The organism is Sphingomonas arenae, assembly GCF_016924655.1.
GTDB lineage: Bacteria > Pseudomonadota > Alphaproteobacteria > Sphingomonadales > Sphingomonadaceae > Sphingomicrobium > Sphingomicrobium arenae.
The window spans coordinates 951,234-1,058,682 of sequence record NZ_JAFFJU010000002.1; the positions used below are offsets into that span (position 1 = coordinate 951,234).

General features: G+C 66.4%; 110 protein-coding genes and 1 tRNA gene (1 of these 111 running past the window's edge). 57 read left to right on the plus strand and 54 right to left on the minus strand.

Features of this window, described 5'->3' with window-relative positions; genetic code table 11:
• The 3 genes in view from JT720_RS10875 to msrB are tightly spaced (at most 9 nt apart) and all read left to right on the plus strand, a layout consistent with a single transcriptional unit that may run on beyond the window.
• A protein-coding gene (locus tag JT720_RS10875; RefSeq protein ID WP_205481262.1) for an ABC transporter ATP-binding protein crosses the window boundary here: on the plus strand, nucleotides 1–253 show its end. It extends 698 nt beyond the left edge of the window; 253 of the gene's 951 nt are visible here — the last part of the coding sequence; its start codon lies beyond the left edge, outside the window; it ends in the stop codon at nucleotides 251–253.
• A complete protein-coding gene (locus tag JT720_RS10880; RefSeq protein ID WP_205481263.1) occupies nucleotides 250–1,455 on the plus strand; it encodes an ABC transporter permease in 1,206 nt (401 codons plus the stop codon). Before JT720_RS10875 ends, JT720_RS10880 begins: the two co-directional genes overlap by 4 nt.
• Before the next feature lie 9 nt (nucleotides 1,456–1,464).
• Complete coding sequence (msrB, locus tag JT720_RS10885; protein ID WP_205481264.1) at nucleotides 1,465–1,953, plus strand: peptide-methionine (R)-S-oxide reductase MsrB; 489 nt, start codon at nucleotides 1,465–1,467, stop codon at nucleotides 1,951–1,953.
• Here msrB and JT720_RS10890 read toward each other — a convergent pair whose 3' ends face one another.
• From JT720_RS10890 to JT720_RS10900, 3 genes are read right to left on the minus strand one after another with little or no spacing between them, the layout of a single operon-like run.
• Nucleotides 1,954–2,694 (minus strand): isocitrate lyase/PEP mutase family protein, encoded by a 741-nt coding sequence (locus tag JT720_RS10890; RefSeq protein ID WP_205481265.1) that lies wholly within the window; start codon nucleotides 2,692–2,694, stop codon nucleotides 1,954–1,956.
• A 4-nt stretch (nucleotides 2,695–2,698) separates the two neighbouring features.
• Nucleotides 2,699–3,502, minus strand: a complete 804-nt coding sequence (locus tag JT720_RS10895) for a LytR/AlgR family response regulator transcription factor (protein WP_205481266.1) — start codon at nucleotides 3,500–3,502, stop codon at nucleotides 2,699–2,701.
• 27 nt (nucleotides 3,503–3,529) lie between these two features.
• The gene (locus JT720_RS10900) at nucleotides 3,530–4,702 is read right to left on the minus strand and encodes a sensor histidine kinase (protein WP_205481267.1); all 1,173 of its coding nucleotides are present in this window, start codon (nucleotides 4,700–4,702) and stop codon (nucleotides 3,530–3,532) included.
• Nucleotides 4,703–4,846: 144 nt separating this feature from the next.
• Between JT720_RS10900 and JT720_RS10905 the strand changes: the two genes are divergently transcribed.
• On the plus strand, nucleotides 4,847–6,754 hold the full coding sequence (locus JT720_RS10905; protein WP_205481268.1) for a M1 family metallopeptidase: 1,908 nt from the start codon (nucleotides 4,847–4,849) through the stop codon (nucleotides 6,752–6,754).
• An 85-nt stretch (nucleotides 6,755–6,839) separates the two neighbouring features.
• On the plus strand, nucleotides 6,840–9,173 hold the full coding sequence (locus tag JT720_RS10910) for a putative bifunctional diguanylate cyclase/phosphodiesterase (protein ID WP_205481269.1): 2,334 nt from the start codon (nucleotides 6,840–6,842) through the stop codon (nucleotides 9,171–9,173).
• On the opposite strand, the gene JT720_RS10915 is transcribed toward JT720_RS10910, so the two are convergent.
• The 3 genes from JT720_RS10915 to JT720_RS14060 form a co-directional block, all read right to left on the minus strand.
• Nucleotides 9,170–9,478, minus strand: coding sequence for an EF-hand domain-containing protein (locus JT720_RS10915; RefSeq protein WP_205481270.1), 309 nt, complete (start codon nucleotides 9,476–9,478; stop codon nucleotides 9,170–9,172). The genes JT720_RS10910 and JT720_RS10915 overlap by 4 nt on opposite strands.
• Nucleotides 9,479–9,545: 67 nt before the next feature.
• On the minus strand, nucleotides 9,546–11,921 hold the full coding sequence (locus tag JT720_RS10920; protein WP_205481271.1) for a hybrid sensor histidine kinase/response regulator: 2,376 nt from the start codon (nucleotides 11,919–11,921) through the stop codon (nucleotides 9,546–9,548).
• Nucleotides 11,922–11,990: 69 nt separating this feature from the next.
• Complete coding sequence (locus JT720_RS14060; RefSeq protein ID WP_272873187.1) at nucleotides 11,991–12,125, minus strand: hypothetical protein; 135 nt, start codon at nucleotides 12,123–12,125, stop codon at nucleotides 11,991–11,993.
• 435 nt (nucleotides 12,126–12,560) lie between these two features.
• Between JT720_RS14060 and JT720_RS10925 the strand changes: the two genes are divergently transcribed.
• Nucleotides 12,561–14,456, plus strand: coding sequence for a M10 family metallopeptidase C-terminal domain-containing protein (locus tag JT720_RS10925; protein ID WP_205481272.1), 1,896 nt, complete (start codon nucleotides 12,561–12,563; stop codon nucleotides 14,454–14,456).
• 83 nt (nucleotides 14,457–14,539) lie between these two features.
• Here JT720_RS10925 and lepA read toward each other — a convergent pair whose 3' ends face one another.
• Entirely contained in the window at nucleotides 14,540–16,360 is a 1,821-nt protein-coding gene (gene lepA / locus JT720_RS10930) for a translation elongation factor 4 (RefSeq protein ID WP_205481273.1), read from the minus strand.
• 159 nt (nucleotides 16,361–16,519) lie between these two features.
• Here lepA and JT720_RS10935 point away from each other — a divergent pair, with 159 nt between their 5' ends.
• Nucleotides 16,520–17,305 carry a CsgG/HfaB family protein gene (locus JT720_RS10935; RefSeq protein ID WP_419555396.1) on the plus strand — a complete coding sequence of 262 codons (786 nt, stop codon included), beginning with the start codon at nucleotides 16,520–16,522 and terminating at the stop codon, nucleotides 17,303–17,305.
• Nucleotides 17,306–17,440: 135 nt separating this feature from the next.
• On the plus strand, nucleotides 17,441–20,284 hold the full coding sequence (locus JT720_RS10940) for a M16 family metallopeptidase (RefSeq protein WP_237219795.1): 2,844 nt from the start codon (nucleotides 17,441–17,443) through the stop codon (nucleotides 20,282–20,284).
• Nucleotides 20,285–20,414: 130 nt separating this feature from the next.
• Here the strand turns inward: JT720_RS10940 and JT720_RS10945 are convergent, their stop codons facing one another.
• Both JT720_RS10945 and galE read right to left on the minus strand, forming a co-directional pair.
• Nucleotides 20,415–21,953, minus strand: coding sequence for a M20/M25/M40 family metallo-hydrolase (locus JT720_RS10945; RefSeq protein ID WP_205481275.1), 1,539 nt, complete (start codon nucleotides 21,951–21,953; stop codon nucleotides 20,415–20,417).
• Between the two features lie 130 nt (nucleotides 21,954–22,083).
• Nucleotides 22,084–23,082, minus strand: coding sequence for a UDP-glucose 4-epimerase GalE (gene galE / locus JT720_RS10950; protein WP_205481276.1), 999 nt, complete (start codon nucleotides 23,080–23,082; stop codon nucleotides 22,084–22,086).
• Nucleotides 23,083–23,192: 110 nt separating this feature from the next.
• On the opposite strand from galE, the gene JT720_RS10955 reads away from it, so the two are divergent.
• From JT720_RS10955 to gpmA, 3 genes are all read left to right on the plus strand, one after another.
• On the plus strand, nucleotides 23,193–23,621 hold the full coding sequence (locus JT720_RS10955) for a hypothetical protein (RefSeq protein ID WP_205481277.1): 429 nt from the start codon (nucleotides 23,193–23,195) through the stop codon (nucleotides 23,619–23,621).
• An 83-nt stretch (nucleotides 23,622–23,704) separates the two neighbouring features.
• On the plus strand, nucleotides 23,705–24,850 hold the full coding sequence (locus tag JT720_RS10960) for a M14 family metallopeptidase (RefSeq protein ID WP_205481278.1): 1,146 nt from the start codon (nucleotides 23,705–23,707) through the stop codon (nucleotides 24,848–24,850).
• Entirely contained in the window at nucleotides 24,850–25,539 is a 690-nt protein-coding gene (gene gpmA, locus JT720_RS10965) for a 2,3-diphosphoglycerate-dependent phosphoglycerate mutase (RefSeq protein ID WP_205481279.1), read from the plus strand. Before JT720_RS10960 ends, gpmA begins: the two co-directional genes overlap by 1 nt.
• On the opposite strand, the gene JT720_RS10970 is transcribed toward gpmA, so the two are convergent.
• Nucleotides 25,536–26,105 carry a GGDEF domain-containing protein gene (locus tag JT720_RS10970; protein WP_237219858.1) on the minus strand — a complete coding sequence of 190 codons (570 nt, stop codon included), beginning with the start codon at nucleotides 26,103–26,105 and terminating at the stop codon, nucleotides 25,536–25,538. The two genes, gpmA and JT720_RS10970, sit on opposite strands and share 4 nt — an antisense overlap.
• A gap of 171 nt (nucleotides 26,106–26,276) precedes the next feature.
• Here JT720_RS10970 and purE point away from each other — a divergent pair, with 171 nt between their 5' ends.
• The 4 genes from purE (at nucleotide 26,277) to JT720_RS10990 (ending at nucleotide 28,397) form a co-directional block, all read left to right on the plus strand.
• Nucleotides 26,277–26,732, plus strand: coding sequence for a 5-(carboxyamino)imidazole ribonucleotide mutase (gene purE, locus JT720_RS10975; protein ID WP_419555395.1), 456 nt, complete (start codon nucleotides 26,277–26,279; stop codon nucleotides 26,730–26,732).
• Nucleotides 26,729–27,787, plus strand: a complete 1,059-nt coding sequence (locus JT720_RS10980; RefSeq protein ID WP_205481282.1) for a 5-(carboxyamino)imidazole ribonucleotide synthase — start codon at nucleotides 26,729–26,731, stop codon at nucleotides 27,785–27,787. The genes purE and JT720_RS10980 overlap by 4 nt, the downstream gene beginning before the upstream one ends.
• A 98-nt stretch (nucleotides 27,788–27,885) precedes the next feature.
• Nucleotides 27,886–28,011: a type B 50S ribosomal protein L36 gene (ykgO, locus tag JT720_RS10985; RefSeq protein ID WP_029941846.1), complete on the plus strand. Its 126-nt coding sequence runs from the start codon at nucleotides 27,886–27,888 to the stop codon at nucleotides 28,009–28,011.
• Between the two features lie 101 nt (nucleotides 28,012–28,112).
• Nucleotides 28,113–28,397, plus strand: coding sequence for a hypothetical protein (locus JT720_RS10990; protein ID WP_205481283.1), 285 nt, complete (start codon nucleotides 28,113–28,115; stop codon nucleotides 28,395–28,397).
• A 137-nt stretch (nucleotides 28,398–28,534) separates the two neighbouring features.
• Here the strand turns inward: JT720_RS10990 and JT720_RS10995 are convergent, their stop codons facing one another.
• Together JT720_RS10995 and purT are read right to left on the minus strand one after the other, a co-directional pair.
• Nucleotides 28,535–28,960: a hypothetical protein gene (locus JT720_RS10995; protein WP_205481284.1), complete on the minus strand. Its 426-nt coding sequence runs from the start codon at nucleotides 28,958–28,960 to the stop codon at nucleotides 28,535–28,537.
• A gap of 16 nt (nucleotides 28,961–28,976) precedes the next feature.
• Nucleotides 28,977–30,149 carry a formate-dependent phosphoribosylglycinamide formyltransferase gene (gene purT, locus JT720_RS11000; RefSeq protein WP_205481285.1) on the minus strand — a complete coding sequence of 391 codons (1,173 nt, stop codon included), beginning with the start codon at nucleotides 30,147–30,149 and terminating at the stop codon, nucleotides 28,977–28,979.
• 114 nt (nucleotides 30,150–30,263) lie between these two features.
• On the opposite strand from purT, the gene JT720_RS11005 reads away from it, so the two are divergent.
• Nucleotides 30,264–31,142, plus strand: a complete 879-nt coding sequence (locus JT720_RS11005; protein WP_237219794.1) for a peptidylprolyl isomerase — start codon at nucleotides 30,264–30,266, stop codon at nucleotides 31,140–31,142.
• Between the two features lie 81 nt (nucleotides 31,143–31,223).
• On the opposite strand, the gene JT720_RS11010 is transcribed toward JT720_RS11005, so the two are convergent.
• The 3 genes from JT720_RS11010 to JT720_RS11020 form a co-directional block, all read right to left on the minus strand.
• Nucleotides 31,224–31,484 (minus strand): hypothetical protein, encoded by a 261-nt coding sequence (locus JT720_RS11010; protein WP_205481287.1) that lies wholly within the window; start codon nucleotides 31,482–31,484, stop codon nucleotides 31,224–31,226.
• A 75-nt stretch (nucleotides 31,485–31,559) separates the two neighbouring features.
• On the minus strand, nucleotides 31,560–34,040 hold the full coding sequence (locus JT720_RS11015) for an ABC transporter permease (protein ID WP_205481288.1): 2,481 nt from the start codon (nucleotides 34,038–34,040) through the stop codon (nucleotides 31,560–31,562).
• Nucleotides 34,037–34,708, minus strand: coding sequence for an ABC transporter ATP-binding protein (locus tag JT720_RS11020; RefSeq protein WP_205481289.1), 672 nt, complete (start codon nucleotides 34,706–34,708; stop codon nucleotides 34,037–34,039). The genes JT720_RS11015 and JT720_RS11020 overlap by 4 nt, the downstream gene beginning before the upstream one ends.
• Before the next feature lie 58 nt (nucleotides 34,709–34,766).
• Here JT720_RS11020 and JT720_RS11025 point away from each other — a divergent pair, with 58 nt between their 5' ends.
• Entirely contained in the window at nucleotides 34,767–35,411 is a 645-nt protein-coding gene (locus tag JT720_RS11025) for an arylesterase (RefSeq protein ID WP_336511998.1), read from the plus strand.
• Here JT720_RS11025 and JT720_RS11030 read toward each other — a convergent pair.
• Nucleotides 35,408–35,701 (minus strand): PilZ domain-containing protein, encoded by a 294-nt coding sequence (locus JT720_RS11030; RefSeq protein ID WP_205481290.1) that lies wholly within the window; start codon nucleotides 35,699–35,701, stop codon nucleotides 35,408–35,410. The genes JT720_RS11025 and JT720_RS11030 overlap by 4 nt on opposite strands.
• Nucleotides 35,702–35,968: 267 nt before the next feature.
• Here JT720_RS11030 and JT720_RS11035 point away from each other — a divergent pair, with 267 nt between their 5' ends.
• Nucleotides 35,969–37,264, plus strand: coding sequence for a L,D-transpeptidase family protein (locus JT720_RS11035; protein ID WP_205481291.1), 1,296 nt, complete (start codon nucleotides 35,969–35,971; stop codon nucleotides 37,262–37,264).
• A 185-nt stretch (nucleotides 37,265–37,449) separates the two neighbouring features.
• Here JT720_RS11035 and JT720_RS11040 read toward each other — a convergent pair whose 3' ends face one another.
• Nucleotides 37,450–38,169 carry a murein L,D-transpeptidase catalytic domain-containing protein gene (locus tag JT720_RS11040; RefSeq protein WP_237219793.1) on the minus strand — a complete coding sequence of 240 codons (720 nt, stop codon included), beginning with the start codon at nucleotides 38,167–38,169 and terminating at the stop codon, nucleotides 37,450–37,452.
• A gap of 271 nt (nucleotides 38,170–38,440) precedes the next feature.
• On the opposite strand from JT720_RS11040, the gene rpsU reads away from it, so the two are divergent.
• On the plus strand, nucleotides 38,441–38,647 hold the full coding sequence (gene rpsU / locus JT720_RS11045) for a 30S ribosomal protein S21 (RefSeq protein WP_118858261.1): 207 nt from the start codon (nucleotides 38,441–38,443) through the stop codon (nucleotides 38,645–38,647).
• Between the two features lie 65 nt (nucleotides 38,648–38,712).
• Entirely contained in the window at nucleotides 38,713–39,216 is a 504-nt protein-coding gene (locus JT720_RS11050) for an FKBP-type peptidyl-prolyl cis-trans isomerase (protein WP_205481292.1), read from the plus strand.
• Here JT720_RS11050 and JT720_RS11055 read toward each other — a convergent pair.
• From JT720_RS11055 to pyrE, 5 genes are all read right to left on the minus strand, one after another.
• Entirely contained in the window at nucleotides 39,198–40,319 is a 1,122-nt protein-coding gene (locus tag JT720_RS11055) for an AI-2E family transporter (RefSeq protein ID WP_205481293.1), read from the minus strand. The two genes, JT720_RS11050 and JT720_RS11055, sit on opposite strands and share 19 nt — an antisense overlap.
• Nucleotides 40,319–41,269, minus strand: coding sequence for a signal peptidase I (gene lepB, locus JT720_RS11060; RefSeq protein WP_419555394.1), 951 nt, complete (start codon nucleotides 41,267–41,269; stop codon nucleotides 40,319–40,321). Before lepB ends, JT720_RS11055 begins: the two co-directional genes overlap by 1 nt.
• Nucleotides 41,270–41,677, minus strand: coding sequence for a holo-ACP synthase (acpS, locus tag JT720_RS11065; RefSeq protein WP_205481294.1), 408 nt, complete (start codon nucleotides 41,675–41,677; stop codon nucleotides 41,270–41,272).
• A gap of 91 nt (nucleotides 41,678–41,768) precedes the next feature.
• Entirely contained in the window at nucleotides 41,769–42,500 is a 732-nt protein-coding gene (locus tag JT720_RS11070) for a pyridoxine 5'-phosphate synthase (protein ID WP_205481431.1), read from the minus strand.
• A 17-nt stretch (nucleotides 42,501–42,517) separates the two neighbouring features.
• On the minus strand, nucleotides 42,518–43,099 hold the full coding sequence (pyrE, locus tag JT720_RS11075) for an orotate phosphoribosyltransferase (protein WP_205481295.1): 582 nt from the start codon (nucleotides 43,097–43,099) through the stop codon (nucleotides 42,518–42,520).
• Nucleotides 43,100–43,279: 180 nt separating this feature from the next.
• Here pyrE and coxB point away from each other — a divergent pair, with 180 nt between their 5' ends.
• Complete coding sequence (gene coxB, locus JT720_RS11080; RefSeq protein WP_205481296.1) at nucleotides 43,280–44,452, plus strand: cytochrome c oxidase subunit II; 1,173 nt, start codon at nucleotides 43,280–43,282, stop codon at nucleotides 44,450–44,452.
• 26 nt (nucleotides 44,453–44,478) lie between these two features.
• Nucleotides 44,479–46,152 (plus strand): cytochrome c oxidase subunit I, encoded by a 1,674-nt coding sequence (gene ctaD, locus JT720_RS11085; protein ID WP_205481297.1) that lies wholly within the window; start codon nucleotides 44,479–44,481, stop codon nucleotides 46,150–46,152.
• Nucleotides 46,153–46,313: 161 nt separating this feature from the next.
• On the opposite strand, the gene JT720_RS11090 is transcribed toward ctaD, so the two are convergent.
• Together JT720_RS11090 and JT720_RS11095 are read right to left on the minus strand one after the other, a co-directional pair.
• A complete protein-coding gene (locus JT720_RS11090) occupies nucleotides 46,314–47,576 on the minus strand; it encodes a hypothetical protein (RefSeq protein WP_205481298.1) in 1,263 nt (420 codons plus the stop codon).
• Nucleotides 47,577–47,645: 69 nt separating this feature from the next.
• Entirely contained in the window at nucleotides 47,646–48,257 is a 612-nt protein-coding gene (locus tag JT720_RS11095) for a peptidylprolyl isomerase (protein ID WP_205481299.1), read from the minus strand.
• A 50-nt stretch (nucleotides 48,258–48,307) separates the two neighbouring features.
• Between JT720_RS11095 and JT720_RS11100 the strand changes: the two genes are divergently transcribed.
• The 8 genes from JT720_RS11100 (at nucleotide 48,308) to JT720_RS11135 (ending at nucleotide 53,889) form a co-directional block, all read left to right on the plus strand.
• Complete coding sequence (locus JT720_RS11100; protein WP_205481300.1) at nucleotides 48,308–49,222, plus strand: heme o synthase; 915 nt, start codon at nucleotides 48,308–48,310, stop codon at nucleotides 49,220–49,222.
• Between the two features lie 3 nt (nucleotides 49,223–49,225).
• Nucleotides 49,226–49,372, plus strand: coding sequence for a hypothetical protein (locus JT720_RS11105; protein ID WP_205481301.1), 147 nt, complete (start codon nucleotides 49,226–49,228; stop codon nucleotides 49,370–49,372).
• Nucleotides 49,369–49,914, plus strand: a complete 546-nt coding sequence (locus JT720_RS11110; protein ID WP_205481302.1) for a cytochrome c oxidase assembly protein — start codon at nucleotides 49,369–49,371, stop codon at nucleotides 49,912–49,914. Before JT720_RS11105 ends, JT720_RS11110 begins: the two co-directional genes overlap by 4 nt.
• Nucleotides 49,915–49,996: 82 nt before the next feature.
• On the plus strand, nucleotides 49,997–50,842 hold the full coding sequence (locus tag JT720_RS11115; protein ID WP_205481303.1) for a cytochrome c oxidase subunit 3: 846 nt from the start codon (nucleotides 49,997–49,999) through the stop codon (nucleotides 50,840–50,842).
• Entirely contained in the window at nucleotides 50,839–51,213 is a 375-nt protein-coding gene (locus tag JT720_RS11120) for a DUF983 domain-containing protein (RefSeq protein ID WP_237219792.1), read from the plus strand. Before JT720_RS11115 ends, JT720_RS11120 begins: the two co-directional genes overlap by 4 nt.
• On the plus strand, nucleotides 51,210–51,800 hold the full coding sequence (locus JT720_RS11125; protein WP_205481304.1) for an SURF1 family protein: 591 nt from the start codon (nucleotides 51,210–51,212) through the stop codon (nucleotides 51,798–51,800). Before JT720_RS11120 ends, JT720_RS11125 begins: the two co-directional genes overlap by 4 nt.
• On the plus strand, nucleotides 51,797–53,029 hold the full coding sequence (locus JT720_RS11130) for a M16 family metallopeptidase (protein WP_205481305.1): 1,233 nt from the start codon (nucleotides 51,797–51,799) through the stop codon (nucleotides 53,027–53,029). The genes JT720_RS11125 and JT720_RS11130 overlap by 4 nt, the downstream gene beginning before the upstream one ends.
• Complete coding sequence (locus JT720_RS11135; protein ID WP_205481433.1) at nucleotides 53,029–53,889, plus strand: class I SAM-dependent methyltransferase; 861 nt, start codon at nucleotides 53,029–53,031, stop codon at nucleotides 53,887–53,889. The genes JT720_RS11130 and JT720_RS11135 overlap by 1 nt, the downstream gene beginning before the upstream one ends.
• 4 nt (nucleotides 53,890–53,893) lie before the next feature.
• On the opposite strand, the gene JT720_RS11140 is transcribed toward JT720_RS11135, so the two are convergent.
• From JT720_RS11140 to JT720_RS11150, 3 genes are read right to left on the minus strand one after another with little or no spacing between them, the layout of a single operon-like run.
• Nucleotides 53,894–54,532 carry a heme exporter protein CcmB gene (locus JT720_RS11140; RefSeq protein ID WP_205481306.1) on the minus strand — a complete coding sequence of 213 codons (639 nt, stop codon included), beginning with the start codon at nucleotides 54,530–54,532 and terminating at the stop codon, nucleotides 53,894–53,896.
• Nucleotides 54,529–55,101, minus strand: a complete 573-nt coding sequence (gene ccmA / locus JT720_RS11145) for a heme ABC exporter ATP-binding protein CcmA (protein ID WP_205481439.1) — start codon at nucleotides 55,099–55,101, stop codon at nucleotides 54,529–54,531. Before ccmA ends, JT720_RS11140 begins: the two co-directional genes overlap by 4 nt.
• Nucleotides 55,098–55,496, minus strand: coding sequence for a metallopeptidase family protein (locus tag JT720_RS11150; protein ID WP_205481307.1), 399 nt, complete (start codon nucleotides 55,494–55,496; stop codon nucleotides 55,098–55,100). The genes ccmA and JT720_RS11150 overlap by 4 nt, the downstream gene beginning before the upstream one ends.
• Nucleotides 55,497–55,593: 97 nt before the next feature.
• Between JT720_RS11150 and JT720_RS11155 the strand changes: the two genes are divergently transcribed.
• The 7 genes from JT720_RS11155 (at nucleotide 55,594) to JT720_RS11185 (ending at nucleotide 61,927) form a co-directional block, all read left to right on the plus strand.
• Nucleotides 55,594–55,684 (plus strand) — tRNA-Ser (locus JT720_RS11155).
• A 151-nt stretch (nucleotides 55,685–55,835) separates the two neighbouring features.
• On the plus strand, nucleotides 55,836–57,224 hold the full coding sequence (locus tag JT720_RS11160) for a HEPN domain-containing protein (protein WP_205481308.1): 1,389 nt from the start codon (nucleotides 55,836–55,838) through the stop codon (nucleotides 57,222–57,224).
• Nucleotides 57,225–57,435: 211 nt separating this feature from the next.
• On the plus strand, nucleotides 57,436–57,792 hold the full coding sequence (locus JT720_RS11165; protein ID WP_205481309.1) for a hypothetical protein: 357 nt from the start codon (nucleotides 57,436–57,438) through the stop codon (nucleotides 57,790–57,792).
• Nucleotides 57,793–57,827: 35 nt separating this feature from the next.
• The gene (locus tag JT720_RS14170; protein ID WP_336512002.1) at nucleotides 57,828–58,232 is read left to right on the plus strand and encodes a surface-adhesin E family protein; all 405 of its coding nucleotides are present in this window, start codon (nucleotides 57,828–57,830) and stop codon (nucleotides 58,230–58,232) included.
• A gap of 355 nt (nucleotides 58,233–58,587) precedes the next feature.
• Nucleotides 58,588–59,151, plus strand: a complete 564-nt coding sequence (locus JT720_RS11175; RefSeq protein WP_205481311.1) for a PEPxxWA-CTERM sorting domain-containing protein — start codon at nucleotides 58,588–58,590, stop codon at nucleotides 59,149–59,151.
• A gap of 843 nt (nucleotides 59,152–59,994) precedes the next feature.
• On the plus strand, nucleotides 59,995–60,612 hold the full coding sequence (locus tag JT720_RS11180) for a hypothetical protein (protein ID WP_205481312.1): 618 nt from the start codon (nucleotides 59,995–59,997) through the stop codon (nucleotides 60,610–60,612).
• Between the two features lie 463 nt (nucleotides 60,613–61,075).
• Nucleotides 61,076–61,927, plus strand: a complete 852-nt coding sequence (locus JT720_RS11185) for a hypothetical protein (protein ID WP_205481313.1) — start codon at nucleotides 61,076–61,078, stop codon at nucleotides 61,925–61,927.
• Nucleotides 61,928–61,978: 51 nt separating this feature from the next.
• Here the strand turns inward: JT720_RS11185 and JT720_RS14250 are convergent, their stop codons facing one another.
• Together JT720_RS14250 and JT720_RS11190 are read right to left on the minus strand one after the other, a co-directional pair.
• Nucleotides 61,979–62,215, minus strand: a complete 237-nt coding sequence (locus JT720_RS14250) for an HGGxSTG domain-containing protein (RefSeq protein WP_419555393.1) — start codon at nucleotides 62,213–62,215, stop codon at nucleotides 61,979–61,981.
• The gene (locus tag JT720_RS11190) at nucleotides 62,115–62,765 is read right to left on the minus strand and encodes a hypothetical protein (RefSeq protein WP_205481314.1); all 651 of its coding nucleotides are present in this window, start codon (nucleotides 62,763–62,765) and stop codon (nucleotides 62,115–62,117) included. Before JT720_RS11190 ends, JT720_RS14250 begins: the two co-directional genes overlap by 101 nt.
• Nucleotides 62,766–62,803: 38 nt before the next feature.
• Here JT720_RS11190 and JT720_RS11195 point away from each other — a divergent pair, with 38 nt between their 5' ends.
• On the plus strand, nucleotides 62,804–62,965 hold the full coding sequence (locus tag JT720_RS11195) for a hypothetical protein (protein ID WP_205481315.1): 162 nt from the start codon (nucleotides 62,804–62,806) through the stop codon (nucleotides 62,963–62,965).
• Between the two features lie 1,289 nt (nucleotides 62,966–64,254).
• Here the strand turns inward: JT720_RS11195 and JT720_RS14065 are convergent.
• The 3 genes from JT720_RS14065 to JT720_RS11210 all read right to left on the minus strand — a co-directional run bounded on the left by JT720_RS14065 (nucleotide 64,255) and on the right by JT720_RS11210 (nucleotide 67,514).
• Nucleotides 64,255–64,458: a helix-turn-helix domain-containing protein gene (locus tag JT720_RS14065; RefSeq protein WP_336511999.1), complete on the minus strand. Its 204-nt coding sequence runs from the start codon at nucleotides 64,456–64,458 to the stop codon at nucleotides 64,255–64,257.
• 575 nt (nucleotides 64,459–65,033) lie between these two features.
• Nucleotides 65,034–66,278 (minus strand): tyrosine-type recombinase/integrase, encoded by a 1,245-nt coding sequence (locus JT720_RS11205; protein WP_205481317.1) that lies wholly within the window; start codon nucleotides 66,276–66,278, stop codon nucleotides 65,034–65,036.
• Between the two features lie 222 nt (nucleotides 66,279–66,500).
• Entirely contained in the window at nucleotides 66,501–67,514 is a 1,014-nt protein-coding gene (locus tag JT720_RS11210; protein WP_205481318.1) for a glycosyltransferase family 61 protein, read from the minus strand.
• Nucleotides 67,515–67,758: 244 nt separating this feature from the next.
• On the opposite strand from JT720_RS11210, the gene JT720_RS11215 reads away from it, so the two are divergent.
• Both JT720_RS11215 and JT720_RS11220 read left to right on the plus strand, forming a co-directional pair.
• Nucleotides 67,759–68,901: a PAS domain-containing sensor histidine kinase gene (locus JT720_RS11215; RefSeq protein ID WP_336512000.1), complete on the plus strand. Its 1,143-nt coding sequence runs from the start codon at nucleotides 67,759–67,761 to the stop codon at nucleotides 68,899–68,901.
• Nucleotides 68,898–69,536 (plus strand): response regulator transcription factor, encoded by a 639-nt coding sequence (locus JT720_RS11220; RefSeq protein ID WP_205481319.1) that lies wholly within the window; start codon nucleotides 68,898–68,900, stop codon nucleotides 69,534–69,536. Before JT720_RS11215 ends, JT720_RS11220 begins: the two co-directional genes overlap by 4 nt.
• Before the next feature lie 3 nt (nucleotides 69,537–69,539).
• On the opposite strand, the gene JT720_RS11225 is transcribed toward JT720_RS11220, so the two are convergent.
• The 4 genes from JT720_RS11225 to JT720_RS11240 all read right to left on the minus strand — a co-directional run bounded on the left by JT720_RS11225 (nucleotide 69,540) and on the right by JT720_RS11240 (nucleotide 72,395).
• Nucleotides 69,540–69,902 (minus strand): hypothetical protein, encoded by a 363-nt coding sequence (locus tag JT720_RS11225; protein WP_205481320.1) that lies wholly within the window; start codon nucleotides 69,900–69,902, stop codon nucleotides 69,540–69,542.
• A 68-nt stretch (nucleotides 69,903–69,970) separates the two neighbouring features.
• Nucleotides 69,971–70,621 (minus strand): NnrU family protein, encoded by a 651-nt coding sequence (locus JT720_RS11230; protein ID WP_205481321.1) that lies wholly within the window; start codon nucleotides 70,619–70,621, stop codon nucleotides 69,971–69,973.
• Between the two features lie 15 nt (nucleotides 70,622–70,636).
• Nucleotides 70,637–71,974: an oxygen-independent coproporphyrinogen III oxidase gene (gene hemN, locus JT720_RS11235; RefSeq protein WP_205481322.1), complete on the minus strand. Its 1,338-nt coding sequence runs from the start codon at nucleotides 71,972–71,974 to the stop codon at nucleotides 70,637–70,639.
• Nucleotides 71,975–72,017: 43 nt separating this feature from the next.
• Nucleotides 72,018–72,395: a hypothetical protein gene (locus JT720_RS11240; protein ID WP_205481323.1), complete on the minus strand. Its 378-nt coding sequence runs from the start codon at nucleotides 72,393–72,395 to the stop codon at nucleotides 72,018–72,020.
• A 125-nt stretch (nucleotides 72,396–72,520) separates the two neighbouring features.
• Here JT720_RS11240 and JT720_RS11245 point away from each other — a divergent pair, with 125 nt between their 5' ends.
• On the plus strand, nucleotides 72,521–73,261 hold the full coding sequence (locus JT720_RS11245; protein ID WP_205481324.1) for a helix-turn-helix domain-containing protein: 741 nt from the start codon (nucleotides 72,521–72,523) through the stop codon (nucleotides 73,259–73,261).
• Here the strand turns inward: JT720_RS11245 and JT720_RS11250 are convergent.
• Both JT720_RS11250 and JT720_RS11255 read right to left on the minus strand, forming a co-directional pair.
• The gene (locus JT720_RS11250; RefSeq protein WP_205481325.1) at nucleotides 73,258–74,253 is read right to left on the minus strand and encodes a 2-dehydropantoate 2-reductase; all 996 of its coding nucleotides are present in this window, start codon (nucleotides 74,251–74,253) and stop codon (nucleotides 73,258–73,260) included. The two genes, JT720_RS11245 and JT720_RS11250, sit on opposite strands and share 4 nt — an antisense overlap.
• A 66-nt stretch (nucleotides 74,254–74,319) precedes the next feature.
• On the minus strand, nucleotides 74,320–74,505 hold the full coding sequence (locus JT720_RS11255; protein ID WP_205481326.1) for a hypothetical protein: 186 nt from the start codon (nucleotides 74,503–74,505) through the stop codon (nucleotides 74,320–74,322).
• 14 nt (nucleotides 74,506–74,519) lie between these two features.
• Between JT720_RS11255 and trpD the strand changes: the two genes are divergently transcribed.
• From trpD to JT720_RS11295, 8 genes are read left to right on the plus strand one after another with little or no spacing between them, the layout of a single operon-like run.
• Nucleotides 74,520–75,587, plus strand: coding sequence for an anthranilate phosphoribosyltransferase (gene trpD, locus JT720_RS11260; RefSeq protein WP_205481327.1), 1,068 nt, complete (start codon nucleotides 74,520–74,522; stop codon nucleotides 75,585–75,587).
• Nucleotides 75,580–76,923, plus strand: coding sequence for a bifunctional indole-3-glycerol-phosphate synthase TrpC/phosphoribosylanthranilate isomerase TrpF (gene trpCF, locus JT720_RS11265; RefSeq protein ID WP_205481328.1), 1,344 nt, complete (start codon nucleotides 75,580–75,582; stop codon nucleotides 76,921–76,923). Before trpD ends, trpCF begins: the two co-directional genes overlap by 8 nt.
• Nucleotides 76,920–78,098 (plus strand): tryptophan synthase subunit beta, encoded by a 1,179-nt coding sequence (gene trpB / locus JT720_RS11270; RefSeq protein WP_205481329.1) that lies wholly within the window; start codon nucleotides 76,920–76,922, stop codon nucleotides 78,096–78,098. Before trpCF ends, trpB begins: the two co-directional genes overlap by 4 nt.
• The gene (gene trpA / locus JT720_RS11275) at nucleotides 78,095–78,913 is read left to right on the plus strand and encodes a tryptophan synthase subunit alpha (protein WP_205481330.1); all 819 of its coding nucleotides are present in this window, start codon (nucleotides 78,095–78,097) and stop codon (nucleotides 78,911–78,913) included. Before trpB ends, trpA begins: the two co-directional genes overlap by 4 nt.
• Nucleotides 78,897–79,781: an SDR family NAD(P)-dependent oxidoreductase gene (locus tag JT720_RS11280; protein WP_205481331.1), complete on the plus strand. Its 885-nt coding sequence runs from the start codon at nucleotides 78,897–78,899 to the stop codon at nucleotides 79,779–79,781. Before trpA ends, JT720_RS11280 begins: the two co-directional genes overlap by 17 nt.
• Nucleotides 79,782–79,783: 2 nt before the next feature.
• Entirely contained in the window at nucleotides 79,784–80,968 is a 1,185-nt protein-coding gene (locus JT720_RS11285; RefSeq protein ID WP_205481332.1) for a 3-deoxy-7-phosphoheptulonate synthase, read from the plus strand.
• A 26-nt stretch (nucleotides 80,969–80,994) separates the two neighbouring features.
• On the plus strand, nucleotides 80,995–82,251 hold the full coding sequence (gene aroA, locus JT720_RS11290; protein ID WP_336512003.1) for a 3-phosphoshikimate 1-carboxyvinyltransferase: 1,257 nt from the start codon (nucleotides 80,995–80,997) through the stop codon (nucleotides 82,249–82,251).
• Nucleotides 82,248–83,159, plus strand: coding sequence for a chorismate synthase (locus tag JT720_RS11295; RefSeq protein WP_205481333.1), 912 nt, complete (start codon nucleotides 82,248–82,250; stop codon nucleotides 83,157–83,159). Before aroA ends, JT720_RS11295 begins: the two co-directional genes overlap by 4 nt.
• A gap of 105 nt (nucleotides 83,160–83,264) precedes the next feature.
• Here JT720_RS11295 and paaD read toward each other — a convergent pair whose 3' ends face one another.
• From paaD to hppD, 3 genes are all read right to left on the minus strand, one after another.
• Complete coding sequence (paaD, locus tag JT720_RS11300) at nucleotides 83,265–83,696, minus strand: 1,2-phenylacetyl-CoA epoxidase subunit PaaD (protein WP_205481334.1); 432 nt, start codon at nucleotides 83,694–83,696, stop codon at nucleotides 83,265–83,267.
• Nucleotides 83,696–84,898: a 3-oxoadipyl-CoA thiolase gene (gene pcaF / locus JT720_RS11305; RefSeq protein WP_205481335.1), complete on the minus strand. Its 1,203-nt coding sequence runs from the start codon at nucleotides 84,896–84,898 to the stop codon at nucleotides 83,696–83,698. Before pcaF ends, paaD begins: the two co-directional genes overlap by 1 nt.
• Before the next feature lie 134 nt (nucleotides 84,899–85,032).
• Nucleotides 85,033–86,118 (minus strand): 4-hydroxyphenylpyruvate dioxygenase, encoded by a 1,086-nt coding sequence (gene hppD / locus JT720_RS11310; RefSeq protein ID WP_237219789.1) that lies wholly within the window; start codon nucleotides 86,116–86,118, stop codon nucleotides 85,033–85,035.
• 93 nt (nucleotides 86,119–86,211) lie between these two features.
• On the opposite strand from hppD, the gene JT720_RS11315 reads away from it, so the two are divergent.
• Nucleotides 86,212–86,457 carry a 4a-hydroxytetrahydrobiopterin dehydratase gene (locus JT720_RS11315; protein WP_205481336.1) on the plus strand — a complete coding sequence of 82 codons (246 nt, stop codon included), beginning with the start codon at nucleotides 86,212–86,214 and terminating at the stop codon, nucleotides 86,455–86,457.
• Here the strand turns inward: JT720_RS11315 and JT720_RS11320 are convergent.
• Nucleotides 86,454–86,627 carry a hypothetical protein gene (locus tag JT720_RS11320; protein ID WP_192585361.1) on the minus strand — a complete coding sequence of 58 codons (174 nt, stop codon included), beginning with the start codon at nucleotides 86,625–86,627 and terminating at the stop codon, nucleotides 86,454–86,456. The two genes, JT720_RS11315 and JT720_RS11320, sit on opposite strands and share 4 nt — an antisense overlap.
• 151 nt (nucleotides 86,628–86,778) lie before the next feature.
• Between JT720_RS11320 and JT720_RS11325 the strand changes: the two genes are divergently transcribed.
• Both JT720_RS11325 and JT720_RS11330 read left to right on the plus strand, forming a co-directional pair.
• Nucleotides 86,779–89,067: an ATP-binding protein gene (locus JT720_RS11325; protein ID WP_205481337.1), complete on the plus strand. Its 2,289-nt coding sequence runs from the start codon at nucleotides 86,779–86,781 to the stop codon at nucleotides 89,065–89,067.
• A 163-nt stretch (nucleotides 89,068–89,230) separates the two neighbouring features.
• The gene (locus JT720_RS11330) at nucleotides 89,231–90,001 is read left to right on the plus strand and encodes a phenylalanine 4-monooxygenase (protein WP_205481338.1); all 771 of its coding nucleotides are present in this window, start codon (nucleotides 89,231–89,233) and stop codon (nucleotides 89,999–90,001) included.
• On the opposite strand, the gene JT720_RS11335 is transcribed toward JT720_RS11330, so the two are convergent.
• Entirely contained in the window at nucleotides 89,970–90,704 is a 735-nt protein-coding gene (locus tag JT720_RS11335) for an alpha/beta hydrolase family protein (protein ID WP_205481339.1), read from the minus strand. The genes JT720_RS11330 and JT720_RS11335 overlap by 32 nt on opposite strands.
• A gap of 48 nt (nucleotides 90,705–90,752) precedes the next feature.
• Nucleotides 90,753–92,015, minus strand: coding sequence for a serine--tRNA ligase (gene serS / locus JT720_RS11340; protein WP_205481340.1), 1,263 nt, complete (start codon nucleotides 92,013–92,015; stop codon nucleotides 90,753–90,755).
• A 182-nt stretch (nucleotides 92,016–92,197) separates the two neighbouring features.
• Here serS and JT720_RS11345 point away from each other — a divergent pair, with 182 nt between their 5' ends.
• Entirely contained in the window at nucleotides 92,198–93,148 is a 951-nt protein-coding gene (locus tag JT720_RS11345) for a DUF808 domain-containing protein (RefSeq protein ID WP_205481341.1), read from the plus strand.
• A gap of 120 nt (nucleotides 93,149–93,268) precedes the next feature.
• Complete coding sequence (locus JT720_RS11350; protein WP_205481342.1) at nucleotides 93,269–93,613, plus strand: fluoride efflux transporter FluC; 345 nt, start codon at nucleotides 93,269–93,271, stop codon at nucleotides 93,611–93,613.
• Here the strand turns inward: JT720_RS11350 and JT720_RS11355 are convergent.
• Complete coding sequence (locus tag JT720_RS11355) at nucleotides 93,547–95,256, minus strand: FAD-dependent oxidoreductase (protein WP_205481343.1); 1,710 nt, start codon at nucleotides 95,254–95,256, stop codon at nucleotides 93,547–93,549. The two genes, JT720_RS11350 and JT720_RS11355, sit on opposite strands and share 67 nt — an antisense overlap.
• 14 nt (nucleotides 95,257–95,270) lie before the next feature.
• Nucleotides 95,271–95,792, minus strand: coding sequence for a flavin reductase family protein (locus JT720_RS11360; protein WP_205481344.1), 522 nt, complete (start codon nucleotides 95,790–95,792; stop codon nucleotides 95,271–95,273).
• Nucleotides 95,793–95,924: 132 nt separating this feature from the next.
• Between JT720_RS11360 and JT720_RS11365 the strand changes: the two genes are divergently transcribed.
• Entirely contained in the window at nucleotides 95,925–96,320 is a 396-nt protein-coding gene (locus JT720_RS11365; RefSeq protein ID WP_205481345.1) for a DUF2147 domain-containing protein, read from the plus strand.
• A gap of 142 nt (nucleotides 96,321–96,462) precedes the next feature.
• Nucleotides 96,463–96,882 carry a hypothetical protein gene (locus JT720_RS11370; protein ID WP_205481346.1) on the plus strand — a complete coding sequence of 140 codons (420 nt, stop codon included), beginning with the start codon at nucleotides 96,463–96,465 and terminating at the stop codon, nucleotides 96,880–96,882.
• A gap of 6 nt (nucleotides 96,883–96,888) precedes the next feature.
• On the opposite strand, the gene hutH is transcribed toward JT720_RS11370, so the two are convergent.
• The 4 genes from hutH to hutI form a co-directional block, all read right to left on the minus strand.
• Nucleotides 96,889–98,397 (minus strand): histidine ammonia-lyase, encoded by a 1,509-nt coding sequence (hutH, locus tag JT720_RS11375; RefSeq protein WP_205481347.1) that lies wholly within the window; start codon nucleotides 98,395–98,397, stop codon nucleotides 96,889–96,891.
• A 634-nt stretch (nucleotides 98,398–99,031) separates the two neighbouring features.
• Nucleotides 99,032–99,460, minus strand: a complete 429-nt coding sequence (locus JT720_RS11380; protein WP_205481348.1) for an HIT family protein — start codon at nucleotides 99,458–99,460, stop codon at nucleotides 99,032–99,034.
• Between the two features lie 10 nt (nucleotides 99,461–99,470).
• Nucleotides 99,471–101,132: a urocanate hydratase gene (hutU, locus tag JT720_RS11385; protein ID WP_205481349.1), complete on the minus strand. Its 1,662-nt coding sequence runs from the start codon at nucleotides 101,130–101,132 to the stop codon at nucleotides 99,471–99,473.
• Between the two features lie 63 nt (nucleotides 101,133–101,195).
• A complete protein-coding gene (gene hutI / locus JT720_RS11390) occupies nucleotides 101,196–102,398 on the minus strand; it encodes an imidazolonepropionase (RefSeq protein WP_205481350.1) in 1,203 nt (400 codons plus the stop codon).
• A gap of 35 nt (nucleotides 102,399–102,433) precedes the next feature.
• On the opposite strand from hutI, the gene JT720_RS11395 reads away from it, so the two are divergent.
• Nucleotides 102,434–103,318 (plus strand): arginase family protein, encoded by an 885-nt coding sequence (locus JT720_RS11395; RefSeq protein ID WP_205481351.1) that lies wholly within the window; start codon nucleotides 102,434–102,436, stop codon nucleotides 103,316–103,318.
• On the opposite strand, the gene JT720_RS14070 is transcribed toward JT720_RS11395, so the two are convergent.
• Genes JT720_RS14070 through xth form a run of 4 tightly spaced genes read right to left on the minus strand, consistent with a single transcriptional unit; the run spans nucleotide 103,315 to nucleotide 107,322 of the window.
• On the minus strand, nucleotides 103,315–104,901 hold the full coding sequence (locus JT720_RS14070; protein WP_272873188.1) for a response regulator: 1,587 nt from the start codon (nucleotides 104,899–104,901) through the stop codon (nucleotides 103,315–103,317). The genes JT720_RS11395 and JT720_RS14070 overlap by 4 nt on opposite strands.
• Before the next feature lie 59 nt (nucleotides 104,902–104,960).
• A complete protein-coding gene (locus JT720_RS11405) occupies nucleotides 104,961–105,539 on the minus strand; it encodes an alpha-ketoglutarate-dependent dioxygenase AlkB (protein WP_205481352.1) in 579 nt (192 codons plus the stop codon).
• Nucleotides 105,540–105,541: 2 nt separating this feature from the next.
• A complete protein-coding gene (locus tag JT720_RS11410) occupies nucleotides 105,542–106,555 on the minus strand; it encodes an ATP-dependent DNA ligase (RefSeq protein WP_205481353.1) in 1,014 nt (337 codons plus the stop codon).
• Nucleotides 106,552–107,322 (minus strand): exodeoxyribonuclease III, encoded by a 771-nt coding sequence (xth, locus tag JT720_RS11415; RefSeq protein ID WP_205481354.1) that lies wholly within the window; start codon nucleotides 107,320–107,322, stop codon nucleotides 106,552–106,554. The genes JT720_RS11410 and xth overlap by 4 nt, the downstream gene beginning before the upstream one ends.
• Nucleotides 107,323–107,449 lie beyond the last annotated feature (127 nt).

Genomic DNA, 107,449 nt, shown 5'->3' on the forward strand with positions numbered 1-107,449 from the left:
GATCGTGCATCTGCGCACGCGTTCCAATGATGGCTCGTGGCGTGCCGCGCTTCCGCCCGACGCTCGCCAGACCGGGTCGGACTGGACGTTCGAACTTCCCTCCTCGGGGCCGGAGCCGTTGCTCCGCGCTTTGATCGATGGCGGGGCCGGCATCGAGACGCTCTCGATCGAGCGGCCGGGACTGCATGACGCGTTCGTCGCCATCGCCGGAGAAAGTGCCGCCCGCGAGATGAATGGGGAGCAACCGGAATGACCGCCCGCCACCTCATCAGCTCCGCCTTCGTGATCGGCCGCCGCGACTTCACCGCGACAGTATTCTCGAAATCGTTCCTCTTCTTCCTGCTAGGACCACTGTTCCCGCTGCTGGTGGGCATATTGTTCGGCGGGATCGGCGCCAGTGTAGCCAACGACGCAGAGCGCCCCCTCGTCGCGGTGCTGGCTCCGTCGGCAGATTATGCGCGTCTCCAGATCGCGCATGATCAGGTCGCCAAGGCCGTGGACGGCAGCATCATCCGGCTGCAGCACGTCGCTCCCAAGTCCGACCTGGCAACCCAACGCAAGGCCCTGCTCGAAGCGCGAGAGACACCCGCGCGCGCGGTGCTGGAGTCGCCCTTCGGCTCGCCCCGGCTCACCGGCTCGATCCAGCCGGACGGCTCGATCGCAGGCCAGGTGCAGTTAATCCTCGCGCAAGCCCGGGCGGACAGCGCCCCTGCCCTTGCCGTGACGCGCATCGAGACGGAAGGCAGGACCACCGCGTCCGAACGAGTCCTCGTCGCACGGGCGGGCCAGGCTTTGCTGTTCCTGCTGACCTTGCTGCTCGCCGGCATGCTGCTCTCCCAGCTCATCGAGGAGAAATCGAACAAGGTGATCGAGGTGCTCGCCGCGGCGGTACCCGTCGATGCCATTTTCCTTGGCAAGCTGTTCGCGATGCTGGCCATGTCGCTGCTGGGGATCACGGTCTGGGCGTCCGCGGCGGTGGCCGGCATCGCGCTCCTGCTGCCGGGCGCACCCGGGAGCCTCCCGGAGCCGGCGCTCGGCTGGCCGGCCTTCGCGGCACTCTGCGCGATCTACTTCGCGATGAGCTACCTGCTGATCGGATCCGCGTTTCTGGGGATCGGCGCCCAGGCTTCCACCGTGCGGCAGGTGCAGACCCTGTCCATGCCGATCACGATGGCGCAGGTCGTAATCTTCGCCATTGCTTCGGCAGCCGCGGGCAATTTGAACGGCACCACCGGCCTCATCGCCGCAGTCTTTCCGCTCAGCTCACCGTTCGCGATGGTCGCGCGTGCGGCAGAGAGCGATGCATGGTGGCCTCACCTGCTGGCGCTGGCCTGGCAGTTGCTCTGGGTGGCCCTGATCCTGCGCCTTGCAGCACGCTTCTTCCGGCGCTCCGTGCTGAAAAGCGGCCCTGCAGGGCGGCCGTGGTTCCGTCGCCGTTCAGCCGCTGCGGTCTAGCGCGACGTCATGCAACTCGATCGCCGCGCTGTCCTTGGTCTCGGCGGAGTGGGGCTCGCCGCGGTAGTGCTCGGCACGGGAACGAGCGGCGCAGAGGCGCGCTACCCGTTCCAGCTATCGGATGCCGAGTGGCGCCGCCGACTCTCTCCCGAGGCTTATCGCATCCTCCGCAAGGCAGGCACCGAGCGGCCCGGCTCCAGTTCCCTGGACCACGAGAGGCGCCGGGGAACGTTTGTCTGCGCAGGATGCGGCAATCCGCTTTTCTCTTCGGCCGACAAGTTCGACAGCGGCACTGGCTGGCCGAGCTTCACTCGTGCCCTGCCTAGACGCGCCGTGACGCGGCCTGACCGCAGCATTCCCGTCATGCCTCGTACCGAGTGTCTCTGCGCCCGATGTGGCGGTCACCTGGGCCATGTGTTCGACGACGGACCGCGCCCTACCGGTCACCGCTGGTGCATCAACGGGGTAGCGCTCCGCTTCACCCCGGCGCAAGGCTGATCAGCCGGTCGCCTCTCGCGCCATCTCGGTCAGCCTGGCCATGAGTGCGCGGTGCGGAAACGGACCGTGGCTGATCCGCGCCACTCCGGCCTGAGCCCAGACGGACTTCTCCGGAGCGCCCGGAAAGGCGATCACGTTCAGCGGCAGCGGGACCTCACGAACCACCCGCTCGATCTGCGCCGGGTCCGACAATCGGGGCACGAAGAAGCCGCTCGCACCGGCACCGGCGAAAGCCTTGCCGCGCTCCACGACCTGGTCGATCAGCGCGTCGTCATGCTGCTTGCTCTTGAGCAGCAGATCCGTGCGCGCATTGATGAAGAAGTCGCTCCCGACCGCGTCCCGGATCGCCCGGATGCGCCGAAACTGCAGCTCCAGCGGATGCAGCCCATCGCCGCCGACGACCTGGTCTTCGAAGTTGCACCCGACCGCGCCTGTTTCCTGGAGATCCCTGACGTTGGTCGCTCCCTGGTCCGGGTCGGCGGAATAGGCGCCTTCGAAGTCGACCGTCAGCGGAAGGTCGACGACCGCCATGATCCGGCGAGCATTGTCGAAGACGTAAGCGAGCGGCACCTTGTGTCCGTCGCCATATCCTGCCGCGTCTCCCACGGGATGACTGCCCGTCGCGAGCGCCTTCGCTCCTGCAGCGGCGACCGCAAGCGCACTGCCCGGATCCCAGATGTTGTAGAGGACGACCGGGTCACCGGGCACGTGCAGGTCGGCAAAGGTCTGGAATGCGCTCATTGGTCTAATGCACGAATCGCGCGACGACGTCGCGGTAGGACCGACTGACCTTCACCTGCGCGCCCGAATTGAGCACCAGGAAGCATTCGCCGTTGGTGTGCGGCTTTACCTGCCGGACCAGATCGAGATTGACGATGGTAGACCGATGCACCCGCTGAAACCGGCGTGGGTCGAGACGCTTCTCGAGATCCTTCATTGTCTCGCGCAGGATCAGCGTGTTGTCGCCGGTCTGGATGCACATGTAGTCGCCGGCCGCATCGATCCGCTCGATCGTATCTACATCGACCCGGAAGATTTGTCCCTGGTCCTTGATGTTGATCATCTTCTCGAAGCGATTGGACGCGGGTGCATCCGGGCTGCCCTCGGCCAGTTCCTCCGCCGCCTCGGGCGCATGTTCCGCCAGCACTTCCTTCAGCCGCTCCGCCTCACCCACGCCACGCTTCTCGGCAAGGCGCTGGCGCACCCGTTCCATGGTCGCGGCGAGCCGGTCCTCGTCCACCGGCTTCATGAGATAGTCCACGGCCTGCGCCTCGAACGCCTTCAGCGCATGCTCGCCATAAGCCGTGACGAACACGAACAGCGGCGGCTCCAGCTCCATCAGGCCCTGGATGACGGAAAATCCGTCGAACCCGGGCATCTGAATGTCGAGAAATACGAGATCGGGCTTGTGGGTCTTGATCGCGCGAATGGCCTCGCGCCCGTTGCTGGCCGTCGCAACGACCTCGACGTCCTCGTGCGCTTCGAGGCGCAGGCGCAGCCCCTGCGTCGCGAGAGGCTCGTCATCGACCAGGATGGTCCGAATGCTCATTCTAGGTTCCTAAAGCTGATCCGCCCATCATCCGGCAATCGGCCGGGCATCGAGCGGAATGTCGACAAGTACGCTGAACCCCCCATGTTCGTTCGTTCTGGTCGTGAAACTATGGTCCTGGCCATAGGCTTGCGCCAGACGGTCCTTGGTGTTCGCCAGGCCGACGCCGGTGGACGGCATCGCGACCCATCCATCGCCGCCGCCGCTCCCGTTGTCGGCGACTTCGATCCGGACCATGTCGCCGAACCGGCTCGCATTGATCCAGATGTCGGCCCCGCTTTCACTCGGGGTGACGGCATATTTGATTGCGTTCTCGATCAACGGTTGAAGGAGGAGGCTGGGCAGCCGAACGCCGATCGTCGCAGGATCGATCCGGAAGTGCGGGCGAAGCCGATCCTCGAACCGCATCTTCTCGATCTCGAGGTATAGCTTCAGAGTCTCCACCTCCTGAGCCAGCGTGACCTGCGCGCTGGGCTCGTTGACCAGCGTGTAGCGCAGGAACGACGACAGCCGCGCCAGCATGGCGTTGGCCCGCTCCGTCTGCTTCAGCAGCACCAGCGTGCTGATCGAATTCAGCGTGTTGAACAGGAAGTGCGGGTTCAGCTGATAGCGCAGCATGGCCAGCTGAGCGGTGGAGGCCTGGTTCTCCAGCTTGGACCTTTGATCGATCTCCTCTTCCAGAAGCAGGTAGTAGTTGATCCCATAATAAAGCGCCGACCAGGCCGCGAGCAGCGCGAAGTTCAGCAGGATCGCGCCGAGATACTTCACCCCCACGGGCCGGGAGCCCGGATCCACAAAGGTCGAATGGCTCCACGTTTCGATGATGGAGAAGGCGGCCGACGCCAGCACCACGGCTGCCAGGCTGAGGATCACGGTGTAGATCGCCCGCATCGTGATCAGCCGCCGAAACAGCGAGCCCATCAGCAGGGTCAGCGAATATCCCGTGGCGGTCAGCAACAAAGCATGGACCACGAACATCGCGCCCATCGCATTGGCGACCCCGCCAAGGGTCCGGAGCACGAAGTAACCCGTCCATCCGGCGGACTGGAGGACCCAGAAGGCGCGGTTCTTGTCAGCGAAGAAGGGAACGTCGAGTCCCACGGTGCGGGCGATCGGGCCCGACCGCGGTTCAAGTGCGCGCGGGCGGCGGCTACTCGACGTGGTCGGCGGCGGCATCACCGTTGCGCTATCGGTGGCCATGGTCTCTTCCGGCCCGGAACAAAGGCATGGAGCCGATATAAGGTGCTCTCTTGCGTAAAGCGAGGCGGAGGTTAGTTCCCCGCTGCAATGACCGGTTCACCCATTGTGTTGCACAGCCCACAGCCGCGCGTTCCAGGAGCCTCCATGACCCGACCCCGCCTCGCTGCCGCAATCGTGGCCCTGATGCTCTCCGCCTGCCAGACGGCAGCCGTTGCTCCTCCCGGAGCCACGAGCGAGCTCCAGGTTGCTCAGGTCCTGGCGACGGCGGACGCCGCTGACCCGCATAGCTTTGCCCGTCCGCTCGAAGCGCGCGTTGCCAACGTGGCCTTGGACCTCACGGTCGACTTCGCCGCCAAGCGGGTTGGCGGAACGGCGACCCTCGACATCGAGCGTCGTCCGGACGCGCGCGAGATCGTGCTGGACAGCAAGGGCTATGAGGTCAGCCGTGTCACCGACAGCAGCGGCCGGCCGCTCGATTACCGCTTCGGTGCCCGCGACGAGAACCTTGGCTCACCGTTCATCATCCAGCTTCGGCCCGACACGAAGCGGCTGGTGATCACCTACACCAGCGCACCAGACGCCGAAGCGCTGCAATGGCTCACGCCCGCGCAGACGGCCGGCAAGCAGCAGCCGTTCCTGTTCAGCCAAGGCCAGTCCATCTTCAACCGCAGCTGGATCCCGACCCAGGACTCGCCCGGCATCCGCCAGACCTGGGAAGCGCGGATCACCGTGCCCGCACAGCTGACCGCCGTCATGAGCGCACCAGCGGCAGCCGATCCGGTGACGCAGGGAAGCGCGCGCACTTTCACCTACCGGATGCCGCACCCGGTTGCTCCTTATCTGATCGCCATCGCCGTGGGCGACCTCAAGTTCCAGCCGCTCGGGCCTCGGACCGGCGTCTGGGCCGAGCCAGCGACCCTGCCAGCAGCCGCCCGCGAGCTGGAAGACACCGAGAAGATGGTGACGGCTGCCGAACAGCTGTTCGGCCCCTATCGCTGGGGCCGCTACGACATGATCGTCCTGCCGCCCTCCTTCCCGTTTGGGGGCATGGAGAACCCCACGCTGACGTTCCTGACGCCCACCTTCATCGCGGGGGACAAGAGCCTCGTCAGCCTCATCGCGCATGAGCTCGCGCACAGCTGGAGCGGCAATCTCGCGACCAACGCCACCTGGGCCGACTTCTGGCTCAACGAGGGCACCACGACCTATGCCGAGCGGCGGATCGTCGAAGCGATCTACGGCGAGAAGGTGGCGCGTCAGCAGGTCGCCCTCGGAATCGACGCCATGAACAAGGCGATCGAGGACAATGGGGGAGCGGCCGGCGCCGACACCCGCCTCGCGGTCGATCTAAAGGGGCGCCACCCGGATGATGGCCTCACCGACATTGCCTATGAGAAAGGCGCCGCCTTCCTGCGCATGATTGAAGCCAATGTAGGCCGGGAGCGCTTCGACGCGTTCCTGCGCGGCTGGTTCGACCGGCATGCGTTCCAGCCGGTGACTTCCGCCATGTTCCTTGCCGACGTGCGCCAGTATCTCGTCAAGGGAGATCAGGCCCTAGAGGCGAGGCTGCAGCTTGAGCGCTGGGTCTATCAGCCTGGCATCCCGTCCAACACCATCCCTGCCGATCCGCAGGCGTTTACCGACGTGGACGCGGCGGTGGCGCGCGCCGCAACCGGGAGCTTGCCCACCGACCTGTGGCCGGGCTGGACCACGGACGAGCGGCTGCGGTTCCTCAATCGCCTCCCCCGCAAGCAGGAAAAGGCTCAGCTCGACCGCCTGAATCAGGCATTCGGATTGAACGACATCGGCAATCAGGAGGTGCTGTTCGCCTGGCTCGATCTGGCCGTCGCCAACCGCTACGACCCCGCGGTCCCTTCACTGGAGCGCTTCCTGACCAGCCAGGGGCGGCGCAAGTTCGTGCGGCCGCTGCTGAAGGCGCTCGCCAGTGACCAGCGATGGGGTCGGCCGATTGCAGCTCGCATCTACCCGAGGGCGCGGCCGATCTACCACCCGATGGTGACCCAGGAACTCGACCAGCTCGGCCTTCGGTGAAATCCGGTCCGGAGGGCCTGGTTCTTTAACTCGCCCTCAACCCTCTTTCGCTACCCCGACGAAGTTACGGGAGAGCGTTGAGCGGATGTACGAAGCCCCTGACCGGTACAAGAGGATGATCGCTGCTCGGCTTCCCGACGGTGATTCGCTGGCTCTTGCCAAGGACGCCGACAAGGCGAGCTCGCCCCTCAAGGACGTGCAACTCATCTCCCGGGGGCAACTTGCGCCCTTCTTCGCCGCGGCGAACGTCGTCGCGGCCCTCCTGTTCAGCGCGGCTCTGTGGGGTTCCGCTCAAACTCACTTGCTGATCGGCTGGACGGCCCTCATCGCGATGGTCAACTTCATCGCAATGCGCTGGGCGCAGAGCCAGGCCGTCAAGTGCGTCGGTCGCTCGGGACGCGCTGTGCCCCAGTGGATGATGGTCGGGGATGTGCTTGCGCGCGCCCTGCTCTGGCTCAGCCTGCCGGTGTACCTCTTCGATGGTTTGCAGCCTTCGGATCAGGTGGTCGCGGGCTCGGTGATCGCCGGGATCGGTGCGGCAGGCCTTGGCCTCGTGGTGGTCCCAGCTTGTGCCATCGCCTGGATGACCAGCTTCACGGTCGGCTTGTGCGCGTCGCTGCTGCTCGCCCGGACCAGCATTCCATTCCAGCACATGCTCTCGATCCTCTTCACCCTCGGCATGTCCACCGTGGGCGTCCTGACCGTCGCCCGCTGGGCCTTCAACCAGCTCAAGACCAGCGCCGACATGGGCTCCCAGAGCGAGAGCGCGTCGCTCCTGCTGCAGGAATATGAGCAGCGCGGCGTGGGCTGGCTGTGGCAGGTCGATGCGGAGAACCGCGTTGTCTATATCTCCAGCCGGATGAGCGCCCTGCTGGGCAAGCCGTCCAACCAGATCCTCGGGCATTCCTTGCCGTCCCTGCTCGGCGGAAATGCGGAGCTCGGCCGCGTCCTGCTCGAGAAGCAGCCGTTCAATTCCCTGGAGATGGAGCTGAAGACGGCTCGTGGCACCCGCTGGGTGTCCATGGCCGGCGACCCGATCATCGACACCGCCGGACGATTCGAGGGGTTCCGCGGCGTCGGGTCAGATATCACGGACGTTCGCCAGACCCAGGAGCGGCTGACTCACCTCGCCAATGTCGACGTGCTGTCGGGCCTGCCGAACCGCGGGCGAGTGCGGCAACTCCTCGGCGAGGCGCTGCGGACAGCCACTGTCAGCAATGTGCCTTGCGCGATCATGTTCCTCGACCTGGATGGCTTCAAGCCGGTCAACGACACGTTCGGCCATCCGAAGGGCGATGCCGTCCTCCAGGCGGTTGCCAAGCGCCTGTGCGACGAAGTGGGGCCGAATGGGCATGTCGGTCGACTCGGCGGCGACGAATTCGCGATCGTCATTCCCGACGCACAGAGCCGCAACAAGGTCGAGCAGCTCGCCGACCGCATCATTATGGCGGTGGCCGAGCCGTACATGATCGATCAGATCGAGATCCGCATCGGCGTGTCGATCGGCTGCGCCTTTGGCCCGATCGATGGCGCCACCGTGGACGATCTCATCCTCAAGGCCGACCTGGCTCTGTACGAGGCGAAAGGCGCCGGCCGAGGCATTGCGCGCTATTTCTCGTCGGAACTGCAGTTCGAGCAGGAAGATCGCGTTCGACTGGAGTCGGACATCCGGCAGGCCATCGACCTCAAGCAGTTCCACCTTGCCTTCCAGCCGCTGGTCAACGCCAAGACCAAGAAGCTCGTCGGCTTCGAGGCGCTCCTCCGCTGGAACCACCCGCAACGTGGCTTCGTGCCACCGAATGTCTTCATCCCGGTTGCCGAAGAAACGGGCCTCATGGCCGCGCTCGGCGAATTCGTCATCGACGAAGCCTGCCGCGCGGCCGCGTCCTGGCCCGAGCCGATCACGGTCGCCCTGAACATCAGCCCGAAGCAGATCATTCTGCCGGCGCTGCCCAACATCGTCGCCCAGGCCCTTGCCCGCTATCGCCTGCCCGGCAACCGGATCGAGCTGGAAGTCACCGAAGGCGTCTTCCTCGACGACAGCAACCGCACCCTGGATGTGCTCGGTCGCCTTCGGGCGCTCGGCGTTGGCATCGCGCTCGACGACTTCGGCACAGGCTATTCGTCGATCGGCTATCTCAACAAGGCCGTCTTCCATAAGCTGAAGATTGACGGCAGCTTCGTCCGCGAGGCCGGGAACAAGGCCGGCAACGTCGCCATCATCCAGTCAATCGTCCAGCTCGCCAAGAGCTTCCGCATGTCGGTTACCGCCGAGGGCGTGGAAACGGCCGAGGACTTCGAGCGCATGCGCGACTTGGGCTGCGACACCATCCAGGGGTACCTGTTCGGCAAGCCCTTGAGCTACGATCGGGCGAACCAGATGGTCCTTGGGCTGGGCGCCAAGCGGATGGCCGGCTAAGGGGCGCTGGCAGATTGTGCGGTGGCGCCGAAACGCGCCTCCACCCAGCTCCGAGCATCCTCGAACTCTCGAACCGTCACCCGCCCATCGCGGTCGGTGTCCGCCATTTCCTTGAAGGTTTTGACCGCCGGCTGCGCTTCATAGGAAGTGAGCCAGCCGTCGCGGTTGCGGTCGAAGGTCCGCACCGCCCAGGCATTGAGCACCGCATCCCGCTCGAACAACTCAACGGCATGCGGGTTGAGGCTTGTCGGCTCCGCAGCAGGCGGCGCCTGTGCGGCAGCAGCGGCAAACAACAAGAACAGCATGGCGTCGGGTCTCCCGTCCAACGCCCCCACCTGACCCTTCAACGCGCGAACCTCAGCTAGGGATGCGTCAACCGGCGCGGGCCAAGGCTCCCCGGACCGCCGCGTCGAGCGCGTCTGCCCGGAACGGCTTGGCGAGCAGCGGAGCATCCGGCGCGGCTTTCTGGATGGCCTCCGTCTCGCTGTATCCGGACACGAACAGAAGCGGCTGATCCGGGCGCTCCCGGCGGACCGCCCTGGCGACGTCCGCACCGCTCATCCCGGGCATGAGGAAATCGAGAACGATCACGTCCGGCTGTTCTTCGCGGAAGCTCTCCAGGCCCGAGGGACCATCTTCCGCCTCCCGGACCTTGTAACCGCGCTCCTCCAGGCTGTTGACGATGAACCCGCGAACGATCGGGTCATCGTCGATCACCAGCACCCGCGCCGCGGCCTCGCGGTCCTGCATGGGCGAATCCGCTTCCGGTCCGCTTTCTTCGCCCGCGCTGTCTTGGGCTTGAGGGAAGTAAAGCCTGACGCGCGTGCCTTCTCCGACACGGCTTTCGATCCTCGCCGTGCCGCCCGATTGCCGGGCCACTCCATAGACCATGGAAAGGCCCAGACCGGTTCCTTTTCCAACATCCTTGGTCGTGAAGAAGGGATCGAACGCCCGCTGCAGCACTTCCGGCGACATGCCCGTTCCCGTGTCGCTGATGCAGAGTTCCAGATACTCGCCATCCTGCAGCTCGGGATCGCCCGAAACCAGCTGCTTCTGAGTCTGGATCGTCAGCACGCCTCCCTCGGGCATGGCATCGCGGGCGTTGATCGCGAGGTTGAGCACCGCGAGTTCCAGCTGCGTGGGATCGGCCAGGACAGGCACCCGATCCTGATCCAGCTCAATCCTCTTCTCGATCCCCGGCCCAAGCACGTTCCTGAGCAGCGGGCGCATGTTGGTGATGAGCGGAGCCACGTACGTCGGCTTCACTTCGAGGCGCTGAACCCGACTGAACGCGAGCAGCTGCGCGGTCAGCCGAGCGCCCCGCTCCGCCGCTTCCAGCGCGTTCTGCGCGTAGAGCCGGAGCTTGGGATCCGTCTCTCGCTTGGCGATCAGGTCGAGGCCTCCAACAACCACCGTCAGGAGGTTGTTGAAGTCGTGGGCGATGCCCCCGGTAAGCTGTCCGAGCGCCTCCATCTTCTGGCTCTGACGGAGCTGCTCCTGCGCCCCGCGCAACTCGCTGACATCGCGGGCCTCGCCCACAAGGTAGACCGGCTTGCCGTCTTCCCCCAGCACCGGCTTCACGGACGCGAGATGGGTAACCGTCCGACCGCCGATGTGAATAACAAGTTCGCTCTCGGCGGTCTCGCCTCGCGCAGCTCGCTCGATCAGTTCGCGCATCTTCCGAGCCGCCTCAGGATCGTTCGTGACTGGCGGCAACTCCCAGGCCTTGCGGCCACGCACCTCGTCGGGACCGAGGTGGAGCAACTCGGACGCGGTCCGGTTCATCTCCAGATACTCGCCCTCGGGGGTCATCAGCCCCATGAACTCCAGGGCCGTATCAAACACCGCTCGAAACCGCGCTTCGCTTGCGGATAGCTCCGCGGTACGCTCTTCGACTAGGCGGCGAAGTTCGAGCTCCGCTTCCTTGCGAGCAGTGACGTCGAATGCGGCGCCGATGAAGCCGACGACCTCCCCATCGGGCCCCGATCGCGGGCTGGAGACCGAGCGGAGCCAGCGCCACTCGCCATCCGCTCTCCGGTATCGGGCTTCAAGCGTGAAGGGCTTTCCGGATGCTTCGCCGTCGACGCTCGCCTGCACCACGTGCGGGAAGTCGTCGGGATGTATCCACGCGCGCCAATCGTGCGTGTTCATGTCCTCGGCACGGATGCCGGCGAACTCGAGGTAAGCGTCGTTCACGAACTCCCGTTTCCGATCGAGCCGGGTCACCCACATCATCACTGGAGCAGAATCGGCGATACGCCGGAAACGGGCCTCGGACTCGCGGAGCGCGCGTTCGGCAACCCGCTGCTCCGTCACGTCCTGGACGATGATGACGACGCCCTGCACCTCGCCCGTTTCGGCTGCCCGCTGCGGGATATACTCGGTCTGCACGGCCAGGCTGCCGCGAGTAGGGTGATCGAAGCTGGACGCGAACCACTGGCGCTCCCCGGCAAGCGCCGTCTGCATCATCGGCCTGCGCGCGGCATAAGCCTCTTCACCCAGCACGTCGCGCATGGTTCGGCCCAGAATCTCGCCCCGGGGTCGCTCGAAGAACGCGGCGAACGCCTTGTTGGCGAAGACATAGCGCTGCTCTCGATCGACATAGGCGATCAGCATCGGCAAGGCATCGGCAATGCCGAGCATCTGCTGAAAGTCGTAGGCGGCAGGGATTCGTCCGGTCCGCCCAGCAGCCGGCTTCCTCGCCTCGCGCCGGCCAGAGCTGGCGCCCTCCCCCTTCGCTTCGCTCATGGCGCCACGATAGACCCGTTCAAAGCCGATCGGCTAGCCTCAACAGCCGGGCAAGTTCCCGATATGCTGCTACTTCGGGTCGGCGCCTTCGGCCGTTGGCGGGACCGGGTCCACTTCCGCCGGCGGCTGCAATGGGGAGGGCTCGATCACTGGCGGAAGCGGCGGTGCCTTCGGATCTTCGGCGACGCGATTTTCCGAACTCATGAGACCATCTCCCTGACGATTCGCGTTCCGCTCCTCCACCGGGACGGAGAAGCCGGTTCCGGTGCTCGCCTGGTTGCTGCACGCGCAAGACGCAAGCAGCAGCAGGCAAGCCGTCCCACGTCGCTTCATCTCATGACCTTTCACTCAACTCGAACCGCGCGGTAACTCGCCTCACCGCATCCCCGAGAAACATGGCAAAAAGAGAGTTGACGATCATCTTTGCCCTTTATAGCCTGACGCTCTTGCTCGTAGAAGCCCTTGATTTCGTTTCGCAATTTTGGGTTCCGGTCCCTTCTGGACGAGACGAATTCATGACCTCTTCCGCTCGTGTCTGGACGTTTCCCGACGATCTTTTCGGGAGTGCTTTCCAAGTCTGAACAACGTCTCCGCGACGGTCAGAAAATACGCGCGTGTAAGCAGTAAAAGGGGTTTTTGATGTTTGACGAAGTCCTGAGTTCCGATCTCGACGTTCACCCGGATACGCTTGAAGCATCGCTCGACCCGCTGGCGGGCGGAAGCGCCTATGACAATCCGATCTGGACCCCTGAACAAATCGCCGCCCATCTCAATCGCACGCAGACGGGGTGGGGCGTGGGCGTCAACGGCACGCCGGGCTCAGACGATGACCTAACCACGATCAACTTCGGCTTCCACAACAGCCAGACCGACCTGTTCAACAACGGCTATGTCTACGAACTCGGCGGCCGCTACTCGGCCTTCAGCGAGTATTTCAACTTCGCGCCCTTCTCCTCCGATCAGCGGGCCGCAGCACGGGAAGCCATCGGCTACTGGGACGATGTGGTGGCCGTCTCCTTCGTGGAAACCAGTGCCGATGAAGGCGACATCAACTTCGGCAATCTGGCGAACGCGCCGCAGACGCAGGCCTATGCGCGGCTTCCTGCCGACCTGGTTCTCAGCCCGGCCAACCCGCAGGCGATCCTCGACTATGTGAACCCGCAGGTCCGCGAGATCGGCGGCGACGTCTGGGTGTCGGCCAGCCAGCCGAGCAACTTTCAGTTCGACGAGGGCCTCTACGGCATGAACACGCTGGTCCACGAGATCGGCCATGCCCTGGGCCTGTCGCATCCTGGCGCCTACAATTTCGGCCCCGGCTTCGCGGTGACCTACGCCAACGGCGCGGAATATGCGCAGGACATCCGAAACTATACGATCATGTCTTACTGGAACCCGCGGGACGTCGGCATTCAGGACCATGATTATCGCCTCGGTACCATCACCTACGGTGCCACGCCGATGATCCACGACATCTACGCCGCGCAGCAGATGTACGGCGCGGACATGACCACGCGGACGGGCAACACGACCTACGGCTTCAACGCCACCGCCGATGTCGAGGGCCGCGACGCATTCGACTTCGAGCTCACCCCTGCCCCGGTCATGACCATCTGGGACGCCGGCGGCAACGACACGCTAGATGCCTCTGGCTATTCCACGAACCAGGTGATCGACCTGACGCCGGGTTCGCTCAGCAGCATCGGCGGAGTGACGCTGGCTGACGCGCCGTCTCTAGAAACGGTCAATACCAACCGTGCTCTTGCGGGTTACGCCCCGCTGACGGAGACCGCCTACAACAACCGCATGGCGGCGCTGGCCGCCAATCCGGACGCCGGGCTGCTCGTCGACAATGTCGGCATCGCCTATGGCGCTTGGATCGAGAACGCCGTTGGTGGAAGCGGCAACGACCTGATCATCGGCAATTCGCTCAGCAACCGCCTTGTTGGCGGCGCCGGCAACGACGTGATCAGCGGCGGCGCGGGCGTCGATTACGCGACTGGTGGCACGGGTAGCGACACCTTCATCGCGGACATCAACGGTGCGCTGGTGCCCGCGCGGCGCGGTCCCTTGTCGCTGGACGTCGTCACGGACTTCGTGAGCGGCGTGGACAAGATCGACCTCAGCGCGATCGATGCCAACCTCGGCCGATCCGGGGACCAGGGCTTTGTCTTCCGCGGAAGCGCCAATACCCGCAATGCGGCCGACCTCACCTTCAAGGTGTTTGAGAGCATCCAGGGGGCGGAAAGCGCGCTCGGGATGGAGATCGATGGCATCAGCGGGCGGGGTGCGGCCGGTCCGGTGACCGTCGTGTTCGGCAATGTCGACGGCGGCGCGGCGGACTTCGCCATCGCGCTGCTGAATACGCGCGGCGTTTCGGCGGGTGACTTCATCGACGTGGTAAATCCTGCCCTGCAGGCCAACACATCGACTGCGGCCAATAGCGCTTTCAGCCAGCCGGTGATCAGCGCAGCCCAGCTGGCCGAGGAGATGCGGACGGTGCTGGAAGGCACTCACTCGGACGGCTACCTCTTCTAAGCGAAGCGTTTTCAACCAACAGAAAAGGGGCGCTCCGGACTTCCGGGGCGCCCCTTTTCTATTCATGACGCCAAAGCGTCAGATCAGCCTTCGTCGCCCATCCTCAACGCGGCGATGAACGCCTCCTGCGGGATGCTGACGTTGCCATACTCCCGCATCTTGGCCTTCCCCTTCTTCTGCTTCTCCAGCAGCTTCCGCTTGCGGGTCGCATCGCCGCCATAGCACTTGGCCGTGACGTCCTTGCGCATTGCACTGATGGTCTCGCGAGCGATGACCTTGCCGCCGATCGCCGCCTGGATCGGGATCTTGAACAGGTGCCTCGGGATGAGTTCCTTCAACCGCTCGACCATCCCGCGGCCCCGGACCTCGGCGGTCGCCCGGTGGACGATCATGCTCAGCGCATCGACTGGTTCCTCGTTCACCAGGATGCTCATCTTCACTAGGTCGCCCTCGCGCGTCCCGATCTGGTGATAGTCGAAGCTGGCGTACCCCTTCGACATGGACTTCAGCCGGTCATAGAAGTCGAACACCACCTCGTTCAGCGGCAGTTCGTAGGTCACCTGCGCCCGTCCGCCGACATAGGTCAGGTTCTTCTGGATGCCCCGGCGGTCCTGGCACAGCTTCAGGATGGGCCCGAGATATTCGTCGGGAACGTAGATCGTCGCCTCGATCCATGGCTCCTCGATGCTCTCGATCCGATTGGGATCGGGCATGTCGGCCGGATTGTGCAGCTCGATCGTCTTCGCATCCTCGTTCTTCGAGTGCGACAGGCGCATCTTGTAGACCACCGATGGAGCGGTGGTGATGAGGTCGAGATCATACTCCCGCATCAGCCGCTCCTGGATGATCTCCAGGTGCAACAGGCCGAGGAACCCGCAGCGGAAGCCGAAGCCGAGCGCAGCGCTGCTTTCCGCCTCGAAGCTGAAGCTGGCGTCGTTGAGGCGAAGCTTGCTGATGCTCTCGCGCAATTTCTCGAAGTCGGCAGCGTCCACCGGGAACAGTCCGCAGAACACGACCGGCTGGACTTCCTTGAAGCCGGGCAATGCAGCCGCGGTCGGGCGCCTGGCATCGGTGATGGTGTCGCCGACGCGGGTCTGCGCGACTTCCTTGATCTGCGCCGTGATGAAGCCGATCTCGCCTGGCCCAAGTTCCTGCAGCTGTTCGATCTTGGGGCGGAAGCATCCGACCCGATCTATCAGGTGCGTGGTGCCGGCGGCCATGAACTTGACCTGCTGGCCCTTCTTAAGGACGCCGTCCACGACGCGGACAAGGATGACCACGCCCAGGTAAGGGTCGTACCAGCTGTCGACCAGCATGGCCTTGAGCGGCGCATCGATGTCGCCCTTGGGCGGCGGGATTCGAGTGACGATGGCTTCAAGGACTTCGTCGATGCCGATGCCGGTCTTGGCGCTGGCCAGCACCGCTTCGGACGCGTCGAGGCCGATCACCTCCTCGATCTCGGCGCGGACGCGCTCGGGCTCCGCGGCGGGGAGGTCGACCTTGTTGATGACCGGCACGATCTCATGGTCGTGCTCGATCGACTGATAGACGTTCGCGAGCGTCTGCGCTTCCACACCTTGCGCCGCATCCACGACCAGCAACGCGCCCTCGCAGGCCGCGAGGCTGCGTGAGACCTCATACGCGAAGTCGACGTGCCCCGGCGTGTCCATCAGGTTCAGCGTGTAGGTCTCGCCGTCCTTGGCCGTGTAGCTGAGGCGCACGGTCTGCGCCTTGATCGTGATTCCGCGCTCCTTCTCGATATCCATGTTGTCGAGCACCTGGCTCGACATCTCACGCTCGGTCAGACCCCCGGTGCGCTGGATCAGGCGGTCGGCGAGCGTCGACTTCCCATGGTCGATGTGGGCGATGATCGAGAAGTTGCGGATCATGGAGAGTGGGGTCATTGCGCGCGCCCGCTAGCAGAGCCGTGCCGCCCTGTCATGCGCGGCTGCTGGCGAGACTTGGCGGACGATGGTAAGAGCGCGCCAAGCCTCGGGGCGCGCGGGGGGTATTTGCGCGTCACGGCGTATCGGCTGTTATTCACCACCACAGGGGGTCTCCACGTGCGTAAGCTTTTCCTGGCCGCTACGGCCACAACCGTTTTCCTGTCCACGCCCGCCTTCGCGCAAAAGCAGACCGCGCCCAGCAGCGGCCGCAAGGACCAGCAGCAGGGCATGGCCGAAATCCCGACCTGCACCCGCTCGCTCGGTGTGCTCGCCATCGTCGAGCCCGAGAACCAGTGGTGGCGGGAGCTGAACCTCGGCAGCCCGGAGCAGATCATCCGCATTTTCGTGCAGAAGTCCGGCTGCTTCACCTTGGTGAACCGCGGCCGCTCCATGCAGAGCCGGGCCATGGAACGCGCGCTGGCCGACCAGGGTGAGCTCCAGAAGGGCAGCAACCTGGGCAAGGGTCAGGTGAAGGCGGCGGACTACTTCCTCGAGCCGAACATCGTGTCGTCGAACAGCAACTCGGGTGGCGGCGGAGTCGGTGCGGGCCTGGGCGGCGCGATCGGCGGTCTGTTCGGCGGAGCGGGACGGGTGATCGGCGGCCTCGCCGGCGGGATCAACATCAAGAAGGGTGAGGCCAACGTCACGCTGTCCGTGGTCAACGCCCGCACGACGGAGGAAATCGCTGTCGAAGGCTACTTCCGCAAGCGCGACCTGAGCTGGGCCGGCGGCGGCGGTGCGGGCTGGTGGGGCGGCTTTGCGGCTGCTGGCGCGACCGGCTACCAGAATACCGAGATCGGCCAGATCATCGTGCTAGCTTACCTCGACGCCTACAAGAAGCTTGTCGGCGAACTCGGCGGCCTGCCGGCGAATGCGTCGGCGGCGGCACCTAGAGCGCAATGAACGAAGCCGGGCGGCGGCGGACCGACCGCCGCCCGTCGAACTAGAATGCCCGTTCATCGATAATCGTTGCGCACGCGCGCACGCGGGATAACAACTCGCTCCCACGAAGATCCCCTTCCTGGAGCTCCCTGCACGATGACGCGTCTTTCCCGCCTGACCATGTTGCTCGCCAGCGCCTCGGCGCTCGCCGCCTGTGCAACCAGCGCCCCCTCGTCCGAGGTCGCCAGTGCGCCGCCGGTAGCCGCCGCGGCTCCAACGTCCACCGGCCCGGCCCCAGTCAGCGCGCTCGTTGGCGAGGTCAAGATCCCGCACGAGCGGTTCCAGCTCGACAACGGCCTGACGGTTATCGTCCACACGGATCGCAAGGCGCCGGTGGTAGCGGTCAGCACGTGGTACAACGTCGGCTCCAAGGACGAGCCGAAGGGCAAGACCGGCTTTGCGCACCTGTTCGAGCACCTAATGTTCAATGGGTCGGAGAACCTGCCGGGCGACTATTTCACGTACCTCGAGCAGATCGGCGCGACCGACTATAACGGCACCACCTGGTTCGACCGGACCAACTACTTTCAGACCGTTCCGACCGGCGCGCTGGAACGGGCGCTGTTCATGGAATCCGATCGCATGGGCTACCTGCTCGGCGCGGTGACGCAGGAGAAGCTGGATAACCAGCGCGGCGTCGTCCAGAACGAAAAGCGTCAGGGCGACAACCAGCCGGGCGGCCTGCTCGACTATGACATACTCGCGGCACTCTTCCCGGAAGGTCATCCCTACCACCACGACACCATCGGCTCGATGGCGGACCTCGACGCCGCGAGCCTGGAGGACGTGCGCAACTGGTTCCGCGATAATTACGGTCCGAATAATGCCGTGCTGGTGCTCGCCGGCGACATCGACGCGGCGACCGCGCGACCGTTGGTTGAGAAGTATTTCGGCTCCATCCCGCGCGGCCCGGTGAATGATCCTGCGCAAGCCGACGTTCCGACCCTCGCTACGCCCAAGACCATCGTCCAGAAGGACCGCGTTGCAGCCACTCAGATCCGGCGCGTCTGGGCCACGGGCGGCCTGCTCGACGACGATGCCGAGGCGCTGAACCTCGGCGCCAAGGTGCTCGGCGGCCTCGCCAGCTCGCGCCTCGATAATGCGCTGGTGCGTGACGAGAAGATCGCCGTCTCCGTCTCGACCAGCTACATGCCGTTCCATCGGATCGGACAGTTCACCGTGACCGCCGTGGCCAAGCCCGGCGTGGACACCGCCCTGCTGGAGAAGCGCGTCGACGCGATCCTCGCCGACTTCATCGCTAACGGTCCCACCCAAGAGGAACTGACCCGCGCCTCCACCGACGAAGTCGCCGACATCATCCGCGGCCTGGAGCAGGTCGGCGGGTTCGGCGGGAAGGCCGGCACCCTTGCGGAAGGTCAGCTGTATGAAGGCAACCCCGCCGCTTACTCCGAAACACTCGCCAAGTACGCCAGCCTGACGCCGGCCGACGTTCGCGCCGCCATGCAGAAGTGGCTGAGCCGCCCGGCCGTGCTCGTCCGGCTGGAACCGGGCGATCGACCGCCGTATGTCGAGGCCAAGGGTGGCAAGGCGCCCAAGACCAAGGCGGCGCCGGTCAAGATCACCAAGCGGGAGGTTCCGCCCGTTGGTCAGCTGGCCGCGCTCGACTTTCCTGATGTGCAGCGGGCGCAGCTCTCGAACGGCATCCAGGTCACCTATGCGCAGCGCAGCGCGGTGCCGGTGACGCAGGTCGCCATGGCGTTCGACGCAGGCAATGCGGCGGACTCACCGAGCCGCCGTGGCCTCCAGAACATGGCGCTGTCCCTGCTGGACGAGGGGGCGGGCGAACTCAGTTCGAAGCAGATCGCGGAGCGGCTTGAGGAACTGGGTGCCAACCTCAACGTCATGCCGATGGCGGACCTCAGCATCGTCCGCCTCTCGGCGCTCAGCGACAATCTCCAGCCCTCGCTCGGCCTGCTTGCCGATGTCGTCCAGCGCCCGCGCTTCGACGCCGCGGAGGTGGAGCGGGTTCGCACCCAGCTGCTGACCCAGATCTCGCAGGAGCAGAAGGACCCCAACCAGATGGCCCGCCGCGCGGCGCCGGCGCTGCTGTATGGCCCGAACCACCCCTATGCGGTTGCCGGCTCCGGTGATCCGGAGGCCGTGAAGGCGATCAGCCGCGACGACTTGACGGGCTTCCAGCAGCGTTGGCTCCGGCCCGACAACGTGACGTTGTTCGTGGTATCGGACCGCCCGCTGGCGGAAATCACGCCGCAGCTGGAGGCGAGCTTCGGCAAGTGGGCGGCTCCCGCGACCGCAAAGGGCGTGAAGCAGTTCACCGCTCCCCCCGCGCGCCTGTCCAAGCCGCGGGTGGTGCTGATCGACCGACCGGGCTCACCACAGTCGGTGATCCGCGGCGTGCAGCTGACCCCACTCGACCCGAAGGGCGACACGCTAGCAGCAACCACTGCCAACGACGTGCTCGCGGGCAGCTTCCTTTCCCGCCTCAACATGGACCTGCGCGAAACCAAGGGCTGGTCCTACGGTGCTGGCGGTGCCTTCACCCTCAACCGGGAGGCCGCACCATTCCTGGTGAGCGCCGGCGTGCAGGCCGACCGGACCGGCGACTCGCTCGCCGCGATGGATCTGCAGGTCCGCCAATTCCTGACCAGCAAGGGCGTCAACGACGAGGAACTGAGCCGCACGGTTGCCAACAACATCAACGGTCTGCCCGGTTCCTACGAGACCGGCGAGGCCGTGCTTCAGGCGATGATCGAGAATGCGCTGCTCGGCCGTCCGGACACCTACCAGGAAGAACTGGCCGCCAAGTACCGCGGCATGACCCAGGCCAGCCTGGACCAGGCCGCGCGGGCAAACATCGACCCGAACGCCTTCATCTGGGTGGTCGTGGGCGATGCCGCGAAGGTGAAGCCGCAGCTCACGAAGCTCGGCATGCAGGTCGAGGAAATGCAGCCACGCTAGAGTCACGCGGTTCGCAGCTTCGCTCGTCCTGAGCGGAGCGCGTCAGCGCAGTCGAAGGGCGTTCTTGGTCAGCAAGCCGAAAGCGCCCTTCGACCTCGGCTCTTCAAGCCTCCGCTAGGACGAGCGCCCCCTACCGCTCCGCCCGCGGTTCGCCCGGCGCCACCAAGTCGGCGAAGTAACTGCCCTTGATCCACCGCGGACGCTGCGGCGCGTCGGCCAGCGTTCGGGCGATCCGGTAATTGAGCTCACCATAGCGGGCCAACGCGGTCCAGCGGATGGGCTGCTTGAGGTCATCGTCGACCTGGTGATACGCCTCCTCGAAGAAGCGCGCCCAGACCTCCTTGCCGCCATTGGCATGGCCAGTGAACAGGAGCACGGAGGGGACACCCTTCATGACCAAGGGATAATGGTCGGAGCGGGTGAATATGCCCTGTTCCGGCATGGGATCGGGGCCGACGCCAAGCCCCATCGTCTTCGCCGCATCGGCTACCGCGCGCGCGACCGTGCTATGGTCGGCTCCGAAGGCGACCACCTCCGTGAAATCGTAGAGCGGAACCGGCATGTCGAGGTTCACCGCGCCCGCAACCTGGCGGAGCGGCACCGTCGGGTTGGACGCCCAGTACGAAGCGCCCAGCAGCCCCAGTTCCTCAGCCGTGTGCGCAATGAAGAGGACCGACCGCTTCGGCGGCTTGCCCGAGCGCACGAAGGCGCGCCCCGCCTCGAGCATGGTCGCAATCCCCGCGGCATTGTCGAGCGCGCCGTTGTAGATGGCGTCCTCGCCAGGCTTGGCGTCCGGGTCGATCCCGAGATGGTCGAGGTGACCCATCAGGATCACGGTCTCCGACCGCAGCTTCGGGTCGGTGCCGGGAAGGAGCCCGAGCACGGCAGGGCTCGTGAACTCCTCCCACTTCATCTTGTCCTGCAATGCGAAGCGGGGCTTCAACGCGAACCCCTTCGGATGCCGGCCGCCGGCCGCCTCCGCCCGAATCCTGGCGAGGGATTGCGCCGCGCCTGCGAACATCCGCTGGGTCGTCGCCTCGGACACTCCCGCCCGAAACCGCAGTCCCGCTGCCGTGTTGCCCGTCCGTCCCTTCGCGTCCACCCAATCCGTGACCCTCGGCCGCGAGGCTCCGCGGACGGTTCCGGCCGGAGAGTCGCTGCCTGGATCGATCTCGATCAGGCCAATCGCACCGGCGGCCGCGGCGAACTCATCCTTCTGCTGCGACAGGTGCGCCGCCACTTCAGAAGGCAGGCCCTTCGGGGTTCCGGAGAATGCGACCGCGATCTTCCCCTTGAGGTCGAGCCCCCGGTAATCGTCAAAGCGGTAGCGCCCGTCCGTGATGCCCCAGCCGACGAACACCATCGGCGCCTCGATCCTGCGCTCCCGCTCGGTGATGCTCGGACGGACAGCAGCGTCGGACCCGACGCTCAGCGCCTCGCGCGTGGCGCCGCTGATCAGCTCCAGCCGCGGACTTCCCTCGTGGGTAGCGCGGCGGAACGGCACGCGTTGATACCAGCTGCCGTTCTCGCCGGCGGGCTGCATGCCCAGACTACGGAATTGGCTGGCGACATAGAGCGCCGCCACCTCATGCCCGCGCTCGCCCGCCCCGCGGCCCTCGAGCAGGTCGTCCGCCAGGAACTCGACGTCGGCCTGAACCCGGTCGGCCATGGCCCGGGGTGCTTGCCACACGCCTGCGGGAAGCGGTGGAGGCGGGGCGGGTTGAGCGGTCGGCGGCGCTGGGGCCGTCCCCAGGAGGAGTGCGGCAGCAGGGGCGAGCAGCAGGTGGCGAAGCGGCAAATCAGTCTCTTTCGTCAGCGAGTTTCCGCTCCCACGCGAGCGCGTCACGGATGATGCCCTCGATATCGTCCCGCTTCGGCGACCAGCCGAGCCGTTCGACCAAGCGGCGGTTGGTGGCGACCAGTTGCGGGGGATCGCCGGCCCGCCGTGGCCCCATGCGCCGCTCGATCGCCGAACCGTTCACCCGGTCGAGCCCGTCGAGCACCTGCAGCACCGAGAAGCCGCGCCCGTAGCCACAGTTGAGCGTGAAGCTCTCGCCCGGTTCAGCGATTAGCTTCTCGAGCGCCGCCACGTGTGCGTCGGCGAGGTCGGACACGTGGATATAGTCGCGAATGCAGGTGCCGTCCGGCGTCGGGTAATCGGTCCCGAACACGTCGACATGGCTGCGCTTGCCCACCGCGGTCTCGCACGCGACCTTGATCAGGTGCGTCGCGCCCTTCCCCGCCTGGCCAGAGCGGCCATGCGGGTCCGCGCCCGCCACGTTGAAATAGCGCAGAGCGCCGTAGTTGAACGGGTACGCCGCGGCGCAGTCGGCGAGCATCCATTCAGTCATCAGCTTGGATGCGCCATAGGGATTGATCGGCTTGGTCGGCTCGTCCTCTGCAATCGGCACCCGCTCCGGTGCCCCGTACACAGCTGCGGTCGAGGAAAAGAGGATGTGGCGAACTCCAGCCGCCAGGGCGGCGCCGATCAGCGCATGTGTCGCCACCGTGTTGTTGCCGTAGTAGAGGTGCGGGTTCTCGACGCTTTCCGGAACCACGATGGAGCCGGCGAAGTGCATGATCGCCTTCACGTCATGCTCCCGCAGGAACGGCTCGATGGCCTGCCGATCGCCGATGTCCGCCTGCAGGAACGGCACGCCATTGGGGATCGCCTCCCGCCGGCCGTTGGACAAATTGTCGACAACCACCACGCGCCAACCGGCGTCATTGAGGGCAAGAACCGCGTGGCTGCCGATATAACCGGCGCCTCCGGTGACGAGGACTGTGATGGGATCCATGGCTGCGACCGCTAGCCGAGCCCTAGCGCTCCTGCCAAGCAAGGAAGCGATTTACGCGATTTTAAACGAGCCTCGGGAAGACATAGGGCGTCCTCCAGCAGGGAAATGCCATGCCCTCTCGTCCGATTCTCGCCGCAACCCTCATCGCCCTTGCTGCAACCCTGGCGGGCTGCGCAAACGGCGTCCCTACTGAGGCAACTGTGGCCACCATCGACCACACCTGCGAGATCATCGAGAAGGTGTCGCGTGAGGTGAAGGACCCGCGCGGCGGCGGCGGCACGATCGAAGCGACGGAGCAGTCCTCCCGCAAGGGCGAGTGCAAGTCCGTCGGCGAGTGGAAGGAAGTCCGCTCCAAGCGCAACAAGCAGGTCGAGGGCACGGCCGACGTCCACGTGACGTATCGCGCGCCGGACGGCAGCTTCCAGACCGGCACCGTCACCTACACCGGCCGCGACGACGAATTCTACGAGCTCAAGGCCGGCGACCCCCTCAAGATCATGGTCGACGCGGAAGATCCCAAGCGCATCTGGAAAGCCTGACCGGGAACGCCGTCCCGGGCTTCCCTAGTCCGCTCCCGCTGACTATCAGGCCGCCGGTCTTCACTCCTTGGCGGCAGATGTTCATGTCCATCACGATTTCCAGCGCGTTCGATTCCGGCAACATCCGTGTGGTCGGACAGGACGGAGACCGCATCGACCTGGAGATCGTCAACGATCACCTGAGCGATTTCTACCAGTGGTTCCACTTCCGGGTGGCCGGCGCCGAAGGGCGTTCGCTGGAACTGCGAATTCTCAACTGTGCGGGCTCGGCTTATCCGAACGGCTGGCCGGGCTACAAGGCGCGTCTCAGCTACGACCGTGAGGACTGGTTCCAGGTCCAGGAAACCCACTACGCCGACGGCATCCTCACCATCCGCTTCGTGCCGGAGAGCGACCTCGCCTGGCTCGCCTACTTCGCGCCGTACTCGATGGAACGCCACCACGACCTGGTCAGCGCCATCGCCGCGCTGCCGGACGTTCAGTATCGCTCGCTGGGCAAGAGCCTCGATGGGCAGGACATCGACTGCCTGACCCTGGGCGACGGCCCGCTCACCGCCTGGATCTACGCCCGCCAGCACCCGGGCGAGAGCATGGCCGAGTGGTTCATGGAAGGCGCGCTCGAGAAGCTGGTCGATCCCGACGATCCCGTCAGCCGCGTGCTGCTCAGCGAGGTTACCTTCCACATCGTGCCCAACATGAACCCGGACGGCAGCCGCCGCGGACACCTGCGCACCAATGCGGCGGGCACCAACCTCAATCGCGAGTGGCACGCGCCCTCCGCGGAGAAGAGCCCGGAAGTTCTCTGCGTTCGCAATGCCATGGACCAGAGCCCGCCCGATTTCGCCATGGACATTCACGGGGACGAGGCGATCCCCGCCAACTTCCTTGCTGGCTTCGAGGGCATTCCCTCGATCACCGAGCGCCAGACCCGCCTGTTCAAGCTGTTCAGCGACACGCTGGAGCGGATCTCGCCCGATTTCCAGACGGCGCAGGGCTATGAGATCGCGCGTCCGGGCGAGGCCAACATGAGCATGTCCACCACGCAACTCGCCGAGCGATATGGCTGCGTGTCGATGACGCTGGAGATGCCGTTCAAGGACAATGACGACCTGCCCGAGCCGGTCTATGGCTGGTCGGCCGAGCGCTCCAAGTTCCTCGCCTACTCCTGCCTCGATGCGCTCCACGGCATCTTACCGGAGCTCAAGGCGGGCAAGGGGGGCCAGGGCTGATGCCCACCCTCGTCCTCCTTCGGCACGGCCAGTCGCAGTGGAACCTCGAGAACCGCTTCACCGGTTGGTGGGACGTCGACCTGACCGAAGCCGGCATTGTCGAGGCACGCGCGGCGGGACGGTTGCTCAAGGCCAAGGGCTTCGAGTTCGACTGCTGCTTCACCTCGCTCCAGACCCGCGCCATTCGCACGCTGCACCTGGTGTTGCACGAACTCGCCTCGCTTTGGCTGCCGGTCACCAAGGACTGGCGCCTCAATGAGCGCCACTATGGTGGGCTGACCGGCCTCAACAAGGCGGAGATGATCGCCAAGGTTGGCGAGGAGCAGGTCAAGATCTGGCGGCGCAGCTTCGACGTGCCCCCGCCGCCGCTCGACCAGAACAGCCCCTATGCCGCGCTCCAACAGGATCGGCGCTATCGCGGCATCGACGTGCCCGCGACCGAGAGCCTCAAGGACACCATCGCTCGCGCCCTGCCCTACTTCGAGGCTGAGATTGCCCCCGCCTTGCACGCCGGCAAGCGAGTCATGATCTCCGCCCACGGCAATTCGCTCCGCGCGCTGGAGAAGCAGCTGTCGGGCATCAGCGATGATGACATCGTCGGACTGGAGATCCCGACCGGCCAGCCGATCGTCTACGAACTCGACGACCGGCTCCGCCGCGTGGACCGCTACTATTTGAGAGAACGCTAGGCCGCGACCTTCACCTCGTACATGGCCTGATCGGCGCGAATGATCACCGCCTCGGCCTCGTCGCCCGGGTGGATCATCGCAATGCCGATCGCCGCCGACAGCGGGATCACCACGCCGTCGTGCACGAACTGTCCTCCGGCGATCCGCTCGGCCAGCCGCTGGGCCGTGTCTTCCGCCTGCTGCTCGTCCGTCCGTTCCAGCAGGACCGCGAATTCGTCGCCTCCGAACCGGGCAACACAGTCGCTCTGCCGAACATCGGTGCGCAACAACTCGGCGACGTGGCACAGCGCGGCATCCCCTGCGTGATGGCCGAAGCTGTCGTTCAGCAGCTTTAGCCCGTCCACATCGATGAACAGCATCGCACCTGTGTCCCCGTAGCGGGTCGCCCGATCGATCAGCTTCTCGAGCTGGCGAACGAAGCCCCGCCGGTTGAGGAGCGGCACCAGCGCATCGTTGTGCGCGAGCTGGTCCAGGTCCTCGATGCGCTGTTCGAGACGGGCCACGGTTGCGCGAAGTCGGCTGATCTCCTCGATCAGCAACGTGGGATCAGAGCTTTGAAGCGACATATCGGTCACGAAGGTGATCCTGAGCGGGTGCACAAACTATAACCCGGATTAAGATGGATGTGGAATCTTTCCACGAGGACGTGACCGTTGCGTGACGTCCACACTGTTCCTAAAGCCCGCGGAGCTTGAGGCACGGGGACCGAAATGGGCGGCGCATCGGTTGGAATCATCATGGGCAGCTCGTCGGATTGGGAAACCATGCGGCACGCCGCAGAGGTGCTCGATACGCTCAACGTCTCTCACGAGGTAAAGGTCGTCTCCGCGCACCGCACTCCAGAGCGCCTGTATCGTTATGCTACGGAAGCGAAAGACCGTGGCCTCAAGATCATCATTGCGGGCGCGGGCGGTGCGGCGCACCTGCCCGGCATGGCTGCGTCCATGACCAGCCTGCCCGTCCTCGGCGTTCCGGTTGAAAGCAAGGCGCTGAATGGCGTCGACAGTCTCCTGTCCATCGTCCAGATGCCGGCCGGCGTTCCGGTCGGCACGCTCGCGATCGGCCGGGCGGGTGCGGTCAACGCCGGACTGCTCGCCGCGTCCATCCTGTCGCTGGGGGACCCGGAGCTTGCCGCCCGGCTGGAGCGCTGGCGCGGGGCGCAGACGGACGCCGTGGGAGAGAGCCCCGAGTGATCGAGCCCGGCGCGATCATCGGCATTGTCGGCGGCGGCCAGCTCGGCCGCATGCTCAGCATCGCCGCCGCCCAGCTCGGCTACAAGTGCCACATCTTCGATCCGCACGAGCATCCGGTTGCCGCGGACGTCGCTGCCCATTTCACCCGTGCAGCCTTCGACGATGTCGAGGCCCTGCAGCGATTCGGCGAGCATTGCGCCGTTGTGACGTACGAGTTCGAGAATCTCCCGGTCGCCAGCCTCTCCGTGCTTGGGGCCAAGCTCCGCCCGGGCACACGCTCCCTGAAGGTCGCTCAGGACCGGGCCGAGGAGAAGGCATTTATTGAGGCGAGCGGGGCCCAGGTCGCCCCGTGGCGGTCTGTCGTTTCGCTCGCCGACGTGCAGGCCGCGGTGGAAGCGCTGGGCTGCCCCTTGGTGCTCAAGACTCGACGCTATGGCTATGACGGCAAGGGCCAAGCCTGGGTCCGCTCACCGGAAGAAGCCGCTTCGGCGTGGAAGGCCATCGGCGCTCAGCCGGCCGTTGCCGAAGCGGGCATCCGCTTCGTTGCCGAATTCTCCATCATCCTGGTGCGGGGCAGCGACGGCACGGCGATCCGCTTCGACGCGCCGGAAAACGAGCATGAGGGCGGGATTCTGCGTCGCTCCACCGTACCGGCGAGCGCCGCGGTGCAGGCCCAGGCCGAAGCCGCGGCCGCCATGGCGGTCGGTATCGCCGAAGCGCTGGACCATGTCGGGGTTCTCACCGTCGAGTTCTTCGCCTCGGCCGATGGTCCGATCGTCAACGAGATCGCACCACGCGTCCACAACAGCGGCCACTGGTCGATCGAGGGCGCGGCCACCAGCCAGTTCGAGCAGCACATCCGCGCCTGTGTTGGCCTGCCGCTCGGCTCTACCCGCCTGCGCGCTCCGCAGGTCACCATGCAGAACCTGATCGGCGACGACGTGCTCGCCTGGCGCGAGCTGGTCTCGGAGAAGGGGGCGGCGGTCCATCTCTATGGCAAGGGCACGCCCCGTCCTGGCCGCAAGATGGGTCACGTCACCCGCCTGCACGACTGACCGCTCTCCTTGACTCTTGGGCGCTCACCCCATAGGGGCGCGCCGAAGCTTTCGAGCATCAGCCAACAACACGAAAAGAGAACGGGCGGTCACCGGCCATGAAGATTCGCAATTCCCTGAAGTCGCTGAAGGACCGGCACCGGGACTGCCGCGTGATCCGTCGTCGCGGCCGCACCTACGTCATCAACAAGACCAACCGTCGCTTCAAGGCACGCCAGGGTTAAGGCCCCAAGCGGGAGCTATCCCGCAGTTCGTCGTGTCGAACGAACGGCTCATCGTTCGTTCATCTGTCCGTGCTCATAAGAAGGCGGACAGGAGTACAAGGATGAGCATGTTTCACCGCACCACATGGATCGTAGCCGGCTTCGGCCTGGCCGCGCTTGCCGGTGTCTCGGGCGCATCCGCGACCACGGCTCAGTCCGGGCAGAACTGCACCTCGCCGCCTGGCATGAACTACATGATCTGCAACGGCCAGCGCGTGCCAAAGCCGACCAACCGCGTTGTCAACGCGGATGGCAGCTGGCGCGAGGAAACGCGCCAGGGCAAGTGCGTGGTCATCAAGGAAAAGAGCGCGTCGGGCGAATACAAGGAAACCCGCCGCTGCGACTAAGGCGCGGCCGGCGCAGCTCGCCCTTCCTGCGCTTACGCTGAGCTTTTCGAAGCGTTGCCCGGCCCCTCTTAACCTGCGCTCACCCTGAGCCTGTCGAAGGGCGTGCTTAGCAAGCGCTGAGCTGACGCAATGACCGCCTAGCCGGCCGGCGCCGCCATCCCCCTCGCGGTTCGCCCGCTCGGGTCCGCCGCGATCTTGCACTCCGGCAAGCCCAGCGTCTTCATGTCCTGGCACGGCCGCACCTGCGCCGATCCGTCCGCACCGACGAAGATCGCCCAGTCCCGCCGCTCGTCACAATTGGCGGTCCACATCGACAGCTTGTTGTACTCGGTGACGTAACCGGACCGGGTAACGCGCTGGCAGCGGATCCCGCTCGCCACGATCGCGCGCTTGAGGCCGATGTCACGGTTCATGTCGGACAAGTTGTGCAGCGCGTCCTGCTCCGGACTGCGGATGGCGATCTGCGGTTCGTTGGTGGTCACGGCCGGCTGCTGTTGCTGCTCCCCGCCGCCGCCGCACGCGGCCAGGCCGCTCATCAACGCCATTCCGATCAGCTTGCGCATGCTCACCTCTCCTGCCTCACTCCTCATAACGTATGCGAATGCGTGAGGCTGCGTCGACCGCCCGCTCCACCGCCGCCGCCACCGTCCCCGCCCGGGCGAGCGCCACGCCCATGCGCCGGTTGCTAAGGGTACGGGGCTTTCCGAAGAGGCGCAGGTCGACGGGGCCGTCCGGCGTGGACAAGGCCAGCGCATCGGCGACGCCTTCAATTCCAAACGCCTCGCTCTCCCGGTCCGCCAGGATTACGGCCGAGGCGGATGGGCCCCAGGTCAGGATCGGCGCTACCGGCAGCCCGAGAATTGCCCGAAGGTGCAGCTCGAACTCGTTCGGGCTCTGGCTCATCAACGTGACCATGCCCGTGTCATGCGGCCGCGGGCTCAGCTCCGAAAAGATCGCCCGCTCCCCTGCGATGAAGAACTCCACGCCGAAGATGCCGTGTCCGCCCAAGGCCGTCACGACCTTCGCCGCTTGGCTCTGCGCCGAGCGCAGCGTCGCCTCCGACATGGCCGCCGGCTGCCAGCTCTCGCGATAGTCGCCGCTCTCCTGCCGGTGCCCAATCGGCGCGCAGAAATGCACCCCGTCGGCGGCGCTGACGGTCAGCAGCGTAATCTCCGTATCGAAGCGGATGAACTCCTCGACGATTACCCGCGGCCGGTCGCCGCGCATATTCGCCACAGCATAGTCGTAGGCCCGGCCGAGCTCTTCCACCGTCGCCGCCGTGCTCTGCCCCTTCCCGCTGCTCGACATGACCGGCTTAACCACGCAGGGCAGCCCCACATGCTCCGCCGCGGCGATCGCCTCATCGCGGCTCTCGGCGAACCGGTAGCGGCTGGTCTCCAGTCCCAGTTCCCGCGCGGCGAACTCCCGGATCCCGTCCCGATTCATGGTGAGCTGCGCCGCCTTCGCCGATGGCGCCACCCGCCACCCCTCCGCCTCCAGTCCGGCGAGCGTAGCCGTATCGATGGCCTCGATCTCCGGTACGATCACGTCGGGCCGGTGCTTCGCCACGGCTGCCCGCAGCGCCGCGCCGTCGAGCATCGAGAAGACCTCGAACCCGTCCGCGACCTGCATAGCCGGCGCGCGCGCGTAACGGTCGCAGGCAATCACCTCGCAGCCCAGCCGCTTGGCGGCGATGGCGAACTCCCGGCCAAGCTCGCCCGAGCCCAGCAGCATCAGTCTGGCGATGAACATGGGGCCCCTTACCGTCATTCCCGCGAAAGCGGGAATCCAGCTCCTGTCACATCTGCAGGCGCGCAGTGCCAGTGCTGGATTCCCCCCTCCGCCGGAATGACGTACGCTGGCTCCATGAGCATCCTCCTGACCGCCGCCGCGCTGGCCGCCGCCCCGCCCGCCAAACCGCTCACGCCTTCCGACATCGTCGCCCGGGCCCCCGCGTCGGCGTGGCGGACCATCCCGGCCGAAGACCTGCTGGTCATCGACCTTTATCCAACCGGGCGGACCGTGATCCAGCTCGCTCCACAATTCGCGCCCGTGCACGTCGCCAACATCCGCGCCCTCGCCGATGCGGGCTACTGGACGGGCTCCTCGGTCTACCGAGTGCAGGACAACTATGTCGTGCAATGGGGCACGAACGAGGGCGGCAAGCCTTTCCCCAAGGCCGTCGTGAAGCGTCCACCTGCGGAATATGACCGGCCCTTGCACGGTCTTAAGGTCCGCCCCCTCGGCTATCCGGACGCTTACGCGCCGCAGGTCGGCCATGCTTTGGGGTGGCCGGTCGCCTGGAACCCGCGCACCGGCCGGGCGAACCTCACCCATTGCTACGGCTATGTCGGAGTTGGGCGCGACATGGCGCCGGACACCGGCACAGGGGGCGAGCTCTACGCCGTGATCGGCCATGCTCCCCGCCACCTGGACCGCAACATCGCGGTGGTGGGCCGCGTCGTGGACGGCATCGAGCAGCTGAGCGCTCTGACCCGCGGCACGGAAGCGCTCGGCTTCTACAAGGAAGGGAGCATCGCGCGCCGGATCCTCAACATCCGCCTCGCGTCCCAACTTCCCGCCGGGCAGCAACCCTCGTTCCAGGTGATGAGCGAGACGAGCCCCAGCTTTGCCGCCTATGTCCGCGCTCGCGCCAACCGGAAGGACGACTTCTTCCAGGTTCCGGCCGGCGGGGTGGACTTATGCAATGCGCCGGTGCCCATCAGGAGGACACCGGCGCGCTAGCAGTCCTTCATGTCTGGTCTCCCCCGCCGGCGAGCGCTGCCTGTCCGGCGCGCGTCAGGTCGCCGGGGGAGAGTCTCGGCGTCATGCAGCCCAGGCGTGCGGGCCGCGGCGATTGCGATGATGAATGATGGCGGGGGACTGGTGATGCCGCATGCTTGCTTCCGCGAGCGGAAGCGCTGTGGCGCAGAAGGCACATTCGGCCGAAACACGACCGATGATCCAGTGGGTGCGGCCGCAGCCGGGGCAGTGATTGACTTCATGCTCCCGGTACACCGCGTGATAGCCACGCTCTGCCGGATCGTGCTTTAAACCCAGATCGCCAAGGCTTGGGAAATTCGCCATGTCTTGATCCTTTCGGGCGGGTTGAACGGCCGGGCGTGGGAGAAAGTTTCATCTCCTGCGCGCACTTAGCCGCGGTTAGAGCGCCCGCAGGGCCTCCGCCGGACGGGCCTTCAGAGCCGGCCAGGCTGCGGCGAGCGCCGTACCCACCGCAACCGCAATCCCGGCCAAGGGCAACACTACGAGCCCGGCCCAGCCCGGCTGGAAGGGCAGCTCGAACAGCTGCGTCACCACCGCCCAGGAGGCGAGTGCTCCGAAGCCGAAAGCCGCGACGGCAATGGCTCCACTCATCGCCAGGAACTCGATCAGCTGAGCCCCGAGCACCTGCCTCCGGGTCGCGCCGACCATTTTCAGGAGGACGCTCTCCCGGGCTCGGGATTGACGGGTCGCGGCGACGGCCCCGGCCAGGACGGCCACACCGATTAGGATGGCGATCGCTGTCGCCAGCGTGATGGCAGCATCCATGGCGGCGAGGATGGCGGTGACCCGCTCCACCACCTCGGCGACGCGAATGGTGCTGACCATCGGCAGGTCTGCCGTCAGCGCGCGCTCGAACACCACGGTGGAAGTGCCCGGGCTCGGCGCAACGGTTGCCATGTAGGTGAAGGGCGCACTCTCTAAGGTGCCCGGCGCGAAGATGATCGCGAAGTTGAAGCCGAGCGATCGCCAGTCGATCTCCCGCAAGTTCGCGATCCACGCCTCGATTGGTCGCCCGAGGACGGCGACCGTCATCGTGTCGCCCACCTTCAGTCCGAGCGCGCGCGCCGCCTCCACGTCCAGCGAGATGAGAGGCGGCCCGGCATAGTCCGCATCCCACCACTTGCCGGAAACGATGCGGTTGCCCGGCGGCAGCTCGCGCGCGAAGGTCAGGCCCCGGTCACCGCGCAGGATCCACGCACCCTCGGGGATCGCCTTGAGCGCGGACACCGGCTGGCGGTTGATCTCCGTTACCGGCCCACGCAGCGATGGCACCATCCGCAGCTCGGCCTCGGGGAGGTGCCGCTCGGCAAGCGCCCGGAACCGTGCTTCCTCCGCCGCCGGAATGTCCAGCATGAACAAGGCTGGCGCCTTGCGCGGAATGTTGCCGCCAATCTCGGCCGACAGGCTGTTCCCTATGCCGCTCAGCGCCACCAGCAGCGACAGGCCGAGCCCCAGCGCCACACTGAGCCGGATGGTGGCCGAGCCCGGACGATGCAGCGCCGCCACGCCCAGCCGCGCAATCGGCCCGCCTCGTCCGTGCAGCCCTCGCGCCACCTTCGCCACGCCCCAGCCGATCCCGGCGAAGGCCGCCGCCAGCGCACCGGCAGCCGCGACCGCCATCAGCGTGAGGGCCCGATCCTGCGATGCCCACACCGCCAATCCCACGGCCCCGAGCGTCGCCAGCGCTGGAACCAGCAGGCTGCGGCGGCTCGGGCGCGCTTCTTCACCCACTTCGCCACGCAGGATGGCTGCGGGCCGCTCCGCCACCGCACGCGCGACCGGCAGCCAGGCCGCTGCGACCGTAACCAGCAGCCCGAACCCGGCCGAGAGCACCAGCGCGGACCATTGCGGAGAGCGGTCGGGCGTGATCGGCAGCAGGTCTGCCGTAACCTCCCCGACAATGGCCGGAGCGACGGCCCCGACCACCAGCCCGATGATGATGGCGACGAGGGCGAGGAAGCCGACGGAAAGGCCCAGCATGCCCGCCAGATCCCGGGTTCTCGCACCGTTGATCTTGAGCACGGCGACCGTTGTCCGGCGGGAGGAAGCGAAGGCCGCGGCAGCGCTGGCGATGCCGATGCTGCCGATCCCCAGCGCTCCCAGTGCGATCAGCAGCAGCATCTGCCCGACCCGATCCACGAACCGGCGGGTCCCCGCCGCGGCGTCGCCCTTGTCGAGGGCACGCCAGCCACCATCAGGAAAGCGTGCCTGGAAGGCCTTGCCGACCTCCACGCCATCCGCTCCGTCCGGCAGCAACAGCCGGTAGGTGCTGGTGTAGAGGCTCCCCGGCTGCACCAGGCGGGTAGCGCCCAGCCCTTCCCGGCTGACCAGCACCGGCGGCGCAAGCGCAAAGCCGGAGGCCGCCGGCATTTCGCGGATGATCCCCGTCACGGTGAACTCGGCGAACCCCAGGCGCAGCTGCGCGCCGGGCCGCAGGCCGAGCCGATCGGACAGTTCGCGTCCGATCACCGCCTCCCCTTCGCCCGGCATGCGCCCGCCCGGCTCCAGCGTCACTCGCCCGCCCGGCGGCCAGCCCCGATCGATCCCGGACAGCTCCACCAGCGCGCTTCCGGACGGCGCGGTGGCGGTGGACCGCAGCGTCACGCTTTCACTCACCGGCCCGATCTCCGCCATGGCCGCGCGCTCCTGCGCGCTGGCGGAGCGCTGAGCCACGCTCAACGCCAGGTCGCCGCCCAGCAGCTGCCGGCCATTGTCCTCGATGGTAGAGCGGATCGCGCTCGACAGGCTGGTGACGGCAGCAAGGCCCGCCACCGCGATGGCCAGGCAGACCAGTAGCAGCCACAGCCCGCCGATCCCGCCGCGAAGGTCACGCCGGGCGAGCGCCAGCGCGGCGGTCATCCCGCGATGCGTCCGTCGGCGATGCGGACGATCCGGCCAGCGCGCTCGGCCACCTCGGGATCGTGGGTGATGACCAGCAGGCCGGCGCCCGCGGCGCTCGCGCGATCGAACAGCAGGTCGGCGATGCTATGGCCGGTCGCCGCGTCCAGGTTGCCGGTGGGCTCGTCGGCAAGCAGCAGGCGAGGCCGGGGCGCCGTCGCCCGCGCGATGGCCACCCGTTGCTGTTCACCCCCGGACAATTGTGGCGGATAGTGGCCCTCACGCGCACCAAGCCCGACCGCCGCTAGTTCCGCGCGCGCCCGCTCTAGCGGACTCTCCGCCCCCGACAGCTCCAGCGGCACCATCACATTCTCGAGCGCGGTCATGGTCGGCAGCAGGTGAAAGGCCTGCAGCACCACACCGATCCTTGCTCCGCGAAGCCGCGCCAGCTGGTCCTCGTCGAGGCTCCCCACATCCTCACCCAACACGCGCGCCTGCCCGCCGGTCGCGCGTTCCAGTCCCGCGATCACCGCCATCAGGCTGCTCTTGCCCGAGCCCGAAGCGCCGAGGATTGCGACGCTCTCCCCCTCGTCGAGCCGAAACTCGATGCCGCGCAGGATGTCGGTTCGTGCCGAACCGTTGCCGAGCGTCAGGTGAATGTCGTGAAGATCGATCAGGGGTTCGGGCATGTGTTGATGGAGCTAGGGACGTTGAAGCCGGGCGGCAACTGCCTAGATGGCGGTACATATGATGAAGCTGCTGTTCCCGGCCCTTGCGCCGTTCCTCGCGATGGCCGTCCCAGCCGCCGCCCAGGCTCCCGCTCCCGCCGCGGAGCCGTTCATCCTCGCGTTCGGGGATAGCCTGACCGCCGGCTATGGCCTTGGGCGAGGGCTCGGCTTTGCGCCCCAGCTCCAGGCCGCGCTTCGGCGGCACGGGATCGCCGCCACCGTGCACGACGCCGGAGTGTCGGGCGACACCACGTCGGGCGGCCTCGCCCGCCTGCGCTGGACCCTCGACGGGCTGCAGCGCAAGCCCGATCTCGCCATCCTCGAGCTTGGCGCCAACGACATGCTGCGCGGCGTCGACCCGGCCCTGGCGGAGCGCAACCTCGATGCGATGCTGACCGAGTTCGCCAAGCGCGACATTCCCGTCGTGCTCGCCGGGATGCTGGCCGCGCCGAACCTGGACCCACGCTACCGGGCGCAGTTCGACGGCATGTACCCGCGGCTCGCGCGCAAGCACGGCGCCACGCTCTATCCGTTCTTTCTCCAGGGCGTGGTCGGCAATCGTGCCCTCATCCTGTCGGACGGCGTGCACCCGAACTTCGAGGGAGTGAAGCGGATCGTCACCGGCATCCTGCCGACGGTTCAGCGGGCCTTGCCCAAGGACTAGGGCAGCATCTCCGGGTCGAGCGGCTCAGCGAACTCCGCGCCGATTCGGCCCGCAGCGATCCAGCGAACGACGGCGTTGGCGCGCTCGCGTCCGGGCATCATCAGCCACACGCGTGCGCCCACTTCGAACTCGCCCTCCGTCTCAGCCATGAAGCCCGTGCTCGACAGGTTGAGCACGCGCGCTTCGGTGCCGGTGGTTCCCAGCTCACGCACCTTGGCGTCGATTTCCACGGGCATGCGCTCCGCGGCCCGCCGGTCCGCGATGTCCTGCCCGATCCTCGCCCTGATCATCACGTGCCTGAACTCCTCGCCAGCGGAGTGGCGAAGCCATGAACTCTCACTGTCGCGGCTGGTGCCGCGCCCCCATGCCATGTCCACTTTCTCGTTCCTGTTCAAGCGCCTGCGAGGCTGATGGAAATCTTCCTAAGCCCGTCCGCTTAAGGAAAGCTTGGCGCGGCTGTGGCCTCCGCGACACTGGATGGCCGCGTTCATCGCGTGTATGGGTGGCCTCGGGCAAGGCTGACCCGTGACGAACGGCGAACAAACAGGTTGGACATCATGAAAGCGCGTTGGGCAGTGTGGGCGTTGACGTCGGCGGCGATCGTCCCGGCGGGAATGGCAATGGCACAGGCGGCGCAGGTCCAGCCCGGCACGCCCACCACGACGCAGCCATCCGCCGATCCGCTCGCTCCCGCAGGCACGTCCCCGACGGTCGCCCCCGCACCGGTCGAGCTCCCGCCGCCGCTGTGGCAGCCCGCCGACGCGCAAGCGCTGCTCGCCTATGTCCAGCAGGTCGGCAGCGAAGGCCTCGATCCGCGCGATTATGACCCGCAGCTGCTCCAGGCAGCGCTGCAGGACAGCGATCCGCTGCGCCTGTCCAAGGTCGCGACGGACGTCTTCAACAAGCTGTCCATGGACCTGGCGCTCGGACACGTCCGCGGCTCGGCCCGCATCCAGTGGTTCGTAGTCGACAAGGATCTCGACAAGGACCGGCAGCGGCAGCTGCTGGAGCAGGCGCTGGCGACGCGGACCATTCCGCAGACGCTGCGCGCCCTCCTGCCGACGCACCCGCAATATGGCGCGCTCCGCAATGCCCTGAGCGTCACCGCGCCGACCGACACGGCGACGTTGGACAAGATCAAGCTCAACATGGACCGGTGGCGCTGGCTGCCGCGGGACCTGGGCAACCGCTACATCATCGTCAACGTGCCCGGGCAGCACGCGACGCTGGTCGAGAACAGCGTCACCCGCTGGAAGCACCGGGCGATCGCCGGGGCGGTGAAGACTCCCACGCCGCAGCTGTCGGTGAACGCCACCGGCGTGATCCTCAACCCGTGGTGGGAAGTTCCCAAGAGCCTCTCAGGCGAAGTCGCGGGCAAGCGCGGCTATGTCGCGGTTCGCGGCAAGGACGGCAAGGTCCAGCGCTGGCGGCAGCCACCGGGACCGTCGAACGCGCTCGGCAAGATCAAGTTCGTCATGCAGAACCCGCACGCCATCTATCTGCACGACACCAACAACCGAGGCCTGTTCGACGCCCGCGCCCGCTTCCTCAGCCACGGCTGCATCCGGACCGAGCACATCCTGGACCTCGCGGCAGAGCTTTTGAGCGACGACGGCGGCGAATGGACTCGCGAGAAGATCGACGCCGCATTGGCGAGCGGCAAGTCGACCCCGGCCAACTTCGTCAAACCGGTGCCAGTCTACATCGTCTACTTCAGCGCCGCGGCGCTGGTGGACGGCAAGATCGTCACCTACCAGGACCTGTACAAGCGCGACGGCCAGGTTCTCGCCGCGCTGAACGACCGCGCCGGCGTCGGGCCGGGCGCAAAGCAGACCCAGACCGCGGCCCGCTGATCCGCTCGGAGCGGCCCTCCGCCGCCCGAGTTCGCGCTCACCCTGAGCCTGTCGAAGGGTGGAACCGAGCTGCGCTCACCCTGAGCCTGTCGAAGGGTGAGTAGGGCTATGTTCCCCAAAGGAACACGCCCCTGCTCCAAACCTCATTCGACATGATTGAAGGTGAGCGCGAGCCCGGCCCTGCGTTACGCGATCTTGTCGGCGTAGATCATCCGGCCCTGGCCAAGCCGGCGCATCACATCGAAATGGCTGGTGCGGCCGAAGGCGAAGCAGCCTTCCGAACGGCCCAGCTTGCCATGCACGCCGATCATGTCCGGCTCCGCATACCAGGCCTGGTGAACCACGATCGCCCGCTCGAGCGCATTGTTGTTCGACCAATCGAGCCCGTGCAGCTTCATCGAGAGGCCGTACTTGCCGTGGTAGAAATCCGCGCTCGCATAAGCGCCGTTCGAGGTCGCCAGGGATCCGAAATCGTTGGAAAATTGCTCGAGCCAGCCCGAATGGGCGCGATCGGACCCGCGTCCGTGCGCCACGAAGTGGCTCTCCACCTGGCCGTCCAGCAGGTTGACGATGTGGAAGCGCGATTCGCGGCTCGCGAGCGAGAAGTCGACGACACCGATGCTGTCGCGGTAGCGGACCGCGCCACGCCGCGAATGCTGCTCGAGCGCCGCCTTGGCCTTCTCGAACAAGTGCGGGTTAACGCCGACGGGACCGGCGGGCTGCGCCACGGGCGCAGCGGGCACGGACGCGATGGGTGCGAGCGGATCCGCAATCGCAGGCGCGGTTCGGAAGGTAAACGCCGGCAGGCTGTTCGCCGACGCCGCCGACGACAGCATCGCCGCGCCGGCTCCAATTGTGCCCATGCGCAGCATCTCGCGACGACCAACCACCCCGGAAAACGACATCCACGACCCTCCACTCGAAGGTGAACCTTATACCGCACAAAGGGTTAATCGCCGATAACCAGACGCAACCTCAGCCGCCGTTCGTCGCTTGCACTTGTCGGCTCGGCGTGTCCCGCGCGGACTCTTGCGGGTTGAAAAGCGTTGGGGACGCTGATAGGGCGCACGGACCGTCGTGAACCTTTGTTCCCGGCGAACCCATTCTTTTGTGCAGTGGTTTAGCCCGCGGGCGGGCGCCTGCCGAGTTCGAGAACACAGGAGTTGAACGGCTTTTATGCAGATCATCGTTCGCGACAATAACGTCGACCAGGCGCTGCGCGCGCTCAAGAAGAAGCTGCAGCGCGAGGGCGTGTACCGCGAGATGAAGCTGCGTCGTCATTACGAAAAGCCGTCCGAGAAGCGCGCTCGTGAGCGGGCCGCCGCCATCCGCCGCGCCCGCAAGCTGGAGCGCAAGCGGATCGAGCGCGAAGGCGCCCGTTAAGTTCGGCATTCCGGGCCGCTCCTCGTGGGCGGTCCTACTCTTCCCAAGGCTGTCAGGGGCATCCCATGAGTGCGACCCAGGTTCCGATTCGGCCCGTGGCGCGGGCAACCCGGCTGCGCCTTGGCTTCGGCCTCCTGCTCCTGATTCTTGCCGGCGTGCTGCTCGCCTGGTTCGGCGCCGGCCAACTGCGCGGCGAAGTCACGCCGGGCGGCGTGCAGTTCCGCACCCTTGTCGAGGGCGAGGGTCCCGTGATCACCGCCCAGGACGGCGTCCTCATCGAATATGTCGGCAGCCTGCCCGACGGCACGCAGTTCGAGAGCACCGAAGGCCGCCCTGCCCCGCTGCTGGTCAACCAGGTGGTGCCGGGCTTTGCCGAAGCCCTGCAGCAGATGCGCAAGGGTGGCCGTTACAAGATCCGCATTCCGGCCGCTCAGGCTTATGGCGAGAATCCGCCGCCAGGCAGCCCCATCCCGCCGAACACCGACCTGCTGTTCGACATCAAGGTGATTGAAGTCGTGCGCGGCGCAGCCGCCATGGCTGGGCCCGGAGCTCAGCTGCCCGGAATGTGATCCGCAGCTGGCGCCGGCTCGAGGGCCGGTGCCGCTTCCATACTCTCCGCCTCCTCCAGACCTGAGCGCTGCTTGCTGAACTGCTCCAGCGTCACCTTGATCGCGGCCAGGATCGGATCGGCCAGCAGCAGGCCGAGAAAACCGAACAGCGCGCCGAACACCAGCTGCGCCGCCAGCACAACGGCCGGAGCCAGGTCGACCGTCTTGCGGGCGATGTACGGCAGGATCAGATAGCCATCGATGTTCTGCACCAGGAAATAGGTCAGTATCGCCCACAGTCCCTGGTCGACGCCGGCGCTGAACCCCACGGCCACCATCAGGATCCCGGAGATGATCGCCCCGATATTGGGGATGAATGCCAGCAGGCCCGTGAGCAGCCCCAGCAGCGCCGCCATCGGCACTCCTCCGGCCCACAGCATCAAGCCGGTGAACACGCCTTCCACCACCATTCCGACGATCCGCCCGAACAGCAGGCGCCTAAGCGTGAAGCCGACCCGCTCGGCAATCTGATAATAGCTCGTCCGGTGCCGCAGCGGCAGCATCCAGGCCACGCCGCGATCGTAGAGCCGCGGTTCGATCGCGATGAAGATGCCGATGATGAGGATCAGGAACCCGCTGGTCAGCACCCCGACGGCGCTCCCGACCGCGCTGGTCAGCCGCCCGACCGAGCCCAGCACCTGCTGGCTGATCGTGTCCGGGCTGCCTGCGGTTACTAATCCATGGTCCGCCGCCCAAGCATAGAGCCGCATCGCCTGCGCCTCGACCGTCACTCGCAGCGCCTCGAACTGCGCGGCGAAGGTGGTCCCCGCATAGTAGAAGACCCAGCCCAGGAACCCGAAGCCGGCCAGGGTGACGATCAGCAGCCGCCACCCGCGCGGGATCGGCAGCACTCGGCCAAGCAGCCGGGTACCCCCGTCCAGCACCACCGCGAACACCAGCCCGCCGACGATCAGAAGCAGCGGTTGCGCCAGGAAGATGACGCCCGCGACAAGCAGGGCCAGGCCGATCCAGACCGTGGCTCGCTTCAACTCCGTTCGAACGACCGGATCGTCGAACTCGGCCGGTCCCGGCCGCTCGACATGGGGCTGGGCCGGTTCGGCCATCAGTCGGCCGTCGCGGGTCTGAGCGAAGTGCCCGCCCGTCCTGAGCGGAACGCCCCGGGCCAGCTCAGCGGGTTATACCACTGCGTACTGCCATCCAGGCTGAAGGTGATGAACTCGGCGCGCCCGCCGATATTCTCCCACGGCACCGGCCCGCCGAGGCCGTGCGACGATCCGCCCAGCGCGAAGCGGCTGTCCGCACTGCGGTCGCGGTTGTCACCCATCAGGAACAGGTGCCCCGGCTCGACCTTCACTGGCCCGTAGGTGTCGCCTTGGCTCGTCTCCAAGTCGATGGTGTCATAGGTCGCGCCGTTCGGCAGCGTCTCGCGAACGATCGGCAGGCGGCAGTAGAAGTTGCCGTCCGCCGCCTGCACCTTGAAGCCCAGGAATTCGAGGCCGCATGGCGCATTCTCGTCCACCGGGATCATCGCTGGCGGACGCACTTCGCGGCGCACCGCGAGGCCGTTGATGATGAGGCGCCCATCCCGTACCTCGATCGTGTCGCCCGGCAGGCCGACCACCCGCTTGATATAGTCCTCGTTCATGCCCGGCGGCGTGACGATCACCACGTCCCCTCGCTCCGGCACCTTGCCCCACACGCGACCTTCGCTGAACGGCAGCGTCACGCCCCAGCTGGCGGTCGGATCGCGCAGCACCAGCGAACGAAAGATGCCGACGGGGTTGGGGATGGTCGGCGACACGAACGACCAGCCGTAGGGATACTTGCTCACCACCAGCCGGTCGCCCTTCAGCAGCCCGGGCATCATCGATTCCGACGGAATGTAGAAAGGCTTGGCGACAAAGCTGTGGAACAGCAGCACCGCCAGCAGCACCAGGCTCAGGCCCTTGATCTCCCGCCACACGGCCGAGCGCTTGGAGGATGCCGCGGCGCTCGGAGCCGGGTCGGCCGCGGGCAGCTGGTCCGGCGTCAACGTCTGAACCTCGTCGCTCAATCAGGACTCCAGCTTCCGGGCATAGAGGATGACGAACGCCTGTGCCCACGGGTGATCGTCGGTCATGGTCAGATGAATGTCGATGGCGTGGCCCGGCGGGGTCAGGGCGTCAAGCCTCGCCCGCGCACCGCCGGTCAGCTTGAGCGTCGGCGCGCCGGACGGCAGGTTCGCCACTCCGATGTCCTTCATGAACACCCCCCGCTTGAACCCCGTGCCCACCGCCTTGGAGAAGGCCTCCTTGGCTGCGAACCGCTTCGCCAATGTGCCCGCGGCCGTGAACGGACGCTGAGCGGCCTTGGACTGCTCGGCCTCGGTGAACACCCGCTGCAGGAACCGCTCGCCGAACCGGTCGAGCGAACCCTGGATCCGCTCGATGTTGCACAGGTCGGAGCCGAGGCCGATGATCATGAGCAGGTTGCCCCGGCGAAGACGGGCACGTGAGCTGCCGTGGGCAGTTCACGCCTGCTCATCGCCGCATGCGCCTTACGAACCGGGGCGCTCACCGCGCCGCATCCATCAACGCGCGCATGCGCCGGACGCTCTCCTCCAGGCCGATGAAGATCGCCTCGCCGATCAGGAAGTGCCCGATGTTGAGTTCGCGTACCTGCGGGATGGCGGCGATCGGCGAGACGTTGTCGAACGTCAGCCCATGCCCCGCATGCGGCTCGATCCCGTTCTTGGCTGCCAGCGCCGCCGCATCGGCGATGCGCTTGAGCTCCGACTCCCGCTGATCGGCCGCGAGGTGGGCATACCGCCCGGTGTGGAACTCCACCACGGGTGCGCCGAGGCGGATGGCGGCCTCGATCTGTTGAGGCTCCGCCTCGATGAACAGGCTTACCCTGATGCCTGCCGCGGACAGCTTACCAACGACCGGCGTCAGGACCTCGAGCTGACCCGCGGCGTCCAGCCCGCCTTCCGTCGTCCGCTCCTCCCTTTTCTCCGGCACGATGCAGGCCGCGTGCGGCCGATGGCGCAGTGCGATGGCCAGCATCTCCTCGGTTGCCGCCATTTCGAGGTTCAGCGGCAGCCGGATCTCGCTCATCAGTCGCTCGATGTCGCCGTCCGTGATGTGGCGACGATCCTCGCGAAGATGCGCCGTGATCCCGTCCGCCCCCGCCGCCTCGGCCGCATGCGCCGCGCGAACCGGATCGGGATGCTCGCCGCCGCGCGCGTTGCGGATGGTTGCGACGTGATCGATGTTGACGCCGAGGCGCAGCTTGTCCTGAGCCATGTCGTAGGGCGGCAGGCTCAAGCGGCCCGGCTCCCCGGCTTCACCGCCGGCAGCGCCTGCAGCTCCGGTGGCAGAGCCTCCGGCGCATAGGTCGGGACGTCCAGCCGGATGAGCGGCGTGAATTCAACTCCAAGGTCCGCGGTCCCGTTCGACCGGTCAACCAGAGCGGCCGCTCCCACGACCTTGCCCCCTGCGCGCTCCACCGCCGCGATCGCCTCGCGGGACGATAGCCCCGTGGTCACCACGTCCTCGACCAGCAGGACCTTGGTCCCGGGCTCCAGTGAGAACCCGCGCCGCAGTTCGAACGTGCCGGTGGGCCGCTCCACGAACATCGCGGGACGCCGCAACGCCCGCCCCATTTCGTGGCCGATGATCACGCCGCCCATGGCGGGCGAGACCACCACCTCGACCAAATCCCGTATGCTCGCCGGAATCTTCGCGGCCAGCGCGGTCGCCAGCCGTTCCGCCCGGGCGGGGTCCATCAGGACGCGCGCGCACTGCAGGTAGCGCGAACTGCGCAGTCCCGAGGAGAGGATGAAGTGCCCCTCCAGCAGCGCCCGCGCCGCGCGGAATTCGTCCAGTACCTCTTCGTTCGTCATTGCACTTCGCTTCACCCGTTCCCAGATGCTGATAGGCGTCGGGAAGGCCTGCTTCAACCGGCCGTTCCGGTGTATCAGACTAGCGCTTGAGAGAGCGGCCATGCGCTCCTATAAGGCCGCGGCTTCGGGCGCGCGTTTCCGCGTTTGCCCTTTTTTTACAGACCGCTCACCGGGGTTGGAATGAAACTGATTGGATGGGTAATCGCCCTGGCAGCCGCCGGGCTCACTCCTGCAGCCGCACAGGGCACGCAGGACGCCGGCGCTCAAGGCAGCCCGGCAGCTTCCGCAGCGGCCGCTCCGGCTCCGGCTGCCGCCGCACCCGCTCCGGGCGCGGTCACCGACCCGACTCCGGGGGCGAGCGCGGTTGCTCCCGCCGCGGCCGGCGCGCCAGCGACTCCGACCTTCGACCATGCCGCCCCGACGGAGGGCATCGGCATGCCGACTCCCGGCGCGATGGGCACCCAGCCGCAGTTCACCCCGATCGGACGGGAGGGCGCGGCCTTCCACAACAACTGGCTGCTGGCGCTCTGCGCGGCGATCAGCCTGTTCGTGCTCGGCCTGCTACTCTACGCGATGATCCGCTACCGCCGCAGCGCTCACCCGACCCCGTCGCGGACCAGCCACAACACCTTCGTGGAAGTGGTCTGGACCCTGGTTCCGGTGCTGATCCTGGTGGCGATTGCCATTCCCTCGATCCGCCTCATTCGGCACCAGTATTCGCCGCCGCCGGCCGATCTCACCGTCAAGGTGATCGGCAACCAATGGTACTGGACCTACCAGTATCCGGACAATGGCGGGTTCGAGATCGTCTCGAACATGCTCAAGGAAAAGAACGAGGTCGCCGCCGGCGCCCGGTTCCGCACCGACCGCGACGGTCCGCGCCTGCTGGCGGTGGACGAGCGGCTGGTGATCCCCGCGGGCAAGGTGGTGAAGTTCATTGTCACCTCAAACGACGTGATCCACAGCTTCGCAATTCCCGCCTTCTGGGTGAAGATCGACGCCAACCCGGGCCAACTCAATGAATATTGGGCCAAGGTCGACCGCCCAGGCGTCTACTTCGGCCAGTGCTCCGAACTGTGCGGCGCGCGTCACGCCTACATGCCGATTGCAGTCGAAGTCGTGACCCCCGAGCGTTATGCCCAGTGGGTCGCCAGCAAGGGCGGCACCATGCCGGGCGCGCGTCCGGCTGCCGCTCCGGACAGCACGGCAGCGACGACCGTCACCCCGGCGGCGGTCCAGGCTGCTCCTGCTCCGGCCGGCGCGGGCGCGGCACCGCCGACCAACCCGACTCCCGCCGTTCCCGGCAACACCCAGGCTGGCGTGGCGAACCGAGCCACCGACAGCAGCAACTGATCGCAAAGAGCGGACCAGAGACAGACATGGCCACGACCGCAGACACCCTTCCGCTCCAGGCTCACGAGAGCCATGACGCGCATCACGACGCGGACCACAAGCCGGGCTTCTTCGCCCGCTGGTTCATGTCGACCAATCACAAGGATATCGGCACCCTCTACCTGATCTTCGCCATCCTGGCGGGGATCATCGGTGGTGCCATCTCCGGCATCATGCGGGCCGAGCTCGCGGAACCGGGCATCCAGGTCCTGACCGGTGCCTGGCCGTTCGGTGCGGGCAGCACCAACTTCGACGAAGCTCTGCACCATTGGAACGTGCTGATCACCGCCCACGGCCTGATCATGGTATTCTTCATGGTCATGCCGGCGCTGATCGGCGGCTTCGCCAACTGGTTCGTGCCGATCATGATCGGCGCGCCGGACATGGCGTTCCCGCGCATGAACAACATCAGCTTCTGGCTCATCGTGCCGGCCTTCGTCCTGCTGCTCGCCTCCTCCTTCGTGTCGGGCGGGACGGGCCTGGGCGCCGGCATCGGCTGGACAGCTTATGCGCCGCTGTCGACTTCCGGATCGGCCGGACCGGCGGTGGATCTCGCCATCTTCTCGCTCCACCTGGCGGGCGCGAGCTCGATCCTGGGCGCGATCAACTTCATCACGACCATCTTCAACATGCGCGCTCCGGGCATGACCCTGCACAAGATGCCGCTGTTCGTTTGGTCGGTGCTGGTCACCGCCTTCCTGCTGCTGCTGGCACTGCCGGTGCTGGCGGGCGCGATCACCATGCTGCTGACCGACCGCAACTTCGGCACTGCCTTCTTCGACGCGTCGGGCGGCGGTGATCCGGTCCTCTACCAGCACCTGTTCTGGTTCTTCGGTCACCCCGAAGTGTACATCATGATCCTGCCGGCGTTCGGCATCGTCAGCCAGATCGTCGCGACCTTCAGCCGCAAGCCGGTGTTCGGCTATCTCGGCATGGCCTATGCCATGGTTGCGATCGGCGTTGTCGGCTTCGTCGTCTGGGCGCACCACATGTTCACCACCGGCATGGACGTGAACGTGAAGATGTACTTCACGGCGGCAACGATGATCATCGCGGTTCCGACCGGCGTGAAGATCTTCAGCTGGATCGCCACCATGTGGGGCGGCTCGATCACCTTCGAGACGCCCATGCTGTGGGCGTTGGGCTTCATCTTCCTCTTCACGGTCGGCGGCGTGACCGGCGTGGTGCTCGCCAACGGCGGCGTCGACACCTACATGCACGACACCTACTACGTCGTGGCGCACTTCCACTACGTGCTGTCGCTCGGTGCCGTGTTCGCCCTCTTCGCGGGCTTCTACTACTGGTTCCCGAAGATGAGCGGGAAGATGTACAACGAGTTCCTGGGCAAGCTGCACTTCGTGGTTATGTTCATCGGCGTGAACGTGATCTTCTTCCCGCAGCATTTCCTGGGCCTCGATGGCATGCCCCGGCGCTACCCGGATTACCCGGACGCGTTCGCTTACTGGAACTACGTCTCGACCGTGGGCTACATGATCACGGCCGGCGCGATGGTGATCTTCTTCGTCAATCTCTTCTGGTCGCTGCTGGCCGGCAAGAAGGCGGAGGCGAACCCCTGGGGCGAAGGCGCGACGACGCTGGAATGGACCCTCCCCAGCCCGCCGCCGTACCACCAGTTCGAGACCCTGCCGAAGATCGACTAGTCCAAACCTCTCTGTTGGCCCCGCGCTCCGCTGCGGGGTTCAGTCGGAGACTTCAGCGCCCCGGTCGAAAGGCCGGGGCGCTGTCTTTTTGCGGCGCCGGTCCGTCCAACAACAGGTCGGACCGCTACCGTCTGGCCGACCGGGTACCATTGGTTCTCGGACTAGGGGGTCCCGGCACCTTGTCGTTCAGCCGAGCCGGCGTCGATCACGCAGATGCGCTTGCTCGGCATGAAGAGGACCGTGAACGCATACACGAAGGTCATGAGCACGAGCGCTCCATAGTAGCCGAGCGCTTCGTTGAACGGGACCCCGATCAGCCGGTGAAGGTCGACGTCGTGGTCGAAGGCAGCCTCGTAGATGCCAGGCACGTCGACCAACAGCACGTAATAGACCATAAAGAAGAGGCCCCAGCACGCGATCGCATAGTGGAGCACCACACCGATGAGACCGGCTCCTTGCCGGAAGTAGCCGGTCAGGACCTTCTGATAGATCGGCAGCAGGATCGCGATCCGCCACGCCAAGCGCTCGGTCCAGTGGAACTCCTGTGTGAGAGGATTCACGAACCCTCGCCCGAACTTATAATCCACGAAATCCGTCAGGAAGAGGAAGTGGACAATGCAGCAAGCACACAGGAATAGCTGCAGTCGGGTCCCGGGAGAGTCCTTCGCGAGCTTCGCGAGCACACAGAAATACAGCACGTAGAGAAAAGGCAGGACCGTCCAGATCAGGAGAAAGACGACGGCCCCCAGATTACCGGTGGCGACGTTGCCGATCGGGACATACGGAGGCATCACCACTCCTTCGAGGCTGAGGGTGTACATGCTCCGGGCCACCGTAGGCACGTCGGGGGTGAAACCGATCATACTTGCAACACTGGCGTAGACGCTTCCCCAATGCGGCCAGATCGAGCCGTTCACCTGGAAGTTGTACATCGAACAGAACAGGGTGCAGACGAACGCGAGGAACTCGAACCGGGTCACCAGCGGCGCTGAGCGAGCCGGTTCGTCGGTGAGCGTAAAGCAAAGGTCAGGGACCCGGGTGCTCCACGCGGCCCCGCAAATCAGCAGCAGGAGCGCAGCAAGGATCCAGCCGCCGGGACTCCCCACATAGATCCCGAACGGGAGGGCCAGGAGGGCCGCCACCGACAGCAGGACGACCCACCATCGCCGCCCGACGCACCACATGCACAGCAGGAGCAGCAGAAGGCCAACCTGCGCAGCGTTCCAAAGCTGCTGTCCGATAACCGCTCCGACCGGGGCGGAATGCGCATCGCCAACTCCGCTGGTCAGTGAGACCGCATTAGCGAGGACGCAGGTAATGCCGGTGAGCAAAGCAAGCGCTTTAACTCGCACGCGCGAGAATGTGGTGGCGCGCTCGGCAGCATTTTGTCCCGTCACCCGCACCTCCTCCTTCGGCAGTAGCAATCGCTCGAAGCCTCGGAACGAGTCTCAATCGATCTGCCGGTCGCGGCACGAGGGTGAGGCGCTCGCGCGCTACTCGGACTCCCGCCGCGCAGACCGGATCATCACCGGCTCGGCGATCATCTGCCCCTTCATAGAGCCCGCACCCTTGTTCGGGTCGGTGGGCGCGGCAAGGATGGCCTTCACCACGTCCATGCCCTCCACCACTCGCCCGAACACGGCGAAACCGGGGTTCGTCGTCGTGGCGTCGAGGCTGGGTGTCGCGCTCGCCAGGATGAAGAAGTCCGACCGCGCGGTGCCGGGCCCGGCATTCGCCATCGAGATGACGCCCTCTTCGTGCTTGAGGCCCGTCTCGGCCGTCGACTCATGCTTCACCGGCGGGAATTGCAGGCGCGCGTCCTTGGTGATGCCGGCCTGGATCAGCCCGCCGCCACCCGGATAGGTCATTGCGCGGTAGAAGGTGATGCCGTCGAACCGCTTGGCCTCCACGTACCGCAGGAAGTTCGCGACAGTGGCCGGCGCGCGCGCCCGGTCCAGCGCCAGCACGATGCGCCCCTTCTCGGTCTCAAGCGCCACCCGGACGAGGTCGTCCTTCGGGGCCTCGGCGGCGGGCGGAGTGGCAGGCTGGGCGAAAATCGGCGCGGGCAGCAACGCGCTCAGAAGCAAGGTGATTCGGATGGTCATGAGGCCAGCCTAGCGCCTAGCCGCCGCACTCTCTATATGCGCCGCGAGTCATGCACACCCTTGCCGCCACCCACGACCTGCCAGCCGACTGGCGGGACCTGTTCGCGCTCACCAAGCCGCGCGTGATGACGCTGGTCGTCTTCACCGGCCTCTGCGGGCTGCTGGCGGCGCCGGTGTCGATGAATCCGGTCCTCGCTTTCACCAGCATCCTGTGTGTCGCCTTGGGCGCAGGCGGTGCGGGCGCGCTCAACCAATGGTATGAGGCGGACCTCGACGCGAACATGCGCCGGACCGCGGGACGTCCGCTTCCGGCCGGGCGGCTGAATCGCCAGACGGCGCTCCACTTCGGCATCGGCCTGTCCGCCGCCTCCGTCATCCTGATGGACCTCGCTGCCAACCACCTGGCGGCCGCGATCCTGGCCTTCTCGATCTTCTTCTACGCCTACATCTACACGGTCTTGCTGAAGCGCCGCACACCGCAGAACATCGTGATCGGCGGAGCAGCAGGCGCCTTCCCGCCGCTGATCGGCTGGGTGGCTGCGACGGGGGAGCTGGCGCTCCTTTCGGTGCTGCTGTTCCTGCTCATCTTCCTGTGGACGCCGCCGCATTTCTGGGCGCTCAGCCTGTTCGTGCGCTCGGATTATGCGGCCGCGGGCGTCCCAATGCTGCCGGTCGTCGCCGGCCTCCAGGCGACCCGTAGACAGGTCGCTCTCTACAGCCTGCCGATGGCCGCGGTCGCCGTGGCGCCATGGCCGCTTGGGCTGACCGGACCGATCTATGGCATCGCCGCGGTCGCTCTTTCCGCTTTCTTCCTGTTCCTGTCGCTCGGCGTGCTGCGCAACCGCTCGACCGAACCTGCGGAGATGCGCCCGGAGAAGCGGCTGTTCGCTTTCTCCATCGCTTACCTGTTCCTGCTGTTCGGAGCGCTTGTCGCCGATCGTTTCGCAGCGCCGCTCCTGGGATGAACCATGGCCGAAGCTCCTGACCCGCGCCCCGACGAGAAGCTGATCCGCCAGCGCCAGCGGAGCGGAGCCAAGGTCACGGCGCTCCTGCTCGGCGCCTTTGTCCTGCTCGTCTTTCTCGTCACCATCGCGAAGATCACGGTGAACCAATGACCAGCCTCGCCGTCCGCAACCGCAACACGGCGCTGAAGGCCGCACTGTTCGTGTTGGTGATGATCGGCGTCGCGTTCGCCTCGGTGCCGCTCTACCGCCTCTTCTGCCAGGTGACCGGCTTCGGCGGAACGCCCATGCGCGCGGAAGAAGCGCCGGGCGCGGTCGCGGGCCAGGTCGGGGTGCGGTTCGATGCCAACATCAATCCCGCTCTGCCCTGGCGTTTCTCCGCCAAGCAGAACGTGGTGCGGGTCCACCCCGGTGCTCGCACGACCATCTATTACCAGGCCGAGAACCTGGTGGCTCGGCCGACCACCGGACGCGCGATCTTCAACGTCTCGCCCGCCAAGGCCGGCCAGTATTTCAGCAAGATCGAATGCTTCTGCTTCACGGAGCAGACGCTCAAGGCCGGACAGAAGGTCGACATGCCGGTCGTCTTCTTCGTCGATCCGAAGATTCGCGAGGACGAGAGCACCCGCGACATCGACGAGATCACCCTGTCTTACACCTTCTACCCGCTCGAGAAGACCGCCGGGGCGAGCTGACCGCCCGTCATCCGGAGCCCGTTGCGAGATTACGCGAGGCCCCCTAAAGCGGCCTCAAAATACACGAGGAACGCGTCGATCCATGGCTGCCACCAAGAACCATCCTTATCACATCCTCCCGCCGAGCCTGTGGCCGTTCGTCGGCAGCATGTCGGCCCTGCTGCTCACCGGCGGCGGCGTGATGTGGATGCACGACAACCCCTACGGGCGGTTCGTGTTCGGCTTGGGTCTGGCCGGCGTTCTCTTCACCATGTTCAGCTGGTGGCGCGACGTCGTCCGCGAAAGCCGCGCGGGCGACCACACCCCGATTGTCCAGCTCCACCTGCGCTATGGCATGATCCTGTTCATCGCCTCGGAGGTGATGTTCTTCCTCGCCTGGTTCTGGGCCTATTTCGACAACGCCCTCTTCCCCAGCGCGGTGGAGAGCGTTGGAGCGCAGTGGCCGCCCGCCGGCATGGAAGTGCTGAACCCGTTCAGCTGGCCGCTGCTCAACACGCTGATCCTGCTCTGCTCCGGCACCACCGTCACCTGGGCGCACCACGCCCTGATCCACGGAGACCGTGAAGGCCTGAAGCGCGGGCTCCTGCTGACCATCATCCTCGGCATCATCTTCAGCGCGATCCAGGCTTACGAGTACATCCACGCGCCCTTCTCCTTCTCGCTGCAGAACGGCACGGAGGAGAGTCCGGCGAACGTTTATACCTCGACCTTCTTCATGGCGACGGGGTTCCACGGCGCACACGTGATCATCGGGACCATCTTCCTGATCGTCTGCTATATTCGCGCGGTGAAGGGCGACTTCACGCCGCAGAAGCACTTCGGCTTCGAGGCGGCGGCCTGGTACTGGCACTTCGTCGACGTCGTCTGGCTGTTCCTGTTCGTCTCCATCTACGTTTGGGGCGGCTGGGGCGCGCCGGTCCACGGTTGACCTCCGACCCACAGAGCCGCGGGGCAACGTCGCTCGAAGCGACGCTCCGCGGCACCTGCCCCCGCTGCGGCACGGGCAAGATGTTCCAGGGCTTCGCCAGCTTCGAACCCCGGTGCAGCCAGTGCGGACTTGATTTCACCCAGTTCAACGTCGGTGACGGGCCGGCCGCCTTCCTCATCCTGATCGTTGGCGCCGTGCTGACGGTGGGAGCGCTGGTGGTGGATGCGGCGTTCGAACCGCCGATGTGGGTGCATCTGATCTGGATCCCGCTCGGCCTTGCCCTGACCGCAGGCGGGCTGCGCCTCGCCAAGGCGTTCCTCCTGGCGCAGGAGTATCACACCGCCGCCCGCGAGGGCCGGATCGTCGAATGAAGCGCGTGCCTCTCATTCCCACGCTGATCGTCGCGGCCGCCGTCGCCACCATGATCGCGCTCGGCGTGTGGCAGCTCTCCCGCGCCCGCGAGAAGGAAGCGCTACTCCTCCGCTACGAGGCAGCTGCAAACCTGCCCGCCGTCAATTGGCCGTCCATCCCACCGGCGGACAACAAGCTGCCGCTGTTCCGCAAGGCGTCGGCCATGTGCCTGCAGCCCGTCGCGAGCAAGGTCATCGCCGGGCGCAATGCCCAGGGGGAAAGCGGCTACAGCCATCTCGTCGACTGCCGCACCGGTGCCGAGGGCCCCGGCGTCCGCGTCGACATCGGCTGGTCCAAGGATCCGCGTGCCGGTGCCCAGTGGAAGGGCGGTCCCGTCAGCGGTGTAATCGCTCCCGATTCCGAACACCGGATGCGCCTCATCTCCGCCACGGGGCTCGCGGACCTCCAGGCGAGCGCGCCGCCGTCCCCTGCCGATATCCCCAACAATCACCGCTCCTACGCGATGCAATGGTTCCTGTTCGCCGCCGCAGCCCTCATCATCTACGGCCTCGCCCTGCGTGGCCGCTTGGCGAAGGCACCCGAATGACAGCCCGTCTCCACCGGCTCCCGAACGGAATGGCGATCATCGTCGATCCCATGACCGGCGCGCAGTCGGCCGCGGTCGGCATCTACGCCGGGGTCGGCTCCCGCTCCGAAGCGGAGGACAAGGGCGGTCTCGCCCACATGGTCGAGCACATGGTGTTCAAGGGCGCGGGCATCCGCTCCGCCCGGCAGATCGCGGAGGCGATCGAGGACGTCGGCGGCCAGCTGAACGCCTGGACCGCGCGCGACCAGACCGCCTTTCATGCCCGCACGCTCGGTCCGCACGCGCCCCTCGCGCTCGACCTCCTGGCCGACCTCGTTCGAGCGCCCGCCTTCGATCCTGACGAGCTCGAGCGCGAAAAGGGCGTGATCCTGTCGGAATTGGGCGAAATCCTCGACAATCCGGAGGATCTCGTCGGCGACCGCCTGTTCGAGGCCGCCTTCCCGGCCCAGCCGCTCGGCCGCCCCGTGATCGGCCGCGCCGAGACAATCCGTGCATTCACCCGCGCCGACCTCGTTCGCTGGACCGAACAGGAATGGGTTGCGACCCGCCTGCTGCTGGTCGCCTGCGGCGCGGTCGATGAAGACGCCATCCTGCGCCTCGCCGAACAGCGCTTCGCCGACATGCCCGCCACGCCGCCCCCGGCCACCGCACCCTCGAGCTTCGGCGGCACGCAGCTGCTCGATCGCCGCCAGTCGGAGCAGGCCCACTGGACCTTCGCCATGCCGGCCCCCGCCGCCGCCAGCCCGGACATGCCCGCCACCTCCGTCTTCACCCAGGCCGTGGGCGGCGGCATGTCATCGCGGCTGTTCCAGGAGGTCCGGGAGGAGCGCGGCCTCGCTTACTCCATCTACGCCTGGGCCCAGGGTTTCGCCGACGCCGGCATCTTCGCCGTCGGCGCGGCGACGGACCGCGGCGATGCTGCGCCCGCGCTCGCGCTCGCCCGGCAGGTGGTCGCCGACGCCGCCGACACCCTGACCGATGCGGAAGTCGCGCGGGCCAAGGCCCAGATCGAAGCGAGCCTTCGGATGACGCTCGAGTCCGTCCAGGGCCGCGCGGACCAGCATGCCCGATCGTTCGAGATCTTCGGCCGGCTCGTCTCCCTTGACGAGATGGTCGGCGAACTGAACGCGGTCGACACCGCCGCCGCGCGCCGCGCCGGCTCGGCACTGCTGACCGGGCCCACGGCGCTGGCGTCCATCGGCGGCGGCCGGCTCGCTCTCGCCGCGTGATTCCGCTCACGACCATCGTCGCGGAGCCCTGGTCCGACTGGGGCCTGCTGGATTGCGGAGACGGCCGCAAGCTGGAGCGCTACGGCTCGGTGCGCGTCATCCGCCCGGAACCGCAGGCCATGTGGGCACCCGCCTCGGCCAACTGGGATGCGGACGCGAGCTTCATTCCCGGCAGCGACGAGGAGGGCGGCGGCCGGTGGGTTCAGCACCGTCCAGTCCCCCGCTCCTGGCCGCTGCGGCGCGGCGAGGTGCAGTTCAACGCCTCTCTCACCCCCTTCCGCCACCTCGCCTTTTTCCCCGACATGGCGCCGCAATGGGACTGGATGCGCGAACGGGCCGATGGCGCGGAGATCATGAACCTCTTCGGCTACACGGGTGTCGGCACCCTGCACCTGAGCGAAGCCGGCGCCCGCATGGTGCACGTCGACGCCTCGAAGAAGAGCGTTGACGCCGGCAAGGTCAACGCCACCCTCTCCGGCCTGGTCGACCGGCCGATCCGCTGGCTGGTCGAGGATGCCGCCAAGTTCACCGCGCGCGAGGTCCGGCGGGGTCGCCGCTATGACGGCATCCTGCTCGATCCGCCGAAGTTCGGTCGCGGCCCGACCGGTGAGGTCTGGCGGCTGGAAGAGCATCTCGCCCCGCTGCTCGCAGACTGCCGCCGACTGCTCGATACCGACAGCCGCTTTTTGGTCCTGACCGTATATGCCGTACGCATGTCGGCGCTGGCGATCGGCGAACTCGTCCGCCAGACCTTCGCGGACCTCGGCGGACGCGTCGAATGCGGGGAGATGGCCGTGCGCGAGGAATCGCGCGGGCTGCTCCTTCCCACCGCCATCTTCGCCCGCTGGAGCCGCGACTAGCCGATCAGGTGCGCAGCGCCCGCAGCGCGGCCCCGGCCACGAACGGCGCACCGACCAGGATGAACAGGGCCGTCGCCGCCTCCAGCTTCAGCGCCTGGCCTCCGCCGACGGTGGCGGCCGACGCCCCGAAGATCAGCAGCGGCACCGCAAAGGGCAGCAGCAGCAGGCCGCCCAGCGCTCCGCCCCCGCGCAGCCCGGCCGTCAGGCTCGCCACCGCCACCGCAAGCGCGGCAAGAGCGGGCGTCCCGATCGCCAGCGTCAGCAGCGCCCGGCCAAGCGCGTCCCCGTCCAGCCCGAGCAATGCCGCGCCCGGCAAGGAGGCCAGCATCAGCAGCGGCCCGAAGGTCAGCCAATGGCCGAGGATCTTTGCCACCGCGATCTCCTCTCCGCTCGCACCCCGCAGCGCGAGTTGATCGAGCACCCCATCGGCGCGATCCGGCTCCATCAGCCGCTCGATCGGAAGCAGCGCCGCCGTCAATGCCGCGACCCACAGCGCACCCGCGCCGATCCGCGCCAGCAGCCGCACGTCCGGTCCGACGGCGAAGGGGATCAGAGTCGCCACCAGCAGGAAGAAGACCACCGGCAGCCAGGCCGCTGCCCCGACCGCCCGGCGCGCCTCGCGCCATGCCAGCGGGCCGATCATGCGTGCAGCTCCAGGGTCCGCCACTCGCCGCCGGGCAGGGGCACGTGCGACGCCGCCAGCACCGCTCCTCCGGCCGCGCGGTGGCTTGCGATGGCGCTTCCCAAAAGCCCGATGCTCCGCTCGTCCAGACCGTTCACCGGCTCGTCGAGCAGCCACAGCGGCGCACCGCTGGCGACCACCCGCGCCAGCCGTGCACGCCGCGCCTGGCCGGTCGAGAGCATGCGCACCGGCACCTGTGCCAGGTGATCGAGTTCGAAGGCCTGGAGCGCCCCCTCCAGCCAGACCGTGCCGTCGTCCAGCCGGGCCCAGAAGCGCAGCGCCCGCTCCAGCGATTGCTCACGGTCCAGCGCCAAGCTCTCGTCGGCCAGCGCCGCCTCACCACTTGCGATGCTTCCCGCCGCCGGCGACAGCAGCCCCGCCGCCAGCCGGATCAGGCTCGACTTGCCGCTCCCGTTCGGGCCCCGCACCCACAGCGCCTCGCCCTCGTCCAGCGCAAAGCTCACGCCCTCGAACAGCAGCCGCCCGCCGCGCCAGCAGGCCACGTCGGTGAACCGCAGCACTGGGCTCAATGCTCTGCGTCCTCGAGCGCGTGCATGTCCTCGTCGGAAAAGCCGAAATGATGCCCGACCTCGTGGATGAGGATGTGCGTGACCAGATGCTCCAGATCCTCTCCGTCGGCCGCCCATTCATCGAGGATCGGGCGCCGGAACAGGGTCACCGTGTCGGGCAGCGCGCCGCTGTCCTCGACGCTCTTCTCCGTCAGCGGACGCCCTGAGTAGAGGCCGGTGAGGTCGAACGCTTCCTCCATGCCCAGTTCGGCCAGCACCTCGGCGTCTGCGAATTCCTCTACCACCAGCAGGACGCCGCGAATGTGGGAGGCGAAGGGTTCGGGCAGGCGCTCCATCGCGGTTCGCGCAATCGCTTCGATCTCGGCGGCCGAGGGCGGAGGTCCGAAGGTGCGCATCGACACCCGCATAAGCGAGCCGCCCGCGCTCGCCAAACCCTTCCTTGCTCCCGCCGCCGACAGCCCCTAAGTGGCGCCCGTCCAGGCATTCAAATGCGGAGCGGTGGCCGAGTGGTCGAAGGCGCTCGCCTGGAAAGTGAGTATACGGCAAAACCGTATCGAGGGTTCGAATCCCTCCCGCTCCGCCATTATGTCTTGAAACTAAGGCTTTTTCGTTAGTAAGATTGAGGGGTTCCCAAATAAGCTCCCCGATAGCCTCTTTGCTTGCGTATCTGGTCAAGCCTTCGTTGCCGCGCGAATCTCCTTGCCGAGAGATCGGTGGCGATCGAGGATCGGACGATGCCCAACGCCAAACTACATCTAGTCACCGATGTTGAGTTTATCTTTGGCGAGGTGGAGCGCTTCCTTGAGCTTGAGAAGCAATGGTTTGAAACCAAGACGGCGCCTGATGAGCTAGTGGAGGCCTTCCTTTGGGAACTGCCCCATCCAACCGATTCAAAACGACGAATCACCTGCGGTAGAGCCGCAGTAGAGCGCCTAGACATGCTAGCCAGCTTGGCGGCCCAGAGAGCTGGCATTCGCAGCCAAATTGAAGTCCGGACGATGCGTGACCCGCTCGCTAAGTCGCTTCTCCGGCGCTTTGCGCTTGAGGGTCGTCCCATTGAAATTCGGGAGGTCGAGCGGTCCTTCTCGGAAGCCGCTCGGATCGCGCGACGGTCGCTCAAGACTATAACGCACTTTGTGCCCTGCCACTTGATGGTGGCCGAGTCGCCCGATCAGTTCCAGATAGGTCCTATCACATTTCTGAGTAGGACTGCGTTTCGCCGCATGATGGCTAGTCGCCTGTGGCCTGCGCGATCTGAGAACCGATCGAGCTACAAGTTTATCCGGGACGTGACTCAGTACTATCGTACCTTTGGCTGGGTAGCAGAGGTTACGGTTCCCGACTGCGATAGCAAGTCCTCCGAAAACGCCGCCTTAAGAGCCGTCACGCAAGCACTCGACTGCATGCATCTACTTTTTGGCCCGTCTCATACCAGCCGCATGGTCATCGGCGGCCCCGGTGTCCGTCGAGATTGCCGAGGTCAATTCACTGTGCAGAACGAGAAAGTCGAGTTTAGCGCATCATATTCAGGCTTGGGCGAAGTCGGGTTTGCGGACGACTGGATCTCGATGATGGACGACCATGAAGCGCAAGAAGCAGTGAGACTTTTCGGAGTCGCGTTAGAGATGGTCGTGAATCCAAGACTGAATCGACCGATTAGCGAGAGGTTTCTCGACGCGGTATCTTGGTACGGTGAAGCGGCGAGAGAGCGGTCGGCTGCAGCGAAGGTCATCAAGTACGTAACCTCGCTCGAGCGCATGCTGATGACGGATGAAAAAGATAACATCACGGATTTGATTTCCCGACGCATCGCAGCCTTCTGCTTTGATCCCAGTGAAACTGGAAGCTTGTGCAATTGGGAGAAAAAAGGTCAGAAGTTATACGGGCTTCGATCGAAGCTAGTGCATGGATCGATATCACAAAGGGATGAGCGGGTTGCCCCTGGTGCGTGGGACGCTGCGGAGATTGGTCGTGCGGCCATCCTCAACGCTTTGCATGCTTTTGGAGAACGTGGACTCCGCGACGAGGAGTGCACCCGGGTCAAGGTGGCTTCTTGGTTCAACAAAGTGACGCGGCACGCGCAATCAATCGCTTCTCCGCGACCAAGGCACGCAAAATGTTAGCGTGGAGCTGATCGATTAAGCTCTGCTTCAAGACGCTTTGCACCAGATGAGCGCTTCAAAGGGATCGTACCCTGCTAATCACGGAAGTAGGTGGATCGAGAATCGGATTGCTCATCGCTGATCTGGCCGTAACGAGCCCATCGTGACGGCTGCACTTGCGCCTCAAGCAACATCCCTCCAATCTGACTTATGTAGCTGAGAGGAGCATAGTATGCGCAGCGGCGGGATGGCGCTGATGATCTTGAGCGGGTTCGGCGCCTTTCTCTCGTTCATCATGGACACAACAGTCTACTCGTACGGCAGCGGGCAGACGCATAATCTCGGACTTCTGCAAACTCAGATGATGGTCTTTCAACTCTGCCTAGCAGGGTTCGTGGGCGGTGCGGTGCTCTACGGCTCGGGTGAGATTGCAGAGACACACGCTCGGGTGAACCGCAGTCCGGCCGCCGACACCGACCAGGAATACGCTGAGGAATGGGACACTGAAGAGCGGAACAGAAAGCGCGGCCTAATGATACTGTTCGGTACCGCTGCAGCGCTTTTGTTGTTTATTGTCTTCGCACTATAACCAGATCCAGATCCGCCTTGGGACACGCAACAATGATGGTGAGATGTTTAGCTGCGTCCCTCGCTGCTTCTATCCTAGGCGCTACTCCTGCTACTGCTGAGAATTGGATTCGGATCACCTCAACCTCGGCGGACAATAAGGGGACGACCCATTTCTATGTTGATGTTGATTCGGTGAATGGATCCGGCGGCATTTATACCTACTGGAACAAGCTTGAGAACACTGCGCCTGATAGAAACTCAGGCACGACTCAGATGATCGCTCAGGAGAGAGTCGATTGTATAGCCGAGTTGTCAGAAACAACTCGCCTGATCATCTACAAGTCCGATGGTAGCAACGTCTCTATCGAGGGAGATGGCACTCTCATTCCGATCGCTCCCGGCACCATTGAGCGGCGAATCTTCGAGGCGGTCTGCGGCATGAAGGGCCACCAAATCTAAGGTGGCCTGTCGGGTTTGTCAGCGTACCGGCCAAGGTCTGCGTCCTATCGTAATCGCGTCTGCGGCAGACGTTTGCCTAGTCTGATACGATAGGGACTGCTTACGCGATCGAGCGTTGTGCTTGAGAGTATTGCGGTTGCCCTTAGGCGCTCTTCGGTTAGCACCTCCGTGCATTCTCCATCGGCATTTTCCGCTTACGGCTGGAGACTGACTGCGTCGCGTGCGGGCTTCATAACGGAGTTGGGGGAAGGGTGGCTGGGATACCGCGTCGTACGCGCGTCGTTCGTCTCCCAGCCGTTAGATTGCTTCAGCGTGTACGACGTGCAAGCTAACTGTCGTTAACAGGGAGTTGACGATGCGAGTCTTGGTAACGATGGCGGCGGCAGCCGCCCTGTGGGTCCAGCCGGCGAATGCCGCGGAAACCATCGAGGGTCATTTTAGCTCTGACATCATCGTAGATCGAAGGTTGAACTTCGATGCAGACGAGTCATTCTGGGTGCCGTCGTGTTCTGGGCAAGCCGCTTGCACCTACACAGATAGCTACTCGTGGAGCAGGGGTGGGCTGATCGAACTAAGCTCCGAAGATGGAGAGATCTTCACGGGCGTTCTCGAAGTCGGATACTCGGGTCTCGTGAACCTTGAAGGTCGCACTTACCCGTACTTTACGGAAGGTGCTTATACGCTCACATTGCGACGCATCGTAGATGCTCAGTTTGAGATCATAGACGTTCAATATTCACTTGGGATTACGAGTGATCATTTCTCTGGGAATGAACGCCTTCGCAGCCTCGTCTCCGTGCAGTTCAATGCTATACCAGAGCCCGCAACCTGGATGATGATGCTTGTGGGGTTTGGGGCTATCGGCTGGGCGCAGCGTCGCGCGAAGCATCTGGCAAGTTGCACGACCGCCAACCTGTAATTGTTGGACAGCCCGGACTTTCGGGTAACGCCTTCGCGTCGCACCAGTGTGTCCGTAGCGTTTGCTCCCGGGCAGCAATGAAAGCCTTCGATTGCGGCGGTTAGGTGGGACTTTCAAGTTAGACTCGACCGGCCGTTGAGTCTCTTCAGGAGTGCCTGCGTGCCAAGAGCAAGTCATGTTCAAGGTTCAGTGGACGGCCTATGCGGCATTTACTGTCTGGTTCACTTCCTGGAGCGTGTACCTAAGCTGTCCAGAAGAGCGAGAACCAAAGCTCATGCGGCTTTCTCCGAGTTGCTGAAGGACGCTCAGGACCTCGGTCTTCTCGATGCAAGTAATATCTCGGGTGGATACTACGCCGCGGATCTTGCGAGGATTTTCAATAAGACCGCATCTCGAAAGCGGCTCCCGTACTTAGCAGCTGAGCTTGATGCCGTTCGCGAAGCTCTTGAGCTTACGTCGGCAACCGAACTTTTGCGCCGAGTGCTCAATGAGGAAGGATCCGCTATAGTATCAGCCTATGGAGGGAGGCATTGGGTACTAGCAGTGACAGTTGGGTCCGACTTACAGTTCGTCGTTAAGGATCCTGGTCACGCGGAGAGATACAGGAAACGCGAGTTGAAGAGGGCTCCAACCGACTTTGATGGTGTAGCCTTAGTTCCACGGCGATCAGCGATCGCGCGAGCACTACGAGGCAGAATCTCAGCGCTTGTTCAGCAGGACTAACGGGCTTGGTTGGTGAAAATGCATTGGATTGCTGGTAGCGAACGTCACTCCGAGGCGAGCGCTTGGTGAGCTTCAATTAGGCTGCCCCGTGATAATCGCATCAAAAGGGGAGAGCTGCGTATGCCCGCCGCGAGAATCGTCGACACTAGAGAGCTTTTGCTTCCTCAGGAATGCAACGGTCTGAACGCTCACATCGAACGCTGGATCGATGGCGAGAGCGCCTTTATCATCTTTGGCTTAGGTCCGAACCGCCAGATGCAGGATCTAAAGAGGCACTGGCCTGCATTTCCTGCAGGCGACGGCGAAGTCAAAGAAAGCGGCAGCCGTAAGAATCTCGATAGGGTGCTGGGAAGAGACACCGTAGAGCGAGCGTACCGCGTGAACACGGTTAACGTGCCGCACCGTCGCACCGCCAGAGATGACACCTTCTATGCCAGCCAAGGGCATTGGCGAATTGCTGAGGTCTTGAAACGGGTTGGAGAGAGGCTCCCTGCCGAGCGGCAAATTGTAGTGCTTTGTTGCCAATGGGAGATCTTCAAGAAGGTCCGCGTTCTCCTGGGGACTCAGTTCATCCGGCCGGATCCTCAGCATCCGTTCTGGGCGCCGCATCGCTTCGGCCAGTTCATGGTTTCGTGGTGTCCGCATCCTTCTCAGAAAGCGAAAGATGGTACATGTAATTTCGACTTCAGCCTGGCGGGCACTGAAGTAGAGCGAGCACGGCTACTAAGCTACCTTTAAAAGATGGCGAACTAAGCAGACGTATCAGGACGGCTCAGATGAGGGCTAGCCGGACTCAGCCGCTACCCTCAGTCTGTATAGATGTACTGCATGTTGCAATTAGTTGGAACCGGAACGTTCCCTTTGACCGCACAGAGGTAGTCGCCAGATACCACCTTTACCCGGCGCTCCTCTCCCGGGCTTAGGCAGAAGTTGTGAGTGCCTCCCTGCTTGTTGCGTAAGCTGAAGCACCTGACCTCGCTCCATGTGTTCTTGATGGTCTTGTAACCTATGCAGCCATCGTTCCCAGTGTAGCAGCCAGCGTTGGCAACCGTGGGAGTAGCAAAAAGCAACACTGCTGCGCTCGCGCGAACAACGTCTCTCATGGTCCTCTCCTTCGCCACCTAGCGATCACGAGTCGTCGGAACAGAATGGACTTTTCTTAAAAATAGTCAATAAAGTAAGCAGTTCTTCGGAGGTACCTATGGCCGAGTCGAACTGGTGGAACGAAGTGGGCTCACACTGCTCGGGAGAGGCGGCCTTCTTGACCTCGGTTTCGCCTATTTTGCCGAACACGATCAGAACGACGAAGATAGGTCAAACTCAGTCGTACGCGGCTATCCTCACACCGGACGAATCAACAGCGATTCAAAAGCAGCAGGACCATACTCTTAATAGGCATGTTCTTAATGCTAAAGAGGCCAACACCCTCGTGAAGAAGTTCGAGGAACTTGGCGATCAGAAGGTACCGGCTTTCTTCAAAGCTGGAGCTAACTTAATAGCCGGATTAGCAATACCTAAAAAGATATTTGAGGTAGCTGCTGGTTGGTTGCTAGACTGGGTGTTTGGTCTAGCGGACACAAAGGCAGTCGTTGCGAGGGACATATCCCTTCTTATTGCAGAAGGAGGTGCGCTGAGACAAACCGCTCAAGTTTTGAAAGGCCCTGTGGGTCGGCTGTTGTTTTCGACTGTGCTTTATGAGGTTGATGTCGGATCCGAAAAGAGAACTATCGTACTCTATGCCTGCATATTTCCTATAGCGGTCAAAGTCTCTAGGTTCGAAACCGAGTCACCGGCGAACAACAAGGTAGTCCAACCGATTAACGACAAAACATGGGGCATATTCGACTTGGAGTCAAACAGCTGGGATGAGAAGGACTTCCGACCTTCTCACCAAGATGGCGAGTACATGTATTTCTTGCAAGACGAGTACGAGAACAACAATGTAGCAGGTCAAGCCGTTCATAGACTGAGCCTATGGGGTGGCGATTGGCAACGCAAACACTACGATAGTGAGAAGTTTGCACCAATATACTTGTCCATGAAATGCGCCTGAGTCAAAGTATATGCGTCGGATTAGGGCTCTTCGACCTGTCTATTTCATCGTTCAATTGCCGTCGTCTAAGCTTCTGACGATGTACCTGAAGTAGGCGGCTGCTCTTCTCGCCTCCGAGGACCGCCCACCATGCTTCCACGCGTTACGATTTCCCCTCGGCGCTCCCGGGTTAGTGCCGCCGTGCATTCTACAGCGCTCTTTTCCGCTTACGGTTAAAGATTGACACGGTGTTCCCTTCCGAGTGCGGGCTTGGCAGCGACCGGCAAGCGGCAGTGCATCGGGTTGCATGGGATTGTTTGCTTCTTTTCGCATTTTTGTTGCCCCCAGCATGGTTGTGAAATTCATCGGCAATTACCGCTTGTCCGCCTTCGTTCACATGGACATGTCGAACCGTTTGTTCCCGAGGCTGATGCAGCTTCGCCAATGCTTCTAATGTCGCGCGGCAGCTGCTCTGAGCCTTCATTGACAACCGGGCATATCGATCAGCCGCATCCGGGTAGCTGCCCATGTTCAGAGCCGCGCGACGGGCAAACTCAGTGAACATGCTATCCAGTGTGATCGCGTGAGCCGCGAGGATCGCGCTAACCCCGCTCAAGCTTCCCGCTTCGGCCAGCTTCGTTGCGCTCTGCACGTGATCGACGAAGTCCATGATTCCAGGCTGCTCTACCCCCGATCCGAGCAGGTGCTCAGCGAACATCGATGCCGTGTGCGCGTGCCTTAGCTGCGGCTTCAGCACCATCCGAGCCACGGCTTGCGCTCCCGTTTCGTCCTTCGATTGCTCAACCGCCAAGACGCGATTAGGGTTGAAGCCGTTCTCCGGCTGCGACCGTGTTGTCATGCTTGTCCTTCCGAGTTGCGGGCCTTCCGGCCGATGTTTTGAGACGTGCCGCAGCGCTTTCCGATGACGCGTCCTCCGGGCTCCAGTCGATGCAGAGCGAATTGCTCGCCAGCATCCTCTCCAGCGCCTTTCAGGAGGTACGCAAGCGCTGCCTCCAGATTGATCGCGTGAAGCTCCGGATTGTCTCTCTCCAGCCCTAGGCGTCCACCTATCGGCCTGCTGTGAACGACGCGGGCTCGGTACGGCCTTCCGGTGATCCGCCGGAGCCAAGCCTTCTGTAACCCTGCCACATGCCGCACGAGAGCGGCTGGGACGTGGGCTAGCAAGTGGCAATGCCCGCCTTTGCCGTCGCCGTTCTCATGCACCCAAAGAAAGCTTGTGCGGCTGCCACGGCGGCGAAGCGCCTTCGCGAGCAGATCCGTGAACCGGCCGGTGGCCTTGGCCATGTCCGAGAGCGGCACGCCAGCCGCTTCCCAGTGTATCGTGATCATTCGGTTCAATGGCAGCCCTATGGCTTCCGCATGGCGGGCCGCCGCTATAAGGTTGCCAAGGTGAGCTGTGCTAAGTGCCTTACTTTCTCGGGTTGCGCTGTTGCGTGCTCCCCCACGACCGGTGCTGCATGGCGAATGTGCTGCCACACCTATAGCTCGATTATCTATCGCAAGTGCCGTGCCAGTCGGTGAAAACCGAGGGAATGCAGGCGATAGTGGCTGATGCGAGCCAGTTGAAACCTCATCGAAAGTTGCCCTCCGATGAAGTTTCAAAGGGCTGCCATGCTCGTTAGCCGATAGCTTCGACATGGCAGCGGGCATCAATCGGCGATCCACACGATTGCTGTTCTGCCAGTCGCATTGCGCCTTCGTTGCCCGCTGTCGCGAATCCAGCCTTTCTGCCGCAACTCACTGGTGCGCGGCCGGACTGACCAGCGCTCCATGCCCAGCCGCGATGCTAACTCATCCGACGTTAGCCCTTGCGGGCCAGCCTCTTTAATCGCCTTCTGCACCCTACGTTGGAGGCGTCCGAGGCCCGGTGCGAGAGCAAGAGCGGCCGCAACCGACGTATCCACGTTCCGGTGCCCAGGCGTGTCAGGATAGCTGCTCATAGGGCACCTCTTTCCGTTGAAGATGGCAAGCCAGCCTTGCTCAAAAGCTTCGCCAACCAATCTGCCTGAGAGGGGCTCAAGGGCGTGGGATCGACCACGATTTGGCCAAGGAACTGCCCCGCCTTTCGGCTTAGTCGCTGACTGCTGTTCAGAAGAGCAAGAGCTGCCGAGCGATGATCGGAAAAGGGCTGCTTAGTCATCGCAGCTCTCCCCAAAACAGAGCAGGGCCACCTCGCGCGCAAGCCAAGGGGACAGGCCAAACCGCCAAGCGAGCATTTGCGCGCGGGAGTCCGATGCGGTAAGGGAAACACGCGACCAGCCGACACAAAGCAGATTGCGCGAAGCCCGGGGTGCCAGCCCCGGGTTTTGCATTTGTGGGTGCATCGATCACGCTCCCCCCTGATAGGCCGGGAGGCTCGCCAAATAGGCTTCTAGATCAGTGAACGAGATTAGGGTGCGGCGGCCTGCCTTCTTTGCGGTGATGTGCTGACGCTTCAAAGCGTCATACAGCGCCGTTCTGGATAGTCCGGACAGCCGCACGGCTTCCGGAATTGTAATCGCGATCGGAGTTGGCACAGTCTGCTCTCCCACAGAGTCCAGACGGGATTGCCCGGACTTGGTGGGATAGATTTAGCAAGGCTGCCTCAGCGCCTCGCGATGACAGGCAAATATCAAACAACACCGGAAATCTGACGTTTATTCTTCACCAGATGCTTCAGCTTCAAAGCGTCGGTACTCCTTCCACAGCCGATCTACGCGCGATTCGGGCACGCCGAATCGTTCAGCAATTGCGGCGATGATCTTGGGCCTGGTCCCTTTCCACGGCTTGTTAGAGAACCGCACCAAACGGGGTGCAGGGCCGAGGTATTCCCCGGCATCGTCGTCGAACGTGGTGCCTGCGCGTTGGTGCAGGAACGACTCAAGATCACCCCTGTGCTCCTGGTAGGCGTCACTCTCACGCCAACCCCTTCGGTCAGCTATGGGTATTGCGTTTGCTTCGGCCCAGAGTCTGCTAATACCTCCCTCGAAGAACTGACGTTTGCGCTCCTCGAGCGCACTTGCCGCTGCCTGCCGCCACATGACCTCGCAGGCCTGACCAATGTCGAAGATTGCCCATTCATCTAGCCTCGGGCGACCTGCTCCGCGTCGGGAGCCACCACGGCCACTCAAGCAGCGTCGCTCCGAATAGGAGTAACCTTCGCGCCTTCCAAGTTGCTGTCAGCGCAATAAGCGGCCCAATCGATCATCAAGCGACGCCGCTTCTCGAACAGGTCCCCTCGTCGGTATGCCGCCTCCGCCTTGTTGCCGATGGTGTGGGCAAGCGCCATCTCGCAGACCTCGTGAGCATAGCCGGTGCGTTCGGCTGACCAGTCGCGGAAGCTCGAGCGAAAACCATGCACGGTGCAGTCCTGCTTCATACGGCGAAGCAGCATTGTCATTGCCATGCCGGAGAGTCTTCCGCCTTTGTCGGCCGGAAACAAAGCAGGCTTTCCGAGTGGCTTCACTTGCTCAAGGATCTCGACTGCACGCTGCGAAAGGGGGACGCGATGTTCTTTGCCTGCCTTCATGCGTGAAGCTGGGATCGTCCAAACGGCCTTGCCCAAATCGACCTCAGCCCAAGTTGCCCCGAGAACTTCGCTTGTTCGGCTCGCGGTGAGGATCGCAAACTCCAAGGCGAGCGCCGCCGTGGCTTGTCGCCCCCTTAGCGCGGTCACGAATGCGGGCACTTCATCGTACCGCATCGCCTTGTGGTGACCCCTCGTGAGGCGTGAGCGCTTCGGCAGGATCTGAGCGATATGCCCGCGCCAGCGGGCCGGGTTCTCGCCCTCCCGGTATCCACGCGCTTTCGCAGCATCGAGTATGGTCTCGATGCGACCGCGTACACGGCTCGCGGTTTCCGGCTTTTGCCGCCAGATCGGCTCCAAGATCGTAAGCACGTGGGGCGTGCCAACCTGCGCGATGGGGAAGTCTCCGATGACCGGGTAAACGTAGGTCGCCAAAGTGTTGCGCCACTGCTGCCGGTGCTTATCGTTTCGCCAGCTTTCCTCATTTGCGGCGATATAAGCGTCCGCCACGGCCTTGAACGTAATACCGGCGATGTGGGCCACCTGAGCGGCCGCCAAGGCCTCAGCGGCCTCATGTTTGCGTTCCTGTAGGGGATCTATTCCGGCTTTAACCTTCAGCCGCAAAGCGGACGCCAGATCTCGCGCAGCCGCTAAACTTACTCCTCCCGATCCGGCCGGACCTAAGCCAATGTCTCGGGACTTGCCTTTCAACATGAACCTGAAGACCCAGGATCGCGCACCGGAGTCCTTCACAAGCAGATACAGTCCGTTCCCGTCAGCGTGTCGTCCAGCCTTGGCGTTCTTCACCGTTAGCGGCGTGAGGGCGTTGCTCACCTTGCGAGGCATCGTTCAGCGTCTCCGTTCCCAAGTGCGCTCCCCGATAGTACGCGGGTTTTAGGGGAACGCAACGGAACGTGGGCGGACGCTGAGACTTGTAAATGCCCAGGCTCACAAGGGGAGATGCAGCGGTGTTCCGGATGTGTTCACACTTACACGGACAGTAGTTTGGCGGACTCCCGCTCCGCCATTTTCCCGGACCAGGCTCCGATCCGACCGGCGAGCACGCGATCACGTCGCCAGCATGTCGAGCAGGCGTTCCAGTCGCTCGATGGGCTGAGTGAACGAATTCCCGTCGACATCGTCCCCGACGGCGAACGCGAACTTCATGCCGAGCACGTCGGCATAGCTCTTGAAGAGCATGTTGAATTGCCGCGGCGGCTGCAGGACGACGAGCGCGCATCCGGCCGGCGCCGCCATCACCGCATGTGCAATCGCCGAGCCTTCGGGCGACACGATCGTTTCGGCCGATGCCAGCGTGTGGGCGATGGTTCTCGGGTCGCTCGCCTCGGGTGACAGGATCGCGAAGCCCCGACGTGCGAGCGTCTCGCGGATCGCCACCTCGTTGGCGAGGACTCGGCCCACTCCCGTCCGGCCTCTCGAGAGGAACACACGCTTGGGACCTCCCGGGCCGACCTCGCTCCGGATGCGCTGACGGATACGCTCGACGCGGGCCACCCTGGACGCGCTGAGCTCGTGATCCTCGATCAGCCACAGCCTTCGGACGTGCGCCTGCCGAACTTCCCGCGCTCGAAGTCCCGTCAGCTCGCGATACCCGGTCTCGTGAATGCGGACCGGCGGCGAGGGCAGGACCAGCGGATCGAGCTTCTGGTCCTGCGCCCAGAGCTCATGCGCCAATCCGTCGGTCAGCCAATGCCCGAAGTAGCGCTCCGTCACATATGTGCTGCACAGAGCCCCTTCCTCGATCTCCTCGACACGGCCGCCGAGAAACAAGCGCCGGTCTTCCTTGCGGATGACCGCGTAAGCGGACGGAGACATCACCACGCCGTGGGCGATCACCGCATCCGGGACCAGATAGGCCATGGCACCGCCTTGGCGGATCGGGGTGCCATGAAGCCGTTCCAGGTTGATCCGCGGCGAGGAGTCCGGGTGGTGCGCGAGGATCCTGTCCACCTCGCCTGGGAGGCAGATCACCGGCCTCGACCCGTGCTCCACGGGGGGCGCAATCTCCCACATGTCGGAAGCCACTTGGCTGAGCTGAAGACCGGAAGACTTCGCACGCATGCGGCTGGACAAAGGACGAAATCGAACCACTGGGCACCTGACTGCTGCCGAACACGCCGGGTCGCAGAAAAAGGCTCCGCGTTAAATCCGGATTAATGTCATCGGTTATCGGCTGGGGGGGCGATGTTCAAGAGCGTCCCCCGCACCCGTGGGCTCGGCCATGGCCCATCTGTCGTTCAGCCTCCCTTGGCTAGACGCGGCATGATGCTTGCGAGGGGGCTCTCAAGGCGGCAAGCACGAGGACGTGAACGACTTGACCGACACCAACGCGGCGCTTCCGACCCGCGAGGCGCACCTCCGATCGATCCTGGCCACGGTTCCCGACGCGATGGTGGTCATCGACGAGCGCGGGCGGATCCTCTCGTTCAGCGCCGCGGCCGAACGCATGTTCGGCTTCGCGGAGGCGGAGGTCCTGGGCGAGAACGTCAGCATGCTTATGCCCTCGCCCGACCGCGAGAAACACGACGGTTACCTCAGCAACTACATGGGCACGGGCGAGCGCAAGATCATCGGCATCGGCCGGGTCACGACCGCGCGCCACCGCGAGGGCTATACCTTCCCGATCGAGCTGTCGGTCGGCGAGGCGCGCATCGGCGAACAGCGCATCTTCACCGGCTTCATCCGCGACCTGACCGAACGGCAGCATACCGAGCTCCGCCTCCAGGACCTGCAGTCCGAGCTGGCTCACGTTGGCCGGGTCAGCGAGGTCGGGACTCTCGCCTCGGCCCTTGCCCACGAGCTGAACCAGCCGCTGACCGCCATCGCGAACTACTGCGAGGCCGCACGCGATCTCCTGGCCAGCCCGCCGGACGAGGACACGCTGGAGGTGATCCGCGAAGCGCTCGACGATGCCGCTCGCCAGTCCGTTCGCGCGGGCCAGATCGTCCGCCGCCTGCGCGACTTCATCACCTACGGCCAGACCGAGCGGAAGGTGGAAAGTCTCCCCCGGCTCATCGCCGAGGCCAATGCCCTCGGACTGGTCGGCTCACGCGAGCACGGCATCGAGGTCGACGTCGAACTCCATCCCAATGCCCAGAACGTCCTGGTGGACCGCATCCAGGTTCAGCAGGTGCTTCTCAACCTCATCCGCAACGCCATCGACGCGATGATCGACAGCCGGGTGAGGCAGCTGACCATCAGCGCCCGGCCGGACGGAGACGATTTCGTCGAGGTCAGTGTCGGCGACACCGGCAAGGGCATCAGCGCCGAGGTCGCCGAGCACTTGTTCCAGCCGTTCGTCACGTCCAAGGAACATGGCATGGGGATCGGCCTGTCGATTTGCCGCACGATCATCGAAGCGCACGGCGGGCGAATCTGGTTCGAGAGCCCCGCGGGCGGGGGAACCGTTTTCCACTTCACCATACCCGACGCGGGGGCGCTTGAATGAGTGACGAGTCCAAGTTCCTGGTCCATCTGGTCGACGATGACGAGGCGATCCGCCGCTCGGCCGGGTTCATGCTGAAGACGTCCGGCTTTCGGGTCGAGACCTATGAAACCGGCGTGCAGCTGCTCAAGAAGGTCCGCTCGCTGGAGCCCGGCTGCATCCTGCTCGACATCCGCATGCCGGAGATGGACGGGCTGGAAGTGCAACGCGAACTTCGCGATGCCGGCTGCATGCTCCCCGTCGTCATCATGACCGGCCACGGCGACGTCAGCGTTGCCGTCCAGGCGATGAAGGCCGGCGCCGTCGATTTCATCGAAAAGCCCTTCGAGAAGCAGGCGCTGTTGTCCTCGCTCGAAGCCGCGCGCGGACGCCTGCACACCGCCTCCACTGTGGAAAGCCGGGGCGAGGAGGCGCGCCAACGCCTGAACGTGCTGACCCCGCGCGAGCGGGACGTGCTGGCCGGCCTCGTGCAAGGGCTGCCGAACAAGACGATCGCCTACGACCTCGGGATCAGCCCGCGCACCGTGGAGATCCACCGCGCCAACCTGATGGAGAAACTGGGCGTGCGCAGCCTCAGCGAAGCGCTGCGGATCGCCTTCGCTGCCGGGCTTGGCGAAGCGGAGCCGGACCCCGCCTGAAGGTCAGCCAAGCGTTCGCAGGTTGGCAACGCGGAACGGAAGCTCCTGCCCACGCTCGCGCAGCATCAGCATCGCGCCTTCGCTGATCGGAAGCGGGTCCATTTCCGTGATCACCGTCCGCTCGTCGCCGCTGCGGCCCGCCACGAACGCCCACTTGTCGCCGATTCGGGTGAGGTGCCCGCTGACGTCCGGTTCGCTCGGCCACAGCCGGCGGACGGTGGCCTGCTCCGGCAGCGCGCGGATCGCCTGCTCGTCAATGACTCCTTCTGCGTTCAAGGGCGCGCGTAGGAGGTAGGCACGGCTCGCGGACCCGTTCGGGAAGTCCCGGGTTCGGCCAAGTTCGAGTCGGATCGCCTTCCAAGTCATGGAAAATGCCCTGCCCGTTCGGGCGGACGCACTGAATACGCAGTTCTACGGAACGGACAGTTCGCCGCTCAGCCCAGCACGACGGCAGCCGGGTTCGGCCCGAACAGCCACGGATGCGCATTGAGCAACAGGGCGTAGAAGAGGGTGCCGCCGCCGCAGGTCACGAGCAGCTGACGGATGTTCCAGCCCTTACCAAGTCGAGGCAGTGCCTCCCCGTTCTCGCTCAGCTGCCGCTTTCGACGACGCTCCACCAGCTTCATTCCCGCCAGCGAGAACAGCAGGAACCCGCCGAACATGATCAGCGCCACCAGGTCGCCATTGGCCACCGTATGGACCAGCGCCCAGGTAGCGAAGCCCCAGAGCACCGGATGGCGCATCCAGCCGACGATGCCCGGCCGCTCGGCGTCGAACGACCTGCGGCTGAGGCTGATGCTGAACGGATTGGGCGAAGCCAGTCCGCCGATGAGCAGCCAGCTGGCCGGCAGCATCAGCGCGACCGCCAACTGATAGCTCCACAGGCTGGTCGGCCACAGCGGGATGGTCGGCGCGCGAACCGCTGCCGAGATCAGCCAGGCCAGCAGCGCCAGCGACAGCAGGGAATAGAGCAGCAGGTAATGCCGCTCCCCGAGCACCGCGACGAAGCGGGCCCGGATGGCGGGCCGCGCGGGGATGCTGTGGGCGACCAGGAACAGGGCCAAAGCCAGGAGGAACTCGGTCATGTCCGCAGCCCTAGCCTAAACCGCGCGGGCGTGCCTCCCCGCCCCCTCGTCGAGATAGGCGTCGAACGCCGCCGCGACCGCGCGCACCAGCGGGCGCGCTTCGGGCAGCACTTCGATCACCTCGCCATGTCGCCGGATCAGCCCGTCCCGCACCAGCGGCTCCAACCGCGCCTCGTCCGCCAGTTCCGCCGCGCCGGCGAGATCCACCCGATAGTCGCACATGATCCGCTCGATGACCGCCGCGCGCCGCCGATCGTCCGCGCTGACCGGGCACTGCTTGGTCGAAGCCAGCCGCCCTTCCGCGATGCGCTTCTGATAGTCGGGTATCAGCACGGCATTCTGGACGAACCCGGCCGGCAGCCGGCCGATCGCGGACGCCCCGAAGCCGATCAGCGTCTCGCACGCGTCCGTTGTATAACCCTGGAAGTTGCGGTGGAGGCCACCCTCGGCCGCCGCCACCGCCAAGGAGTCGCCAGGCGCCGCGAAATGGTCGAGGCCGATCGCGGCATAGCCCGCCCCCACCAGCGCGCCGGCAATCGCCTGCGCCTGGGCCAGCCGTTGCTCTCCATCGGGCAGAGCCTCGGAGTCGATCTTGCGCTGGTGCAGCTTGAAGCTCGGCACATGGGCGTAGCCGAACACCGCCAGGCGGTTGGGCTTCAGCGCGACCGCCTGCGCGACCGTCTCCACGCAGGACTCCACCGTCTGGTGCGGCAGGCCATAGATGAGGTCGAAGTTGATCGCCTCGATTTCCGCTCCGCGCAGCCGCTCGACCGCCAGCTTCGTCTCCGCGAAGCTCTGCACCCGATTGATGGCGCGCTGCACGACCGGATCGAAACTCTGCACGCCAAGGCTCGCCCGATTGACGCCCGAGTCGGCGAGCGCCTCGACCATCTCCGGCTCCAGCGTGCGCGGATCGATCTCGATCGCCACCTCGGCATCCGGCAGGAAGTCGAAGGCGGAGCGGAGTTGCTCCATCAAGGCCCGGAACTGCTCCGGCGCCATCAGCGTCGGCGTGCCCCCACCGAAGTGGAGGTGCGAGACCCGGATCCTTCCCGGCAAGGCCTCGGTCACCATCGCGATCTCGCGGGCCAGCGTCGCCAGGTAGCGCTCCACCGGCGCATCGCGGCGAGTCACCGTGGTGTGGCACCCGCAATACCAGCACATCGACCGGCAAAAGGGGATGTGGACATAAAGCGAGACCGGCCGATTGGTCGGCACCCCTGCCAACCATTGCCGAACGAGCTTATCGTCCGGTGCCGGCCGGAAGTGCGGGGCCGTCGGATAGCTGGTGTAGCGGGGAATGTTGCGGCTGCCATAGCGGGCAAGCACGTCCGGGCGGAGACGAGCGGTCATGGCGCCCAGCTAAGCGCCTTTCACCGACCCGCGTTGACCTGGATCAAGCCGCGTCGAGCGGCGCCTGCGCGAGCAGGCCTTTGCTCCCCAGCGGGAACTGCACGGCGGTCTTGCCCCGCTCCCGCGCCAGCGCCTGCAGGCCGTCGCACAGTGCCTGCCGCGCCATTCCCCGGCGGCTGAGCTCGAACACCACGAATGTCTCGACCTTGAGCGCGTCGGTCTCGGGCTGGTCCTCCCAGGTCGCCAGCGCCTGGATGGTGCCGCCCGGGTTCAGCAGCGTCAGCACTCCACCTTTCTGCTGCCGGGTCTTCGCCTCTTCGACCCAGTCACCCAGCGGCAGCTCCGGCCGCGCCATCCGGACCAGCGGATAGGCCTCGGCGATCCGCTCCGGCGGCAGCGATGTGACTGTGAAGTTCGGCACGGCCGGCTTCCTCGCGGTCGATAGGGCTGGGCACCCTGCATACGGAAACTTGCGTATCAAGAATTGAGGCAGATCATCTTATTCGGGGCCCACGCCGCACGACGGCCATTGTCCTGGAGTTCCTCATGGCCACGTCCGCCGCTGCCGTACTGCCCGCTCTGCCTGCCACTCATCCCTGCCACGGCTGTGCCGCGCGCGAGCTGGCGTTGTGCGGCGTGCTGCAGGAGGGCGAACTGGCGACCTTCAAGTCGCTTGGCGGGCACCAACAGATGAGCCCGGGTCAGCCGCTGTTCCACGAGGGCGATCCGACCACCCAGGTATTCAACATCACCCGCGGATCACTCAAGATCTACAAGCTGCTGCCCGACGGACGCCGGCAGGTCATGGGCTTCATGTTCCCCGGCGACTTCCTCGGCATCTCGATCAGCGACGAGCATGCCTTCACCGCAGAAGCCCTGGAGCCCACCCACATGTGCCGCTTCGCCCGCAACCGCTTCGACGACTTCGTCGAGGAGCGCCCGGACATGGAACGGCGCCTCTACAGCCTCGCGGCGCACGAACTCGCTGCGGCGCAGGCGCAGATGGTGCTGCTCGGCCGCAAGTCCGCAGCGGAGCGGCTCGCTTCCTTCTTCCTCGACCTCGCCCAGCGGGCCGAGCGTCTCGGCAGGGCTCCGGTGACCGCCATCGACCTGCCGATGAGCCGCCTCGACATCGCGGATTACCTCGGCCTCACCAAGGAAACGGTCAGCCGCGTGCTTGCGCAATTAAAGCAGAAGCGGCTGATCCGGCTCGTCACGCTGAACCGGATCGAGATCCTCGACCGCGAAGGCCTCGACGCGATCGCCCAAGGGCTGACCGACAACTAGGGTCCGAGCAGTGTCGTGGGGTCGAGCCTAGGAGAGCCCCGGCCAGCGGCCTCGGCCTTGCGCACCTCCGCCAGCACCCGCCCGTTGACCGGCGCATCGCGGCCAAGCCGTTCGGCGAGCGCCACGATCGCGCCCTGCAGCTCGCCCACTTCCGTCGTCCGGCCACGCTCTAGGTCTTCCCACATGGAGGATCGGGCGAGCGGGTCGATCCGCACCGCTGATCGCGCCAGCGCCCGGAACAGCGGGGTCGGCAGGCGCAGTAGCTGCGGAAATCGCCGCGCCGGGATCGGCCCCATGCTCCACGGGCGGATGCCGGCCTCGGCGAGGAGTGCCAGCCCCTCTTCCTGCTGCGCCGCCAGCACCCGCCGCCACCGCCGGTCGAGCAACTGGTGGCGCAGCGGCAGCCCGGACAGGGCATTGAGAGCATTGTTGAGGTTGAGCAGCAGCTTGCCCCACTGCACGCCCCCCATGTCAGGCGCGTTTTGCACATCGAGGCGCGGCACCCGCAGCGCGTCGATGACCCGCTCCTCGCCGGCCTCGACGATCAGCGGACCGCTGGTGCCGCGATGGAATCGCCCCTCGCCGCGATGCAGGACATTGAACGACACCATGCCCGCCAGCACCGTCCTTCCGGGCAGCAGCGTGCGCAGCCGGTCCGCATTGCTCACCCCGTTCTGCAGGCTCACCACCACGGCGGACGCAGGCGCATGAGCCGCGATCAGCCGCGCCATCTCCTCGGTCGCGCCGCTCTTCACCGTCACCAGCACGAGGTCCGCCGTGCCAAGCACCGCGGGGTCGACCGACACTGCCGGCGACGGATCGGCAGTCCATCCCTCCAGGCTGGTGAGATGCAGGCCATGCTGCTCCAGTTCGTCGGCAATCCGTGGCCGAGCGAGCAAGGTCACCCGCCGCCCGCCCGCGCTCAGCAGGCCACCCACGAAGCAGCCGATGCTTCCGGCCCCGGCAACCACGATGTGCAGCGTGTCTGACATGGCCGGCACGGTGCACCGCCCGGCAGCGATGCACAATCCACCGCCAAGCCGTTGACAAAGCGTCCTTCAGCCGTGAGGTAAGCGCGTGATGACCGCCACCTTCTCCTCCAACGCTCCCCGGAGCGGCGCGCACTGGCGCTGGTGGCGGCCCATGACCTCGGCGGCGCGATGGCGCTGGCGGTGAGCTGATCGCACCACGACCACTCCCACCAGATTGTCTCCATCAGCCCGCCCACCGGCGGGCTTTTTCATGTCCCGAGGTTTCCATGCAGACCAATGTCGCTTTCGCCGAGCCCACCGTCCTCCCGGTCGAGGACCACGGCCCCGTTCCCAACCCATTGCCCAAGCTGCTGGCGGGCGAAGACCTGCCGTCGGATGACGCGCAGCACCTGTTCGAGCGCCTCGTGCTCGGCAAGCTGGAGCCGGCCGAGATCGCCGGCATGCTCATCGCGCTCCGCATGAAGGGGGAAACGGCGGAAGAAATGATCGGGGCCGCCCGGGCTCTCTCGGCCGCCGCCCTGCCGTTCGACCGTCCCGACTACCTCTACGCCGACTGCTGCGGGACGGGCGGCGACGGATCGGGCCTGATCAACGTCTCCACCGCCACCGCCTTCGTCGCCGCCGCCTGCGGGCTGCCGATCGCCAAGCACGGCAATCGCTCCGTCAGCAGCAAGTGCGGCTCGGCCGACGTGCTGGAGGCGCTGGGCGCCCGGATCGAGCTCTCGCCCGCCGAAGCGCGCCGGACCCTCGACCAGACCGGCTTCTGCTTCCTGTTCGCGCCCGCCTATCACCCGGGAATGAAGCATGCCGGACTGGTCCGTCGCCAGCTCCAGGTGCGCACGGTCATGAACCTGCTCGGCCCCTGCATCAATCCGGCCCGTCCGCCCGTGCAACTGCTTGGAGTGGCGGACCCCAAGATGCTCCGCCGGATCGCCCAGACGCTGCAGGCCGTCGGCGTCCGCGAGGCGCTGGTCGTGCACGGCTCCGGCCTCGACGAGGTGGCCCTGCACGCCGAAACCCGTGCCATTCGTCTGTCGGACGGAGAATTGACGGAGTTGGAGATCACGCCCGAAGACGCAGGCCTCGAACGCGCCGCGCTGAAGGCCGTCACGGGCGGCGATGCCACCGAGAACGCCGAGCGTCTGCGCTCGCTGCTTGCGGGCGGCGGCTCGGTCGCGGAGCAGGATATCGTCATCCTCAACACCGCCGCCCTGCTGCTGACCGCGGGCAAGGCCGCCGACCTCCGCGATGGCGCTGCGCAGGCCCGTGACGCGCTTCTGGGCGGCCGCGCGGGTGCGGTGCTTTCCGCTTATGTGGAGGCCAGCCGTGGGTGACGTCCTCGCGGCCATCGTCCAGCGCAAGCGCGCCGACATCGGCCAGCGTCTCCGCGGCTTCGATGTCACCGGCGTTGAACCGACCGGCCGAAGTCTTCGCGATGCTCTTTCACGCCCTGGCGCCCGCTTCATCATGGAAGTGAAGCGCGCCTCCCCGTCCGGTCACCAGGCCCGCCATCCGCTCGAGGCAGCCGTGCGCGCCTATGCCCCAGTCGCCGACGCGATCAGCGTGCTCACCGACGAGCCCTACTTCAACGGCTCGCTCGACGACCTCCGCTCTGTCCGCGCGGCGTTCGACGGACCGATCCTTGCCAAGGACTTCGTCGTCGACCCCCGCCAGGTCGCGGAGGCGCGGCTGCACGGGGCGGACGCGGTGCTCTGCATGCTGTCCGTCCTCGACGACACCGACGCTCGCGCCGTTCTGGCCGAGGCCGAGCGGCTCGGCATGGACCCAATCGTCGAGGTGCATGACGAGGCCGAGCTCGCCCGGGCGCTCGCGCTCGGCGCCGCGATCGTCGGCATCAACAACCGCGACCTCAAGACCCTCAAGACCGACCTCGCCGTCACCGAACGGCTGGCCGCCATGGTCCCCGAAAACGTCCTGCTGGTCAGCGAATCCGGCATTGCCGACCGCGCCGACGTGCAGCGGCTGGCTCCCGTAACGGACGCCTTCCTCGTCGGCTCTTCGCTGATGGCGTCGGACGACATCTCCGCCGCAGCCCGGGCGCTTGTCCATGGCCGGGTGAAGATCTGCGGCCTGACCCATGCCGACGATATCTGGCTCGCGGGACTCGCCGGCGCAACCCACGCCGGCCTGGTGTTCGTGCCGGACACCCCCAGAGCCGTCGCGCCCCGCCTCGCGGGCCCGCTGGTCGAGGCCATCCACGCCGCCGGGATGAAGCCCGTCGGCGTGTTCCGCAACGCGCCCACGCCTTACGTGATCGCAGCCGCCAACGACCTCGGCCTCGCCGCGGTCCAGCTTCACGGCAAGGAGGACGCGACCACCATCGCCGCCATCAAGAAGGGCTTCGCAGGCGAGGTATGGACCGCCTCCGCGCCCGGCCACGATCGCGGCGGCGACCGGCCGATCTTCGACAACGGCCCGGGCGGGACCGGCCAGGCTTTCGACTGGAGCCTCCTGGCGAACGAGCCCCGCCTTTCGGCCTCCTTCCTCGCCGGCGGCATCGGCCCCCATAACGCGCGCGCCGCGCAGGCCACCGGCGTCTACGGCATCGACGTCGGTTCCCGGCTGGAGGCCCGGCCCGGGCGAAAGGACCCGATCATGGTGAAAGACCTGTTCGACGCCCTGCGCCCGCTCGACCGGAGGGCGGCATGAAGCATGACGGACGGTTCGGCCGCTACGGCGGCTGCTACGTGCCAGAAATCCTGGTCCCCGCGCTGGAACAGCTCGAAGCCGCCTTCCTTGAGGCGGAGGCGGACCCCCGCTTCGCCGCCGAGCTCGAGCAGCTGCTGACCACCTACGCCGGCCGGCCTACGCCGCTGACCCTCTGCCGCAACCTCGCTGCCGATACTCCTGCGCGCATCTACCTCAAGCGGGAGGACCTGCTCCACGGCGGCGCGCACAAGACCAACCAGGTGCTGGCGCAGGGCCTGCTCGCCAGGCGCATGGGCAAGCGCCGCGTCATCGCCGAAACCGGCGCGGGGCAGCACGGCGTCGCAACCGCGCTCGCCGGGGCGCTGTTCGGCCTCGAGACCGAGATCTACATGGGCGCCGACGATGTCGCCCGGCAGCAGCTCAACGTCTTCCGCATGGAGCTGATGGGCGCCAAGGTCATCCCGGTGACCGGCGGTGGTCGCACCCTGAAGGACGCGGTGAACGAGGCCCTGCGCGACTGGACCGCCAGCTTCCCCGAGACCCACTACCTGCTCGGCACCGCCGCCGGGCCCCACCCTTTTCCAACCATGGTGCGCCAGTTCCAGCGGGTGATCGGCCGCGAAGCCCGTGCACAGGTGCTGGAAGTCGAAGGCCGCCTGCCCGACGCGGTGGTCGCCTGCGTCGGTGGCGGCTCGAACGCCATCGGCATGTTCGCCGACTTCATCCCCGACCAGTCGGTCGCGCTGATCGGCGTCGAAGCCGCTGGCAAGGGCCTGAACGGCCACGAGCATGGCGCGACCATCCTCAAGGGCTCGCACGGCATCCTCCACGGCACGGAGACCCTCGTCCTCCAGGACTCGGACGGCCAGGTCTCCGACAGCTGGTCGATCTCCGCCGGCCTCGACTATCCCGCTGTCGGCCCCGAGCACGCCCACCTCAAGGACAGCGGCCGCGCCACTTATGTCGGGGTGGAGGACGACGACGCGCTCGCCGCCTTCCAGGCCCTCGCCCGCAGCGAAGGCATCATCCCCGCCTTCGAGAGCGCCCACGCCATCGCCCACGCGCTGAATCTCGCCAGGCAGGCCACGGAGGAGACGATCATCGTCGTCAATCTGTCGGGCCGCGGGGACAAGGACATGGCCCAAGCCGTGAAGCTGCTGAAGGACGCCGCATGAGCCGCTACGAACAGATGTTCCAGCGGTTGAAGCAGCGGAACGAAGGCGCGTTCGGCGCCTTCCTGATGCTCGGCGATCCCGACGTAGAAACCAGCGCCAGGCTGCTCGACACCGTCGTGGAAGCGGGCGCCGACATGATCGAGGTCGGCATCCCCTTCTCGGACCCGGTCGCGGACGGACCCGTCATCCAGGCCGCCGCCGATCGCGCGCTCAGCTCCGGGGTGCGGGTGGACGACTGCTTTGGCCTGATTGCCGGACTGCGCCGCAACCATCCGGCCGTCCCGATCGGCATCCTGACCTACGCCAACCTTCTCGCCGCACGTGGGCGCGACAAGTTTATGGCCGATGCGGCCGCCGCAGGCGCGGACTCGATCCTCGTTGCCGACGTGCCCAGCATAGAAGCCGAGCCCTATGCCGCCACAGCGAGGACAGCGGGCCTCGACCTCGTCATGATTGCCGCGCCCAACACGCCCGAGCCGGTCATCCGGCGCATCGCGGCCCTGTCGTCGGGCTACACCTATTGCGTCGCCCGCGCGGGCGTCACCGGCACCCGCGACGCGCTCTCACTCGACCACGACCGACTATTTGCCCTCATCCGGGATGCCGGCGCGCCGCCCCCCGTCCTCGGCTTCGGCATCTCGACGCCGGAACAGGTCGCGCAAGGCCTGGCCTCCGGAGCGGCCGGAGTAATCGCCGGCTCCGCGCTGGTGAAGCTCGGGCTGGACGCCGGGGCGCTTCGCGATCTTGTCTCCGCCATGAAGCGCGCTACTGCCCTTCCCGTCGAACAAAGGGAGCAGCATGGCCATTTCGCTTGAGGGCAGGACCGCGATCGTCACCGGGGCGGGTGGAGGCCTGGGCCGAACCCACGCACTCTTGCTGGCTCGCGCCGGCGCTCGCGTCATCGTCAACGATATCCCGCAGAACCTCTCCGCTGCGGAAGCGGTGGTGGAGGAAATCCGCTCCACGGGCGGACAGGCCGAAGCGGCGGGAGCCTCGGTGACCGACGAAGCCGCAGTCGCGGAGATGGTCGCCCAGGCCGGCCCGGTCGACATTCTCGTCAACAATGCCGGCATCCTGCGCGACAAGAGCTTCGCCAAGATGGACCTCGCCGACTTCCGGCTGGTGGTCGACGTCCACCTGATGGGCAGCGTCATCTGCACCAAGGCGGTGTGGGACGGCATGCGCGAGCGCAACTATGGCCGCATCGTCATGACCACCTCGTCCAGCGGACTGTACGGCAATTTCGGCCAGTCCAATTACGGCGCGGCCAAGATGGCGCTCGTCGGCCTGATGCAGACGCTCAGCCTTGAAGGCGCCAAGTTCGACATCAAGGTCAACTGCCTCGCCCCCACCGCACGCACGGCGATGACGGAGGGGCTTCTGCCTCCGCAGGCGCTGGAACTGCTCAAGCCCGAGTACGTCAGCCCGGCCCTGCTTGCGCTGGTGACCGAGGACGCGCCCAACCGGACGATCCTGTGCGCTGGCGCTCAAGGCGTCGAGCAGGCGCAGGTCACCCTCACCCGGGGCATCTCCATCAAGGACATGGACGACCTCGACGCCGGTCAGGCGATCCTCGACCAGCTGCCAAAGATCGGAGACATCGCCACGGCCACTGTTCCCGCCTCCGGGCTGGAGCAGGGCCAGATGGAACTCGGCAAGGCGATGGGAGCCATTCAGGCCTGACCATGAGCAGCGTGGACTGGCATCCGGGAAGCTGGCGCGACAAGCCTGCCGCGCAGCTGCCGCTCTATGCCGATCCGGACGCCCTGCTCGCGGCCGAGCGCTCGCTGTCGCAGGCTGCGCCCATCGCGCCGATCGGCGAAAGCGAGGAGCTCAAGCGACAGCTTGCCGAGGCGGCTGTGGGTCGCGCCTTCCTGCTGCAGGGCGGCGATTGCGCCGAGACCTTCGACGGCCCCAGCCTCGACCGCGTCCAGTCCCTTGCCGACCTGTTCGCGCACTTGGCCTTCACCCTGTCGGCCGCCACGACCACTCCAGTCGTGCGCGTCGCCCGGATCGCAGGCCAGGCTGCCAAGCCCCGCGGCATCAGCACCGAGCAGCGCGGCGACCAGAGCGCTCCCGTCTATCGCGGCGACCTCGTCAACGGCTACGCCTTCGACCCCGCCAGCCGTCGCGCCGACCCTGCGCGCATGCTTCAAGGCCACGCCCATGCGCTGGCGACCAAGGCGCTGATCGACCGGCTCCCCTCGCCGCTGTTCACCAGCCACGAAGCTCTGCTGCTGCCGTACGAGGAGCCGCTGGTCCGCCGCGACGCGGCCGGCGGTCGGCACTGGTCGGTCTCCGGCCACTTCCTCTGGGTGGGCGACCGCACCCGTCAGCCGGGCGGAGCGCATGTCGAGTTCCTGCGCGGCATCGCTAATCCGATCGGGATCAAGTGCGGTCCGACGCTGACCGCGCAAGAACTGCTCGCTCTCTGCGACCTCCTCGACCCGGACCGCGAGCCCGGCCGCCTGACGCTGATCGTTCGTCTCGGCGCTAACCAGATCGACGCGGTCCTCCCCGGCTGGATGCGGACCCTGAAGGCAGCCGACCGCCAGCCGCTCTGGGTCTGCGATCCCATGCACGGCAACACGGAACGGGGCGGCCCCCGCAAGCTTCGCCGCTATGACGTCATGCTCGCGGAGGTCCGCCGCTTCTTGGCGATCGCCTCTGCCGAGGGCATCTGGCCCGGCGGACTCCACCTCGAGATGACTCCCGAGCCCGTTACCGAATGCCTCGGCGGCTCTGGTCCGGCGCACCCCGACGACCTCAGCGACTGGCGAAGCGCCTGCGACCCGCGTCTCAACGGCGACCAGGCGCTTGACTTCGCGGCCGACGTGGCCCGGCTCGCGGCTCAGGCAGTGGCAGCCTGAAACTGCGCGCCACCCCCGGCGGTCCGATCACCGGCCGCTTCGCCGTCCCCGGCGACAAGTCCGTCTCACACCGGGCGCTGATCCTCGGTGGCCTGGCCGAGGGTGAGACCGTCATCTCCGGCCTGCTCGAAAGCGAGGACGTGCTCGCCACCGCCGCCGCGGTCCGCGCCTTCGGTCCGCGCGTGGAGCGGTTCGGCCCGGGCCGATGGCGGGTCATCGGCGCTCCGTGGCGCTCTCCGCAAGCGCCGATCGACTGCGGCAACAGCGGCACGTCCGCCCGCCTCCTGATGGGCGCGGCCGCCGCCCACGACCTCACCGCCACCTTCACAGGCGACGCCTCGCTGAGCCGCCGCCCGATGCATCGCGTCCGCGCTCCGCTCGAGGCCATGGGCGTCCGCTTCGAAGGCGGCGACACCCTGCCGCTCACCCTGCACGGCCCTGTCGCCACCGGCATCAACCATGTGAACACGCCCGCCTCCGCGCAGGTGAAGTCCGCCGTCCTCCTCGCGGGCCTCGGCACCGACCAGCCCGTCACCGTCGCCGAGCCGATCCCCAGCCGCGACCATACCGAAATCATGCTCCGCCACTTCGGCGCGGAGGTGGAGAGCGACGGCCGACTGACCCGCCTCGCCGCGCGCCGCACCCTCACCGCGCAGCTTGTGGTGGTCCCCGGCGACCCGTCCTCCGCCGCTTTCGCCTGGGCGGCTGCGGCCATCGTCCCCGGCTCCGAAGTGACCACCGAAGGCGTGCTCCTCAACCCCTTGCGCTCCGGCTTCATCATGGCGCTGCAGCGCCTGGGCGCCGACGTCCGCCTCGACAATGTCCGCGGTGCGCAGGGCGAAACGATCGGCGACGTCCGGGTCCGCTACGGCCCGGTCTTCGGAGCCGAGTTCACGGCCGAGGAAATCCCCTCCATGATCGACGAGATTCCGATCCTGGCCGCAGTCGCCGCTTTCGCGCGCGGCGAAACTCGCATCGAGGGCCTCGACGAACTGCGGCACAAGGAAAGCGACCGTCTCGCCCTCATGGCGGAAGGCCTGACCGCCTGCGGAGTCGACGCTCGAGCGGAGGGCGACGCCCTCGTGATCCATGGCCGCGCGGTGAGCGGCGGCGCCACGGTGGAAACCCAGGGCGACCACCGCATCGCCATGGCGCACCTCATCCTCGGCCTCGCCGCCCAGCAGCCGGTGGAGGTCGAAGAGGCGGAGATGATCGCCACCAGCTTTCCTACCTTCCGCGAGGCCATGCGACGCATTGGTGCCGGGATCGAGGAGGTCGCATGAGCTGGAACAGCTTCGGCCGAGTGCTGCGCTTCACCACCTGGGGCGAGAGCCACGGTCCCGCCATCGGCGCGGTGGTCGACGGCTGCCCGCCCGGCCTGCCCATCGACGAACCCTCCATCCAGCGCTGGCTCGACCAGCGCCGCCCGGGCACCTCGCGCAACGTCTCCCCCCGGCAGGAGCCCGACCGCGTCCGCATTCTCTCCGGAACGTATGAGGGCCGCACCACCGGCACGCCGATCAGCCTCCTGATCGAAAACGTCGACGCCCGCTCCAAGGATTATGCCGGCCTCCCGCCACGCCCCGGCCACGCCGACGCCGCCTACGAGTTCAAGTACGGCCTGCGCGACCCCCGCGGAGGTGGGCGCGCCTCCGCCCGCGAAACCGCCGCGCGCGTCGCCGCCGGCGCCGTGGCCCGGCTCGTCATTCCGGAAGTGACGATCGAAGCCCGGGTCGCCGAAATCGGCGGTGAGCCCGATCCCCAGCGCTGGGACGACCTCCTCGACACCGCTCGCTCCAACAGCGACAGCCTCGGCGCGATCATCGAATGCGTCGCCACCGGCGTCCCTGCCGGCTGGGGCGCGCCGGTCTATGCCAAGCTCGACGCCGACCTCGCGGCCGCCGCCATGGGCATCAACGCGGTCAAGGCCGTGGAGATCGGCGAGGGCTTCGCCGCAGGGCGCGCGCACGGCCGCGAGAGCCTCGAGGCCATGAAATCCAGCGGCATCGACGGCGGCATCTCCACCGGCCAGCCGATCCGCCTCCGCGTCGCCTTCAAGCCGACGTCCAGCATCGGCATCGGCGGCCGGCACGACCCCTGCGTCGGCATCCGCGGCGCGCCCGTGGTCGAAGCGATGGTCGCGCTGGTGCTCGCCGACCACAAGCTGCTGCACCGCGCCCAGTGCGGGTGACGCCCTTATCGTCATCCCCGCGGAGGCGGGGATCCATCTCCCAAACTCGACTCCCTGGCCGATCTTCCCGGAGATGGACTCCCGCCTACGCGGGAGTGACGAACCCTAATGACACTTGAACCGGTCGAACGGCTCGAGACACTCACGGCAGCGAAACTGGCTCTTGCACGGCGTCGAGCCGAACCGGCTGACCTCCTCGACCTCAGCGGACCCGCATTGCGGGCACAGCACCTCACCGGACGGCTCCGGCGGAGCAATCCCGTAGCGCCGCAGCTTCTCGCGTCCCTCCGCCGTGATCCACTCGGTCGTCCAGGGCGGCGCGATCGCGGTATCGATCCGGACCGACCGGTACCCCGCCGCATCGAGCGCCTCGCGGATGCTCTTCTCGATGGCCAGGGTCGCCGGACAGCCGCTGTAAGTGGGCGTGATCACCACCCGCCCGTCCTCGACCGAGCGGACGATGCCCAGTTCCACCACGGAGACCGCGGGGATCTCCGGGTCCGGGACGGTGGCGAGGACGTCCCAGAGCGCCTGCATCAGACCTTCTCGATTACCATGGCAATGCCCTGGCCGACGCCGATGCACATGGTGCAGAGCGCATAACGCCCATCCCCGCGCTGCAGCTCCTCGGTCGCGGTCAGCGCCAGCCGGGCACCCGACATGCCGAGCGGATGCCCCAGCGCGATCGCCCCGCCATTGGGGTTCACCCGAGCGTCGTCGTCCGCCAGCCCCAGCTGACGCAGCACCGCCAGTCCCTGCGCCGCGAAGGCCTCGTTCAGTTCGATGACGCCCAGGTCGTCGAGGGCCAGCCCCAGCCGCTTCAGCAGCTTGGTCGAAGCCGGCGCCGGTCCGATCCCCATGATCCGAGGCGGCACGCCCGCGACCGCCCCGCCGAGAATCCGTGCCCGCGGCGTCAGGCCGTTGCGCTTCGCCGCCTCTTCCGAGGCGATGACCAGCGCCGCCGCTCCGTCATTGACGCCCGACGCATTGCCCGCCGTCACCGTGCCCTCCTTGCGCACGATCGGCTTCAGGGCTGCCAGCTTGTCGAGCCCGGTCAGCCGCGGGTGCTCGTCACGCTCCACCCGCACCGGCTCACCCTTGCGGCTCGGGATCTCCACCGCGACGATCTCGGCAGCCAGCCGCCCGCTGGCCTGCGCCGCCGCCGTCTTCTGCTGGCTGCGCAGGGCGAACGCATCCTGGTCCTCGCGCGTGATCTGATACTCCTCCGCGACATTCTCGGCCGTGCTCGGCATGGTGTCGTCGCCGTACGCATCCTTCATCTTCGGATTGACGAAGCGCCAGCCGATCGTCGTGTCGTAGACCTCCGCCCGCCGGTCGAAGGCGCTCTCCGCCTTGGGCATGACGAACGGCGCGCGGCTCATGCTCTCCGAACCGCCCGCGATGATGAGGTCGCTTTCCCCGCCCCGGATCGCCCGCGCCGCCATCGCGACCGCGTCCAGGCCGGAGCCGCATAGCCGATTGAGCGTCACGCCCCCGCTCGAGTCCGGCAGGCCCGCAAGCAGCCCCGCCATCCGCGCCAGGTTGCGGTTGTCCTCGCCCGCCTGGTTGGCGCAGCCGAGGATCACGTCATCGAGCTCGCTCCAGTCCACTTGCGGGTTGCGCTCCACCAGCGCCCGGATCGGAATGGCGGCAAGGTCGTCCGCGCGCACGCTCGACAAGGCTCCGCCGTAGCGGCCGATGGGGGTGCGGATAGCGTCGCAGATAAAGGCTTCGGTCACTTGCATTCCTCGTCTCGTCGCGCCTCACGACCCCGTGTCGTTATGCCCGCGAAGGCGGGCATCCATCTCCGGACCGCCCCGCTGATCGTGCATTGGGAGATGGACCCCCGCCTTCGCGGGGGTGACGGTCCCACTTAATCCGCGCTGATCACTCCCCGCCGGATCTGGTCCAGCTCGATGCTCTCGAACAGCGCCTTGAAGTTCCCTTCGCCGAAGCCCTCGTTCCCCTTGCGCTGGATCAGCTCGTAGAAGATCGGCCCGATCACGTTCTGGGTGAAGATCTGCAGCAGCAGGCCCTGCCCTTCGGTCGGCGCGCCATCGACCAGGATGCGCCGCTTCTTCAACTCCTCTAGCGGCTCGCCATGGCCCTTCACCCGGTCGTCGAGCAGGTCGTAATAGGTCTCGATCGTGTCCTGGAACGGAATGCCGCGGGACGAGAGGATATCCACGCTCTGGTAGATGTTGTCGGTGCCGAGCGCGATGTGCTGGATGCCCTCGCCCTTATACTCGCGCAGGAACTCCTCGATCTGGCTCTTGTCGTCCTGGCTCTCGTTGAGCGGAATGCGGATCTTGCCGCACGGGCTCGTCATCGCCTTGGAGAACAGGCCGGTGACCTTGCCCTCGATGTCGAAGTAGCGGATCTCGCGGAAGTTGAAGAGCCGCTCGTAGAACTCCGCCCAAACCGCCATGCGCCCGCGATGGACGTTGTGCGTCAGGTGGTCGAGATAGGTGAGGTGCGCGTCGGCCGCCCGCATCCGCTCCTGCCAGTCCGGCTCGAACTCCCAGTCGCCCTCATAGGCCGACCCGGCGTCCCCGTAGCGGTCGACGAGGTACAGCAGCGATCCGCCGATCCCCTCGATCGCCGGCCAGCCGAGCCCGCGCGCCGTCACGTCCGTCGCCCCAAGCTCCAGCGCCCGGGCATGGGCGGCGGCCGCATCCTTGACCCGGAAGGCCATGGCGACCGCAGACGGACCGTGCTCCGATGCGAAGTCGGCGGCGTGGCTCTCGTCGTGCGCATTGATCAGGAAGTTGATGTCGCCCTGCCGGTGCAGGGTGATGTTCTGGCGCTTGTGGCGGGCGATTGCCGGGAAGCCCAGCTTCATGAACAGCGACCGAAGCAGCTCCGGATCGGGCGCGGCATATTCGACGAATTCGAAGCCGTCGGTGCCCATCGGGTTCTCGAGGCCGAGCGGGCTCAACTCAGCAGTGGCGGTGGCCATGGTTCTTGCTCCTTTGCCCTTCCACTGCTCCCCTCGTCCGAGCATTTCAAGCTGCTAGGATCAGGGTTCACGGCACAGGCAGGGAGAAGGAGGATGACGGCACCCGATGGCTGGGAATTGCGTGGCAACGCACTGGTGAAGAGCTTCCGCTTCCCCGACTTCTCGGCCGCTTTCGCCTTCCTCACGCGCGTGGCGCTTCATGCGGAAAAGGTTGACCACCATCCCGAATTCACGAGTATCTGGAACCGGGTGGACTTCCGCCTCACCACGCACGACGTCGGCGGTGTGACCGCCCGGGACGTGGAGCTGGCCCGGGCCATCGACAGCCTTGCGGGCTAGGCGCGTCCGCCGAACGGCGACTCGCCCGCTTCCTTCTTGCTCTTGTACCAGGCGTAGCCCGCGCCTGCCGCCGCGCCGATGATCGGCCCCACGAACGGCACGGGAATCGCAATGATCGCGCCGACCACGCCATATTTGGCCATGCGCTTGCCCAACCGATTGTCTGTCATGCTGAATTCCCTCCGCGGCAGCCGCCAACTCAATGCACGGCGGAGTGGCGAAGTTCCGCAGAAAACCGCGACTCCTACACTAAGCGGTATCATGATATTGATTAACTTCGAGTCGGGGTAATGGGGGCGGCCGGTGATTGAAGCCGGATCAATGACGCACGAGTTCGAGCCTCCCGGCGGCGGCCGGTCCGTAGCGCGCCATCTGGTGCTGTTCGGCGCCGCCTTGGCCTTGCCCGTCCTGATCCTGGTCGCGATCCTCACCTGGCATGGCGCAACCGAAGAACGGGCCCGCACGGCCACGCAGGTGGAGGAGGTCGCCGCCTCCGCCGTCGCCGCGCTCGACCGTGAGATGGTCGCATACCAGTCGATGCTGACCGCCCTGACCACGTCGCCCAGCCTCGAAGCCGGCGACCTGCGGATCTTCCACGAACGCGCACGCCGGCTGGCGCTCCAGGAAGGGATCGTGATCTCCCTGCGCACGCGCGACGGTCGCCAGGTCCTGCGCTCCGACACGCGCTTCGGAACGCCGCTGCCGCGCAAATCGCTCCCCATCGATCGGTTCGTGATCGCCGAGCGCAAGCCCGGGGTCGGCGACCTCGAGCTCCGGCAAGGCAAGGCCTTCTTCTCCGTGGTCGTGCCGGAGGTGCAGGACGGCCGGACCGCCTACCTCCTCACCGCCACGGTGCCGGGGGAAGAGGCGCTGCGGGCACTGTCCGGCGTGATCCCGTCGAACTTCTGGGCCGGCTCCTACTCCGACCGCAACGAGCGGATCGTGGTGCGCACCCGCGACAATGCTGCCTGGGTCGGACGGCCACTCACCCCGGCGCTGCGGGAGGCTGCCCAGGGCCGCGACCGGGGCACCTGGGAAGGGCCGAGTCACGAGGGACGCGGCATTCTGGGGGGCTTTGCCCGCTCGAGCGTGACCGGCTGGCTCGCGGCCGTGGGCGTGGAGCGCCGGCAGCTGGCCGCGCCCGCCCGCGATTCGATGAACCTCGTGACGGTCGCCGCCATCCTCCTCGCGCTCAGCTCCAGCCTGCTCGCGCTCCTGTTCGCCCGCACCATCGTCGGCCCGCTGAGCGATCTCGCCGGCCGCGCCCGTGACCTAGCCGAGGGCCGACCCGTGAAGCCGCTTCAGTCGGGCCTGCGCGAAATCGACGCCGTCAGTGCCGCGCTGGTCGGCGCCGCGACCGCCCTCGACGAGCGCGACACGGAGCGCCGCGAGTTGCTCACCCGGCTCGAGACGGGCAATGCGAGCCTCGAGCTGGAGGTCGAACGCCGCGCCAAGGAAGCGGAAGAAGCGCTCGCCCTCCTGTTCCAGTCGCAGAAGATGGAGAGCCTTGGGCGGCTGACCGGCGGCGTCGCGCACGACTTCAACAACCTCCTCACCCCCATCGTCTCCTGCCTCGACCTGCTGCGCCGCCACCACGACGATCCGCGAAGCGCCCGGCTGATCGACGGCGCGATGGCCTCGGCGGAGCGCGCCGCCGCGCTGGTGAAGCACCTCCTCGCCTTCGCCCGGCGCCAGTCGCTCAACCCGCGCCCGACCCAGCCCGCCCAGCTGGTGGAGAGCATGGGCGACCTCATCGAGCGCAGCCTAGGCGCCGGCATCGACGTCCACTTCGACGTGCCGCACAACCTCCCCGCCGCGCTGGTCGACCCGAACCAGCTCGAACTCGCGCTCCTCAACCTGTCCGTGAACGCTCGCGACGCCATGCCCAACGGCGGCAGCCTGACCGTGGTCGCCCGCGAAGTGCCCGTCGACGCGGGCGAAGTGCCCGGCCTCACCCCCGGCCGCTACATCCGCTTCCGCATCAAGGACACCGGCATGGGCATGGACGAGGAGACCCTCCGCCGCGCCCACGAACCCTTCTTCACAACCAAGGACGTCGGCCAGGGCACGGGCCTCGGCCTGTCCATGGTGCACGGCCTGGCCGCCCAGTCCGGCGGCGCTTTCCAGCTGCGCAGCAAGCCGGGCCTGGGCACCACCGCCTTTCTCTGGCTGCCTGCCGTCCAGGACGAGGGAGTTGCACCCATGGTCACCCTCGAGGCGCCGGCACAGGCGCCCTGCGATGCCACCATCCTGCTGGTCGATGACGATGCCCGCGTCCGCACCGCCGCGGCGGAAGAGCTTCGCGAGCTCGGCTACACGGTGGTAGAAGCAGGCTCCGCGGAGCAGGCCCTCGGTCTCGTCCGCGACGGGGGCGGCTTCGACGTCCTGATCACGGACCAGGTGATGCCCGGCATGACCGGCACCGAGCTGGTGGAGGAAGCGCGGAAGCTCCAGCCCGACCTGCCCGTGCTGCTCGTCACCGGCTTCACCGATCTCGATCCCGGTGAGGACGTCCGCCTCCTCACCAAGCCCTTCCGCCATGCCGAGCTGGCCGCCGCCGTCGCCAGCCTCCTGCCGGCCTCGCCAACGCCATCTGGCGTTCAGCCATGATCCCGGATAAGCTCACCCCATGACGCACGCCGTTCCTGCCGCCAGCTATTATTATCCGCACGAGGTGGGGACCGGCTGACGCGCGCCTGAAATCCGCGACTTGCCCGCCCCGCCCGACACCCGTCCGGCGGGGTTTTTTGTGCCCTCAAGAAGGACCTTCCCGATGTTCCAGAGTTTCGCCGAGCCCGCCTCCTCCGCTGTCTCCGGCTGGCGCACCCATGTGGTCGACCAGGGCTGGCACCGCTTCACCGATGAGGATCATGCCGTCTGGGACACGCTCTACGCCCGCCAGGTTGCACTGCTGCAGGACCGGATCGTCACCCCTTTCCTCGACGGCCTCGACCTGCTCGACCTCGGCGCCCCCGGAGTGCCGGAGCTTGGCCGACTCAACGCCCGGCTGAAGGCGCGCACCGGCTGGCGCACGGTTGCGGTCCCGGGCCTCGTCCCTGACGAAGCCTTCTTCGCCATGCTCAGCCAGCGGCTCTTTCCCATCGGCAACTTCATCCGCACCCGCGCCCAGCTCGACTATCTGGAAGAGCCCGACTGCTTCCACGACATCTTCGGTCACGTGCCGATGCTCGCCCACCCGGGCATGGCGCAGGCCATTCAGCATGTCGGCCGGCTCGGGCTCCAGGCCATCGCTGCCGGGCACGGCGACTGGGTCGCGCGGCTCTACTGGCACACGGTCGAATTCAGCCTCTGCCGCGAGGGCGATGCGATCCGCATCTTCGGCGCAGGGCTCGCCTCCAGCTTCGGCGAAGCCCGGATCAGCCTGGAGGACCCGACCATCGCCCGTCCCCGGTTCAGCGTCGGGGAGGCCACCGCCACCCCCTACCGCCACGACGCGATGCAGCCGCTCTACTTCGTCGCGGACAGCGTCGATGCCGTGGTCGACGCCATCCTCACCGCCGAGGTGCCACGCCCATCTCGCTGAGGAAGCGCTCGGTCTCCTCGACCACCCGGCGCGTGGCGGTGAAGCCGACCGCGAAGTCCATGTGGCAGCAGGTCAGCTCCACTGCCCGGTCGCTCTCCTCCGGCAGGCCGTAGGCCGATCGCGGGGCGACGATTCCGTCCCCCCGCGACCACAGGGCGAGCGTCGGCACGGGCGGCTTGCTGTGCTCGCGCATGACCGGCGGCTGATCGACCTTGTGGCCCGCCACCCACTCGTAGAGCCGCCAGACGTTGTTCCAGTGCGGATCGCCGGAGAACGGTGCGCCGCAGGTCACCACCGCAAGCGCATGGTCCGGCACCTCCCGCGCCAGTTCGCGGGCGAACACGCCGCCCAGGCTCCACCCGACCAGCAGCACCTTCTCCCCCTGCCCGAAGGCGTCGAACCGCTCGCGGAGCCGCTGGATCGTGTCGGCCTTGGCCCCCGTGTTGAGCCCCTGCTGCCAGCCTTCCACCCGCCAGCCCGCGACGGCAAAGGCCTGCCGCAGCTGCGTGGTGGAACGGTCGCTGGCGAGGAAGCCGGGCAGGACCAGGCACTTGGGCCCGTCCGCCGGACCGAGCGGCACCACCGGCGCCAGGCTCTTCCACGCGCGCGGAAGAAAGGCCGCAACCTCCCGCAGCCGGGCACTGTGCGGGGGTGGCTCCTCGTCACGCCGGCCTTGATCCGGCATTCGCCTTTCTTCCTTCATCCTCTCCAGATGGAGAAAGGCAGACCCCGGCTCAAGGCCGGGGCGCGATTACAAGAACTCACCCCCACCCATCAGCGGCCGCAGCGCCTCCGGCAACCTGACCCGCCCGTCTTCGGTCTGGTGGTTCTCCAGCAGCGGCACCAGGATACGTGGGCTCGCCAGCGCCGTGTTGTTGAGCGTGTGCGCGAACCGCACCTTGCCGTCCGCGTCGCGGTAGCGGAGGTTCGCCCGCCGCGCCTGCCAGTCGTGCAGCGTGGAGCAGCTATGCGTCTCGCGATACTTGCCCAAGGACGGGACCCAGCTCTCGATATCGTTCATGCGATACTTGCCCAGGCCCATGTCCCCGGTCGAGGTTTCGATCACCTGGTAGGGGAGCTCCAGCTCGGTGAGCAGTTCCTCGGCGAGGCCAAGCAGCTTCGCATGCCATTCGGCCGACACCGCCTCGTCCGCCTCGCAGATGACGTACTGCTCCACCTTCATGAACTGGTGGACGCGCAGCAGCCCGCGCACGTCACGCCCGGCGCTCCCTGCCTCCCGCCGGAAGCAGGGCGAGTAGCCGGCGTAGAGGACGGGGCCGCTCGACAGGTCGAGGATCTCCCCCGAATGGAGCGAGGTCAGCGCCACCTCCGCCGTTCCCGCCAGCCACAGCTCGTCCTTGGGCAGGTGGTAGATCTCCTCCTCGTGCCCCGGGAACTGCCCCTGGTTGTAGAAGGCTTGGGTCCGGGTCAGCGCCGGCACCGTGATCGGCGTGAAGCCCGCGCCTGAGATCTTCGTCAGCGCCCAGGTCATCAGCACGCCCTCGAGCAGCGCCAGCCGACCCTTCAGGCAGTAGGTCCGGCTGCCCGCGACCTGTACGATGCGGGAAAGGTCGGCCCAGTCGTTCTTCTCGATCAGCGCCACATGGTCCAGCGGCTCGAACCCGAACTCGCGCGGGCTGCCCTCGGTGCGGATCACCGTGTTGAAGCTCTCGTCCGGCCCGATCGGCGCCCCGGCATAGGGGATGTTGGGCAGCTTCAGCATCAGCGCCCGCAGCGCCTCGTCCTTGCCCGAAAGCTGCGCTTCCAGCTCCCCCGCCCGCGCGCCCGCTTCCTTGGCGCGCCGCCCAAGCTCCGCCTTCTCCTCGGGCGCGGCGCTCTTGAACCCGGCCGAGATGGCGTTCCGCTCGGCCCGCAGCTGGTCGATCTCGGTCTTGAACCCCCGCACCTCGCCATCGAGGGTCAGCAGCTCGTCCAGGCTGAGGTCGACGCCCTTCTGCTCGCAGGCGCGGGCGACGGTGTCACGGTTGTGGCGGACGAAGTTCAGGTCGAGCATGGCCGCGCGGATGCGCGAGATAGGGGGAGGATGCAACTCCCCGCTCGTCCTGAGCGGAGCGCAGCGAAGTCGGAATCGAAAGATGACCGTAGGGCAAGGGCGTTTTTGCCAGAAGCACGCCCTTCGACTACGCGCTGGAGCGCTCCGCTCAGGACGAGCGATCAACAAACGAGGGAGAGACCATGCCGTCCGGACTAGTCGCGCTGCTCGATGACGTGGCGACCCTGACCAAGCTCGCCGCCGCCTCGGTCGACGACGTCGGTGCCGCCGCCGGACGCGCCGGCTTCAAGGCCGCGGGCGTGGTCATCGACGACACCGCCGTCACGCCGCGCTACGTCACCGGCCTCTCGCCCACGCGCGAGCTGCCGATCATCGGCAAGATCGCCTGGGGCAGCCTCAAGAACAAGCTGCTGATCCTGCTGCCCGTGGCCTTGCTGTTGAGCGCGTTCGCGCCGTGGCTGATCGTGCCGCTGCTGATGATCGGGGGCGCCTTCCTAGCCTATGAAGCGACCCACAAGATCTGGGAAAAGATCAGCGGTCACGACCATACGGCCGAGGAGCTGGTGGAGTGCGCCGACGCGAACGAGCTGGAGGCCCGGCAGGTCTCCGGCGCGATCCGCACCGACTTCATCCTCTCGGCCGAGATCATGGCCATCGCCCTCGCCGAGGTGGAGGCGGACAGCTTCGCCCTGCAGGCGGGCGCGCTCGCCGCGGTTGCGATCGGCATCACGGTCGCCGTCTATGGCGTGGTTGGCCTCATCGTGAAGCTGGACGACATCGGCCTTCACCTCGCCGAGCGCGGCCCCAGCCTGTCGCGCTCTTTCGGCCGGGCACTCGTCCGCGGCGTGCCCCGGCTACTCTCCGCGCTGGCGATCATCGGCACGGCCGCCATGCTCTGGGTGGGCGGGCAGATCCTGCTCCACGGCATGGAAGAGCTCGGCTTCGCGACCCTGCCGCACCTCGTCCACGACACCGCGCACCACGCCGCCGAAGCCCTCGGCTTCTGGGTGCCGATCTGGGAGTGGCTGCTGAACGCGCTGGGCGGCGCGATCGCCGGCATCATCGTCGGCGGCGCGATCCTCGGCTTGCTGCATCTGATCCCTCGCAAGAAGACAGAGGCGATTGCGCATTGAGCAACATCGCGCTCGTCCTGAGCGGACCCCGGCCAAAGCCGGGGGTAGTCGAAGGGCGCTGGTCACAGACAACGCCCTTCGACTTCGCTTCGCTTCGCTCAGGAGGGCGGTGGTGAACGCATGATGCCATGGCTGCTGGTCTTCCTCGGCGGCGGCACCGGGGCTTTGCTGCGCCACGGCATCGGCAAGGCGGTCGGCGGCACGGGCGCGACCCTGCTGGTGAACGTGACTGGCTGCTTCCTCATGGGCCTGCTCGCGGGCTGGTTGATGGGGCGGGAGCAGGGCGAAAGCTGGCGCCTGCTGCTCGGCGTCGGCCTGCTCGGCGGCTTCACCACCTTCAGCGCCTTCGCACTCGACTTCGCCACCCTGTGGCGGGACCAGCCATGGGTCGCGATCGGCTATTGCGCCGCCAGCGTACTCGGGTCCCTCGCGGCCATGTTCGCGGGATTGTCCCTCAGCCGGTGATCGCCACGGCTCTGCTCCTCCAGGTAGCGGTGCACGAACTGGATCACCACCGATCCCTCGCCAACGGCCGAGGCCACCCGCTTGACCGATCCCGATCGCACGTCCCCGACCGCGAACAGGCCGGGCGCGGTGGTCATGAACGGACTGCCGTCACTGCCGGTGCAGACGAAGCCCTTCTCGTCCGTCTCCGCGACGCCTGACAGCCATTCGCTGTTCGGGGCCGCGCCGATCATCACGAACAGCGCCGCCGCCTCCACCGTCTCTGGCTCCTGCCCGCGTACCCGCCAGCGGACCCACTCCAGGCCTCGGGTCCCGCCCAGCTCCTCGACCTCGCAGAAGCGGTGCAGGGTGATGCGCTCGCCCGCGTCGATCCGGTCGATCAGGTAGCGGCTCATGGTCGCGGCCAGCCCATCGCCTCTCACCAGCAGGTGCACATGGCTCGCATGCTGGGCCATGAACACGGCCGCCTGACCTGCCGAATTGCCCCCGCCGACGATCACGACCGGCCGGCCGGAGCAGAGGTTCGCCTCCATCGCAGTCGCCGCATAATGGACGCCGGATCCCTCGAACCGCTCCAGCCCCGGCGCGGCCAGCTTCCGGTATCGTGCCCCGGTTGCCGCCACCACCGCGCGCGTGCGCACCGGCTGGCCGCAGTCGAGGGTCAGGGTGAAGCCCTCCCCGTCCCTCTCCAGCCGCTCCACGGTCCGGGCAACCGCCAGCCGAGCGCCGAACTTCTGCGCCTGGACCTGCGCGCGACCGGCCAGCGCCTGACCGGAGATACCGGTGGGGAAGCCAAGATAATTCTCGATCTTGCTGCTGGTGCCCGCCTGGCCGCCGGGCGCGATGTCTTCCAGGATCACCGTGTCCAGGCCTTCCGACGCCGCATAGACCGCCGCCGCCAGGCCGCCCGGCCCGGCCCCGACCACGGCCAGGTCGAACCGGTGCTCCCCGTCGAGCGGGACGGTGATACCGAGGTGAGTAGCGAGCTCCCGGTTGGAGGGCCGGACGAGCACCTCGCCGTCGGACAGGACGGCGGGCAGCTGGTCGGGAACCAGGCCGCACTCGGGTACGCGCTCCGGCTCCGCCAAGCTGTCGGTGGTGGTGTGCGGATAACCGTTGCGGGTCAGGAAGGTGTTCAGCCGCACGGTGTCGGGATGGTCCATCGGCCCGATCAGCTCGACCCCGCCCTGCTCGTGCCGCATCAGCCCGACCCGCCGCAGAATGAAGGCGCGCATGATGATCTCGCCGATGTCCGGCTCGGCAGTGATCATGCTACGGAAGTCGCGCCGGGCCACCCGGACCACCCGGGTCGGCCCGTTGGCCCGGCCGGAGACGAGAATCTTGCGGTCGTTGAACAGGTCCAGCTCGCCGGTGAACTGGCGCGCGCGGTGCTGGTGCACCACATGGTCGCCATCCCGCTCATGGTCGATGATGTCGATCGCGCCCTCGACCACCAGGAAGAAGTCCACCGATCGCTCACCGCGCCGGAACAGGTGGTCGCCGTCGCCCAGCGCCTCCTCCTGCCCGAAGCGAGCGATGCGGCCGGCCATCTCGGCCGACAGCACGGGAAAGGTCTGCGCCTCCCGGGCATAGGGGTCGGCAGGATCGAGCGGCGCTGCGAGCGAATGCGGATCGGTGCTCATGCGCGCTCTCCTCCTCAGTCGAAGTGCAGTCGCCGGTACCGGCCCCGGAAGTACAGCAGCGGGTCCAGCGTCGAGTCGAAGCTCGCGCGCAGCACTTCTCCCACCACGATGTGATGGTCCCCGCCTTCGTGCACCGCGTGGGCCGCGCACTCGAACACGCCCAGCGAATCGCGCAGCACCGGGGGGCCATATTCCCCCGGGCTCCATGGCGTCGCGCCGAAGCGGTCCTGGTCCTTGGTCGCGAAGCGGATGGAAGCGGGTTGCTGGTGCGTCTGCAGCACGTTCACCGCAAAGTGCGACGCCTGCGTCAGCGCGCCCGCACTCGCCGCCCGCCGCGCCACGCAAACCAGCAGCAGCGGCGGGTCCAGCGACACGCTGGTGAAGCTGTTCGCGGTCAGCCCGACCGGACTTCCGTCGCCATCCAGGCAGGTGACGATCGTCACTCCCGTCGCGAAGCAGCCGAGCGCGTCACGCAAGGTGCGCGGGTCGGAACCGGTGCGATACTCGCTGGTGTGCTGGGCGGCGGGTTCGGCCATCACCATCCTATAGCCGCCGCAAGTGGGCCGGGACAGCCTGCCTGAAAGGCGGTGACGGCTCTCCGCCGCTGCCCGATTTCCGCCATTGTTCGGTCAGGCAGGACTCATAAACCCGCTGCTAACTGCCTGCCCATGAAGAGAATCGCTGCCATCCTCGCCGCCGCCGTGGCGCTTGCGCCCCTGCCGGCGCTCGCCGCCTCTCCGCTGGAGGGCACCTGGACCAACCCGAAGCGCACCGTCACCGTGCGCATCGCGCCGTGCGGGAAGAGCCTGTGCGGCCGGGTCGTCAATGCCTCCGCCAAGGCCAAGCGCGACGCAGCCGAGGGCGGCACCCGGAACCTCGTCGGCACCACCATTCTGAAGGACCTCCGTCCGGCCGGCGCCAACCGCTGGAAGGGGCAGGTCTTCATGCCCAAGGCCAACCGCCACGCCGGCGCCAACCTCCACGTCAGCGGCAACCGCCTGACCGTGCAGGGCTGCATCCTCGCCGTCATCTGCAAGGACCAGACCTGGTCGCGCGTCAGCTGACGCCGGCATTGCACGCCGCGCGGAATGGGCGTTAACTCCCCCGGTTGACCCTTCATGAGTCGCGTCCCGGTGATCGGGAGCAACCGGCCGGTCGATCGGACCGGCCGTCACGAGGCACTGCCTCGAACTCGGGGGACTACACTTGCGACACCACATCTTCGGCGCGGCCGCGCTTGCGCTCACCTGCACCCTGTCTACGCCCGTGTCGGCCCAGCAGTCGGGAAGCCGCTCGGTCGTATCCATCTACCACGCCGTGCCCGGCCACCAGGCGGAGTTGCTCAAGTGGCTCGCCCGGCAGGACCAGATCAGCGCCGCGGCGGGCAATCCCCGTTCGCAGCTCTACGTCCACATGGACGGGGACAGCTGGGACTATGTCCTGATCGCCCCCGCGACAACGGAGGCGCAGGACGCGGCCTTTGACGCTGCCGCCAAGCGTATGGGCGTTCCCACCGGCCCGGCCGCGGGGATCGAGTTTCGCAAGCACATCATGAGCCACACGGACACCATGACCGCCGGTCCGACCACGGCCGCCGAGGTCCTCGCCGCGCTCGGCGAGAAGTAGCGCCGTTCAGTCGAGCAGCGGGGGAGCCGTCACCAGTTCCCCCGCCAGCACCGCGGCCTGCAGCGCCGCCATCTCGTCCGCCCAGTAGCGGTCCGCCTCCAGGTGCGGGCTGATCGCGCGGACCTTCGAATGAAGCGCCTGCAACGGCTCCGACGTCCTGAGCGGCGCGTGATAGTCCACGCCCTGCGCCGCCGTGATCAGCTCGATCGCCACCACCCCGGCCGCATTGCGGGCGATAGTGGCGGCCTTTCGCGCGGCAATCGGCGCCATCGACACATGGTCCTCCTGCCCCGCCGAGGTCGGGATCGAATCCACGCTCGCCGGATACGCCAGGCTCTTGTTCTCGCTGACCAGCGCGGCGGCCGTGACCTGCGGGATCATCAGCCCACTGTTGACCCCTCCGTCATCCACCAGGAACGCCGGCAACCCGCTCATCTTCGGGTCCACCAGCACGGACGTCCGCCGTTCGGACAAGGACCCCACCTCGCACAGCGCCATGGCGATGGTGTCGGCAGCGAAGGCGACCGGCTGGGCATGGAAGTTGCCGCCGCTGATGGCCAAATCCTCATCCTCGAACACGATCGGATTGTCGGTCACGGCCGCCGCCTCGATGGTCAGCGTGCGGGCGGCGTTGGCGAGCAGGTCGAGCGCGCCGCCCATCACCTGCGGCTGGCAGCGGAAGCTATAGGGGTCCTGCACCCGGCCGCAGCGGTGGTGCGAAGCGACGATCTCCGAGCCGTCGAGCAGCCGCGCGATCTCGGCGGCAACGCGGATCTGACCGGGCTGGCCCCGGAGCGCCGAGATGCGCGGATCAAACGGCTTCACGCTCCCCTTCAGCGCATCGACCGACAGGGAGCCCGCAGCAATCGCAGCCCCGAACACCCGCTCCGCCGCGAACAGCGCATCGAGGGCAATGGCACAGCTCGCCTGCGTGCCGTTGATGAGCGCCAGGCCCTCCTTCGGCCCAAGCTCCAGCGGCGCGAGCCCGAGCCGATGCAGCGCCTCTCCCGCCGCGAGCCGCTCGCCGGCAAGATCGATCCAGCCGAAGCCCATCAGCGCCGCCGTCATGTGCGCCAGCGGAGCGAGGTCGCCCGAAGCGCCGACCGACCCCTGCGCGGGGATGACCGGCATGGCGTCGCGGTCGAGCAGCGCCTGCAGCGCGTCGATGACGACCGGCCGCACCCCCGAATAGCCGCGCCCGAGGCCGAGCAGCTTCAGCACGATCATCAGCCGCGCGACATGCCGCGGCAGCGCATCGCCGAGCCCGCAACTGTGCGACAGGATCAGGTTGCGCTGAAGCTCGGCGAGGCGGTCCGCCGGAATGCGCTCGTTGGCGAGCAAGCCAAAGCCGGTGTTGATGCCGTACACGGTCTCCCCACCCGCGACGATCCGCTCCACCGCAGCGGCGGAGGCGCGCACGCGCTCCATGCTGGCCGCGTCAAGGCGGGACGGCGCGCCGGTCCAGAGCTGGCGCAGGGTGGAGAGGTCGACGGCTTCGGGGTTGAGGGTGAGCATCGGAGTTCCCGTCTGGCAGACTTGGGGCCGCGTCAACAGGGCCGATGATCAGGGCCGCGATGATGGTCGTCTCGTGCGTGGCATTCACCGTAAGATGCGACGAAATCCGTAACTTCCTGGTCCGAGCGGAGGCGGACAATCTTGCAGCCAGGTGGAGCATGCGCGGCAAGTCGCGCCAATTTCGTTCGTCCTGAGCGGCGGGTTGTCCACATATACCAGAGGAACCCGGCAGCATTCGCAGCCGTTCGGGACAGCCTTCGGCCATGTCGGGCCGAGTCTGTCCGCGGCCGGCAAGCGCCCGACTGGTGACGCGCCACATGCGCAGGCTAACAGGCCGATCGAGCCAGATGAGCAGGTTGGCGCGAGCGAGCCGCTGCGGCCAGGTTCGCGAGTGACCTCCCTCGAACGCCCACGAGTCGCGATCTGTTGCTTGGATGCTCAATCGGTCCTTTTCAGCGCGGCTGCGCTCCACCCAACCAGACTGCCAGTGGATCTTGTCGACGTGGACAATCGGTAAGCCGGTGCGACGACCAATTGCGAGCGCCAGCGTGCTCTTGCCCGAGCCGGGCTGCCCTACGATCATGATGCGCTTCATGCGACGAGCGAGACGCAAGCCCGCTGCAGCAGCAGGGAATCAAGCATCAGTCGGAAACGCTGCTGAAAGCTGCTTGGCCATTCGGTCTAACTCGGAACGCGGAACGGGATTCTGAGGCACTCGCTCCGTGTTGGGAATAACGTGGAAGTGCACGTGCCCGACAGCTTGATCCCGGCCGTTGTTCTGGAGAATGGAGAAGCCGGTCGCGCCGAGCGCCTGCTGCTGCGCAATTCCGACCCGGGTCGCCAGATGAAGCACCCGGCCCATCTCCTCGCGCGTCATGTCGAGGAGGTGGCGAACTGGCCACTTCGGGATCACCAGCGCATGCCCCGGATGCTCCCATTGTAGGGGCATGATTACCAGCACCTCTTCGTCCTCGAAGACGCGCGAAGCGGGAAGTTCATCTCGCAAAATGCGCGCGAATGGGTTGTTCTCGTCATAAGGCGCATCGAGCGGGCGGAAAGCCATGATGGAGAGGTCAGCCGATCATCGGCAGGTCGAGCGCCTGTTCCCGCGCGCAGTCGACGGCGATGTCATAGCCCGCGTCCGCATGGCGCATGACGCCGGTGCCCGGGTCGTTCCACAGCACCCGCTCCAGCCGCCTCGCCGCCTCGTCAGTGCCGTCGGCGACGATGACCATGCCGGCGTGCTGGGAATAGCCCATGCCGACCCCGCCGCCGTGATGGAGGCTGACCCAGGTGGCGCCGCTTGCCGTATTCAGCAGCGCATTCAGCAAAGGCCAATCCGACACCGCGTCGCTGCCGTCCTTCATCGCCTCTGTCTCGCGGTTCGGGCTCGACACCGAGCCGCTGTCGAGGTGGTCGCGGCCGATGACGATGGGGGCGCTGACCTCGCCGCTGCGCACCATTTCGTTGAAGGCGAGGCCGAGGCGGTGGCGCTGGCCGAGGCCGACCCAGCAGATGCGTGCGGGCAGGCCCTGGAAGGCGATCCGCTCCCGCGCCATGTCGAGCCAGCGGTGCAGGTGCGGGTCGTCGGGGAGCAGCTCCTTTACCCGCTGGTCGGTGCGGTAGATGTCCTCCGGATCGCCGCTCAGCGCGCACCAGCGGAACGGGCCGATGCCGCGGCAGAAGAGCGGGCGGACGTAGGCGGGGACGAAGCCGGGAAAGTCGAACGCGTGGGTGACGCCGGTGTCCAGCGCTTCCTGGCGGATGTTGTTGCCATAGTCGAAGGTCGGCACGCCCATGTCGCGGTAAGACAGCATCGCCTCGACATGACGGGCGATGGAGATGCGGGCGGCATGGGCGACGGCGGCCGGATCGCGCTCGCGCATCTCCTGCCACTTGGCGACGCTCCAGCCGATCGGCAGGTAGCCGTTGGAGGGATCGTGGGCGCTGGTCTGGTCGGTCAGCGCGTCGGGGCGGATGCCGCGGGCGAGCATCTCCGGGATGATCTCGGCGGCGTTGCCGAGCAGGCCGACGCTGGTCGGCTCGGACGCCGTGCGGATGATCTCCAGCGCTTCGTCGATGGTGGAGGCGCGGCGGTCGAGGTAGCGGGTCTCCAGCCGCTTCTCGATGCGGCTTTCCTGGCACTCGATGGCGATGCAGTGGGCGCCCGCCATGACCGCCGCCAGAGGTTGGGCCCCACCCATGCCGCCGAGCCCGGCGGTCAGGATCCAACGCCCACGCAAGTCCCCGCCATAATGCTGGCGGCCCATCTCCGCGAACGTCTCGTAGGTGCCTTGGACGATGCCCTGCGTGCCGATGTAGATCCACGAGCCGGCGGTCATCTGGCCGTACATCATCAGCCCGGCGCGATCGAGTTCGTTGAACTTCTCCCACGTCGCCCACTTGGGCACCAGGTTGGAATTGGCGATCAGCACGCGCGGCGCGTCGGGGTGGGTCCGGAACACGCCGGCGGGCTTGCCGGACTGGACGAGCAGCGTCTGGTCGCCCTCCAGCCGCTCCAGCGTTTCGACGATCTTGTCATAGCAGGCCCAGTTGCGCGCGGCCCGGCCGATCCCGCCATAAACGACCAGGCTCTGCGGGTCCTCGGCCACCTCGTCGTCGAGGTTGTTCATCAGCATCCGGACGGCGGCTTCTGTCAGCCAGCTCTTCGCCTTGATCTCGCTGCCCCGCCGCGCCCGGATGCGGCGGCTGTTGTCACGTCGTTGGTCGGTCACTCTCGCCCCTGTTCTAGCGCTCACGCCGAGTAGCCGCGCAAGCGGCGTATCGAAGCGCTGTCCTCAAGCATCCAGCCCTGCAAACACCCGCCGTTCCGGCATCAGTCCCACCCAGTAGCCCAGCTCCGCAGGCTCCGCGATCCGCCACACGCACAGGTCCGCCTCCATGCCCGGAGACAGGCTGCCGACCTCGTCCTGAAGGCCGAGTGCGGCCGCCGCATTGACCGTCATCCCGGCGAGCGCTTCTTCCGGCGTCAGTCCGAACAAGGTGCAGGCCATGTTCATCGCAAGTTGCGGGTTCAGGAGCGGCGACGTTCCCGGATTGCAGTCGGTCGCGACCGCGATCGGCACGCCATGATCGCGCAGCAGCTGGACGGGCGGGCGCAGCTTTTCCTGCAAGGTGTAGAAAGCCCCCGGCAGCAGCACGGCAACCGTCCCGGCCTCCGCCATCGCCTGCGCACCCGGCGCATCCAGATGCTCCAGGTGATCGGCAGACAGGGCATTGTAGCGCGCCGCCAGCTTCGCCCCGCCGCGATTGCTCAGTTGCTCGGCATGCAGCTTGACCCGAAGGCCGTGATTGTCCGCCGCGTCGAACAGGCGCTCGATCTCGTGGGGCAGGAAGCCGATGCCTTCGCAGAAGCCGTCGACGGCCTGCGCCAGCCCCAGCCGCGCAACGGTCGGGATCATCTCCTCCACGGCCATGTCGACATAGGCTGCCCGGTCCGCACTTTTCGGCAGCGCGTGGAGGGCCAGCAGGGTCGAGGCGATCCGCACCGGCTCCCGCTCGCCCAGCGCCCTCGCCACGTTCAGCAGGCGAAGCTCGCTCGCGGTGTCGTAGCCGTAGCCGGACTTCACCTCCACGGTGGTGCACCCGCCGCGCATCAGCGCGTGCAGGCGGCGCCGGGCGCTGTCGATCAGCTCGCTCGTCGAGGAGCCCCGCGTCGCGTTAACGGTTGACGCAATCCCTCCGCCGGCCTGCGCGATTTCCTCATAGCTCGCCCCTGCCCGCCGCATTGCATGTTCGGCAGCACGATTACCTCCGAACACCAGGTGGGTGTGGCAGTCGACCAGCCCCGGGGTCACCCACGCCCCGCCAAGCGGCACGACCTCCTTCGCGCGGTAGCCGGCAAGCTCCGCCCGCCGCCCGACCCGCACGATCTTCCCGTCCGCGATCCCGATCGCCGCATTGCTGACGATTCCCAGCGGATCGCCGGGGCGGGGCACCATCGTGGCGACATGACAATCGGTAAGCAGGCGGTCCCACATGGCGCGGCCCATGGCACGCTGCTAGGCAGGCTTCAATGACGAGCGCCTGGCCCAACCTTTCCGACCTGCTGACCGGAGCCGATTCCGGGGCGCCCGTCGGGCTGGTCGGCGCGCCCCTCGCGCTCGGGTCCGTGACCCCGGGGCGCTGCGACCTCGCGCCGGCCACGTTGCGGGGCGTTTTGCGGCGGATCGGGACCTATGACATCGAAACGCGGCGAGAACTGAGCAGTTTGATCGCGGATCGCGGCGATATCGCGATTTGTGGCGACACAATCGAGCAAAACACGGCGCGGATTCGCGACTTTGTGTCGCTCAGCGTGTCACAGCACGCGCTCACATTGCTGATCGGCGGCAACAATGCGGTCACCCGTCCCGGCGTCCACGGGCTCGGCCTTCCGCTCGACAAGGTCGGCCTGATCACTCTCGACGCTCACCTCGACATGCGCGACACAAGTGCCGGACTCGGCAACGGAAATCCGGTCCGCGCCCTCATTGAAGATGGCCTCCCCGGCCGCAACATCGCCCAGATCGGTCTCGCCCCCTTCGCCAACAGTCGCGCTATGCACGAAGACGCGCTCGCCGCCGGCAACCGCGTAATCACCATCCAGGAAGTCCGGAAAAGCGGCATTCTTGCCTGCGTCGAAAGCGCCCTAGCCGGCCTCTCCCATTGCGAAGCGCTGCTCGTCGACTGCGACATCGACGTGATTGACCGGAGCCAATTCCCCGCCGCTCCCGGCGCCCGTCCGGGCGGCATGAGCGCAACCGACTTCTTCGCCGCCACCCGCCACATCGCCGCCGAACCCCGCGTCCGGGTCATCGACCTGACCGAATGGGACCCGCCGCTCGACGCCACGGACCTCAGCGCCCTCACCGCCGGCCGCTGGCTCGCGGAGGTGCTGGCCGGCTTCGAAGCCCGCTAGCCCAGCATCTCGCGCACCGCCGCAGCCAGCTGGGCGGAGGTCACCGGCTTCTTCAGGACCCTCGCATTGCCGCCGACCGCACGGTCGATCGCTGCGCTGTCCGCGAAGCCGGTAATGAACAGCAGCTTCATGTCGGGCCGCAGCTTGCGCGCTTGCGACGCCAGCTCCGCGCCGTTCATCTCCGGCATCGCATAGTCGAGCAAGAGCAGGTCGAAGCTCTGGCGGCTGATCGCGTCCAGCGCCTCCGCCGCCCCTCTCGCCTCGACACACGCATGGCCGTCAGCGGCAAGCAGGTCGGCCAGCGCTTCGCGAACCTCGTGATCGTCGTCGACAAGGAGAATCGAATGTCCCGCGACGGCAGCATGCTCTCCGGACTTCGTCGAGTCGCTCGGTGGTTCCTCCGGAGCAGTCACGTTGCAAGGCAGCAGCATGGTAACGGTCGTACCCTCGCCCACTGCGGTGTCGATCAGCAGGTCCCCGCCCGCCTGGGTCGCAACCCCATAGGCCATCGGTAGCCCAAGCCCCGTTCCTTCGCCCGGCCCTTTGGTGGTGAAGAACGGCTCCAGTGCGCGCTCCTGCACCTCGGGGCTCATGCCATCGCCGGTGTCGCTCACGATCACGGCGACTTGCGGCAGCCCATCCGCGACTTCGCGCATCTCCGCCGCGATCACCAGCTGCCCGCCGCCCGGCATCGCGTCTCGGGCGTTGATCGCTAGGTTGAGGACCGCCAGCTCCAACTGGGTCCGGTCAGACTCGACCGGACAGAGGTCGTCGGAGATCTGAAGCTCCAGCTGCACCGTCGGGCCGACCGAATTGCGCAGCAGTTCACGCATGTCCTCCAGCATCTTGCCGACATGGATCGCACGAGCTTCCAACCGCTGCTGCCGGGAAAAGGTGAGCAGCTGGCCGGTGAGCTTGGTTCCGCGCTCGACCGCGGCGGTGGCGTTGGTGGCCCACCGCTGGACCTTGTCGACCCGTTCGGGGGACCGGGTGATCAGCTCCAGATTGCCGGCGATCGCCTGGAGGAGGTTGTTGAAATCGTGCGCAATCCCGCCCGTGAGCTGGCCCACCGCTTCGATCTTCTTAGCCTGCACCAATGCCGCTTCGGCGCGTTCGCGCTGCTGCACCTCGGCCCGAAGTTGTTGCAGCACCTCGTCCCGCTCGGCGAGCGCCACCGCCAATTCCTGGTTCTTCAGCTGAAGTTGGGTCGGTGAGGGAATGGCCAGCATGCGCGGCAACAGGGGCCAGAGCAGGATTGCGGTCGGAACCGATGCCGCGGCGGTCACAGCCTTCACCAGGGCTTCGGCTCCGTAATCGCCGTTCCACAGGTTCCAGATTCCCATGACATGGGTGAGGCCGCACGACAGGATGAACAAGGCAAACAGCCAGAACATCTTGCCAAACTCGACATCGGGCCGCCGGCGGACGAAAGTGACGAGTGCGACGGGGATGGAGAAGTAGGCTGCGGCGATGAGCGCGTCGGAGATGACGTGGGTCCATACGAGCTCCGGCTGCCACAGAAGGCAGTAGCCATGAGGCGCGTAGTTGCCGCTGACGAACTGCTTCAGAAAATCGAACATCATGAGGATCCAGGCAGCCGAGTGTGCCGATCCCGCTTTGTATTTGGGGACCGCTCGCTTGGCTAGGCGTGGAGCCGCGCGCGACCCGCTTGAGAAAGGCTGCGGAAGGTGATCGAAAAGCGGAGTGCCTCATGGGCCACAATCCCATGCTCCCACTCGTGCCGAACCTCGCCGGTCAAATGATATGCGCTCCTTGCGGCAAGCGGCAGCTTCAAGCGCTGGAACCGGGTTCCTTCGCGCCGCCGAAAGTTCATCACGGTTGCGGCTCCGAGGGACACGCCGACCACATGTTCGAACACGGGGCGATCCTTGTGCCAGCCTATCCCCGCACCGGGATCGTAGCGGATCAGGAGGGCATGACCGAGCTCCTCCGGATCGAGCGCCGCAAAGGCCGCAGCGCGTTCGCGCAAGGGATGGAGCCAGGCAGGCAGCGGCTCCGCCTGCTCGAAGCTCTGATCCTGGAAGTCATAGCGCCAGCCGAAACTATGGGTGAGACGCTTGCCCTCGTAATCGCGGAACTGAAAGGGGGTGAGCTCGACAGCGCAGATGCGGTCGATGAGCTCCCTCTCCTCGTCGGGCGTGACGAATTCCTCCCGGATCGACAGCCCGGGCACTGGCGGATCATTGAAGAGGTCCGGCACGGCTAAGGTCGCAGCAGATTGCGCAGCTCGGCGGGGGTGAGCGGGTGGCGCAACTGCTCCATGCGGCACTGGTCCGGACGCTTGTCCGGCCGTCGGCGCAGCAGGCGCGTGCCGTGGCGGAAGCGGCCGGACGTGACCTGGTCGTAGAGGACTTCCACCACGATCTCCGGCTTCAGTGGTCGCCATTCGGACACCCGATCGCGGGCCCAGCGGCTGGCCTTGTCCGGCCGGGACCCCGTAAAGCCTGGCGGCTCAACCAGGCCCTCGAGTTCCGGCGTCCAGCGCTTCTTTTCCGCGGCGGAGAAGGAGGAGCAGAAGCCCACGTGGTCGAGCTTGCCCTGGTCATCGTAGAGGCCGAGGAGCAGGGACGCCATCGCGCTTCCTGCCTGGTCATAGCGGAAGCCTCCAACCACGCAGTCGGCGGTGCGGTGCTGCTTCACCTTCACCATCGTCCGTTCGCCGGAATAGTAGCGGTCGTCCACGCGCTTGCCGATCACGCCGTCGAGGGCTCCGCCACTGCGTGCAAGCCAGTCGAGCGCTCGCTCCCGCTGAGCGGTGGCCGGCGACAGAAGGAGATCATCGGCATCCTCTTCGCTAACGAACCGCGCCAGCGCGCTTCGGCGCTCCAGCAGCGGGGCGTCCGTGAGGTCCCTTCCACCCAGCGCGAGCAGGTCGAAGGTCATCAGCCGGGCGGGAGTTTCGGTGGCTAGCTTGCGAACCCGGCTCTCGGCGGGGTGCAGGCGCATCTGCAATGCGTCGAAGCTCAGCCCCGCGTCCGTCTCGATAATGAGTTCGCCATCGAGGATGAAGTCGGAGTGCCTCAGGCCCTCCAGCATGGCCAGCACTTCGGGGAAGTAACGACCGAGGGGCTTGCCGGACTTGGACCACATCTCCACCCCTTCCTCGTGACGGACGGCGATGCAGCGGAAACCGTCCCACTTGGGCTCGAACTGCCAGCCCGGCTCATCCGGCAGTTGTTCGACCAGAAGCGCCTCCATGGGGGCCGGCGCGGTCATGCGATCTCGATCCAGACGGGCGCATGATCGCTGGTCTTCTCCATGGCGCGAACGCTTCGGTCGACCCCGGCACTTCGGAGGCGCTTGGCGGCAGGTTCGTTGAGCAGCAGATGGTCGATGCGCAGGCCCGTATCGCGCGGCCAAGCATTGCGGAAATAGTCCCAGAAGGTGAACACTCGCTCATCCGGGTGCAGGGCGCGCAAGGCGTCCGTCCAGCCTGACCCGAGCAGCCGCTCGTATGCCGCCTTCACCTCCGGCGCGAACAGCGCATCATCGACCCAGCGTTCCGGCTTGTAGACGTCGGCATCGCCGGGGATGATGTTGTAATCGCCGGCAAGAACGACCGGCCCATCAACGGCGAACAGGTCGGCCGCGAGCGCCTCCAACGCCTCGATCCAGGCCAGCTTGTAGTCGAACTTGGGACCGGGTCGCGGATTGCCATTGGGCAAGTAAAGACAACCGACCAGGACGCCGTTCACGGCCGCTTCGATATAGCGCGATTGTGCCGGGTCGGGATCAGCTGGTAACCCGCGCCGCGTCTCGACGGGGGTGCAGCCGCGGGCGAGGATCGCGACGCCGTTCCAACTCTTCTGCCCGAGCCAGAGCGCGCCGTAGCCGGCCTGCTCCAAGGCTTGGAGCGGAAATTTCTCCTGGGCCGCCTTGAGTTCCTGAAGGCAGACCACGTCCGGCTGCGTCGCTCCGAGCCATTCGAGCAGGACGGGCAGCCGCCCATTGACACCGTTCACATTGTAGGTCGCGATCCGCATGCACCCGAATGAACCCGCCGAGCTCGGCTTGGTGCCATGCAGGGCTACAGGAGGAAGTGCTCGCTCCCCAGCGTGTGCAGCCCATCGACGCGGATCATGAAGTCGGCGACGCCGTCGCCGTTGGTGT

Excerpts from the sequence above, each read along its gene's own strand:
- JT720_RS11190 (WP_205481314.1), bottom strand. The coding sequence starts at position 62,765 with ATGACAACACGGTCGCAGCCGGAGAACGGCTTCAACCCTAATCGCGTC.
- JT720_RS10970 (WP_237219858.1), bottom strand. The coding sequence starts at position 26,105 with ATGTCGCTTCAAAGCTCTGATCCCACGTTGCTGATCGAGGAGATCAGC.
- xth (WP_205481354.1), bottom strand. The coding sequence starts at position 107,322 with ATGCGGATCGCGACCTACAATGTGAACGGTGTCAATGGGCGGCTGCCC.
- acpS (WP_205481294.1), bottom strand. The coding sequence starts at position 41,677 with ATGATCATCGGCCTCGGCTCCGACCTGTGCAACATCGAGCGGATCCAG.
- JT720_RS11365 (WP_205481345.1), top strand. The coding sequence starts at position 95,925 with ATGAAGAGAATCGCTGCCATCCTCGCCGCCGCCGTGGCGCTTGCGCCC.
- gpmA (WP_205481279.1), top strand. The coding sequence starts at position 24,850 with ATGCCCACCCTCGTCCTCCTTCGGCACGGCCAGTCGCAGTGGAACCTC.
- JT720_RS11185 (WP_205481313.1), top strand. The coding sequence starts at position 61,076 with ATGGCCGAGTCGAACTGGTGGAACGAAGTGGGCTCACACTGCTCGGGA.
- hutI (WP_205481350.1), bottom strand. The coding sequence starts at position 102,398 with ATGTGGGACCGCCTGCTTACCGATTGTCATGTCGCCACGATGGTGCCC.
- pyrE (WP_205481295.1), bottom strand. The coding sequence starts at position 43,099 with ATGACGAACGAAGAGGTACTGGACGAATTCCGCGCGGCGCGGGCGCTG.
- JT720_RS11030 (WP_205481290.1), bottom strand. The coding sequence starts at position 35,701 with ATGATCAGGGCGAGGATCGGGCAGGACATCGCGGACCGGCGGGCCGCG.
- JT720_RS11160 (WP_205481308.1), top strand. The coding sequence starts at position 55,836 with ATGCCCAACGCCAAACTACATCTAGTCACCGATGTTGAGTTTATCTTT.
- JT720_RS10940 (WP_237219795.1), top strand. The coding sequence starts at position 17,441 with ATGACGCGTCTTTCCCGCCTGACCATGTTGCTCGCCAGCGCCTCGGCG.
- lepA (WP_205481273.1), bottom strand. The coding sequence starts at position 16,360 with ATGACCCCACTCTCCATGATCCGCAACTTCTCGATCATCGCCCACATC.
- JT720_RS11395 (WP_205481351.1), top strand. The coding sequence starts at position 102,434 with ATGACGAGCGCCTGGCCCAACCTTTCCGACCTGCTGACCGGAGCCGAT.
- JT720_RS10900 (WP_205481267.1), bottom strand. The coding sequence starts at position 4,702 with ATGGCCACCGATAGCGCAACGGTGATGCCGCCGCCGACCACGTCGAGT.
- JT720_RS11070 (WP_205481431.1), bottom strand. The coding sequence starts at position 42,500 with ATGGCTCAGGACAAGCTGCGCCTCGGCGTCAACATCGATCACGTCGCA.
- hutH (WP_205481347.1), bottom strand. The coding sequence starts at position 98,397 with ATGCTCACCCTCAACCCCGAAGCCGTCGACCTCTCCACCCTGCGCCAG.
- JT720_RS11110 (WP_205481302.1), top strand. The coding sequence starts at position 49,369 with ATGACCAGCCTCGCCGTCCGCAACCGCAACACGGCGCTGAAGGCCGCA.
- JT720_RS11225 (WP_205481320.1), bottom strand. The coding sequence starts at position 69,902 with ATGACTTGGAAGGCGATCCGACTCGAACTTGGCCGAACCCGGGACTTC.
- JT720_RS11050 (WP_205481292.1), top strand. The coding sequence starts at position 38,713 with ATGAGTGCGACCCAGGTTCCGATTCGGCCCGTGGCGCGGGCAACCCGG.
- JT720_RS11315 (WP_205481336.1), top strand. The coding sequence starts at position 86,212 with ATGACGGCACCCGATGGCTGGGAATTGCGTGGCAACGCACTGGTGAAG.
- JT720_RS11180 (WP_205481312.1), top strand. The coding sequence starts at position 59,995 with ATGCCCGCCGCGAGAATCGTCGACACTAGAGAGCTTTTGCTTCCTCAG.
- JT720_RS11285 (WP_205481332.1), top strand. The coding sequence starts at position 79,784 with ATGAGCAGCGTGGACTGGCATCCGGGAAGCTGGCGCGACAAGCCTGCC.
- trpA (WP_205481330.1), top strand. The coding sequence starts at position 78,095 with ATGAGCCGCTACGAACAGATGTTCCAGCGGTTGAAGCAGCGGAACGAA.
- JT720_RS11360 (WP_205481344.1), bottom strand. The coding sequence starts at position 95,792 with ATGGCCGAACCCGCCGCCCAGCACACCAGCGAGTATCGCACCGGTTCC.
- JT720_RS10990 (WP_205481283.1), top strand. The coding sequence starts at position 28,113 with ATGAGCATGTTTCACCGCACCACATGGATCGTAGCCGGCTTCGGCCTG.
- JT720_RS11255 (WP_205481326.1), bottom strand. The coding sequence starts at position 74,505 with ATGAAAAAGCCCGCCGGTGGGCGGGCTGATGGAGACAATCTGGTGGGA.
- rpsU (WP_118858261.1), top strand. The coding sequence starts at position 38,441 with ATGCAGATCATCGTTCGCGACAATAACGTCGACCAGGCGCTGCGCGCG.
- JT720_RS10915 (WP_205481270.1), bottom strand. The coding sequence starts at position 9,478 with ATGCTGTTCTTGTTGTTTGCCGCTGCTGCCGCACAGGCGCCGCCTGCT.
- JT720_RS11345 (WP_205481341.1), top strand. The coding sequence starts at position 92,198 with ATGCCGTCCGGACTAGTCGCGCTGCTCGATGACGTGGCGACCCTGACC.
- JT720_RS10910 (WP_205481269.1), top strand. The coding sequence starts at position 6,840 with ATGTACGAAGCCCCTGACCGGTACAAGAGGATGATCGCTGCTCGGCTT.
- purT (WP_205481285.1), bottom strand. The coding sequence starts at position 30,149 with ATGTTCATCGCCAGACTGATGCTGCTGGGCTCGGGCGAGCTTGGCCGG.
- JT720_RS10960 (WP_205481278.1), top strand. The coding sequence starts at position 23,705 with ATGTCCATCACGATTTCCAGCGCGTTCGATTCCGGCAACATCCGTGTG.
- ctaD (WP_205481297.1), top strand. The coding sequence starts at position 44,479 with ATGGCCACGACCGCAGACACCCTTCCGCTCCAGGCTCACGAGAGCCAT.
- JT720_RS10955 (WP_205481277.1), top strand. The coding sequence starts at position 23,193 with ATGCCCTCTCGTCCGATTCTCGCCGCAACCCTCATCGCCCTTGCTGCA.
- JT720_RS11115 (WP_205481303.1), top strand. The coding sequence starts at position 49,997 with ATGGCTGCCACCAAGAACCATCCTTATCACATCCTCCCGCCGAGCCTG.
- JT720_RS11220 (WP_205481319.1), top strand. The coding sequence starts at position 68,898 with ATGAGTGACGAGTCCAAGTTCCTGGTCCATCTGGTCGACGATGACGAG.
- JT720_RS11295 (WP_205481333.1), top strand. The coding sequence starts at position 82,248 with ATGAGCTGGAACAGCTTCGGCCGAGTGCTGCGCTTCACCACCTGGGGC.
- galE (WP_205481276.1), bottom strand. The coding sequence starts at position 23,082 with ATGGATCCCATCACAGTCCTCGTCACCGGAGGCGCCGGTTATATCGGC.
- JT720_RS10945 (WP_205481275.1), bottom strand. The coding sequence starts at position 21,953 with ATGGCCGACCGGGTTCAGGCCGACGTCGAGTTCCTGGCGGACGACCTG.
- JT720_RS11020 (WP_205481289.1), bottom strand. The coding sequence starts at position 34,708 with ATGCCCGAACCCCTGATCGATCTTCACGACATTCACCTGACGCTCGGC.
- JT720_RS11165 (WP_205481309.1), top strand. The coding sequence starts at position 57,436 with ATGCGCAGCGGCGGGATGGCGCTGATGATCTTGAGCGGGTTCGGCGCC.
- trpB (WP_205481329.1), top strand. The coding sequence starts at position 76,920 with ATGAAGCATGACGGACGGTTCGGCCGCTACGGCGGCTGCTACGTGCCA.
- JT720_RS10925 (WP_205481272.1), top strand. The coding sequence starts at position 12,561 with ATGTTTGACGAAGTCCTGAGTTCCGATCTCGACGTTCACCCGGATACG.
- JT720_RS10905 (WP_205481268.1), top strand. The coding sequence starts at position 4,847 with ATGACCCGACCCCGCCTCGCTGCCGCAATCGTGGCCCTGATGCTCTCC.
- JT720_RS11055 (WP_205481293.1), bottom strand. The coding sequence starts at position 40,319 with ATGGCCGAACCGGCCCAGCCCCATGTCGAGCGGCCGGGACCGGCCGAG.
- JT720_RS11175 (WP_205481311.1), top strand. The coding sequence starts at position 58,588 with ATGCGAGTCTTGGTAACGATGGCGGCGGCAGCCGCCCTGTGGGTCCAG.
- hppD (WP_237219789.1), bottom strand. The coding sequence starts at position 86,118 with ATGGCCACCGCCACTGCTGAGTTGAGCCCGCTCGGCCTCGAGAACCCG.
- JT720_RS10880 (WP_205481263.1), top strand. The coding sequence starts at position 250 with ATGACCGCCCGCCACCTCATCAGCTCCGCCTTCGTGATCGGCCGCCGC.
- JT720_RS11140 (WP_205481306.1), bottom strand. The coding sequence starts at position 54,532 with ATGATCGGCCCGCTGGCATGGCGCGAGGCGCGCCGGGCGGTCGGGGCA.
- JT720_RS11095 (WP_205481299.1), bottom strand. The coding sequence starts at position 48,257 with ATGACCATCCGAATCACCTTGCTTCTGAGCGCGTTGCTGCCCGCGCCG.
- paaD (WP_205481334.1), bottom strand. The coding sequence starts at position 83,696 with ATGCAGGCGCTCTGGGACGTCCTCGCCACCGTCCCGGACCCGGAGATC.
- JT720_RS10890 (WP_205481265.1), bottom strand. The coding sequence starts at position 2,694 with ATGAGCGCATTCCAGACCTTTGCCGACCTGCACGTGCCCGGTGACCCG.
- msrB (WP_205481264.1), top strand. The coding sequence starts at position 1,465 with ATGCAACTCGATCGCCGCGCTGTCCTTGGTCTCGGCGGAGTGGGGCTC.
- JT720_RS11410 (WP_205481353.1), bottom strand. The coding sequence starts at position 106,555 with ATGACCGCGCCGGCCCCCATGGAGGCGCTTCTGGTCGAACAACTGCCG.
- JT720_RS14070 (WP_272873188.1), bottom strand. The coding sequence starts at position 104,901 with ATGATGTTCGATTTTCTGAAGCAGTTCGTCAGCGGCAACTACGCGCCT.
- JT720_RS11205 (WP_205481317.1), bottom strand. The coding sequence starts at position 66,278 with ATGCCTCGCAAGGTGAGCAACGCCCTCACGCCGCTAACGGTGAAGAAC.
- JT720_RS14170 (WP_336512002.1), top strand. The coding sequence starts at position 57,828 with ATGGTGAGATGTTTAGCTGCGTCCCTCGCTGCTTCTATCCTAGGCGCT.
- JT720_RS11230 (WP_205481321.1), bottom strand. The coding sequence starts at position 70,621 with ATGACCGAGTTCCTCCTGGCTTTGGCCCTGTTCCTGGTCGCCCACAGC.
- purE (WP_419555395.1), top strand. The coding sequence starts at position 26,277 with ATGGGCAGCTCGTCGGATTGGGAAACCATGCGGCACGCCGCAGAGGTG.
- JT720_RS11355 (WP_205481343.1), bottom strand. The coding sequence starts at position 95,256 with ATGAGCACCGATCCGCATTCGCTCGCAGCGCCGCTCGATCCTGCCGAC.
- JT720_RS11330 (WP_205481338.1), top strand. The coding sequence starts at position 89,231 with ATGTTCCAGAGTTTCGCCGAGCCCGCCTCCTCCGCTGTCTCCGGCTGG.
- JT720_RS11015 (WP_205481288.1), bottom strand. The coding sequence starts at position 34,040 with ATGACCGCCGCGCTGGCGCTCGCCCGGCGTGACCTTCGCGGCGGGATC.
- JT720_RS11325 (WP_205481337.1), top strand. The coding sequence starts at position 86,779 with ATGACGCACGAGTTCGAGCCTCCCGGCGGCGGCCGGTCCGTAGCGCGC.
- JT720_RS11025 (WP_336511998.1), top strand. The coding sequence starts at position 34,767 with ATGATGAAGCTGCTGTTCCCGGCCCTTGCGCCGTTCCTCGCGATGGCC.
- serS (WP_205481340.1), bottom strand. The coding sequence starts at position 92,015 with ATGCTCGACCTGAACTTCGTCCGCCACAACCGTGACACCGTCGCCCGC.
- hemN (WP_205481322.1), bottom strand. The coding sequence starts at position 71,974 with ATGACCGCTCGTCTCCGCCCGGACGTGCTTGCCCGCTATGGCAGCCGC.
- JT720_RS11335 (WP_205481339.1), bottom strand. The coding sequence starts at position 90,704 with ATGAAGGAAGAAAGGCGAATGCCGGATCAAGGCCGGCGTGACGAGGAG.
- JT720_RS14060 (WP_272873187.1), bottom strand. The coding sequence starts at position 12,125 with ATGAGTTCGGAAAATCGCGTCGCCGAAGATCCGAAGGCACCGCCGCTT.
- JT720_RS11350 (WP_205481342.1), top strand. The coding sequence starts at position 93,269 with ATGATGCCATGGCTGCTGGTCTTCCTCGGCGGCGGCACCGGGGCTTTG.
- JT720_RS11035 (WP_205481291.1), top strand. The coding sequence starts at position 35,969 with ATGAAAGCGCGTTGGGCAGTGTGGGCGTTGACGTCGGCGGCGATCGTC.
- JT720_RS14250 (WP_419555393.1), bottom strand. The coding sequence starts at position 62,215 with ATGCAACCCGATGCACTGCCGCTTGCCGGTCGCTGCCAAGCCCGCACT.
- JT720_RS10920 (WP_205481271.1), bottom strand. The coding sequence starts at position 11,921 with ATGAGCGAAGCGAAGGGGGAGGGCGCCAGCTCTGGCCGGCGCGAGGCG.
- trpD (WP_205481327.1), top strand. The coding sequence starts at position 74,520 with ATGCAGACCAATGTCGCTTTCGCCGAGCCCACCGTCCTCCCGGTCGAG.
- JT720_RS11005 (WP_237219794.1), top strand. The coding sequence starts at position 30,264 with ATGAGCATCCTCCTGACCGCCGCCGCGCTGGCCGCCGCCCCGCCCGCC.
- JT720_RS11150 (WP_205481307.1), bottom strand. The coding sequence starts at position 55,496 with ATGCGCACCTTCGGACCTCCGCCCTCGGCCGCCGAGATCGAAGCGATT.
- JT720_RS11380 (WP_205481348.1), bottom strand. The coding sequence starts at position 99,460 with ATGGCTTTCCGCCCGCTCGATGCGCCTTATGACGAGAACAACCCATTC.
- JT720_RS11245 (WP_205481324.1), top strand. The coding sequence starts at position 72,521 with ATGGCCACGTCCGCCGCTGCCGTACTGCCCGCTCTGCCTGCCACTCAT.
- ykgO (WP_029941846.1), top strand. The coding sequence starts at position 27,886 with ATGAAGATTCGCAATTCCCTGAAGTCGCTGAAGGACCGGCACCGGGAC.
- JT720_RS11250 (WP_205481325.1), bottom strand. The coding sequence starts at position 74,253 with ATGTCAGACACGCTGCACATCGTGGTTGCCGGGGCCGGAAGCATCGGC.
- JT720_RS11100 (WP_205481300.1), top strand. The coding sequence starts at position 48,308 with ATGCACACCCTTGCCGCCACCCACGACCTGCCAGCCGACTGGCGGGAC.
- JT720_RS11130 (WP_205481305.1), top strand. The coding sequence starts at position 51,797 with ATGACAGCCCGTCTCCACCGGCTCCCGAACGGAATGGCGATCATCGTC.
- JT720_RS11210 (WP_205481318.1), bottom strand. The coding sequence starts at position 67,514 with ATGCGTGCGAAGTCTTCCGGTCTTCAGCTCAGCCAAGTGGCTTCCGAC.
- JT720_RS11105 (WP_205481301.1), top strand. The coding sequence starts at position 49,226 with ATGGCCGAAGCTCCTGACCCGCGCCCCGACGAGAAGCTGATCCGCCAG.
- JT720_RS10995 (WP_205481284.1), bottom strand. The coding sequence starts at position 28,960 with ATGCGCAAGCTGATCGGAATGGCGTTGATGAGCGGCCTGGCCGCGTGC.
- JT720_RS11010 (WP_205481287.1), bottom strand. The coding sequence starts at position 31,484 with ATGGCGAATTTCCCAAGCCTTGGCGATCTGGGTTTAAAGCACGATCCG.
- JT720_RS10895 (WP_205481266.1), bottom strand. The coding sequence starts at position 3,502 with ATGAGCATTCGGACCATCCTGGTCGATGACGAGCCTCTCGCGACGCAG.
- JT720_RS11040 (WP_237219793.1), bottom strand. The coding sequence starts at position 38,169 with ATGTCGTTTTCCGGGGTGGTTGGTCGTCGCGAGATGCTGCGCATGGGC.
- JT720_RS11280 (WP_205481331.1), top strand. The coding sequence starts at position 78,897 with ATGGCCATTTCGCTTGAGGGCAGGACCGCGATCGTCACCGGGGCGGGT.
- JT720_RS11125 (WP_205481304.1), top strand. The coding sequence starts at position 51,210 with ATGAAGCGCGTGCCTCTCATTCCCACGCTGATCGTCGCGGCCGCCGTC.
- JT720_RS11320 (WP_192585361.1), bottom strand. The coding sequence starts at position 86,627 with ATGACAGACAATCGGTTGGGCAAGCGCATGGCCAAATATGGCGTGGTC.
- coxB (WP_205481296.1), top strand. The coding sequence starts at position 43,280 with ATGAAACTGATTGGATGGGTAATCGCCCTGGCAGCCGCCGGGCTCACT.